At 56.2% G+C, this 114,129-nt stretch carries 108 protein-coding genes and 1 pseudogene (1 of these 109 only partly in view); 68 read left to right on the plus strand and 41 right to left on the minus strand.

Features of this window, described 5'->3' with window-relative positions; genetic code table 11:
• Positions 1 to 326: 326 nt before the first annotated feature.
• Positions 327 to 1,466: a tRNA epoxyqueuosine(34) reductase QueG gene (gene queG / locus SIK69_RS00005; protein ID WP_319785104.1), complete on the minus strand. Its 1,140-nt coding sequence runs from the start codon at positions 1,464 to 1,466 to the stop codon at positions 327 to 329.
• Between queG and nnr the strand changes: the two genes are divergently transcribed.
• From nnr to rlmB, 14 genes are all read left to right on the plus strand, one after another.
• A complete protein-coding gene (gene nnr / locus SIK69_RS00010; protein ID WP_319785105.1) occupies positions 1,465 to 3,015 on the plus strand; it encodes a bifunctional ADP-dependent NAD(P)H-hydrate dehydratase/NAD(P)H-hydrate epimerase in 1,551 nt (516 codons plus the stop codon). The genes queG and nnr overlap by 2 nt on opposite strands.
• Positions 2,984 to 3,445, plus strand: a complete 462-nt coding sequence (tsaE, locus tag SIK69_RS00015) for a tRNA (adenosine(37)-N6)-threonylcarbamoyltransferase complex ATPase subunit type 1 TsaE (RefSeq protein ID WP_319628448.1) — start codon at positions 2,984 to 2,986, stop codon at positions 3,443 to 3,445. The genes nnr and tsaE overlap by 32 nt, the downstream gene beginning before the upstream one ends.
• Before the next feature lie 16 nt (positions 3,446 to 3,461).
• Entirely contained in the window at positions 3,462 to 4,799 is a 1,338-nt protein-coding gene (gene amiB, locus SIK69_RS00020; RefSeq protein ID WP_319628447.1) for an N-acetylmuramoyl-L-alanine amidase AmiB, read from the plus strand.
• A 10-nt stretch (positions 4,800 to 4,809) separates the two neighbouring features.
• Positions 4,810 to 6,663 (plus strand): DNA mismatch repair endonuclease MutL, encoded by a 1,854-nt coding sequence (gene mutL, locus SIK69_RS00025; protein WP_319785106.1) that lies wholly within the window; start codon positions 4,810 to 4,812, stop codon positions 6,661 to 6,663.
• A complete protein-coding gene (gene miaA / locus SIK69_RS00030; RefSeq protein ID WP_319785107.1) occupies positions 6,656 to 7,606 on the plus strand; it encodes a tRNA (adenosine(37)-N6)-dimethylallyltransferase MiaA in 951 nt (316 codons plus the stop codon). Before mutL ends, miaA begins: the two co-directional genes overlap by 8 nt.
• A gap of 122 nt (positions 7,607 to 7,728) precedes the next feature.
• A complete protein-coding gene (hfq, locus tag SIK69_RS00035) occupies positions 7,729 to 8,037 on the plus strand; it encodes an RNA chaperone Hfq (protein WP_097162736.1) in 309 nt (102 codons plus the stop codon).
• 74 nt (positions 8,038 to 8,111) lie between these two features.
• On the plus strand, positions 8,112 to 9,392 hold the full coding sequence (hflX, locus tag SIK69_RS00040; protein WP_319628444.1) for a ribosome rescue GTPase HflX: 1,281 nt from the start codon (positions 8,112 to 8,114) through the stop codon (positions 9,390 to 9,392).
• Between the two features lie 204 nt (positions 9,393 to 9,596).
• The gene (gene hflK, locus SIK69_RS00045) at positions 9,597 to 10,874 is read left to right on the plus strand and encodes an FtsH protease activity modulator HflK (RefSeq protein WP_319628443.1); all 1,278 of its coding nucleotides are present in this window, start codon (positions 9,597 to 9,599) and stop codon (positions 10,872 to 10,874) included.
• A 2-nt stretch (positions 10,875 to 10,876) separates the two neighbouring features.
• Positions 10,877 to 11,881, plus strand: coding sequence for a protease modulator HflC (gene hflC, locus SIK69_RS00050; RefSeq protein WP_319628442.1), 1,005 nt, complete (start codon positions 10,877 to 10,879; stop codon positions 11,879 to 11,881).
• Between the two features lie 69 nt (positions 11,882 to 11,950).
• Positions 11,951 to 12,148: a DUF2065 domain-containing protein gene (locus SIK69_RS00055; RefSeq protein WP_319785108.1), complete on the plus strand. Its 198-nt coding sequence runs from the start codon at positions 11,951 to 11,953 to the stop codon at positions 12,146 to 12,148.
• A gap of 102 nt (positions 12,149 to 12,250) precedes the next feature.
• On the plus strand, positions 12,251 to 13,549 hold the full coding sequence (locus tag SIK69_RS00060) for an adenylosuccinate synthase (protein WP_319628440.1): 1,299 nt from the start codon (positions 12,251 to 12,253) through the stop codon (positions 13,547 to 13,549).
• 257 nt (positions 13,550 to 13,806) lie between these two features.
• Positions 13,807 to 14,232, plus strand: coding sequence for a nitric oxide-sensing transcriptional repressor NsrR (nsrR, locus tag SIK69_RS00065; protein ID WP_319785109.1), 426 nt, complete (start codon positions 13,807 to 13,809; stop codon positions 14,230 to 14,232).
• Between the two features lie 162 nt (positions 14,233 to 14,394).
• Complete coding sequence (gene rnr, locus SIK69_RS00070; protein ID WP_319785110.1) at positions 14,395 to 16,833, plus strand: ribonuclease R; 2,439 nt, start codon at positions 14,395 to 14,397, stop codon at positions 16,831 to 16,833.
• Positions 16,834 to 16,924: 91 nt separating this feature from the next.
• Positions 16,925 to 17,656 carry a 23S rRNA (guanosine(2251)-2'-O)-methyltransferase RlmB gene (rlmB, locus tag SIK69_RS00075; protein WP_319628437.1) on the plus strand — a complete coding sequence of 244 codons (732 nt, stop codon included), beginning with the start codon at positions 16,925 to 16,927 and terminating at the stop codon, positions 17,654 to 17,656.
• Between the two features lie 81 nt (positions 17,657 to 17,737).
• Here rlmB and SIK69_RS00080 read toward each other — a convergent pair whose 3' ends face one another.
• A complete protein-coding gene (locus SIK69_RS00080; protein WP_319785111.1) occupies positions 17,738 to 19,027 on the minus strand; it encodes an MFS transporter in 1,290 nt (429 codons plus the stop codon).
• Positions 19,028 to 19,224: 197 nt separating this feature from the next.
• On the opposite strand from SIK69_RS00080, the gene SIK69_RS00085 reads away from it, so the two are divergent.
• Positions 19,225 to 20,847 (plus strand): isovaleryl-CoA dehydrogenase, encoded by a 1,623-nt coding sequence (locus SIK69_RS00085; RefSeq protein WP_319785112.1) that lies wholly within the window; start codon positions 19,225 to 19,227, stop codon positions 20,845 to 20,847.
• A gap of 34 nt (positions 20,848 to 20,881) precedes the next feature.
• Here SIK69_RS00085 and SIK69_RS00090 read toward each other — a convergent pair whose 3' ends face one another.
• Entirely contained in the window at positions 20,882 to 21,157 is a 276-nt protein-coding gene (locus SIK69_RS00090; protein ID WP_319628434.1) for a YdgH/BhsA/McbA family protein, read from the minus strand.
• A gap of 131 nt (positions 21,158 to 21,288) precedes the next feature.
• A complete protein-coding gene (bsmA, locus tag SIK69_RS00095; RefSeq protein WP_319628433.1) occupies positions 21,289 to 21,600 on the minus strand; it encodes a biofilm peroxide resistance protein BsmA in 312 nt (103 codons plus the stop codon).
• Between the two features lie 206 nt (positions 21,601 to 21,806).
• Here bsmA and yjfP point away from each other — a divergent pair, with 206 nt between their 5' ends.
• Positions 21,807 to 22,520: an esterase gene (gene yjfP / locus SIK69_RS00100; protein ID WP_319628432.1), complete on the plus strand. Its 714-nt coding sequence runs from the start codon at positions 21,807 to 21,809 to the stop codon at positions 22,518 to 22,520.
• Here yjfP and ulaR read toward each other — a convergent pair.
• Together ulaR and ulaG are read right to left on the minus strand one after the other, a co-directional pair.
• A complete protein-coding gene (ulaR, locus tag SIK69_RS00105) occupies positions 22,517 to 23,272 on the minus strand; it encodes an HTH-type transcriptional regulator UlaR (RefSeq protein WP_319628431.1) in 756 nt (251 codons plus the stop codon). The two genes, yjfP and ulaR, sit on opposite strands and share 4 nt — an antisense overlap.
• Before the next feature lie 125 nt (positions 23,273 to 23,397).
• On the minus strand, positions 23,398 to 24,462 hold the full coding sequence (gene ulaG / locus SIK69_RS00110) for an L-ascorbate 6-phosphate lactonase (protein WP_319785113.1): 1,065 nt from the start codon (positions 24,460 to 24,462) through the stop codon (positions 23,398 to 23,400).
• 376 nt (positions 24,463 to 24,838) lie between these two features.
• Between ulaG and ulaA the strand changes: the two genes are divergently transcribed.
• From ulaA to SIK69_RS00140, 6 genes are read left to right on the plus strand one after another with little or no spacing between them, the layout of a single operon-like run.
• Complete coding sequence (gene ulaA / locus SIK69_RS00115) at positions 24,839 to 26,239, plus strand: PTS ascorbate transporter subunit IIC (protein ID WP_319785114.1); 1,401 nt, start codon at positions 24,839 to 24,841, stop codon at positions 26,237 to 26,239.
• Positions 26,240 to 26,252: 13 nt separating this feature from the next.
• Positions 26,253 to 26,558, plus strand: coding sequence for a PTS ascorbate transporter subunit IIB (gene ulaB / locus SIK69_RS00120; RefSeq protein ID WP_319785115.1), 306 nt, complete (start codon positions 26,253 to 26,255; stop codon positions 26,556 to 26,558).
• Between the two features lie 9 nt (positions 26,559 to 26,567).
• Entirely contained in the window at positions 26,568 to 27,035 is a 468-nt protein-coding gene (gene ulaC / locus SIK69_RS00125) for a PTS ascorbate transporter subunit IIA (RefSeq protein ID WP_319785116.1), read from the plus strand.
• Between the two features lie 12 nt (positions 27,036 to 27,047).
• Positions 27,048 to 27,704 (plus strand): 3-keto-L-gulonate-6-phosphate decarboxylase UlaD, encoded by a 657-nt coding sequence (locus SIK69_RS00130; protein WP_319628426.1) that lies wholly within the window; start codon positions 27,048 to 27,050, stop codon positions 27,702 to 27,704.
• Positions 27,705 to 27,713: 9 nt separating this feature from the next.
• The gene (locus SIK69_RS00135) at positions 27,714 to 28,568 is read left to right on the plus strand and encodes an L-ribulose-5-phosphate 3-epimerase (protein WP_319785117.1); all 855 of its coding nucleotides are present in this window, start codon (positions 27,714 to 27,716) and stop codon (positions 28,566 to 28,568) included.
• Complete coding sequence (locus tag SIK69_RS00140; RefSeq protein WP_319785118.1) at positions 28,568 to 29,260, plus strand: L-ribulose-5-phosphate 4-epimerase; 693 nt, start codon at positions 28,568 to 28,570, stop codon at positions 29,258 to 29,260. The genes SIK69_RS00135 and SIK69_RS00140 overlap by 1 nt, the downstream gene beginning before the upstream one ends.
• An 81-nt stretch (positions 29,261 to 29,341) precedes the next feature.
• Here SIK69_RS00140 and yjfY read toward each other — a convergent pair whose 3' ends face one another.
• Positions 29,342 to 29,617 carry a DUF1471 family protein YjfY gene (gene yjfY, locus SIK69_RS00145; RefSeq protein ID WP_319785119.1) on the minus strand — a complete coding sequence of 92 codons (276 nt, stop codon included), beginning with the start codon at positions 29,615 to 29,617 and terminating at the stop codon, positions 29,342 to 29,344.
• A 339-nt stretch (positions 29,618 to 29,956) separates the two neighbouring features.
• Here yjfY and rpsF point away from each other — a divergent pair, with 339 nt between their 5' ends.
• The 5 genes from rpsF (at position 29,957) to SIK69_RS00170 (ending at position 32,484) form a co-directional block, all read left to right on the plus strand.
• Positions 29,957 to 30,352 (plus strand): 30S ribosomal protein S6, encoded by a 396-nt coding sequence (gene rpsF, locus SIK69_RS00150; RefSeq protein ID WP_096758559.1) that lies wholly within the window; start codon positions 29,957 to 29,959, stop codon positions 30,350 to 30,352.
• Between the two features lie 6 nt (positions 30,353 to 30,358).
• Positions 30,359 to 30,673: a primosomal replication protein N gene (priB, locus tag SIK69_RS00155; RefSeq protein ID WP_319628422.1), complete on the plus strand. Its 315-nt coding sequence runs from the start codon at positions 30,359 to 30,361 to the stop codon at positions 30,671 to 30,673.
• A 4-nt stretch (positions 30,674 to 30,677) separates the two neighbouring features.
• Positions 30,678 to 30,905 (plus strand): 30S ribosomal protein S18, encoded by a 228-nt coding sequence (gene rpsR / locus SIK69_RS00160; protein ID WP_002210155.1) that lies wholly within the window; start codon positions 30,678 to 30,680, stop codon positions 30,903 to 30,905.
• Between the two features lie 41 nt (positions 30,906 to 30,946).
• Positions 30,947 to 31,396, plus strand: coding sequence for a 50S ribosomal protein L9 (rplI, locus tag SIK69_RS00165; RefSeq protein WP_319628421.1), 450 nt, complete (start codon positions 30,947 to 30,949; stop codon positions 31,394 to 31,396).
• A gap of 158 nt (positions 31,397 to 31,554) precedes the next feature.
• Complete coding sequence (locus SIK69_RS00170; protein ID WP_319785120.1) at positions 31,555 to 32,484, plus strand: DMT family transporter; 930 nt, start codon at positions 31,555 to 31,557, stop codon at positions 32,482 to 32,484.
• 38 nt (positions 32,485 to 32,522) lie between these two features.
• Here the strand turns inward: SIK69_RS00170 and SIK69_RS00175 are convergent, their stop codons facing one another.
• Positions 32,523 to 33,209: a LysM-like peptidoglycan-binding domain-containing protein gene (locus SIK69_RS00175; RefSeq protein ID WP_319628419.1), complete on the minus strand. Its 687-nt coding sequence runs from the start codon at positions 33,207 to 33,209 to the stop codon at positions 32,523 to 32,525.
• Between the two features lie 132 nt (positions 33,210 to 33,341).
• On the opposite strand from SIK69_RS00175, the gene bamJ reads away from it, so the two are divergent.
• The 3 genes from bamJ (at position 33,342) to SIK69_RS00190 (ending at position 36,158) form a co-directional block, all read left to right on the plus strand.
• Complete coding sequence (bamJ, locus tag SIK69_RS00180) at positions 33,342 to 33,962, plus strand: BamJ family beta-barrel-assembly machinery protein (protein WP_319628418.1); 621 nt, start codon at positions 33,342 to 33,344, stop codon at positions 33,960 to 33,962.
• A gap of 307 nt (positions 33,963 to 34,269) precedes the next feature.
• A complete protein-coding gene (gene cycA / locus SIK69_RS00185) occupies positions 34,270 to 35,670 on the plus strand; it encodes a D-serine/D-alanine/glycine transporter (protein WP_319628417.1) in 1,401 nt (466 codons plus the stop codon).
• 194 nt (positions 35,671 to 35,864) lie between these two features.
• Positions 35,865 to 36,158: a hypothetical protein gene (locus tag SIK69_RS00190; RefSeq protein WP_319628416.1), complete on the plus strand. Its 294-nt coding sequence runs from the start codon at positions 35,865 to 35,867 to the stop codon at positions 36,156 to 36,158.
• Positions 36,159 to 36,174: 16 nt separating this feature from the next.
• On the opposite strand, the gene SIK69_RS00195 is transcribed toward SIK69_RS00190, so the two are convergent.
• The 3 genes from SIK69_RS00195 to SIK69_RS00205 all read right to left on the minus strand — a co-directional run bounded on the left by SIK69_RS00195 (position 36,175) and on the right by SIK69_RS00205 (position 38,959).
• Positions 36,175 to 37,134, minus strand: a complete 960-nt coding sequence (locus SIK69_RS00195) for a DMT family transporter (protein ID WP_319628415.1) — start codon at positions 37,132 to 37,134, stop codon at positions 36,175 to 36,177.
• A 72-nt stretch (positions 37,135 to 37,206) separates the two neighbouring features.
• The gene (locus tag SIK69_RS00200) at positions 37,207 to 38,031 is read right to left on the minus strand and encodes an AraC family transcriptional regulator (RefSeq protein WP_319785279.1); all 825 of its coding nucleotides are present in this window, start codon (positions 38,029 to 38,031) and stop codon (positions 37,207 to 37,209) included.
• Positions 38,032 to 38,110: 79 nt separating this feature from the next.
• A complete protein-coding gene (locus tag SIK69_RS00205) occupies positions 38,111 to 38,959 on the minus strand; it encodes an SDR family oxidoreductase (RefSeq protein WP_319785121.1) in 849 nt (282 codons plus the stop codon).
• A gap of 90 nt (positions 38,960 to 39,049) precedes the next feature.
• Between SIK69_RS00205 and SIK69_RS00210 the strand changes: the two genes are divergently transcribed.
• Entirely contained in the window at positions 39,050 to 39,430 is a 381-nt protein-coding gene (locus SIK69_RS00210; protein ID WP_319628413.1) for a winged helix-turn-helix transcriptional regulator, read from the plus strand.
• Between the two features lie 51 nt (positions 39,431 to 39,481).
• Here SIK69_RS00210 and SIK69_RS00215 read toward each other — a convergent pair whose 3' ends face one another.
• Entirely contained in the window at positions 39,482 to 41,425 is a 1,944-nt protein-coding gene (locus SIK69_RS00215; RefSeq protein ID WP_319785122.1) for a bifunctional 2',3'-cyclic-nucleotide 2'-phosphodiesterase/3'-nucleotidase, read from the minus strand.
• Between the two features lie 191 nt (positions 41,426 to 41,616).
• Here SIK69_RS00215 and cysQ point away from each other — a divergent pair, with 191 nt between their 5' ends.
• Positions 41,617 to 42,357 carry a 3'(2'),5'-bisphosphate nucleotidase CysQ gene (cysQ, locus tag SIK69_RS00220; RefSeq protein WP_319628411.1) on the plus strand — a complete coding sequence of 247 codons (741 nt, stop codon included), beginning with the start codon at positions 41,617 to 41,619 and terminating at the stop codon, positions 42,355 to 42,357.
• Here cysQ and SIK69_RS00225 read toward each other — a convergent pair.
• A complete protein-coding gene (locus SIK69_RS00225) occupies positions 42,351 to 42,908 on the minus strand; it encodes a YtfJ family protein (protein ID WP_319628410.1) in 558 nt (185 codons plus the stop codon). The genes cysQ and SIK69_RS00225 overlap by 7 nt on opposite strands.
• A gap of 322 nt (positions 42,909 to 43,230) precedes the next feature.
• Here SIK69_RS00225 and SIK69_RS00230 point away from each other — a divergent pair, with 322 nt between their 5' ends.
• Positions 43,231 to 43,437, plus strand: coding sequence for a stringent response modulator YtfK (locus SIK69_RS00230; protein WP_110510900.1), 207 nt, complete (start codon positions 43,231 to 43,233; stop codon positions 43,435 to 43,437).
• A gap of 78 nt (positions 43,438 to 43,515) precedes the next feature.
• Here the strand turns inward: SIK69_RS00230 and paeA are convergent, their stop codons facing one another.
• From paeA to SIK69_RS00260, 6 genes are all read right to left on the minus strand, one after another.
• A complete protein-coding gene (paeA, locus tag SIK69_RS00235; protein ID WP_319785123.1) occupies positions 43,516 to 44,853 on the minus strand; it encodes a polyamine export protein PaeA in 1,338 nt (445 codons plus the stop codon).
• Positions 44,854 to 45,002: 149 nt separating this feature from the next.
• Positions 45,003 to 46,547, minus strand: coding sequence for an MFS transporter (locus tag SIK69_RS00240; RefSeq protein WP_319785124.1), 1,545 nt, complete (start codon positions 46,545 to 46,547; stop codon positions 45,003 to 45,005).
• Positions 46,548 to 46,629: 82 nt separating this feature from the next.
• Complete coding sequence (locus tag SIK69_RS00245) at positions 46,630 to 47,652, minus strand: Gfo/Idh/MocA family protein (protein ID WP_319628407.1); 1,023 nt, start codon at positions 47,650 to 47,652, stop codon at positions 46,630 to 46,632.
• A 10-nt stretch (positions 47,653 to 47,662) separates the two neighbouring features.
• Positions 47,663 to 48,730 (minus strand): Gfo/Idh/MocA family protein, encoded by a 1,068-nt coding sequence (locus SIK69_RS00250; RefSeq protein WP_319785125.1) that lies wholly within the window; start codon positions 48,728 to 48,730, stop codon positions 47,663 to 47,665.
• A complete protein-coding gene (locus SIK69_RS00255) occupies positions 48,727 to 49,911 on the minus strand; it encodes a Gfo/Idh/MocA family protein (RefSeq protein WP_319785126.1) in 1,185 nt (394 codons plus the stop codon). The genes SIK69_RS00250 and SIK69_RS00255 overlap by 4 nt, the downstream gene beginning before the upstream one ends.
• Positions 49,912 to 49,923: 12 nt before the next feature.
• Positions 49,924 to 51,078 carry a Gfo/Idh/MocA family protein gene (locus SIK69_RS00260; RefSeq protein WP_319785127.1) on the minus strand — a complete coding sequence of 385 codons (1,155 nt, stop codon included), beginning with the start codon at positions 51,076 to 51,078 and terminating at the stop codon, positions 49,924 to 49,926.
• Between the two features lie 190 nt (positions 51,079 to 51,268).
• Here SIK69_RS00260 and SIK69_RS00265 point away from each other — a divergent pair, with 190 nt between their 5' ends.
• Positions 51,269 to 52,327, plus strand: coding sequence for a LacI family DNA-binding transcriptional regulator (locus SIK69_RS00265; RefSeq protein WP_319785128.1), 1,059 nt, complete (start codon positions 51,269 to 51,271; stop codon positions 52,325 to 52,327).
• A 3-nt stretch (positions 52,328 to 52,330) separates the two neighbouring features.
• Here SIK69_RS00265 and msrA read toward each other — a convergent pair whose 3' ends face one another.
• Entirely contained in the window at positions 52,331 to 52,972 is a 642-nt protein-coding gene (msrA, locus tag SIK69_RS00270) for a peptide-methionine (S)-S-oxide reductase MsrA (RefSeq protein ID WP_319785129.1), read from the minus strand.
• A gap of 212 nt (positions 52,973 to 53,184) precedes the next feature.
• Here msrA and tamA point away from each other — a divergent pair, with 212 nt between their 5' ends.
• The 4 genes from tamA (at position 53,185) to SIK69_RS00290 (ending at position 59,630) form a co-directional block, all read left to right on the plus strand.
• The gene (tamA, locus tag SIK69_RS00275; protein ID WP_319628401.1) at positions 53,185 to 54,918 is read left to right on the plus strand and encodes an autotransporter assembly complex protein TamA; all 1,734 of its coding nucleotides are present in this window, start codon (positions 53,185 to 53,187) and stop codon (positions 54,916 to 54,918) included.
• Positions 54,915 to 58,694 (plus strand): autotransporter assembly complex protein TamB, encoded by a 3,780-nt coding sequence (tamB, locus tag SIK69_RS00280; RefSeq protein ID WP_319785130.1) that lies wholly within the window; start codon positions 54,915 to 54,917, stop codon positions 58,692 to 58,694. The genes tamA and tamB overlap by 4 nt, the downstream gene beginning before the upstream one ends.
• 2 nt (positions 58,695 to 58,696) lie before the next feature.
• Positions 58,697 to 59,041, plus strand: coding sequence for a gamma-glutamylcyclotransferase family protein (locus SIK69_RS00285; RefSeq protein WP_319628399.1), 345 nt, complete (start codon positions 58,697 to 58,699; stop codon positions 59,039 to 59,041).
• Between the two features lie 238 nt (positions 59,042 to 59,279).
• A complete protein-coding gene (locus tag SIK69_RS00290; RefSeq protein WP_319785131.1) occupies positions 59,280 to 59,630 on the plus strand; it encodes a type II toxin-antitoxin system ChpB family toxin in 351 nt (116 codons plus the stop codon).
• Between the two features lie 40 nt (positions 59,631 to 59,670).
• On the opposite strand, the gene ppa is transcribed toward SIK69_RS00290, so the two are convergent.
• Positions 59,671 to 60,198, minus strand: coding sequence for an inorganic diphosphatase (gene ppa, locus SIK69_RS00295; protein WP_319628396.1), 528 nt, complete (start codon positions 60,196 to 60,198; stop codon positions 59,671 to 59,673).
• 309 nt (positions 60,199 to 60,507) lie between these two features.
• On the opposite strand from ppa, the gene ytfQ reads away from it, so the two are divergent.
• The 5 genes from ytfQ to SIK69_RS00320 all read left to right on the plus strand — a co-directional run bounded on the left by ytfQ (position 60,508) and on the right by SIK69_RS00320 (position 66,748).
• Complete coding sequence (gene ytfQ, locus SIK69_RS00300; RefSeq protein WP_319785132.1) at positions 60,508 to 61,464, plus strand: galactofuranose ABC transporter substrate-binding protein YtfQ; 957 nt, start codon at positions 60,508 to 60,510, stop codon at positions 61,462 to 61,464.
• A gap of 101 nt (positions 61,465 to 61,565) precedes the next feature.
• A complete protein-coding gene (ytfR, locus tag SIK69_RS00305) occupies positions 61,566 to 63,071 on the plus strand; it encodes a galactofuranose ABC transporter, ATP-binding protein YtfR (RefSeq protein ID WP_319785280.1) in 1,506 nt (501 codons plus the stop codon).
• Between the two features lie 10 nt (positions 63,072 to 63,081).
• Positions 63,082 to 64,107, plus strand: coding sequence for a galactofuranose ABC transporter, ATP-binding protein YtfT (gene ytfT, locus SIK69_RS00310; RefSeq protein ID WP_319785133.1), 1,026 nt, complete (start codon positions 63,082 to 63,084; stop codon positions 64,105 to 64,107).
• On the plus strand, positions 64,094 to 65,095 hold the full coding sequence (gene yjfF / locus SIK69_RS00315; RefSeq protein WP_319785135.1) for a galactofuranose ABC transporter, permease protein YjfF: 1,002 nt from the start codon (positions 64,094 to 64,096) through the stop codon (positions 65,093 to 65,095). The genes ytfT and yjfF overlap by 14 nt, the downstream gene beginning before the upstream one ends.
• 84 nt (positions 65,096 to 65,179) lie before the next feature.
• A complete protein-coding gene (locus SIK69_RS00320; RefSeq protein ID WP_319628392.1) occupies positions 65,180 to 66,748 on the plus strand; it encodes a methyl-accepting chemotaxis protein in 1,569 nt (522 codons plus the stop codon).
• A gap of 171 nt (positions 66,749 to 66,919) precedes the next feature.
• Here SIK69_RS00320 and fbp read toward each other — a convergent pair whose 3' ends face one another.
• Positions 66,920 to 67,918, minus strand: coding sequence for a class 1 fructose-bisphosphatase (gene fbp / locus SIK69_RS00325; protein WP_319785136.1), 999 nt, complete (start codon positions 67,916 to 67,918; stop codon positions 66,920 to 66,922).
• Between the two features lie 180 nt (positions 67,919 to 68,098).
• Here fbp and mpl point away from each other — a divergent pair, with 180 nt between their 5' ends.
• A complete protein-coding gene (gene mpl, locus SIK69_RS00330) occupies positions 68,099 to 69,472 on the plus strand; it encodes a UDP-N-acetylmuramate:L-alanyl-gamma-D-glutamyl-meso-diaminopimelate ligase (RefSeq protein WP_319628390.1) in 1,374 nt (457 codons plus the stop codon).
• A 79-nt stretch (positions 69,473 to 69,551) separates the two neighbouring features.
• Here the strand turns inward: mpl and yjgA are convergent, their stop codons facing one another.
• Positions 69,552 to 70,106, minus strand: coding sequence for a ribosome biogenesis factor YjgA (gene yjgA / locus SIK69_RS00335; protein ID WP_319628389.1), 555 nt, complete (start codon positions 70,104 to 70,106; stop codon positions 69,552 to 69,554).
• A gap of 94 nt (positions 70,107 to 70,200) precedes the next feature.
• Here yjgA and pmbA point away from each other — a divergent pair, with 94 nt between their 5' ends.
• The 12 genes from pmbA to SIK69_RS00395 all read left to right on the plus strand — a co-directional run bounded on the left by pmbA (position 70,201) and on the right by SIK69_RS00395 (position 81,090).
• Complete coding sequence (gene pmbA / locus SIK69_RS00340) at positions 70,201 to 71,553, plus strand: metalloprotease PmbA (RefSeq protein WP_319785138.1); 1,353 nt, start codon at positions 70,201 to 70,203, stop codon at positions 71,551 to 71,553.
• A 192-nt stretch (positions 71,554 to 71,745) separates the two neighbouring features.
• Entirely contained in the window at positions 71,746 to 72,132 is a 387-nt protein-coding gene (gene cybC, locus SIK69_RS00345; RefSeq protein WP_319628387.1) for a cytochrome b562, read from the plus strand.
• Positions 72,133 to 72,467: 335 nt separating this feature from the next.
• A complete protein-coding gene (locus SIK69_RS00350; protein WP_319628386.1) occupies positions 72,468 to 72,797 on the plus strand; it encodes a glycine dehydrogenase in 330 nt (109 codons plus the stop codon).
• A 10-nt stretch (positions 72,798 to 72,807) separates the two neighbouring features.
• The gene (locus SIK69_RS00355) at positions 72,808 to 73,170 is read left to right on the plus strand and encodes an SFCGS family glycine-rich protein (RefSeq protein WP_110512153.1); all 363 of its coding nucleotides are present in this window, start codon (positions 72,808 to 72,810) and stop codon (positions 73,168 to 73,170) included.
• Between the two features lies 1 nt (position 73,171).
• Complete coding sequence (locus tag SIK69_RS00360; RefSeq protein WP_319628385.1) at positions 73,172 to 73,471, plus strand: DUF4312 family protein; 300 nt, start codon at positions 73,172 to 73,174, stop codon at positions 73,469 to 73,471.
• Between the two features lie 21 nt (positions 73,472 to 73,492).
• Positions 73,493 to 74,269 (plus strand): DUF4311 domain-containing protein, encoded by a 777-nt coding sequence (locus tag SIK69_RS00365; RefSeq protein WP_319628384.1) that lies wholly within the window; start codon positions 73,493 to 73,495, stop codon positions 74,267 to 74,269.
• Between the two features lie 11 nt (positions 74,270 to 74,280).
• Positions 74,281 to 74,925, plus strand: a complete 645-nt coding sequence (locus tag SIK69_RS00370) for a DUF4310 family protein (RefSeq protein ID WP_319628383.1) — start codon at positions 74,281 to 74,283, stop codon at positions 74,923 to 74,925.
• An 18-nt stretch (positions 74,926 to 74,943) separates the two neighbouring features.
• The gene (locus SIK69_RS00375) at positions 74,944 to 76,077 is read left to right on the plus strand and encodes an amidohydrolase/deacetylase family metallohydrolase (protein ID WP_319785139.1); all 1,134 of its coding nucleotides are present in this window, start codon (positions 74,944 to 74,946) and stop codon (positions 76,075 to 76,077) included.
• Positions 76,061 to 77,179, plus strand: a complete 1,119-nt coding sequence (locus tag SIK69_RS00380) for a DgaE family pyridoxal phosphate-dependent ammonia lyase (protein ID WP_319628381.1) — start codon at positions 76,061 to 76,063, stop codon at positions 77,177 to 77,179. The genes SIK69_RS00375 and SIK69_RS00380 overlap by 17 nt, the downstream gene beginning before the upstream one ends.
• A complete protein-coding gene (gene dagF, locus SIK69_RS00385) occupies positions 77,176 to 77,916 on the plus strand; it encodes a 2-dehydro-3-deoxy-phosphogluconate aldolase (protein ID WP_319785140.1) in 741 nt (246 codons plus the stop codon). The genes SIK69_RS00380 and dagF overlap by 4 nt, the downstream gene beginning before the upstream one ends.
• 63 nt (positions 77,917 to 77,979) lie before the next feature.
• Positions 77,980 to 79,131, plus strand: a complete 1,152-nt coding sequence (locus SIK69_RS00390; RefSeq protein WP_319785141.1) for a lactonase family protein — start codon at positions 77,980 to 77,982, stop codon at positions 79,129 to 79,131.
• A 48-nt stretch (positions 79,132 to 79,179) separates the two neighbouring features.
• A complete protein-coding gene (locus SIK69_RS00395; RefSeq protein ID WP_319785142.1) occupies positions 79,180 to 81,090 on the plus strand; it encodes a BglG family transcription antiterminator in 1,911 nt (636 codons plus the stop codon).
• Between the two features lie 4 nt (positions 81,091 to 81,094).
• Here SIK69_RS00395 and nrdG read toward each other — a convergent pair whose 3' ends face one another.
• From nrdG to SIK69_RS00410, 3 genes are all read right to left on the minus strand, one after another.
• Entirely contained in the window at positions 81,095 to 81,559 is a 465-nt protein-coding gene (nrdG, locus tag SIK69_RS00400; protein WP_319628377.1) for an anaerobic ribonucleoside-triphosphate reductase-activating protein, read from the minus strand.
• Positions 81,559 to 83,697 (minus strand): anaerobic ribonucleoside-triphosphate reductase, encoded by a 2,139-nt coding sequence (gene nrdD, locus SIK69_RS00405; protein ID WP_319785143.1) that lies wholly within the window; start codon positions 83,695 to 83,697, stop codon positions 81,559 to 81,561. The genes nrdG and nrdD overlap by 1 nt, the downstream gene beginning before the upstream one ends.
• 228 nt (positions 83,698 to 83,925) lie before the next feature.
• Positions 83,926 to 84,669: a MurR/RpiR family transcriptional regulator gene (locus tag SIK69_RS00410; RefSeq protein ID WP_319628375.1), complete on the minus strand. Its 744-nt coding sequence runs from the start codon at positions 84,667 to 84,669 to the stop codon at positions 83,926 to 83,928.
• A gap of 257 nt (positions 84,670 to 84,926) precedes the next feature.
• Between SIK69_RS00410 and SIK69_RS00415 the strand changes: the two genes are divergently transcribed.
• From SIK69_RS00415 to celB, 3 genes are all read left to right on the plus strand, one after another.
• On the plus strand, positions 84,927 to 85,235 hold the full coding sequence (locus tag SIK69_RS00415; RefSeq protein ID WP_319628374.1) for a PTS sugar transporter subunit IIB: 309 nt from the start codon (positions 84,927 to 84,929) through the stop codon (positions 85,233 to 85,235).
• 81 nt (positions 85,236 to 85,316) lie between these two features.
• Entirely contained in the window at positions 85,317 to 86,624 is a 1,308-nt protein-coding gene (locus SIK69_RS00420; RefSeq protein WP_319785144.1) for a 6-phospho-beta-glucosidase, read from the plus strand.
• Positions 86,625 to 86,660: 36 nt separating this feature from the next.
• The gene (gene celB / locus SIK69_RS00425) at positions 86,661 to 88,013 is read left to right on the plus strand and encodes a PTS cellobiose transporter subunit IIC (protein ID WP_319628372.1); all 1,353 of its coding nucleotides are present in this window, start codon (positions 86,661 to 86,663) and stop codon (positions 88,011 to 88,013) included.
• Positions 88,014 to 88,075: 62 nt separating this feature from the next.
• Here celB and treC read toward each other — a convergent pair whose 3' ends face one another.
• From treC to treR, 3 genes are all read right to left on the minus strand, one after another.
• Positions 88,076 to 89,731 carry an alpha,alpha-phosphotrehalase gene (gene treC / locus SIK69_RS00430; RefSeq protein WP_319628371.1) on the minus strand — a complete coding sequence of 552 codons (1,656 nt, stop codon included), beginning with the start codon at positions 89,729 to 89,731 and terminating at the stop codon, positions 88,076 to 88,078.
• A 51-nt stretch (positions 89,732 to 89,782) separates the two neighbouring features.
• Positions 89,783 to 91,201 carry a PTS trehalose transporter subunit IIBC gene (gene treB / locus SIK69_RS00435; protein WP_319628370.1) on the minus strand — a complete coding sequence of 473 codons (1,419 nt, stop codon included), beginning with the start codon at positions 91,199 to 91,201 and terminating at the stop codon, positions 89,783 to 89,785.
• A gap of 128 nt (positions 91,202 to 91,329) precedes the next feature.
• On the minus strand, positions 91,330 to 92,277 hold the full coding sequence (gene treR, locus SIK69_RS00440) for a trehalose operon repressor TreR (RefSeq protein WP_319785146.1): 948 nt from the start codon (positions 92,275 to 92,277) through the stop codon (positions 91,330 to 91,332).
• Between the two features lie 186 nt (positions 92,278 to 92,463).
• On the opposite strand from treR, the gene mgtL reads away from it, so the two are divergent.
• From mgtL to SIK69_RS00450, 3 genes are all read left to right on the plus strand, one after another.
• Positions 92,464 to 92,517, plus strand: a complete 54-nt coding sequence (gene mgtL / locus SIK69_RS22885) for a mgtA regulatory leader peptide MgtL (RefSeq protein ID WP_374941337.1) — start codon at positions 92,464 to 92,466, stop codon at positions 92,515 to 92,517.
• 153 nt (positions 92,518 to 92,670) lie between these two features.
• Complete coding sequence (mgtA, locus tag SIK69_RS00445; RefSeq protein ID WP_319785147.1) at positions 92,671 to 95,379, plus strand: magnesium-translocating P-type ATPase; 2,709 nt, start codon at positions 92,671 to 92,673, stop codon at positions 95,377 to 95,379.
• A gap of 128 nt (positions 95,380 to 95,507) precedes the next feature.
• Positions 95,508 to 97,901: a beta-N-acetylhexosaminidase gene (locus SIK69_RS00450; protein WP_319785148.1), complete on the plus strand. Its 2,394-nt coding sequence runs from the start codon at positions 95,508 to 95,510 to the stop codon at positions 97,899 to 97,901.
• Between the two features lie 48 nt (positions 97,902 to 97,949).
• Here SIK69_RS00450 and SIK69_RS00455 read toward each other — a convergent pair whose 3' ends face one another.
• From SIK69_RS00455 to SIK69_RS00475, 5 genes and pseudogenes are all read right to left on the minus strand, one after another.
• Positions 97,950 to 98,336: an enamine/imine deaminase gene (locus SIK69_RS00455; RefSeq protein ID WP_319628366.1), complete on the minus strand. Its 387-nt coding sequence runs from the start codon at positions 98,334 to 98,336 to the stop codon at positions 97,950 to 97,952.
• 209 nt (positions 98,337 to 98,545) lie between these two features.
• Entirely contained in the window at positions 98,546 to 99,007 is a 462-nt protein-coding gene (pyrI, locus tag SIK69_RS00460; protein WP_319628365.1) for an aspartate carbamoyltransferase regulatory subunit, read from the minus strand.
• A gap of 11 nt (positions 99,008 to 99,018) precedes the next feature.
• Positions 99,019 to 99,954, minus strand: a complete 936-nt coding sequence (pyrB, locus tag SIK69_RS00465; RefSeq protein ID WP_319628364.1) for an aspartate carbamoyltransferase — start codon at positions 99,952 to 99,954, stop codon at positions 99,019 to 99,021.
• Between the two features lie 2 nt (positions 99,955 to 99,956).
• Positions 99,957 to 100,022, minus strand: coding sequence for a pyrBI operon leader peptide (locus tag SIK69_RS00470; RefSeq protein ID WP_319785281.1), 66 nt, complete (start codon positions 100,020 to 100,022; stop codon positions 99,957 to 99,959).
• 5 nt (positions 100,023 to 100,027) lie between these two features.
• Positions 100,028 to 100,120, minus strand: a pseudogene (locus SIK69_RS00475) (pyrBI operon leader peptide); the annotation flags it as partial.
• 168 nt (positions 100,121 to 100,288) lie between these two features.
• On the opposite strand from SIK69_RS00475, the gene SIK69_RS00480 reads away from it, so the two are divergent.
• Positions 100,289 to 100,741 (plus strand): YhcH/YjgK/YiaL family protein, encoded by a 453-nt coding sequence (locus tag SIK69_RS00480; protein ID WP_319785149.1) that lies wholly within the window; start codon positions 100,289 to 100,291, stop codon positions 100,739 to 100,741.
• Positions 100,742 to 100,828: 87 nt separating this feature from the next.
• Here the strand turns inward: SIK69_RS00480 and argF are convergent, their stop codons facing one another.
• Positions 100,829 to 101,836 carry an ornithine carbamoyltransferase gene (gene argF, locus SIK69_RS00485; RefSeq protein WP_319785150.1) on the minus strand — a complete coding sequence of 336 codons (1,008 nt, stop codon included), beginning with the start codon at positions 101,834 to 101,836 and terminating at the stop codon, positions 100,829 to 100,831.
• Complete coding sequence (gene argL, locus SIK69_RS22890; RefSeq protein ID WP_374941335.1) at positions 101,806 to 101,901, minus strand: putative translational regulatory protein ArgL; 96 nt, start codon at positions 101,899 to 101,901, stop codon at positions 101,806 to 101,808. The genes argF and argL overlap by 31 nt, the downstream gene beginning before the upstream one ends.
• A 99-nt stretch (positions 101,902 to 102,000) precedes the next feature.
• On the opposite strand from argL, the gene rraB reads away from it, so the two are divergent.
• Positions 102,001 to 102,426, plus strand: a complete 426-nt coding sequence (gene rraB, locus SIK69_RS00490) for a ribonuclease E inhibitor RraB (RefSeq protein WP_319785152.1) — start codon at positions 102,001 to 102,003, stop codon at positions 102,424 to 102,426.
• A 71-nt stretch (positions 102,427 to 102,497) separates the two neighbouring features.
• Entirely contained in the window at positions 102,498 to 103,259 is a 762-nt protein-coding gene (gene miaE / locus SIK69_RS00495) for a tRNA isopentenyl-2-thiomethyl-A-37 hydroxylase MiaE (RefSeq protein WP_374941351.1), read from the plus strand.
• Positions 103,260 to 103,272: 13 nt separating this feature from the next.
• On the opposite strand, the gene SIK69_RS00500 is transcribed toward miaE, so the two are convergent.
• The 4 genes from SIK69_RS00500 to pepA all read right to left on the minus strand — a co-directional run bounded on the left by SIK69_RS00500 (position 103,273) and on the right by pepA (position 108,786).
• Positions 103,273 to 103,776, minus strand: a complete 504-nt coding sequence (locus SIK69_RS00500) for a GNAT family N-acetyltransferase (protein ID WP_319785153.1) — start codon at positions 103,774 to 103,776, stop codon at positions 103,273 to 103,275.
• Between the two features lie 123 nt (positions 103,777 to 103,899).
• Positions 103,900 to 106,755, minus strand: coding sequence for a valine--tRNA ligase (locus SIK69_RS00505; protein WP_319785154.1), 2,856 nt, complete (start codon positions 106,753 to 106,755; stop codon positions 103,900 to 103,902).
• Positions 106,755 to 107,198: a DNA polymerase III subunit chi gene (holC, locus tag SIK69_RS00510; RefSeq protein ID WP_319628357.1), complete on the minus strand. Its 444-nt coding sequence runs from the start codon at positions 107,196 to 107,198 to the stop codon at positions 106,755 to 106,757. Before holC ends, SIK69_RS00505 begins: the two co-directional genes overlap by 1 nt.
• A gap of 76 nt (positions 107,199 to 107,274) precedes the next feature.
• Positions 107,275 to 108,786, minus strand: a complete 1,512-nt coding sequence (pepA, locus tag SIK69_RS00515; RefSeq protein ID WP_319785155.1) for a leucyl aminopeptidase — start codon at positions 108,784 to 108,786, stop codon at positions 107,275 to 107,277.
• Positions 108,787 to 109,053: 267 nt separating this feature from the next.
• Here pepA and lptF point away from each other — a divergent pair, with 267 nt between their 5' ends.
• A complete protein-coding gene (gene lptF, locus SIK69_RS00520; protein WP_319628355.1) occupies positions 109,054 to 110,154 on the plus strand; it encodes an LPS export ABC transporter permease LptF in 1,101 nt (366 codons plus the stop codon).
• Positions 110,154 to 111,236, plus strand: coding sequence for an LPS export ABC transporter permease LptG (gene lptG / locus SIK69_RS00525; RefSeq protein ID WP_319628354.1), 1,083 nt, complete (start codon positions 110,154 to 110,156; stop codon positions 111,234 to 111,236). The genes lptF and lptG overlap by 1 nt, the downstream gene beginning before the upstream one ends.
• Positions 111,237 to 111,285: 49 nt before the next feature.
• On the opposite strand, the gene SIK69_RS00530 is transcribed toward lptG, so the two are convergent.
• Positions 111,286 to 112,788, minus strand: a complete 1,503-nt coding sequence (locus SIK69_RS00530) for a helicase HerA-like C-terminal domain-containing protein (protein ID WP_319785156.1) — start codon at positions 112,786 to 112,788, stop codon at positions 111,286 to 111,288.
• A 148-nt stretch (positions 112,789 to 112,936) separates the two neighbouring features.
• Between SIK69_RS00530 and SIK69_RS00535 the strand changes: the two genes are divergently transcribed.
• Positions 112,937 to 114,129, plus strand: the 5' portion of a protein-coding gene (locus SIK69_RS00535) for a dihydroxyacetone kinase subunit DhaK (protein WP_319628352.1). 448 nt of this gene lie beyond the right edge of the window; 1,193 of the gene's 1,641 nt are visible here — the first part of the coding sequence; it begins with the start codon at positions 112,937 to 112,939; its stop codon lies beyond the right edge, outside the window.

Genomic DNA, 114,129 nt, shown 5'->3' on the forward strand with positions numbered 1-114,129 from the left:
AGCACGACCTTGCCAAGGTCGGGGTCGCGAGTTCGAGTCTCGTTTCCCGCTCCAAATTTTCTTCTCTCCTCATATCTTATCCACAGCGTTAAAAGACGTTGGGGACGATTCTTGTTTTCTCTGACACACTCTTGTAAACAGACTTATCCACAGCCCTGAGACTTTCTCTGGAAATTCAAACTGATTCAGAATGTGAATAGTCACTTTTCAATGCATTGATATTCAAAGAAAAAAATAGATTTCAAATTGTTATCGCGATCACTTGACGAATTTGTCGCCCTTGAATTTCAATGTATTTTTATTTTTATTCACACCCTGTGAATGAATCAGGCATCTCTCGGTAAACCTTTTTCGATAACCCGGACCAGCCGTTGTTTCTGCGGTAACTGCACCTCAACGACGCAGGCATTTCGCTTCTCAATTTGCTGCGCAATCGCCCAATCTATGTGTTCGTCGAGAAGTGGGTGCTCACCTTTTCGACTTTCCAGCGCCTGTAAATTGCGTTCGCTCCACGGCGCATTTCCCAGGGCGACGGCGATATTCCGCAGCCAGCGAACATGCCCAATCCGCCGAATCGGCGATCCTTCGGTGACTTTCAGGAAGTGGGCTTCGTTCCAGGCAAACAGCTCGACAAGCTCCGGGGCGTGCAGCGCTTTGCGCGGGCTGAAATCCTCTTCGCCCGTGAGCTGTGAGTAACGATTCCACGGGCAAATTAGCTGGCAGTCATCGCAACCGTAGATACGGTTGCCCATCAACGGGCGAAACTCTTCCGGAATTACGCCTTCCAGCTCGATAGTCAGATAGGAAATACAGCGACGGGCGTCGACGGTATAAGGCTCTACTATTGCGCCGGTAGGACAAATCGTCATACAGGCCACACAGCGACCACAGTTTTCTTCTACCGGTTTATCAATCGGTAACGCCAGATCGATAAGCAATTCGCCGAGGAAAAAGAATGAGCCTGCATCACGACTGAGGATAAGTGAGTGCTTACCTGTCCAACCGAGCCCGGCTTTTTCGGCAATCGGGCGCTCCAGAATAGGCGCGGAATCGACAAAAGGTCTAAAATTCAGCGAGGCACACTGCTCCTGAATCTTTTCGCCGAGCTTTTTAAGGCGGTTACGTAACAGCTTATGATAATCACGCCCAAGGGCATAACGGCTGACGTAACCCAGTGAGGGGTTTTTCAGGGTGCTGGCAAACGCCGCGTTCGCGGGCAGATAGTTCATCCGCGCGCTGATCACACGCAGCGTACCGGGCAGGAGTTCATGAGGACGAGCACGCATCATGCCGTGACGCGCCATCCACTCCATCTCGCCGTGGTACTGTTTGTCCAGCCATGCCTGCAGTTGGGGTTCGCTGGCGCTGAGATCGGTATCGGTAATACCGACGTGCTGAAAGCCCAGCTCGGTGCCCCACTGTTTGATGTCTTGCGCTAATTGATTGAGATCGAGGGGCTGTGACATGACGGACCATAGAATGACGAGAAACCCCGCAAGTATACCACACACCATCTGGTCTGCGGATGGCCTGCGTCGCGCCGAAAAAGAAGCCGCTGATGCGCTTGGGCTGACGCTCTACGAATTAATGCAGCGCGCGGGCGCTGCCACGTTTGACGTTGCGTGCGACAACTTTCCTTCAGCAACCCACTGGTTGATTCTCTGCGGTCATGGCAATAACGGCGGCGATGGCTACGTGGTCGCGCGTCTGGCCCAGGCGGCAGGCATAACCGTCACGCTGCTGGCGCTAGAGAGCGATAAACCCTTGCCGGAAGAAGCGGCGCAAGCTCGTGATGCCTGGCTGAATGCCGGGGGGATTATTCACGCGCCAGATATCCCCTGGCCGGAAGAGGTTGATCTGATCCTCGACGCGCTGCTTGGCACGGGGCTGACGAATGCGCCCCGCGAGCCTGTCGCCAGCCTGATTGACCGCGCCAATGCCCATTCGGCCCCAGTGATTGCGCTCGATATTCCATCCGGGCTGCTGGCCCAAACCGGTGCTACGCCGGGGGCCGTTATCCATGCCGCGCGCACCATCACCTTTATCGCCCTGAAACCGGGTTTGTTAACCGGTAAGGCACGCGACGTGACCGGCGTGCTGCATCATCATGCGCTGGGCCTTGAGAGCTGGCTGAGTGCGCAAACCACATCGCTTCAACGGGTAGACGCCAGCCAACTTGAGCACTGGCTGCCGCCGCGTCGACCTACGTCGCACAAAGGCGACCATGGCAAGGTGGTGATTATCGGGGGCGACCACGGCACCGCCGGGGCGATTCGCATGACCGGTGAGGCTGCGCTGCGAGCCGGGGCCGGATTAGTGCGAGTACTCACTCGCAGTGAAAATGTCGGGCCCATTATTACCGCGCGCCCTGAATTAATGGTGCATGAACTGACCGCGCAAAGCATCGATGAGGGTCTGGCGTGGGCGGACGTTATTGTGATCGGCCCAGGTCTTGGGCAGCAGGCCTGGGGCAAGCAGGCGCTGCGTAAAGTGGAGAGCGTTCGCAAGCCGATGCTCTGGGACGCCGATGCGCTGAACCTTCTGGCAATCAATCCGGATAAACGTCACAATCGCGTACTGACGCCGCATCCCGGCGAAGCCGCCCGATTGTTGAACTGCAACGTGACAGAAATTGAAAGCGATCGCTTACTTTCTGCACAGCGTCTGGTAAAACGTTACGGGGGCGTGGTGGTGCTGAAAGGGGCCGGGACGGTTATCGCCGATGAGGCGCACGGTATCGCCATTGTTGATGCCGGCAATGCCGGTATGGCTAGCGGCGGGATGGGGGACGTGCTGTCAGGTATTATTGGCGCGTTGCTAGGCCAGCGGCTCTCACCGTATGATGCTGCCTGCGCCGGTTGTGTGGCGCATGGCGCGGCTGCCGATGCACTGGCCGCGCGCAATGGAACACGTGGCATGTTAGCCACCGATCTTTTTCTCACGCTAAAGCGTGTTGTTAACCCGGACGTGATTGACGTAAACCATGATAAATCGAGTGATTCCCTTACCCAATGAGCAGGCGACATTAGACCTTGGCAACCGAATTGCCGGGGCCTGCACAGGCGCAACCGTCATTTATCTCTACGGCGATTTGGGCGCCGGGAAAACCACTTTCAGCCGCGGATTTTTGCAGGCGCTGGGACACAAAGGTAACGTCAAAAGCCCGACTTACACCCTGGTAGAGCCGTACACCCTTGAGAATCTGATGGTGTACCACTTCGATTTATACCGCCTTGCGGATCCTGAGGAGCTTGAATTCATGGGGATCCGCGATTACTTCGCTGACAATGCCATTTGCCTGGTGGAATGGCCGCAACAGGGCGCGGGTGTGCTGCCTGAACCGGATATCGAAATACACCTGGAGTACCAGGCACAAGGGCGAGAGGCGCGCGTGACGGCAGTCTCCTCACTGGGTGAGTCTTTACTGGCACAGTTAGCCAGTTAACCTGAGGGATGGCGGGATGATGTATCGCGTTAAAAGTGTGTGGTTGGTCGGCATGATGCTGTTTTGTCTGCAGGCGACGGCGGCAAGCTTATCCGATATTCAGGTGTCCAATGGCGATAAGCAGGCCCGCATCACGTTCAGTTTTATGGGCGATCCTGATTATTCCTTCTCGCAAGAAGGCAAGCGCAGCGTGGCGCTGGATATCCAACAAACAGGCGTTATCCAGGGGCTACCGCTGAATTTCAGCGGCAATAATCTGGTCAAAAGTATTCGTTCCGGCACACCGAAGGACGCGCAATCGTTGCGTCTGGTGGTGGATTTAACCGCCGATGGCAAAACCCGCGCGGTGAAACAGCAAAACGGTGGAACCTATACCGTGGTGTTCACTATTAACGCCGATGCGCCGCCACCGCCTCCGCCAGTGGTAGCGAAACGTGTGGAAGCCCCGGTGATGGTGACACCACCACGGCCTGTTGACCCGCCCCGCAATCCGTTTAAATCACAAAACGATAGAATGACCAGCGTCACCAGCAGCAACACCCAAACACGACCCGCCGCGCGGACGCGAACCGCCAGTGCCAGCGGTGATAAAGTCATTATTGCCATTGATGCCGGTCACGGCGGCCAGGATCCGGGGGCCATCGGTCCGGGCGGGACCCGAGAGAAAAACGTCACTATTTCCATCGCCCGCAAATTACGGGCGCTGCTGAACGACGACCCAATGTTTAAAGGCGTGCTGACCCGCGACGGCGATTACTTCATTTCAGTGATGGGCCGTTCCGACGTAGCGCGTAAGCAAAATGCCAACTTCCTGGTGTCGATCCATGCCGATGCGGCACCCAACCGCGATGCCACCGGCGCGTCGGTGTGGGTACTGTCAAACCGTCGTGCCAACAGTGAAATGGCAGGCTGGCTGGAGCAACATGAGAAACAGTCTGAACTGCTCGGCGGAGCGGGGGATGTGCTGGCCAACAGCCAGTCTGACCCGTACCTGAGCCAGGCGGTGCTGGATTTACAATTCGGCCATTCCCAGCGCGTCGGGTATGATGTGGCGGTGGATGTGCTGAGCCAACTGCAGCGCGTCGGTAATATTCACAAACGCCGTCCGGAACATGCGAGCCTTGGCGTACTGCGCTCGCCGGACATCCCGTCGATCCTTGTCGAGACGGGTTTTATCAGCAACAGCAGTGAAGAACGCCTGCTCGGTAGCGACAACTATCAGCAGCAGATTGCTGAGGCGATTTACAACGGGCTGCGCAACTATTTTAACGCGCATCCGCTGCAAAGCGGGCCACGCGGGGAAGCCTCGCAGACGGCCAGCGCCTCAGGCCCTGGCGGGACGTTAATCAATTAAGGAGCGCGTCATGCCGATTCAGATTCTGCCGCCACAGCTTGCGAACCAGATTGCCGCCGGCGAAGTGGTGGAACGTCCTGCGTCGGTAGTGAAAGAGCTGGTCGAAAACAGTCTCGATGCGGGCGCGACCCGCATCGATATTGATATTGAACGCGGCGGCGCGAAGCTTATCCGCATTCGTGATAACGGCTGCGGCATCAAAAAGGACGAGCTGGCGCTAGCGTTGGCCCGTCATGCCACCAGTAAAATCGCAACGCTTGACGATCTGGAGGCGATTATTAGCCTCGGTTTTCGCGGTGAAGCGTTGGCCAGTATCAGCTCCGTTTCACGCCTGACGCTCACCTCCCGAATAGCCGAACAGCCGGAAGCCTGGCAGGCCTACGCCGAAGGGCGCGACATGGACGTGACCGTGAAACCCGCGGCACATCCTGTCGGCACCACGCTGGAAGTGCTGGATTTGTTCTACAACACTCCGGCGCGTCGCAAATTCATGCGCACCGAGAAAACCGAATTCAGCCATATCGACGAAGTTATTCGCCGTATCGCGCTGGCGCGTTTTGACGTCACGATCAACCTGAATCATAACGGCAAAGCGGTGCGACAATACCGGGCCGTGGCGCAGGACGGGCAGAAAGAGCGTCGTCTGGCGGCTATCTGTGGTACCCCGTTTGTCGATCAGGCGCTGGCCATCGAGTGGCAGCATGGCGATTTAGCGTTACACGGTTGGGTTGCCGATCCGCAGCAAAGCCATGCTCAGTTCGCTGAAATCCAGTACTGCTACGTCAATGGTCGCATGATGCGCGACCGACTGATTAACCACGCCATTCGTCAGGCCTGCGAAGATAAGCTGGGTGCCGGGGAACAGCCGGCATTTGTACTTTATTTGACTATCGATCCGCATCAGGTCGATGTGAACGTGCATCCGGCCAAGCATGAGGTGCGATTCCACCAGTCGCGGCTGGTGCATGATTTTATCTATCAGGGCGTGGTGAGCGTGCTGCAACAGCAGCTCGATGTGCCGCTGGCCCTGGCAGGGGAAGAGGAACAACCTGCGCCACGCACGCTGCCGGAAAACCGGGTGGCGGCCGGACGCAACCACTTTGCCGAGCCAGCCGTTGCGCGGGAGCCCGCTGTCGCACGGGAGCCTACCGCCCCGCGCTATGCTTCACCGTCTTCGGGCGCAAGCTGGCCTAACGCCCAGCCGGGTTATCAAAAACAGCAGGGGGCGCTGTACAAGCAACTGCTGGAAACCCCGGTCGCTGAGCGCAAAACGGCACCCACTCCCGCGGCGGAAACCCTGGCCGGACATAGTCACAGTTTTGGCCGGGTGCTGACAATTGTGGCGGGTGACTGTGCGCTGCTGGAGCGTGACGGACAACTCAGCCTGCTGGCGTTGCCGGTGGCCGAGCGCTGGCTGCGTCAGGCGCAGCTGTCGTCGGAACATTCACCGGTCTGTGCGCAGCCGCTGCTGATCCCGCTGCGCTTAAAAGTCACCGCCGACGAGCAGTCGGCGCTGAAAAAGTCCCTGCCGGTCTTAGGGCAATTAGGCATTGAAATTCAATCAGAAGCGCAGCATGTGACGGTGCGAGCGGTGCCTTTACCCTTAAGACAACAAAATTTACAAATCTTGATTCCTGAACTGATAGGCTACCTCGCGCAGCAATCAACATTCGAGGCGAGCAACGTAGCGCACTGGTTGGCGCGCAACCTCGTCAGCGATCATGCGCAGTGGAATATGGCGCAGGCGATTGCCATGCTGACAGACGTCGAACGTCTGTGCCCGCAGTTGGTGAAAGCCCCGCCGGGTGGCCTGTTACAACCCGTCTTACTGAATACGGCGATGAATGCCCTTAAAAATGAGTGATGTAACAGAGGCAAGCCTGCCAAAGGCCATATTTTTGATGGGGCCGACGGCCTCCGGTAAAACCGCGTTGGCAATTGAGCTGCGTAAAGTTTTGCCTGTAGAGTTGATTAGCGTAGATTCCGCCCTCATCTATCGAGGGATGGATATCGGAACCGCGAAACCGGATGCGACGGAGCTTGCCGCTGCACCGCACCGGTTGTTAGATATTCTCGATCCGGCACAGACGTATTCTGCCGCGGATTTCCGCCGCGATGCGCTTGCCGAGATGGCAGAGATTACCGCAGCAGGGCGAATCCCGCTGTTGGTAGGCGGCACCATGTTGTATTTTAAGGCGTTGTTGGAGGGGCTGTCGCCATTACCGTCGGCAGACCCGGACGTCAGAGCCAAAATTGAGCAACAGGCAGCAGAGCAGGGATGGAACGCATTGCATCAGCAACTCCAGGACATCGATCCGGTAGCGGCTGCGCGTATTCATCCAAATGATCCGCAAAGACTTTCCCGGGCACTGGAAGTTTTTTTCATTTCGGGTAAAACTTTAACGGAACTGACGCAAACGTCAGGAGACGCTCTGCCGTACCAGGTGCATCAGTTCGCCATCGCCCCGGCGAGCCGTGAACTGCTCCATCATCGCATCGAGCAGCGCTTTCATCAGATGTTGGCTTCGGGTTTTGAAGCAGAAGTGCGGGCGCTTTTTGCCCGAGGAGATTTGCATACGGATATGCCTTCCGTTCGTTGTGTGGGATACCGCCAGATGTGGTCATACCTTGAAGGCGAAATCTCATATGATGAAATGGTTTATAGAGGTATTTGCGCCACGAGACAGTTGGCCAAGCGTCAGGTTACCTGGTTGCGCGGTTGGGATGGCGTTCACTGGTTAGACAGTGAGCAACCTGAACAGGCGTTCAACGATGTGTTACAGGTAGTTGGTGCGGGTCTGGGCTGAACGTGTAAAATTAAGACGTATCGTGCGCAATTTTCAGAATCGCAAGGTTCTAAGTACAAGCCCGAAGTTTGTGGGTAACACCCTGAAAACCGTGGGTAAAACAAGCATATAAGGAAAAGAGAATGGCTAAGGGGCAATCTTTACAAGATCCGTTTCTGAACGCACTGCGTCGGGAACGTGTTCCAGTTTCTATTTATTTGGTGAATGGTATTAAGCTGCAAGGTCAGATTGAGTCTTTTGATCAGTTCGTGATCCTGTTGAAAAACACGGTCAGCCAGATGGTCTATAAGCACGCAATTTCTACAGTGGTTCCGTCTCGTCCGGTCTCTCATCATAGCAACAATGCTGGCGGCGGTACTGGTAGTAACTACCATCACGGTAGCAACGCGCAGTCTTCTTCTGCGCCGCAAGACAGCGAAGAAACCGAATAAGGTTGATGGCTGTTTTTCCATGTCGGGGAGCCTGGTTTTTCGGTTCCCCGCTGGTCTTTTAGGAGATATAACGCTTGTTTGACCGTTATGACGCCGGTGAGCAGGCGGTGCTGGTACACATCTATTTTTCGCAAGACAAAGATATGGAAGACCTTCAGGAGTTCGAATCCCTGGTCTCTTCCGCCGGTGTCGAAGCAATGCAGGTGATTACCGGTAGCCGTAAAGCGCCGCACCCAAAGTATTTTGTTGGTGAAGGTAAGGCTGTCGAAATTGCGGAAGCCGTTAAAGCAACGGGCGCATCCGTTGTCTTATTCGACCATGCACTAAGTCCGGCCCAGGAACGAAACCTGGAGCGTTTGTGCGAATGCAGGGTTATCGATCGTACCGGTCTTATTCTCGATATTTTTGCTCAACGTGCCCGTACCCATGAAGGGAAACTGCAGGTTGAGCTGGCGCAGTTGCGCCATCTGGCGACGCGCCTGGTGCGTGGCTGGACCCACCTTGAAAGACAGAAAGGCGGGATTGGTTTGCGTGGCCCGGGTGAAACCCAGCTCGAAACTGACCGTCGTTTACTGCGCAATCGTATTATGCAAATTCTCTCCCGACTGGAGAGAGTTGAGAAGCAGCGCGAACAAGGACGCCGTTCGCGAGCCAAAGCCGATATTCCGACCGTGTCACTGGTGGGCTATACCAACGCCGGGAAGTCGACGCTGTTTAATCAGATTACGCAAGCGCAGGTGTATGCCGCGGATCAGCTTTTCGCGACGCTCGACCCGACTTTGCGCCGGATTACCGTCGACGATGTCGGTGATACGGTGCTGGCGGATACCGTAGGGTTTATCCGCCATCTGCCGCATGATTTAGTGGCTGCGTTTAAAGCTACTTTGCAGGAGACACGTCAGGCGACATTGCTGTTGCATGTGATCGACGCTGCCGACGTGCGCTTGCAGGAAAATATTGATGCAGTGAATGTGGTTCTCGATGAAATCGAAGCCGATGACATTCCGATGCTGTTGGTCATGAACAAGGTCGATATGCTGGAAGATTTTGAGCCGCGTATTGACCGTGATGAAGAAAATAAACCGATTCGGGTCTGGTTATCTGCGCAGACCGGGGTCGGTGTTCCACTGCTTTTCCAGGCATTAACGGAACGACTTTCCGGTGAGGTAGCCCAGCACACGCTGCGCTTACCGCCGCAGGAAGGGCGTTTACGAAGCCGGTTTTATCAGCTTCAGGCGATAGAAAAAGAGTGGATGGAGGAGGACGGTAGCGTCGGTCTGGAAGTTCGACTGCCGATCGTGGACTGGCGTCGCCTCTGCAAGCAAGAACCTGCGCTGGCAGACTATATCGTCTGATAGCCAGTTAGCCTGAAGATTATTCGCCTTTATACCCGGCAATATGGGTATATACACACAATAATTCGAGTTGCATCGAGGCGGTAAGTGAATGAATCCCGGTGAGCTTAGTAAACTAAGCGATTCAGGTAAGTGAACACAGCCAACAAAGATGCAGCTAGAAGTATGACGGGTATCACCGCATAACAAATATGGAGCATATACATGGCGTGGAATCAGCCCGGTAATAACGGACAAGACCGCGACCCGTGGGGAAGCAGCAATAATCAAGGCGGCAACTCTGGGGGAAATGGAAACAAAGGTGGTCGCGAGCAGGGACCTCCCGATCTGGATGATATCTTCCGCAAGCTGAGCAAAAAGCTCGGTAGCCTGGGAGGCGGAAAAGGTGGCTCAGGCAACGGTGGCAGCAGTTCGACTCAGGGGCCACGTGCGCCAATGAGCGGACGCATTGTCGGCATTGCTGCGGCAGCGGTGGTCATCATTTGGGCGGCCAGCGGGTTCTATACCATTAAAGAAGCAGAACGCGGCGTTGTGACGCGCTTCGGTAAATTTAGTCATCTGGTTGAGCCTGGTCTTAACTGGAAGCCGACGTTTGTCGATGAAGTTACACCGGTGAACGTGGAAGCGGTTCGCGAACTTGCGGCTTCCGGCGTGATGCTGACCTCCGATGAGAACGTGGTGCGCGTTGAGATGAACGTGCAGTACCGCATCACCGATCCACAAAAATACCTGTTCAGCGTCACCAGCCCGGATGACAGTCTGCGTCAGGCAACCGACAGCGCCCTGCGTGGGGTTATCGGTAAATACACCATGGACCGTATTCTGACCGAAGGTCGTACCGTTATTCGTAGCGATACCCAGCGTGAGCTGGAAGAGACCATTCGTCCTTACAACATGGGTATTACCCTGCTGGACGTCAACTTCCAGGCCGCTCGCCCACCGGAAGAGGTGAAGGCGGCGTTTGACGATGCGATTGCTGCCCGTGAGAACGAACAGCAGTACATCCGTGAAGCTGAAGCGTACACCAACGAAGTGCAGCCACGTGCAAACGGTCAGGCGCAGCGTATCCTCGAAGAAGCGCGTGCCTACAAAACTCAGACTGTGCTTGAAGCGCAGGGTGAAGTGGCTCGCTTCGCGAAGCTGCTGCCTGAGTATAAAGCTGCACCGGAAATTACCCGTGAACGTCTGTATATCGAGACCATGGAGAAAGTGCTGAGCCATACCCGTAAAGTACTGGTCAACGATAAAGGGGGCAACCTGATGGTTCTTCCTCTCGATCAGATGCTGAAAGGTGGCAGTGCCGCCCCTGCAAAAAAGAGTAACGGCAGTGGTGCCGATAGCCTGTTACGTCTGCCACCTGCGTCAAGCTCGAGCAGTAGTGCCAGCGGGAACAGCAGCGCACCGGCCACAAGCGATGGCGATATCATGGACCAACGCCGTGCTAACGCGCAGCGTAACGACTACCAGCGTCAGGGGGAATAACGATGCGTAAGTCAGTAATTGCGTTAATCATCATCGTGCTGGTAGGTCTCTACGCCTCAGTATTTGTGGTGAAAGAGGGTGAGCGCGGTATTACGCTGCGATTTGGTAAAGTCGTTCGTGACGACGAAAACAAACCGCTGGTGTATGCCCCGGGTCTGCACTTTAAAGTGCCGTTCCTTGAGTCAGTAAAAACGCTGGATGCGCGCATTCAGACCATGGACAACCAGGCCGACCGCTTCGTCACCAAAGAGAAGAAAGACCTGATCGTTGACTCCTACATCAAATGGCGTATCAGCGATTTCAGCCGTTACTATCTGGCAACCGGCGGCGGTGACGTCTCCCAGGCCGAAGTGCTGCTGAAACGTAAGTTCTCTGACCGTCTGCGTTCCGAAATTGGTCGTCTGGATGTGAAAGACATCGTGACTGATTCTCGTGGTCGTCTGACTATCGAAGTACGTGATGCGCTGAACACCGGTACGTCCGGTGGTGATGATGAAGTGGCAACCCCAGCAGCCGACAGCGCTATCGCTGAAGCCGCTGAGCGCGTGGTGGCGGAAACCAACGGCAAAGTGCCAGTGGTCAATCCGAACAGTATGGCGGCGTTAGGGATTGAAGTGGTTGATGTGCGCATCAAACAAATCAACCTGCCTGCTGAAGTGTCTGATGCGATTTACAACCGTATGCGCGCTGAGCGTGAAGCGGTTGCCCGTCGCCACCGTTCACAGGGTCAGGAAGAGGCAGAAAAACTGCGTGCTGCTGCGGATTACGAAGTGACCAAAACGCTGGCCGAGTCCGAGCGTCAGGGTCGCATCATGCGCGGTGAAGGGGATGCCGAAGCGGCGAAACTGTTTGCCGACGCATTCAGCCAGGATCCGGATTTCTACGCCTTTATCCGTAGCCTGCGTGCATATGAGGCCAGCTTCCAGAGTAATCAGGATGTGATGGTGCTCAGCCCGGACAGCGATTTCTTCCGCTACATGAAGACACCGTCCAGCGCAACGCGTTAAACTCTGAGGCAGTCTCTTTAGTGAAAAAACCACCGCACTGGCGGTGGTTTTCTTTTATCAGGATGAATCATGAACTCAACAATTTGGTTGGCGCTTGCGCTGGTGTTGGTCCTTGAAGGGCTCGGGCCGATGCTCTATCCGCAGGCCTGGCGCAAAATGGTTGCCGCACTTTCACAGTTGCCGGATCATATTTTGCGTCGTTTTGGCGGTGGACTTGTGGTTGCGGGCATCGTTATCTACTACATGTTGAGTAAAACGATTGCCTGACGGTGACTTAGCCCATTTCGCCGGAATTTGCCTGGAAAAAGTGCTGTATCTCTGAAAAAGCGGTGGTAGAATCCTTTTTTAAGCAAACGGTGATTTTGAAAAATGGGTAACAACGTCGTCGTACTGGGCACCCAATGGGGTGACGAAGGTAAAGGGAAGATTGTCGATCTTCTGACTGAACGGGCTAAATATGTTGTACGCTACCAGGGCGGTCACAACGCAGGCCATACTCTCGTAATCAACGGTGAAAAAACCGTCCTCCATCTTATTCCATCAGGTATTCTTCGTGACAATGTGACCAGCATCATCGGTAACGGTGTTGTGCTGTCTCCTGCTGCGCTGATGAAAGAGATGAAAGAACTGGAAGACCGTGGTATCCCGGTTCGCGAACGTCTGCTGCTCTCTGAAGCATGCCCGTTGATCCTCGATTATCATGTCGCGCTGGACGTTGCTCGTGAAAAAGCGCGCGGTGCGAAAGCTATCGGGACCACCGGTCGTGGTATCGGTCCTGCGTATGAAGATAAAGTGGCCCGTCGTGGCCTGCGCGTTGGCGACCTGTTCGACAAAGCGACCTTCGCCGAAAAACTGAAAGAAGTGATGGAATATCACAACTTCCAGCTGGTGAACTTCTACAAAGCTGAAGCCGTTGATTTCCAGAAAGTGCTGGATGATGTCATGGCGGTTGCCGACATCCTGACCGCAATGGTTGTTGACGTTTCTGACCTGCTGGATCAGGCACGCAAGCGTGGTGATTTCGTGATGTTCGAAGGTGCCCAGGGCACCCTGCTGGACATCGACCACGGTACTTATCCGTACGTGACCTCTTCCAACACCACCGCAGGTGGCGTGGCGACCGGTTCCGGTCTCGGTCCGCGTTACGTCGATTACGTCCTGGGTATTATCAAAGCTTACTCTACCCGTGTTGGCGCAGGTCCATTCCCAACCGAACTGTTCGACGAAACCGGCGAGTTTCTCTGCAAGCAGGGTAACGAGTTTGGCGCGACCACCGGTCGTCGTCGTCGTACCGGCTGGCTGGACATCGTCGCGGTACGCCGTGCGGTGCAGATCAACTCCCTGTCTGGTTTCTGTCTGACCAAACTGGACGTGCTGGATGGCCTGAAAGAGGTCAAACTCTGCATCGGTTACCGTATGCCGGATGGCCGCGAAGTGACGACCACGCCGCTGGCAGCCGACGACTGGGAAGGTATCGAGCCGATTTATGAGTCCATGCCGGGCTGGTCTGAGACCACCTTTGGTGTGAAAGAAAGAAGTGGCTTGCCGCAGGCGGCGCTGGACTACATCAAACGTATCGAAGAACTGACCGAAGTGCCTGTTGATATCATTTCAACCGGACCTGACCGTACTGAAACCATGATCCTGCGCGACCCGTTCGACGCATAATCATGTCAGGGGCGCTTTCATAGCGCCCCTTGTCCTTGCTTTCCGCCTTTCCGCTTAAATTAATTAACCGCTAGATGGCTGGCTGGTTTATCATCAATATAAATATGCGTCATCATTCAAGCTGCCTCTTTGTTGGCTGCCTTCGTTCACCCAGGCCACTTACTTGTGTAAGCTCCCAGGGGTCACTCAGTTGCCGCCGCGATGCAACCTGAATGATTTAGCGTATTTCTGTATTTATTCCCTGCGTTGAGGTTGATGTGCAGTTAACGAGTTTCACCGATTACGGATTGCGTGCGCTAATCTATATGGCATCGCTGCCGGACGGTCGAATGACCAGTATCTCTGAGGTAACAGCGGTCTATGGCGTGTCGCGTAATCATATGGTTAAAATTATCAACCAGCTAAGCCGTGCAGGCTTTGTAGACGCTGTACGCGGAAAAAACGGTGGCATTCGTCTGGGCAAACCTGCCAACACTATTATCATCGGTGATGTGGTTCGCGAACTTGAACCGTTATCGCTGGTGAACTGCAGCAGCGATTTTTGCCACATTACGCCCGCCTGTCGTTTAAAACAGGCGCTTGCTAAGGCCGTAAACAGTTTTCTCAAGGAACTGGATAACTACACCCTGGCCGATTTGGTTGAAGAGAATCAACCGCTTTATAAATTATTGCTGGTGGAGTGACCTATACACTCAATAATTCGAGTCGCAGGAAGGCGGCAAGCCCGAGAATCCCAAGCGCTTACTCAGGTAAGTGACTGGGGTGAGCGGACGTAGCCAACGCACATGCCACGAGAAGTATGACGGGTATATTACTTTACCGGAGCTGACAACGGAGGAACCGCTATGTCACACGATCCTTTCCAGGAACGCGAAGCTGAAAAATACGCGAACCCTATCCCGAGCCGGGAATTCATCCTCGATTTTATTGCCAAACGCGAAAAACCGGTCAGCCGAGACGAGCTGGCGACTGAGCTGAAAATCGAAGGAGAAGAGCAGCAGGAAGCCCTGCGTCGCCGTCTGCGTGCCATGGAGCGCGACGGGCAACTGGTCTTCACTCGCCGTCAGTGCTATGCGCTGCCGGAACGCCTCGATTTGCTGAAAGGCAAAGTCATTGGCCACCGCGACGGTTTTGGTTTCCTGCGCGTCGAAGGGCGCAAAGACGATCTCTATCTCTCATCTGAACAGATGAAAATGTGTATGCACGGCGATTTGGTGCTGGCGCAGCCGCTGGGGGCCGATCGTAAAGGCCGTCGCGAAGCGCGAATTGTCCGCGTGCTCGAAGCCAGAACGGGACAAATCGTCGGGCGTTACTTTACCGATGCAGGCATCGGTTTCGTGGTGCCAGACGACAGCCGTCTGAGCTTTGATATCCTCATCCCGCCAGAAGAAGTGATGGGCGCGCGGATGGGCTTTGTAGTGGTGGTTGAGCTGACTCAGCGTCCAACACGCCGTACAAAAGCTATCGGTAAAATTGTTGAAGTGCTGGGTGATAACATGGGCACCAGCATGGCCGTAGACATGGCGCTGCGTACCCATGAAATCCCGTACGTCTGGCCGCCAGAAGTGGAAAAACAGATTGCTGGTCTGAAAGAGCAGGTGCCTGAAGAAGCGAAAATTGGCCGCGTAGATTTGCGTGACCTGCCGCTGATGACAATTGATGGCGAAGATGCCCGTGACTTCGATGACGCCGTGTTCTGCGAGAAGAAACGCGGCGGAGGCTGGCGTCTGTGGGTAGCCATCGCTGACGTTAGCTACTACGTCCGTCCACCAACGGCCCTGGATGCCGAAGCCCGCAATCGCGGCACGTCGGTCTACTTCCCGTCGCAGGTTGTACCGATGCTGCCGGAAGTGCTCTCAAACGGCCTGTGTTCTCTGAACCCGCAGGTTGACCGCTTGTGTATGGTCTGTGAAATGACCATTTCGGCAAAAGGACGCCTGACAAGTTATACATTCTACGAAGCGGTAATGAGTTCTCATGCGCGTCTGACCTACAACAAGGTCTGGCATATCCTGCAAGGCGATCAGGAGCTGCGTGAGCAGTACGCCCCGCTGGTGAAGCATATCGAAGAATTGCACAATCTCTACAAAGTGCTGGATACATCCCGTGCTGAACGTGGCGGGATCTCGTTTGAAAGCGAAGAAGCGAAGTTTATCTTCAATGCCGAGCGCCGCATTGAGCGCATTGAGCAAACGCAGCGTAACGATGCGCATAAACTGATTGAAGAGTGCATGATCCTCGCGAATATTTCGGCGGCGCGCTTCGTTGAGAAAGAGTCAGAGCCTGCGCTGTTCCGTATTCACGACAAGCCTACCGAAGAGGCCATCACGTCCTTCCGTACCGTGCTGGCGGAGCTGGGTCTTGAGCTACCGGGCGGGAATAAGCCTGAGCCGCGCGATTACGCAGAATTGCTGACGTCGATCGCCGATCGCCCCGATCATGAAATGCTGCAAACCATGCTGCTGCGCTCGATGAAACAGGCGGTATATGACCCGGAAAACCGCGGTCACTTCGGGCTGGCGTTGCAGTCTTACGCGCACTTTACCTCACCGATTCGTCGTTACCCGGATTTGTCGCTACACCGCGCCATTAAATATCTGTTGGCGAAAGATGAGGGGCACACTGGCAACTCCACCGATACCGGTGGCTGGCACTACAGCATGGAAGAGATGCTCCAGTTGGGCCAGCACTGTTCGATGACCGAACGCCGCGCCGATGAAGCGACGCGTGAAGTCTCTGACTGGCTGAAGTGTGACTTCATGCAGGATCAGGTCGGTAACGTCTTCCCGGGCGTTATCGCCAGCGTCACTGGCTTCGGCTTCTTCGTGCGCCTCAACGATCTGTTTATCGACGGTCTGGTTCACGTTTCTTCTCTCGATAACGACTACTACCGTTTCGACCAGGTCGGGCAGCGCCTGATTGGTGAATCGGGCGGCCAAACCTACCGTCTGGGCGATCGCGTGGAAGTGAAAGTTGAAGCCGTCAACATGGATGAGCGTAAGATCGACTTCTCACTGATTTCCAGCGAACGCGGTCCGCGCAACGTGGGTAAAACCGCGCGCGAAAAAGCGAAGAAACCGGGTAATGGCAACCGACGTCGTCAGGCGGGCAAAAAGGTGAACTTCGAGCCGGACAGCGCCTTCCGGGGTGACAAAGGCCAGGCAAAGCCGAAAGCGAGTAAAGACGCCGCCGGTAAGAAAGCGAAAAAACCGTCGGACAAAACGCTTAAAATCGCCACCGCGACCAAAGCCAAACGCGCTTCGAAAAAGAAAGTAGCCGAGTAATTTTTACCCTCACTCTTGACCTCTCCTTCGCCGCTTTGCGGGGAGGGTTGAGGTGAGGGGAATAGCAATTAACCCTTTACGAGTACCATTCATGAGTGAAATGATTTACGGCATCCATGCGGTGCAGGCCCTGCTGGAGCGCGCTCCAGAGCGTTTTCAGGAAGTATTTATTCTGAAAGGCCGTGAAGACAAACGTCTTCTGCCGCTGATCCATGCCCTGGAAGCCCAGGGTGTGGTGATCCAGGTGGCTAACCGCCAGTACCTGGATGAGAAAAGCGAAGGTGCTGTGCATCAAGGGATCATCGCCCGTGTGAAAGAGGGCCGACAGTATCAGGAAAACGATCTGCCTGACCTGCTGGCGCAGTTCGATAATCCGTTCCTGCTGATCCTCGACGGCGTGACCGATCCCCATAATCTTGGCGCGTGTCTGCGTAGTGCCGATGCTGCGGGTGTTCATGCGGTGATTGTCCCACGCGATCGGTCTGCCCAGCTCAATGCGACGGCGAAGAAAGTCGCCTGTGGCGCGGCTGAAAACGTGCCGTTGATCCGGGTGACTAACCTGGCGCGCACCATGCGACTGTTGCAGGAAGAGAACGTCTGGATCGTGGGCACGGCAGGTGAAGCCGACCATACGCTGTATCAGAGCAAAATGACCGGTAGCATGGCGCTGGTGATGGGGGCCGAAGGGGAAGGGATGCGTCGTCTGACCCGTGAGCACTGCGATGAACTGATCAGCATTCCGATGGCAGGCAGCGTGTCGTCACTGAACGTGTCTGTCGCCACCGGTATTTGCCTGTTCGAGGCCGTGCGTCAGAGAAGTTAATCGTTAATACCTGATGGCGTTACGTTTACCTGACTTCCATCTCAGTAGGTCAGGCAAACGTAGCGCCGCCGGGCAATTGGTTTACTCATCCAGTGACCGCAAATGGTCGTCCTTTCTCAGCGTCATCAGTGCGACAATACTCACCACCGCCGTGGCCATCACGTAATAAGCCGGAATATCGAGATTACCCGTCTGCTTAATCAGCCCGGTGATGATCAACCCCGCACAGCCTGAGAAAAACGCGTTGGACAACGAATACGCCAACCCCAGCCCGGTATAGCGCACTTTGGTCGGGAACATCTCAGCCAGCATCGCTGGGCCTGGCCCTGCCAGCATTCCGACCAGACCCCCCGCAATCAGAACTACTCCCGCTTTTACCCACAGCGTGCTCGACTCTGCCTGCAAAATATTAAGCAATGGCTGCGCCAGGACCAGCAGCAGTACAGCCGCACTCACCATCACCGTGCGACGGCCTATTTTATCGCTCAGGATGCCTGCCGGAATAATGGTCGCGGCGAAGCCAATATTTGAAATCACCGCAATCAGCAGTGCCTGGTTAAATCCGGTATGTAGCGCAGACTGCAGATAGGAAGGCATGATCACCAGATAGGTATATCCCGCCGCCGACCACACCATCAGACGACCGATGCCGGTCATAATGGCGTTAAAGGTGGAGCGGGTGCTGGCTTTAATCGCCGGGGTAGCAGTTGCTTGCTGACGGACAAAGCTCGGAGTCTCTTCCATATTGACCCGTAGCCAAAGCGCAACGCCACCCATAGGTAACGCCAGGAAGAACGGTACGCGCCAGCCCCAGTCGAGCATGGCTTCCGGGCTTAACAGGGCAGACAGCAGCGCGACGATACCCGCCCCCGCCAGCAGGCCCAGTGCCACGGTGAAGGATTGCCAGGCACCGTACAGGCCACGTTTGCCACGCGGGGCAAACTCGGTCATCAACGACACGGCCCCGCCGTACTCGCCTCCGGCAAACAGGCCCTGCAATATACGCAGTGCGGTTAATACTAGCGGGGCGGCGACGCCAATGCTCGCGTATACCGGCACCAGGCCAATGGCGGTGGTCGCGAGCGTCATCATTACCAGCACCAGAATCAGCGTCGGTTTACGTCCGATTCTGTCTCCCATCCGGCCAAAAACCACCGCGCCCAACGGGCGGAAGAAAAATGCCACTGCAAACGCCGCGTAGGTAAGAATCAACCCGGTGAGCGGCGCTTCGCCCTCCAGTTGGAAGAAGTTTTTGGCAATCACCGTAGCCAGGAAACCGTAGACGGCAAATTCGTACCACTCGATGAAATTGCCGATTGAACCGGCGATAAGCGCCCGCTTGTGCGCCGCTGCTGCTGACCCTGTTTGCATAAACCGTCCCGGGGTGACCATCGTATTAACATGTGAATAAATTATTCCATACAAAAACGATAACAAGATTTAAAATTCTTACGCCTGTGATGTGCTTCACGAAGCAAGAGATGATTCTTTTTTGTCCGGAGTTTCACAGGCAGAAAGGCAGAGGGCAACCATACTTACGGCTGATGCCAATGAAGGAGGGAGACACGATGCACTGGCAAACCCATACGGTGTTTAATCAGCCGACTCCGCTCAGTAACAGTAATCTTTTTCTCTCAGACAGCGCCCTGCGCGAGGCGGTGATGCGCGAAGGTGCGGCCTGGGACGTGGATTTACTGGCTAGCATCGGGCAGCAGCTCGGCGCTGCGGAGTCGCTGGAGCTCGGGCGGTTGGCGAACGTGAACCCACCGGAGTTACTGCGTTATGACGCGACGGGTGAGCGGCTCGACGATGTACGTTTTCACCCTGCATGGCACCTTCTAATGCAGGGGCTGTGCGCCAACCGGGTACATAATCTGGCCTGGGAAGATGAGGCGCGAGCGGGAGCATTTGTGGCCCGCGCCGCCCGCTTTATCCTTCATGCTCAGGTCGAGGCCGGGACGCTCTGCCCAATAACCATGACCTTCGCCGCCACGCCATTGTTACAGCAATTGCTGCCCAAAGCCTTTGCCGACTGGCTCTCGCCGCTGATGAGCGATCGTTACGACTCCCATTTTCTGCCGGGCAGTCAGAAGCGCGGGCTGTTAATTGGTATGGGTATGACCGAAAAGCAGGGTGGTTCGGACGTGCTGAGCAATACCACGCGGGCGGAAAAAATCGACGGCGAGAGGTACCGGCTGGTGGGGCATAAGTGGTTTTTCTCGGTGCCACAAAGCGACGCGCATTTAGTGCTGGCGCAGGCGACAGGTGGCTTGTCATGCTTCTTTGTTCCCCGCTTTTTGCCGGACGGACAGCGCAACGCCATCCGGATCGAACGTCTGAAAGACAAGCTCGGCAACCGCTCGAACGCCAGCAGTGAAGTCGAGTTTACCGACGCCACCGGCTGGCTGTTAGGTGAAGAAGGGGAAGGTATCAGGCTCATTCTCAGGATGGGCGGCCTGACCCGGTTTGACTGTGCGCTGGGTAGCCACGGACTGATGCGCCGCGCGCTGTCGGTGGCGCTGTATCACGCCCATCAACGACAGGCGTTTGGTAAGACGCTGATTACTCAGCCGCTGATGCGCCAGGTGCTCAGCCGAATGGCATTACAGCTCGAAGGCCAGACCGCCTTTCTGTTCCGCCTCGCCAGGGCGTGGGATAATCGACGTTCGCCGGAGGAAACCCTCTGGGCGCGGCTGTTTACCCCCGCGGCAAAATTTGCGGTATGCAAAGCGGGTATCCCGTTCGTGGCCGAGGCGATGGAAGTGCTGGGCGGCATCGGCTATTGCGAAGATAACGAACTTCCGCGTCTGTATCGGGAAATGCCGGTGAACAGCATCTGGGAAGGTTCTGGCAATATTATGTGCCTCGATGTGCTGCGTGTGCTGACAAAACAGTTTGGCGTTCTGGATTTGCTCAGTGCGGAATGCAATGAGGTGAAAGGACAAGACCGGCATTTCGACAGGGCCTGGCGACAGTTCCAGCAGCGTCTGCGTAAGCCGTCGGAAGCGCAAGGACGGGAGATAACGCAGCAGCTGTATCTGCTAGGCTGTGGGGCGCAAATGTTGAAAACCGCGACGCCGCCGGTGGCGCAGGCATGGTGTCGAATGATGCTCGACGTGCGCGGAGGTGTGATGCTGGATGAACGGGTTCAGGATGATTTGTTGCGGCGTGCCACGGGGGGCGCGGGATAAATCATCAGGGCAGGCGTTCCGTCTGCCCCTCTTATCAGGCGTAGAGAATCGCCTGCACGCGCCAGTTATCGGCATGCTGCTCTTCATACATCTGGATAATGCGATACCAGCTCGCCCCTTGCTCGTCGGCTTTAAGGGCAATCACGTGTTCGACATCCTGAAGGCTGCCTGAAATATTATTGACGGAAATCAGACCAATTTCATTCAGTCCGGTCACGCAATCGGCGCTGGCAAATTCCGCAGACTGCGCCGTGGTGTTAGAAAATCCTAATGTGTAGGCAAAGGCGTGTTTCATCGTCGTCAGCTCCATTTCACGTAACCCGAGGTTAGCCCTGGGCAATCCATTGCAGACGTGCATCCTGAAAAGCGGCATGACGTCATTGTGCATCGGGAAACGTGAACGGCTGAAAAGCAATGTAAATCTGGCTAAATGATGCTCGCTTATTGTTTGCGATACATAATTGCCTGTGAATACCATTGCCCCGGCACTACGGTGTCATCGATCATGACAATCACGTAGTAATCGGCTTTGGCGGCGGTGACCTTAGCCTTGATCTCTGCTTCAACGTCCATTGGTGAACCGTACACCATGGCGCTAACCGTTCCTATTTTCTGCAGGCCTTCCGTTTGATTTCGTTGGATTTCCTGCGGATGACTGGTCAGCGGTGGCGGCGCTTCAGGTGTTCCCTGAAGTACGCTACATCCACACAGTAAAAGCGCCAGCAGCATTGGCGTAACACGTCGCATAGCCATATCCCGTTTCCTGATAATCATTAGTGTAGTGATTAATAATTTGCGTTTAGGGGGAATGTTCCCGAACTGTTATCTCTGGCGCGATTTTCGAATGAAATAATCGTAAAAGCGTAATCCAGCTCTCAACATTAACAGCAACTCAAAAAGGATAAACTTGCGTGTGAGAATGCTGCGTGTCATACCAGCATAAAAGAAGGAGAAAATAAATGATTGAACTTGAAATGCGCAATCTGGCGGGCGGCGAGATTTTGCATGCTTATCCGCAGGGCAAATCCGGGAGCGCGCTGCCCTGTATCATTTTTTATCATGGATTCACCTCTTCCCGGGTGGTCTACAGCTATTTTGCTGTTGCACTGGCCGAGGCTGGATTTCGGGTGATTATGCCTGATGCCCCTGAGCACGGGGCACGATTTAACGGCGATGCTGCCGGGCGGCTCCAGCGTTTTTGGCCCATTTTGCTGAACAGCTGTCAGGGGTTTTCCGCGCTGCGTGACGCGATTGTGCAACAGGGCTGGCTGGAAGAGGGGCGGCTGGCGGTTGCCGGTGCATCAATGGGCGGAATGACCGCGCTGGGGATCATGACGCATCACCCGGAGCTGACATGCGGGGCGAGCCTGATGGGCTCCGGCTATTTTACCTCGCTTTCCCGGACGCTTTTTCCGTCACCCACTTTTCCACCCGAACTCGCCGAGTGGGACGTCGGACATCAGCTGGACAAGCTGGCCGCTAAGCCGCTGATGCTGTGGCACGGGGAAGACGACGATGTGGTTCCCGCCGCCGAATCTTTCCGTTTACAGCAGGCGTTAAAGCAACACGGGCTTGATGGGCAGCTCACCTTCCAGTGGCAGGCAGGCGTTCGCCACCGCATCACGCCGGAAGCGCTGGACGCGACGGTGGCGTTCTTTCGCCAAACGCTTTAAACCCGTACAACCTTTACGCCCTGCGCCTCGAGCTGTTGAAGGATCTCAGGGCTGGCATCTTTGCCAGTGATGACCACGTCGATTTCATCGGCGCGGCTGAACAGCATCCCCGCGCGCTCGCCCACTTTGGTGCTGTCGACCAGCACCACCAGTTTCCCCACACCGTTGAGCATTTTTTGTTCGGCCATCGCAGTCAGCATATCGGTTTTATACAGCCCGTCGGCGGTCAGTCCTTTACCGCTGGTGAACATCCAGTGTCCGGCATACAGCGAATTTTCGCTGCTCTGCGGGCTCAGGGTGATGGCCTGACTTTTATTGTACTGGCCGCCCATAATGATCACACTCTCGTGTTCCTGGTCTATCAGAAAATTAGCCAGCGGCAGGTAGTTAGTGATTATCTGCACCGGCTTGCCACACATTTCCCGGCCCAGCAGGAAGGCGGTCGAACCACAGTTGATCACCACACTTTCGCCCGGATTAACCAGCTGCGAAGCCGCGCGCGCAATACGCACCTTTTCGTCGTGATTCAGCGCTTCGTGGATGTTCATCGGCGTCCAGCGCGGGCGCTGCTGGCTGATGGCCTCCGCGCCGTTACGCACCTTTTTTAGCCTGCCACTTTCATCCAGTTTATTGATATCCCGACGCGCGGTGGCAGGGGAAATACCCAGTTTTTCAATCACCTGTTCAACGGTGACAAAACCGGACTGCGCCAGCAGTTCGAGTAAAATTTGATGCCGTTGTGCTTCCGTCATGCGCTATTCCGAAGATCCGTGATTTTTACTGATGATATTTGAAATAGCCTGAAATTACTAAATCAATGTCGTCTTAACGCGGGCGCGACCTCATCCCCCCGGATCGGTGCCGCGCCTGCTCAGACTTAAAGGAAGGATTTAAACGGCAGATCCGGTTCGGTGGTGAAGCAATCGTCGAAGCCGCGCGGGTAGTGGTACTCAAAATTGTCTTTATCCAGCGGCCAGGTAAATTTGCCGCCAACCTGCCAGATAAACGGCTTAAAGCCATACTTCAGGCGATCTTTTTTCATCTCCCACAGCACGCGGATTTCCTGCGGATCCGCCTGGAAGTTCGACCAGATATCGTGATGGAACGGGATGACCACTTTAGTATTCAGCGCTTCCGCCATTCGCAGCATATCGGCGCTGGTCATTTTGTCGGTGATACCTCGTGGGTTTTCACCGTACGAGCCCAATGCCACGTCAATCTGGTGCTCGTTGCCGTGTTTCGCGTAGTAGTTGGAGTAGTGGGAGTCGCCGCTGTGATACAGATTGCCGCCCGGTGTTTTGAACAGATAGTTGACCGCGCGCTGGTCCATGCCGTCTGGCAACACGCCAGCCGCTTTTTGAGAGGCAGGTAGGGTGATCAACGCCGTGCGGTCAAAGGCATCTAACGCATGGATTTCAATGTCTTTGACGTTAACCACGTCACCCGGCTTGACGACGATGCAGCGTTCACGCGGCACGCCCCAGCCGATCCACAGATCGACGCAGGTTTGCGGGCCGATAAACGGCACATCTGCCGCGCAGTTTTGCATCACCGCGGCAGCTACGTTCACATCAATATGATCGTTGTGATCGTGCGTAGAAAGTACGGCATCAATCTGGCGAATAGCAAAAGGATCCAGTACGAACGGAGTTGTGCGCAGGTTTGGCTGGAGCTTCTTCACCCCGGCCATGCGCTGCATCTGGTGGCCCTGCTTCATCAGCGGGTTACCGTGGCTTTGCTTGCCGGTTCCGCACCAGAAGTCGACACACAGATTCGCGCCGCCCTGGGACTTTAACCAGATACCGGTGCAGCCCAGCCACCACATGGAGAAGGTTCCTGCCGCGACTTTTTCCTGCTCGATCTCTTCATTGAGCCAACTGCCCCATTCCGGAAACGTATTCAGGATCCAGGATTCGCGGGTAATGGTGTCCACTTTACTCATCGTGACTTTCCTTCTTGGTTGTCAAATGGGTTGTCAAAATAAATCACTAAATGATTGTTGTTGATTAATCCTGACATCAATCTTCAACCAGCGCAACTGTCAGTTGTGCATTTTTAGAGCGTTGCGAGAGTGGGGATCATGCCGTTTATCGGCGTGAAAGGCAGTGCAGAAGTGTTTTCGATGAGCGCTTTTGACTGTATTTATTGACGTAAACAGCGGAAAGATGAAAGCCATGAAATCTCTGTGGAGATAATTTGAGAGCTGACTCGCATTTAATCAAATTCAATCTTGTGGTGATTATTTATGATTATTAGAGTGAGCACCACAAACCCGGGCGCTGCCAACTCGCCCGATGATTCCACCCACGGAGATCATTATGGCGTTCCTCTACACCGTTTTTAGCGTGTTCTTTAACCAGGTCATGACCAACGCCCCGCTGCTATTAGGTATCGTGACGTGCCTGGGTTACGTCCTGTTGCGTAAAAGCATCAGCGTGGTAATCAAAGGCACCATCAAAACCATTATCGGTTTTATGTTGCTGCAGGCGGGGTCGGGCATTTTGACCGGAACCTTCAAACCTGTCGTCGCGAAAATGTCGGAAGTGTATGGCATTAACGGCGCAATATCAGATACCTACGCGTCGATGATGGCGACCATTGAGCGGATGGGCGATGCCTACAGCTGGGTTGGATATGCCGTGCTGTTGGCGCTGGCGCTGAACATTCTGTACGTGCTGCTGCGGCGTATCACCGGGATCCGCACCATCATGCTCACCGGGCACATCATGTTCCAGCAGGCCGGGCTGATTGCGGTGTTCTTCTATATTCTCGGCTACCCGATGTGGACCACCATTATCTGCACCGCGGTGCTGGTGTCGCTCTACTGGGGGATCACCTCCAACATGATGTACAAGCCGACGCAGATGGTGACTGACAACTGTGGCTTCTCGATTGGCCATCAACAGCAGTTTGCCTCCTGGATTGCCTACAAAATCGCGCCGTACCTTGGCAAGAAAGAGGAGAGCGTCGAAGATCTCAACCTGCCCGGCTGGCTGAATATTTTCCATGACAACATTGTCTCCACCGCGATTGTTATGACTCTGTTCTTTGGCGTCATTCTCCTCTCGTTCGGTATTGATGTGGTTCAGGCGATGGCCGGGAAAGTGCACTGGACTATCTACATTCTGCAAACCGGCTTCCAGTTCGCAGTGGCGATTTTCATCATCGTGCAGGGCGTGCGCATGTTTGTCGCGGAGTTGTCCGAGGCCTTTAACGGCATTTCGCAGCGCCTGATCCCCGGCGCGGTGCTGGCTATCGACTGCGCCGCTATCTACAGCTTTGCTCCAAACGCCGTGGTCTGGGGATTCATCTGGGGCACGGTCGGGCAACTGATTGCTGTCGGGATCCTGATCGGCTTCGGTTCCTCCATCATGATTATCCCTGGCTTCATTCCGATGTTCTTCTCAAACGCCACCATTGGTGTCTTCGCGAACCACTTTGGCGGTTGGCGCGCGGCGCTCAAGATTTGTCTGGTCATGGGGATGATTGAGATTTTTGGCTGCGTCTGGGCGGTAAAACTGACCGGCATGAGCGCATGGATGGGCATGGCGGACTGGTCAATTCTCGCTCCACCAATGATGCAGGGCTTCGCGTCCATCGGCATTGTCTTTATGGCACTCATTATCGTGATTGCCCTGGCTTATATGGTCTTCGCTGGGCGTACGTTGCGCGCGGAAGAAGATGCAGAAAAACACCTGGCAGAATCTTCTGCCCACTAAAAGGATCGACATTATGACGGTACGAATTCTGGCGGTATGCGGTAACGGGCAGGGCAGTTCCATGATCATGAAAATGAAGGTGGATCAGTTCCTGACCGAGCAGGGCGTCGAGCACTCGGTGAACAGCTGTGCGGTGGGCGAATATAAAAGTGAACTGAGCGGGGCCGACATCATTATCGCCTCGACGCACATCGCCGGGGAAATCACGGTGACGGGCAACAAACATGTCGTGGGCGTGCGCAATATGCTGTCGGCGGCGGATTTTGGCCCGAAGCTTATTGAAGTGATTACCGCGCATTTTCCTCAGGACCTGAAATAAGGACGCGCCATGAAACTTCGTGACTCGCTGGCTGACAACCATTCGATTCTGCTTCAGGCGCAGGCCAATACCTGGCAGGAGGCGGTCAAGCTGGGCGTCGATCTGCTGGTTAAAGCCGACGTCGTGGAGCCGCGCTATTACCAGGCCATTCTGGATGGCGTGGAACAGCACGGCCCCTATTTCGTGATTGCGCCAGGCCTGGCGATGCCGCATGGCCGTCCGGAAGAAGGCGTGAAGAAAACCGGTTTCGCGCTGGTGACGCTCGAGAAGCCGCTGGTGTTTAACCATGAAGACAACGATCCGGTCGATATCCTCATCACCCTTGCGGCGGTCGATGCCAACACCCATCAGGAAGTGGGCATCATGCAAATCGTCAATCTGTTTGAGGACGAAGACAATTTTGACCGCCTGCGTGCCTGCCGCACCGAACAGGACGTACTGACTCTTATTGATAGCGCCACTGCGGCGACTGCTTAACAAGGAAATGCTATGACCCCTTCATTACCTATGCTCCAGGTTGCGCTCGATAACCAGACCATGGCCGACGCTTACGCCACTACGCGATTGATCGCCGAAGAAGTGGATATCATTGAAGTCGGCACCATTCTTTGCGTTGCCGAGGGTGTTCGCGCCGTGCGTGACCTCAAAGCGCTGTATCCACACAAGATTGTGCTGGCGGACGCCAAAATTGCCGATGCCGGAAAAATCCTCTCGCGGATGTGTTTTGAGGCCAATGCCGACTGGGTCACCGTGATTTGCTGCGCGGATATCAACACCACTAAAGGTGCGCTCGCGGTCGCCAAAGAATTTAACGGCGACGTACAGATTGAACTGACCGGATTCTGGACCTGGGAACAGGCCGAGGAGTGGCATCAGGCGGGTATTGGGCAGGTGGTGTATCACCGTAGTCGGGATGCGCAGGCGGCAGGCGTGGCGTGGAGCGAGGCGGACATCACCGCCATCAAACGCCTCGCGCAGATGGGCTTTAAGGTCACAGTGACCGGTGGCCTGGCGCTGGAGGATTTGCCGCTGTTTAAAGGGATTCCCATTCACGTGTTTATCGCCGGGCGCAGCATCCGGGATGCAAAAGATCCGATCGAGGCCGCGCGCCAGTTCAAGCGGTCTATCGCTCAACTGTGGGGTTAAGGAGCGGCTATGCTGTCAAAACAGGTTCCGCTGGGTATTTATGAAAAAGCGCTTCCCGCCGGGGAGTGCTGGCTGGAACGCCTGAGTCTCGCCAAAACCCTGGGCTTTGATTTCGTTGAAATGTCAGTGGATGAAACCGATGCCCGACTTTCCCGACTGGAGTGGAGCCGGGAGCAGAAGCTGGCGTTGATCAATGCGGTGGCGGAAACCGGGGTGAAAGTGCCGTCGATGTGCCTGAGTGCCCATCGTCGATTCCCGCTCGGCAGCGAAGATGATGCGGTGCGCCAGCAGGGGCTCGATATCATGCGCCGCGCCATTCAGTTTGCGCAGGACGTCGGCATTCGTGTCATCCAGCTGGCGGGTTACGACGTCTATTACCAGCAGGCGAACAACGAAACGCGCCGTCGCTTTCGCGAAGGGCTGAAAGAGAGCGTCGAGATGGCGAGTCGCGCGCAGGTCACGCTGGCGATGGAAATCATGGATTACCCGCTGATGAATTCCATCAGCAAGGCGCTCGGCTACGCTCACTTTCTTAATAATCCGTGGTTCCAGATTTACCCAGATATCGGCAATTTGTCGGCCTGGGATAACGACGTGCAAATGGAGTTGCAGGCGGGCGTGGGGCATATCGTGGCAGTGCATGTGAAAGATACCCGTCCTGGTGAGTTTAAGAACGTGCCGTTCGGGTCAGGCGTGGTGGATTTCGAACAGTGTTTCAGCACGCTGAAGCAAAGCGGCTATCGCGGCCCTTACCTGATTGAAATGTGGAGCGAAACGGCGGAAGACCCGCTGGCAGAAGTGGTGAAAGCCCGCGACTGGGTACTCACCCGGATGGCAAATGCTGGTCTGATGGAGGTCGCGTAATGGAGCAGCTTAAGCAGCAGGTTTTTGCCGCTAATATGGATTTACCCCGCTATGGGTTGGTGACATTTACCTGGGGAAACGTCAGCGCTATTGACCGCGCGCGTGGGCGGGTGGCGATTAAACCCAGCGGAGTAGCGTATGAAACGCTGACTGCCGACGACATTGTGGTGGTCGATCTTGACGGCAACGTGCTGGAAGGGCGCTATCGCCCATCCTCCGATACCGCGACCCATCTGGCGTTGTACCGCCAGTATCCCGACATCGGCGGCGTGGTGCATACCCATTCGACCCATGCCACCGCCTGGGCACAGGCGGGGTTGGCTATTCCGGCACTTGGCACCACCCATGCGGATTATTTTCTCGGGGATATTCCCTGTACCCGCCCGCTGAGCGAAGGGGAAGTGCAGGGGGACTACGAGCACAACACCGGGAAGGTGATCATCGAAACGCTCGGCGATGCGCAACCGCTGCACACGCCCGGGGCGGTGGTCTGGCAGCATGGGCCTTTTGCGTGGGGGAAAGATGCGCATGAGGCCGTTCACAACGCGGTGGTCATGGAAGAAGTAGCGCGAATGGCGTGGCTGGCGCGAGGGATAAATCCACAGCTCAAGCCTATCGACAGCTGGCTGATGGAGAAGCACTTCAGCCGCAAACATGGCCCCAATGCCTACTACGGACAACGAGAAAAGTAATTGCCGACCACAAAAAAAAGCCCCCGCAGTGCGGGGGCAGGGTTCAGTCAGGGCAAATACGTTCTGTTGTTTTTCCTGGTGCTAGCGGTAAACGTCAGCACTGGCGTGAATTAAGCCATTGCTGCCGGGTTCATGGATAAGGATTGGGTGAAAGTATTTGGCACCACGGGCGTCACTCTCTTCACTCAAGGCTTGATCTGCTTCGCTTTCAGTGGCGATGTTATGATTGATGTAAATAACGCCTAAGCTCTGCACATCGTCCATATTTCTGGCCTGTCGGCCGTCGATCTTGATGGCTGCGGTCACGTTTGCACTGAGCAAAAGCGCAGCCAGTACGGCGATTGCGATGTTTTTCATGATAGTGACTCCTTAAACCTGCTGCGTTACGGCGAAGTCTCCTTTTGCGTACTGATAACTTATGATTTAAGTGTAATCGCTCCTTATCGATTCATTAGCGACCATTTCTGATGCAGTTGTTCAAAAAATTGGCGCATTCTGGGTTGTTTAATTTTAAGCCACTGACTTCCTTCCGCTTTGCCCTTCGTGCGAATTAATTGCGCAATCACCTTGAGTTTCCCATGCCCTGCAAGTATGATTACGCGTCAATTTTTCAGCCGCCCTTTAACCACGTTCCTTGCCTCCATGGGCCGCGGCTGACCCAGACAGGAGGCTGAATAATCCGTAAGGAGCAATTCGATGCGTCATTACGAAATCGTTTTTATGGTCCATCCTGACCAGAGCGAACAGGTTCCGGGTATGATCGAGCGTTACACTGGTGCAATCACTGCAGCAGAAGGTACGATCCACCGTCTGGAAGACTGGGGCCGCCGTCAGCTGGCTTACCCGATCAACAAACTGCACAAAGCTCACTACGTTCTGCTGAACGTTGAAGCCCCGCAGGAAGTTATCGATGAGCTGGAAACAAACTTCCGCTTCAACGATGCCGTTATCCGCAGCATGGTTATGCGTACTAAACACGCTGTGACTGAAGCATCTCCGATGGTTAAAGCGAAAGACGAGCGTCGTGAACGTCGCGATGATTTCGCTAACGAAACCGCAGATGATGCTGAAGCTGGGGATTCTGAAGAGTAATCGCTGATGGCCAACCGTCTGGTGTTGTCCGGCACAGTGTGCAGGGCACCCCTTCGAAAGGTCAGCCCATCAGGAATTCCTCACTGCCAGTTCGTGCTTGAGCACCGATCGATGCAGGAGGAAGCCGGTTTTCACCGGCAGGCATGGTGTCAAATGCCCGTTATTATTAGCGGACACGAGAACCAGGCCATTACTCACAGTATAACGGTCGGCACGCAAATCACCGTTCAGGGCTTTATCAGTTGCCACAAGGCACGTAATGGTCTGAGCAAAATGGTGTTGCATGTCGAGCAGATTGAATTGATAGATTCTGGAGACTAGCCAAATGGCACGTTATTTCCGTCGTCGCAAGTTCTGCCGTTTCACCGCGGAAGGCGTTGTAGAGATTGATTACAAAGACATCGCTACGCTGAAAAACTACATTACCGAAAGCGGTAAAATTGTCCCGAGCCGTATCACCGGTACTCGTGCAAAATACCAGCGTCAGCTCGCTCGTTGCATCAAGCGCGCTCGCTACCTGTCCCTGCTGCCGTACACTGATCGTCATCAGTAATCGGCCACAGTCCATTAACACGACTTTGAGAGGATAAGGTAATGCAAGTTATTCTGCTTGATAAAGTAGCAAACCTGGGCAGCCTGGGTGATCAGGTAAACGTTAAAGCGGGCTACGCTCGTAACTTCCTGGTTCCACAGGGTAAAGCTGTTCCAGCTACCAAGAAAAACGTTGAATTCTTCGAAGCACGCCGTGCAGAACTGGAAGCCAAACTGGCTGACGTTCTGACTGCTGCTGAAGCTCGCGCTGAGAAAATCAACGCACTGGGCACCGTTACCATCGCGTCTAAAGCAGGCGACGAAGGTAAACTGTTCGGTTCTATCGGTACCCGTGACATCGCTGACGCAGTATCTGCTGCTGGCGTGACTGTTGCTAAGAGCGAAGTTCGCATGCCGAACGGCGTTCTGCGTACCACTGGTGAGCACGAAGTGGACTTCCAGGTTCACAGCGAAGTGTTCGCTAAACTGGTAGTAAACGTTGTTGCTGAGTAATTAATTACTCTGTAATCACGACAAAACGCCGGCCATGTGCCGGCGTTTTGCTTTTTAGCCCCGCTTTTTTGTACCGACCTTTCAGGTTGCCCGACTGGCTATTGGCCACACATTTCCGGATAATGAATTAAAACGCTATTTTAATTCAGGGCTCATATATGGAAATGGTTCCTCCCGCTCCGCTCTTTATCCGCAAAAATGTGGTCTATGCAGGCGCAACCCTGTGCTGTTTGCTGTGGGGGAGTTCCTATCCCGCCATCAAAAATGGCTATGAGATTTTCCAGATTGCCACCGACGATATTCCGTCGAAAATCATTTTTGCCGGATACCGCTTCCTGTTCGCAGGGCTCCTGCTGCTATTGTTCGCCATGGCGCAGCGTAAGCCGATTGCACGCCTCAGCGGCAGGCAGTTTGGTCAGTTGACGCTGCTGGGCTTGACCCAAACCTCGCTCCAGTATGCCATTTTCTATATCGGACTCTCTTTCACCACCGGGGTGAAAGGCTCGATCATGAATGCCACCGGCACCTTCTTTAGCGTCCTGCTGGCGCACTTTATCTATCAGAACGACAAACTCAGCTATAACAAAAGCCTGGGCTGTATTCTCGGCTTTGCGGGGGTGATGCTGGTGAACTTCAGCCATTCATTGGTGGATTTCAGCTTCGTTTGGCGCGGGGATGGATTTGTGGTGCTGGCGGCCTTTATTCTCTCGGCGGCGACGTTGTACGGGAAACGCATCTCGCAAACGGTCGATCCGACGGTGATGACCGGCTGGCAGTTAGGTATCGGCGGCCTGGCGCTGGTGGTCGGGGGCTACCTTGGCGGCGGCACGCTGGCGTTTCATGGCATTGAGTCCATGGCGGTGCTTGGCTATCTGACTCTGCTCTCGTCGGTGGCCTTTGCGCTCTGGAGCACGCTGCTGAAACACAACCGCGTGAGCATGATTGCCCCATTCAATTTTGTTATCCCGGTGGCGGGCACCGTGCTGTCAGGCATTTTCCTCGGCGAGACTATCCTGGAATGGAAATACGCGGTGGCGCTGGTGCTGGTGTGCTCAGGGATTTGGTGGGTCAATAAGCGTAGTACGTGAAGCGTGCCCGGCAGGCGCAGTACCGCCGGGCGAAAAGGTTAACGAACGCGAATATAGCTGCCGTCACCCTGGCGGGTAAATAGCACCTGCTGTCCGTTTCCACTGTCAATCGTCAGCCCGGTCACCACGCCGTTCGCATTCTGGCGCACCTGCACGATTTGCCCGGCCTGTAAGGAACTCAGCGGCTTTCCGGCACCTTCCACTTTTGACATCGCGTAGACATCCGTTGGCGGCAGGTTGTGGTCGCGGAACAGCTGCGCCAGGGTTTTACCCGGCTCTACGCGATAGCTGCGCCATTGCTGTTCAATGCCCGGCACAGATTGCTGCTGAGTCTCAGCGGGCGCGGGTTGAACCTGTGTCTGTGACTGAGATTGTACCTGCTGCGGCTCATCGTCAGGTTGGTCTTCCTGTACAACTTCAGGCATTACCGGCGCAGCCTGGCCCGGATCGTTCACCGGCGGCGTAGACGCCAGCGGGGGCAACGGCTGCTGTAGATTCCCCTGTTGGGTCTGTGTTTGTGACTGGATATCGAGCTGCGCGTTGCGGCTTACCGGCTGGGCTGGTACATCGTCGCCAGAGGGAAGCAGAAAGCCGATGATGACCAGCAGAAAACCCGCGATAATACCGCGACGATGCAGTGGCGGCAGCGGATCCATCAGTCTGAAATTATCCGGTGCATGCCAGATTTTTAACAACGTAGGTTGTAGTGCGAATCGCCCGGGCATGGGTCACCTCCTGCTCCGCGTTTCCCTGTTTTGTCCCTCAGTATATACATAATTCTGCCGAGACAAAGTTTTACCCGATGCGGTCTGGCTGTTATGCTGCCCGCTGATTTTCATCCGATTAAAGGAAAGACCATGGCAACCCCGACTTTTGACACCATTGAAGCCCAGGCCAGTTACGGAATCGGCCTCCAGGTAGGACAACAGCTTAGCGAATCCGGCCTGCAGGGCCTGCTGCCAGAAGCACTGGTCGCTGGTATTGCTGATGCACTGGAAGGCAAACAGCCGCAGGTTCCGGTGGATGTCGTGCACCGTGCGCTGCGTGAAATTCACGAGCGTGCAGACGCCGTTCGTCGTGAGCGCTTCGAAGAGATGGCGGCGGAAGGCGTGAAATATCTGGAAGAAAACCGTGAGAAAGACGGCGTAAGCAGCACCGAATCCGGTCTGCAATTCCGCGTTATCACTCAGGGCGAAGGCGCAATTCCAGCGCGTACCGACCGTGTTCGCGTTCACTACACCGGCAAACTGATTGACGGTTCTGTGTTCGACAGCTCCGTCGCGCGCGGCGAACCAGCTGAATTCCCGGTAAACGGCGTCATTCCAGGCTGGATTGAAGCTCTGACCCTGATGCCGGTTGGCTCTAAATGGGAACTGACTATTCCGCACAACCTCGCTTACGGAGAGCGTGGTGCAGGCGCATCAATCCCACCATTCAGCACCCTGGTTTTCGAAGTCGAACTGCTCGAAATCCTGTAAGGCCGCTGGATCCTCTCCCGGAGACGGGAGAGGACGTCAACACGCAGTGCAATATCCCTAAGTTATCGCTTTGTTAGCATTTAATCTTGCATTGTGGTGCAGGCAGTGTATTTTTGTGAACTGTTTCGCGTTAGTAGAGTGATATAACACTCACTTCCAACATGTTATTAACATTATCGTCATTTCACAGTATTCAACCCGCCGATTCTTTCCTACTATCGATACGACTCAAAAATGAAACATCGACAGATGTATTCAATGGCCGCAGAGCCAGCACAACACAACAGGAACAACAGGAATAAATCACATGGTAGACCAAATAAAAGTCGCTGCACAAGAAGACGCATCGACTGAACAGTCGCTGCGGCGCAATCTCACTAACCGGCATATTCAGCTGATTGCTATCGGCGGCGCGATAGGCACCGGCTTGTTTATGGGCTCGGGCAAAACCATCAGCCTGGCCGGGCCGTCGATCATCTTCGTCTATATGATCATCGGCTTCATGCTGTTTTTCGTCATGCGTGCAATGGGTGAATTGCTGCTGTCGAACCTCGAATACAAATCCTTCAGCGACTTCGCCGCCGACCTGCTCGGTCCGTGGGCAGGCTACTTTACCGGCTGGACCTACTGGTTCTGTTGGGTAGTGACCGGGATGGCAGACGTGGTGGCGATTACCTCCTATGCACAGTTCTGGTTCCCTGGATTATCCGACTGGGTGGCATCGATCGCGGTCATCCTGCTGTTGCTGGGCCTGAACCTGGCGACCGTGAAGATGTTTGGCGAGATGGAGTTCTGGTTTGCGATGATCAAAATCGTCGCCATCGTTGGCCTGGTAATTGTCGGCCTGGTGATGATTATGACGCACTTCACTTCGCCAAGCGGCGTGCAGGCCTCGTTCGACCATCTGTGGAATGACGGTGGCTGGTTCCCGAAAGGCCTGAGCGGCTTCTTTGCCGGATTCCAGATAGCGGTGTTTGCCTTCGTCGGGATTGAATTGGTGGGCACTACGGCGGCCGAAACCAAAGACCCGGAAAAATCCCTGCCGCGCGCGATTAACTCCATTCCTATCCGCATCATCATGTTCTACGTGTTTGCGCTGGTGGTTATCATGTCGGTCACGCCGTGGGGTTCTGTGGTGCCGGACAAGAGTCCGTTCGTTGAACTGTTCGTGCTGGTGGGCCTGCCTGCGGCGGCGAGCATCATTAACTTCGTGGTGCTGACCTCGGCGGCGTCATCCGCTAACAGCGGTGTGTTCTCAACCAGCCGTATGTTGTTCGGTCTGGCGCAGGACGGCGTTGCGCCGAAAGCGTTCGCTAAACTCTCTAAGCGTGCGGTCCCGGCGAAAGGGCTGACCTTCTCCTGTATCTGTCTGCTGGGCGGGGTGGTGATGCTGTATGTGAACCCAAGCGCCATTGCCGCGTTCACGATGATCACCACCGTATCGGCGATCCTGTTCATGTTCGTGTGGACCATCATTCTGTGTTCGTATCTGGTCTACCGCAAACAGCGTCCGCAGCTGCATGAAGCATCGAAATACAAAATGCCGCTCGGCAAATTGATGTGCTGGGTGTGTATGGCGTTCTTTGTGTTTGTGCTGGTGCTGCTCACCTTGCAGGACGATACCCGTCAGGCGCTGATCGTCACCCCACTGTGGTTTGTGGTGCTGGGCCTGGGCTGGTGGATGCTCGGCAAGAAACGTACTGCGTAGTTCGATCCCCAGTAATAGGGTCAGTCAGCGCTGGCTCTATTACTGCTTCCCTCTCCCCTTCATGTCTAAAATTCAATTTTAAATCGATTACACTTTGCACAGTCATCACGAAGGTTAGACACTAGTAAATGAATTTCGATGAAATCTCTATCTGATATTTTGTCGTTATAAATGAGTTTATTAGAGGTAATATTATGAAAAAAACTATTCTGGCATTAACCTTCGCCGTCGTGAGTCTCCCTGCTTTCGCTAATCATCCGATTGCCCGAACAACCGTTGTGGCGACAGCCGACCACCCTGTGGCAATGGCCGCGGCGACCAGTGGTAATGGCGCACACCCAGTTGAACGTGGCGCGGTCATCGCATCATCCGATCACCCTGCTGAAATGGCTGTCGCCACGGGCGGCGGTGCGCATCCTGTGGCACGTACCGCCGTGGTTGCACAGTCTGACAACCCTGTTGCTGCGGCTGTGGTAACCGGACACTAATGATCCTCTCAGGTCCTTATTCAAGGGCCTGAATTTGCGGCTTTTGCAGTTTGGCCCGCACAGCGATAACCACCCCTACGACCAACAGCACAATGCCCGTGAACGTCAGCAACGGCGGCAGGCTCTGGCGCAGCATAAACGTATACAGCAGCCCGGCTAACGTCTCGAAGACGATCAACGGCCCGAGGATCACCGTCGGCAGTCGCTGACTGGCAATGTTCCAGCACAGTGTCCCGACCCAAGAGCAGAACACCGCGATGGCAATCATCAGGGTGATAAAGACGACAGGACGCGGGCCGAACGGCAAGGGGAACGATTGTCCCTGACCGCTTAGCCACGCACAGGCCAGTACATACCCCAGCAATGACATCGGCAGCGTGACCAGCGCCTGGGCGGTGGCCCACATCATCGGATGTTTATCCGGGTTCTCCCGCAGCCAGCGGGCGTTACGCAGCGCATACCACGCCCAACACACCACCGAAATGAATGCCAGCCCGATACCGCTGCCATAGCGCCACCAGCTGAAATGGCTTATACCGTGGCGAAGCTCGGCGATATTCACACACGCTAAGCCCAATGCGATGCAGGCCAGAGCGGGTGCCATACTGAGCCACGAGAGTTTGCCGTCGCGCTGACTGTAGAGCAGATTGGCGAACACCGGGATAACCACTGGCAGGGTGCCGATTATCATGGTGGAAACAGGCGCGCCAGCCCGCTGAATGGCGCTGGCAAGACACACGTAATAAATGAGGTTGCCCATCATGGTCAGGGACAGCGCCGTCAGCCAGTCGCGTGTGCTGAGCTGTTTTAACCGCGCTCTGCCAAGCCACGCCAACGGGAGCGCAATCAGACCAAGCGCCAGATACCGGCCCATCGACTGCAACACCGCCGGGTATTCAGGTACCAACAGCGGCCCCACGAAAATCAGTCCCCACATCAATCCCGCCAGCAAGGCGTACAGCACACCACTCAGCATTTGTTGCCCCTTTTAATCAGCAGGTGCAGTGTAGGCCCGGCGGCGGCGGGGCGTATTGTATGAGGTTGCGCATTAGCGCATAAAAACCTGTTTTTGATAGCGAACGGGCGTGATGCCGTAGCGACGGGTAAAGGCCCGGGTGAGATGAGACTGATCGGTCAGGCCCGTGGCGGCGGCAACTTCTGCGGCAGGCATTCCGCGGGTTAGAAAATCTTTGGCACGCCACAGCCGAATCGCCATCAGCATCTGGTGCGGCGTAACGTAATAGCGGGCTTTGAACTGGCGTTGAAAATGGTACGGACTGAGCGACACCACGGCGGCCAGCTCGTCGAGGGTCAGGGCGTGCATATAGTTATCATGCAGGTAATCACGAACGCGTTCGAAGCGATGCGCCGCTTCCTGAACATTCGGCGCATGATGGGCAAATGGGCGGAAGGTCTCTATCAGGTCGAGCAATAGCCCCTTCTGTGCCAGCGGATCGTCGGTATTCCACAGCCCATAAATCTGTTGGCAAAGCTGGGCGGAACGTTGGGCATCGTGGCGCACCACATCACTGAACCACCAGTGACGAATACCCGTCACCTCTTCCAGCAAGTCAGGCTCAAGGTACACCATCCGGTAGCGCCATCCGTCGGCGGTTGCTGCCTCCCCGGTATGAAGCTCATCCGGGTTCATGGTGACGACGGAATTGATCGGGGCGACATACTGTGTGCCGCGATAGCGAAAGCGTTCGGCCCCGAGTTCAATCGCGCCGATGCCGAAGGCTTCGTGGGTATGGGGTTCAAAGGCGTAGCGCGAGATGTGGGCGTGATAAAGCTCCACCCCTGGCAACTGGGCCAAATGGCGGAAGCTGGCACTATCTCTCTCATCTGTGAACAGTTCTGGAACACCCTGCACGCTAACCTCCCGCGGAATATCCCCGTCATTATCGAAGATACCCCGCGAAGGTGCCACAAATTTAACCGTTCGTTAACGTTTACAGGATGCTTTTGACGCTTTCAGACAGCGGCGTCGTCGGGCGCTGGATAAGTGTGCTCAGGGTCCGGCTGTCATCGAACAAACCGCCTTTTGAGGCCCCGACGTCTGAATCCGCGAGCATATCGGCCAGACCTGCAGGCAGGCCAACTCCTTTCAGTGCCGCCGCGAAATCAGCTTCGCTCAGGTTCTGATAGCGCACGTTTTTGCCGCTCTGCTTGCTCAGTTCGGCCGCCAGTTCGCTGAGCGTCCAGGCGTTATCGCCCGCCAGTTCATACACTTTGCCCGCATGACCCTCTTCGCTGATGACCCGTGCTGCCGCTGCGGCGTAATCTGCCCGCGTTGCGGACGCAATTTTACCGTCACCTGCCGCGCCAATGAAAACACCATGCTCAATCGCCGGTGGGGCGCTGGCGAGATAGTTTTCGGTGTACCAGCCGTTACGCAGCAGGGTAAACGGGATCCCGGATGCCGCCAGCATATTCTCCGTGTCGACGTGCTCAAGGTGCAGGCCGAGCGGGGATTTATCGGCATGCAGCAGGCTGGTGTAGGCGATAAATTTCACCCCTGCGGCCTTCGCGGCATTGATCACGTTCCGGTGCTGGGTAGCGCGCTGGCCGACTTCGCTCCCGGAGATCAGCAGCAGTTTATCCACGCCTTGCAGGGCGGATTTCAGGCTGGCTTCATCGCTGTAGTCGCCCTGACGAACCACAATGCCCTGGCTGGACAGCGCCTGGGCTTTCGCCGGGTTGCGCACAATGGCGACCAGTTGGTTGGCGGGTACGGTTTTCAGCAGGTTGTCGATAACAAGGTGGCCCAGTTGGCCGGTTGCGCCGGTAATTGCGATCATGAGGTCACTCCTTCGGGTTTGTCTTCAGTTGTGATACGCTAACACCATAGCTAACTTTTAGTAAGTACGTACAAAAAGGTAAGTATCAAAATGACGAGTTCCCCTCTCAGCCAGCAACTGCGCGACGGCAATCTGTTTGCCGAACAATGTCCGTCCCGGGATGTGCTCAAGCATGTAACCAGCCGCTGGGGCGTGCTAATCCTTGTGGCGTTGCGCGATGGCACTCATCGTTTCAGCGATTTGCGCCGTAAAATGGGCGGCGTGAGTGAGAAGATGCTGGCTCAGTCGCTGCAGGCGCTGGAGATGGACGGCTTTATCAACCGGGTGTCATATCCGGTGGTGCCGCCACACGTGGAATACAGCCTGACCCCGCTCGGGGAGCAGGTGAGTGAAAAGGTAGAAGCGTTGGCCGACTGGATTGAACTGAATCTGCCGCAGGTGATGGCGAACTGGGATGAGAAAGTGGCTTAAATGCCCGGCGGCGCAGTGGACTGACACGTGCCGGGCCTACAACATCTGCTGTTACTTACTCAAATCAAGCTGATAGACGGCAAAGCCGATGTTATCGGTGCCAACTTTCTTCATCGAATACTGCGCTTTGTCTTTGATAAACGCCGCGGCTTTGTCCGTCGGGGCCGTTTCAAAGCGAATATCCAACGGAGTGGCCGAATGAATCGGCGCTAAGCGCCAGTTGTTATCCGCTGCCGGATGGATCTCTCCGTTTTGCTTCGACTCCGCGCTTATCCATGCCGCCAGCACCGAACGGTTTTCATCCGGTGAGGCAAACGCAATATGGTTCTCGCCGGTGCCCGCAAACTTGCCGCCATAGGCGCGATAGTTATTGGTGGCGACCAGGAATATCGCATTCGGGTCAATTGGCTTGCCGTCGAAGGTCAGATTTCTAATGCGTTCCGCTTTCGGGTTCACGCTCTGGCATTCCCCGTCGTAGCGTGCCGGTTGGCTGACGTCGATTTGATAATTGACCCCGTCGATAACGTCGAAGTTATAGGTGCGGAAGCCGTCCCAGTTGATCAGCGACTGCGGTTTGCTGCTGTTGACGTCAATCTGATTGAACTGCCCGGCGGAACACTCCAGCCACTCTTTCACCTCTTTACCGCTGACTTTCATCACCACTAGGGTATTTGGGTACAGATATAAATCGGCGGCGTTACGGAAGGTCAACTGGCCTTTTTCCACTTCGACAAAGCTCGCCGGATCGTTTTTACGTCCACCGGCTTTGAAAGGCGCTGCGGCGGAAAGCACAGGCAGTTTCGCCAGATCCGGATCACCCTGAATATAGTGCTCGACGTAGGCTTTCTGCGCCATATTCACCACCTGAACAGTCGGATCATCCTGCACCAGTGACAAATAGCTGTACATATTATCGGAGGATTTGCCGATAGGTTTGCTGACAAACGCCCGGGTGGCATCGTGATCGGCTTTCAGCACTTTCACCAGATTAGGGTCTTCGGCGGCAAGGGATTTTTTGGCCGCGGTGTCATAAATTGGCCGCGCTTCCGCTTTGGCCTGCGCAACCGCCCATTTTCCGCTGTCGTTATTCAGTACCAGATCCACTACCCCGAGATGGTCGCCCCACATGCCGGGCATCACCGCCGGTACGCCGTTGAGCAGGCCTTTATCGATATCCGCCCCCTTGATGCTGGCAAAATCTTTCGACGGGAACACCGCATGGGCGTGACCGAACATGATCGCATCCACGCCTGGAACCTGACTGAGATAATAAACGGAGTTTTCCGCCATCGCCTGATACGGGTCTGCGGACAGGCCTGAGTGGGCGATAACCACCACCACATCGGCCCCTTTCTTACGCATTTCGGGCACATATTGACGTGCGGTTTCGGTAATGTCGTTTACCGTGACTTTACCGCTGAGGTTGGCTTTATCCCAGGTCATGATTTGTGGCGGCACAAAACCGATATAACCAATCTTCAGGGTGTGCTTTTTGCCGTCAGTATCGACGACCTGGGTTTCTTTAATCAGGTAGGGCGTAAACAGCGGCTTTTTGGTCTTAACGTCGATGATATTGGCGTTAACGTACGGGAATTTCGCGCCATTAATGGCCTTGTGCAAAAAATCCAGTCCGTAGTTGAATTCGTGATTTCCAAGGTTGCCCACCGCGTAATCGAGGGTGTTCATCGCCTTGTAAACCGGGTGTACATCCCCGGCTTTCAGGCCTTTCGCCGCCATATAATCGCCAAGCGGGCTCCCCTGAATCACATCGCCGTTATCCACCAGCACGCTGTTTTTGACTTCACCGCGAGCGGCGTTAATCAGGCTGGCGGTTCGCACCAGGCCAAATTTTTCCGTAGCGGTATCTTTGTAGTAATCAAAATCCATCATGTTGCTATGCAGGTCGGTGGTTTCCATGACTCGCAAATCCACCGTCGCGGCCTGCACGCTGGCAGCAATCAGCGTAGCAAGGAGCGTTGCGCTAAACTTAATCATCAGAGGGGTCCTTTCATTGATCGAGGGCACAAAAGATAAAAGTGTATACATCCTGTTGCTTACAGAAGTGTGAAGCTTGCCAGAAAAAAGCGCGAGGAAACGGGTATCGCTTCACAGATAGCGCAACTGGTCGCGATGGGATATAAATAAAACAACGAGTTAACACCACTCTACTCAACACGAGGTGGAATATGTTGGAACAGGTATGTCAGCTTGCACGGAAAGCGGGTGAGGCCATTATGCAGGTCTATGATGGAACGCAGCCGATGGATGTGGTCAGCAAAGCAGACGATTCTCCGGTGACGGCGGCGGACATTGCCGCCCACAAAGTGATTATCAGCGGCCTGAATGCCCTGACCCCGGATATCCCCGTTTTATCGGAAGAAGATCCGCAGAGTTGGGCTGTCCGCCAGCACTGGCAGCGCTACTGGCTGGTTGATCCGCTGGATGGCACCAAAGAGTTTATCAAGCGCAACGGTGAATTTACCGTCAATATCGCCCTGATTGAAAACGGCAAACCGGTTCTCGGCGTGGTGTACGCCCCGGTGATGAAGGTGATGTATAGCGCCCACGAAGGCAAAGCCTGGAAAGAAGAGTGCGACATTCGCAAGCAGATTCAGGTGCGTGACGCCCGTCCACCGCTGGTGGTGATCAGCCGTTCGCATACTGATACTGAATTGCAGGAGTATCTCCAGCAGCTCGGCGAACACCAGACCACCTCGATTGGCTCATCACTGAAGTTCTGCCTGGTGGCCGAAGGGCAGGCGCAGTTGTATCCGCGTTTCGGGCCGACCAACGTCTGGGACACTGCGGCGGGTCACGCGGTGGCGGTTGCCGCCGGAGCGCACGTTCACGACTGGCAAGGGAAAACCCTCGACTACACGCCGCGTGAGTCGTTCCTCAACCCCGGCTTCCGGGTGGCTATCTACTGACCGAGCAGCTTATGCAGCAGGGCGATGACCTGCTGCACGTCTTCTTGCGTCAACGCCCCGTCTTTGGCCCACTCCACGCGCCCGTCTTTGTTGAGCACCACAATCGCTGAGCTGCCTTCCTCAAGCTGCCAGGCGTTACGCGCCACGCCGTTGCTGTCAACGATAAACTGCGACCATGGGTAGAGCTTCTTATTACTTTCGATGCTGCTGCGCACGAACATGCCCGAGCCGGGGATCGCATCGTCAGTGTTAACAAGGGTGGTGGTCTGGTATTTATCGTGTGGGAATTTGGCGGCTTTGATAGCCTCAACCAGCGTGGCGTTTTTCTCTTTGGCAGATGTACGACCAGCAATATGTTGTACAACTCTCACTTTGCCAGGCAGCTGCGCGCTATTCCAGTTTTTATAGCTAAACTCATCTTTATCAAGCATCAGTTCGCCACGATCGGTGATGCCGACAGCGGGCAGGCGTTGACCTTTTTCAACGTTGTGTGCAGAGGCCATCAGCGGCATGAGCAGGCATGAGATCGCCATCAGCTTACGTAGGGTCATGGTTTTTTCCTTATTTTATGCAGGTGATCCGACCACTTAGTTCTGAACATTAATCATAAGTGTGAATGATTAGGTTTTCCCGCAAGCATGATGCCAGTTTGCGGGCGACCGCACATAACCGCTAAAAAATGAAGACTTATACTGCGTAATGCGACTATGTGAAAAGAATATTCTTAATTAGTGTCATCAAACGGTAAATAAACTTCTACAGACTGGGTGTCCCGGTCGATATGGACTATAGTTTCAGAGCATTAATTTTGCGCCCCGGAACGCGGACCCGATGATGGAGTCGCAAGGGCGTAATCCTCAGCAGGAGATAACAATGAAAATTTTCCAACGGTACAACCCGCTTCAGGTGGCGAAGTACGTGAAGATCCTGTTTCGTGGACGGTTGTACATCAAGGACGTGGGCGCTTTCGAGTTTGATAAGGGTAAAATCCTGATCCCGAAAGTGAAGGACAAGCAGCACCTCTCCGTGATGTCCGAAATCAACCGTCAGGTTACGCGTCTGCAAACTGAGATGGCGTAATCAACAACGTGCTATGCAGTAATCAGTAAAAAAAACGGCTCCCATTGGGAGCCGTTAGTGTTTCTGCACTCGACTGACTTACGCCGCGCCTTTCTCTTGCGCGTCAGGCAGTTTTGGCGTCAGCACCGTCGGTTTGCTGTCGACGCGGGTGACCAGCAGCTGATCGATACGGTAGTTATCGATATCCACCACTTCAAACTTATAGCCAGAGAACTTCACGAAGTCGGTGCGTTTCGGGATTTTACGCAGCATAAACATCATGAAGCCGCCGATGGTCTCGTAGTTGCCCGACTGCGGGAACTCATCGATATCCAGCACGCGCATCACGTCATCAATCGGCGTACCGCCGTCGACCAGCCATGAGTTCTCATCACGCGCGACAATCTGCTCTTCCTGACCCTGGCCGACGAGGTCACCCATCAGCGTGGTCATCACGTCGTTGAGGGTGATAATGCCCACCACCAGCGCGTATTCGTTCATGATTACCGCGAAATCTTCACCTGCGGCTTTGAAGCTTTCGAGCGCTTCGGAGAGCGTCAGGGTGTCCGGCACAATCAGCGTATTGCGCAGCTGCACGCCACCGGCCAGCGCCAGGCTCTGATTAGCCAGCACGCGGTTCAGCAGGTCTTTTGAGTCAACGTAGCCGATGATGTGGTCGATGTCCTCTTTACATACCAGGAACTTGGAATGCGGATGCTCGGCGACTTTGTTTTTCAGACTCTGTTCATCTTCATTCAAATCGAACCAAATGATGTTTTCGCGCGAGGTCATGGAAGACGGAACGGTACGGGATTCGAGTTCAAATACGTTCTCGATCAGCTCATGCTCTTGCTTACGCAGTACGCCTGCCAGCGCACCGGCTTCCACCACCGCATAAATGTCGTCGGAGGTAATATCGTCTTTACGCACCATCGGCAGCTTGAACAGGCGGAAAATCATGTTGGCCATGCCGTTGAAGAACCATACCAGCGGGCGAAACACCGACAGGCAGAAGCGCATCGGGTTGATGATGCGCAAAGCCACAACTTCAGGCGCAATCATACCGATGCGTTTCGGGGTCAGGTCAGCAATCAGAATGAACATACTGGTGACCAGCACGAACGACAGAATGAAGCTAATCTGCTCGGCAAGCTCAGCGGACATGTAGTTAATCAGGACGGTGTGGAAGGCCGGGGAGAAGGCTGCATCGCCGACGATACCACCCAGAATGGCGACGGCGTTAAGGCCGATTTGCACCACGGTAAAGAACATACCGGGGTTTTCCTGCATTTTCAGAACACGTTGTGCATTAATGTTGCCCTCATCGGCGAGTAGCTTCAGTTTTATCTTGCGGGAAGCTGCAAGCGAAATCTCGGAAATCGAGAAAAACGCACTGACGCCGATGAGGCAGAGTATGATTAATATACTGTTTAGCATAGTTTTTCTAACCGTTCAGGTCAGAACCTCGGAAGGGTGGTTGAGTCGTTGGTTTAACTGGAATGTTACTTAAAAAAACCGGTCCGAAGGCGCTGGACCGGTTATATCGAGGGATAGTATAGCGTAAGGGACTGTAAATTCGCCAGAGGTTAACTTCCAGGCACTAAAGCGGCCCCGTTTTTGCTTTTATCCGGCGTGGCATCCCATACTTCGTTATAGGCCCGGCCAGTCAGCTCTTTAATCACCACCCGGGTCTCTTCATCACAATCCTCCGCCGCACCGCCCAGTTTGCGGCGGGCAATTTCTTTAATCAGCGTCTTATGGCTCTGCTGAGTCAGCTTGAACTTATAGGTCATCCAGAAGCTGATGGCCAGCAGGGCGGCAGTAGCGAAGATCATCAGGCCGATAATCGCGTGCAGGGCGCTGATTGGCTGCGCACCACCGCCTTTCACGAAGCCGCTTTCCTGTAACACAATACCGATCAGCATCACCGCCAGTGCGACGGTGCTTTTGCGGGTCAGCACCATCACGCCAGCGAAAATGCCTTCCCGGCGTTGGCGGGTCACCATCTCATCCACGTCCGGAATGAAGCTGTAAATGTTCCACGGAATGTAATACAGCCCGGCTCGGGCGAGACCCAGCAGTATAAACACGCCAGAGAACACGAAGGTGTTCACCGCAATATCGTTGAGATAGACCACGAACAAAAACGCCAACACCGCAAAGATGCAGCTGTAGGCCAGACGTAGCGCGCTGGACGGGGTCAGATTCAATTTATTCATCAGCATCATAAAGCCGAACGTGCCAGGAATAGACACAAACGCAGCGATACTCAGCAAGCCCGACACGGCACCCGCATCGCGATGCAGACCGTAAATGACGAAATAGGTGAAGACCGAGCCGAACACGTCCATCGCGGTAAACGAGCAGATGTAAATGATGATGTGCTGGCGAAATGCCCTGATTTTGAACGATGAAAACAGGTCCAGTATCAGATATTTCAGGTGGTTAAGCAGCCCGGGCTTTCTGTCGTTGACCGGGGCAAATTCGTATTCCTCGCGCACATCTTTTGCCTCCCAGGTACAGGCCCAGGTGGTAAAGACGGCGATACAGAAAATCAGCGCGAAGATGCTACCGGTCAGGGTGTAGGTGAACGAGTTGTCTTTCCCGGTGAACTGCATAATCACGCCCGGCACCGACACCGCCAAAAATCCACCAAGGGAGGAGCACATCATACGCACGCCGGACAGGCGCGTGCGCTCGCTAAAGCGGTTGGTCATTTCCGCCGCCAGCGTTTCCCACGGCACCAGCACCATCGCGGAAAGCAGTTCGATCGAAAGATAAGTCCCGAGATAGTACCAGTAGCTCATGTCGGTGACCCAAACCAGCGCATACAGGAACATCAGCGGCGCGCTCAGCAGTAGGAAGAACCGACGGCGACCAAAGCGCCTGCCAAGCCAGGTATCGGCGAAGTTGTCCGTCACGTAGCCCATAATCGGGCTCAGGATGGCATCAATCACCCTGGCGATGGCGAAAATCGATCCCGCTTCGAGTACCGACAGGCCACAGTAGGTGGTGTAGAAAAAGAGTAACCAGGTGCCGATAACGGCAAAAGCACCTCCGCCAAAAAGGTCGGTTACGCCGTAGCCAATCGCCACGCCGTAACCCACTTTGCGTTCAGTAGGTTTAACCATATTTATTATTCTCTGTTCGATGTTTAGTTATATGGCACACGCTCACTGTGTGCCGCATCTTAATCCAGCCGGAACCGCGGTGTTATTCGGGTAATGTGATCCAGCGTCGACACTGTGACGAACGGTAAATCGCTTCTACGAGCTGCAGGGATTTAGCCGCCTCGTGAAGATCGGTCACGCCCTCAGATCTGCCGCTGCGCACGGCGTCGTAAAACTGGCGAATGGCCTGAAGATGGCCTGCCCCCCAATAGCTTTTGCTGTGGCTGTAAGGTGTTTCGTCGCTAGCGATGATCACCCGCTTGCCTTCGGTCACGCGCCAGAGGGTGTTATCTCGCAGCTGTAGCTCGCCCTGTTCGCAATGGATTTCCAGCTGTAAAGGCGCGTCGCGGGTGTGACTGTTGCTGGCAAAAAACAGGCCGCGCGCGCCGCCGGAAAATTCCAGCGTGGCCATAGCGGTGTCTTCGGTATCGATGATGTCCGTAAGTCTTGTGCAGTCGACCACGCCTTTCAGGCGGGTGACGCCGCCGCCAAACCACTGCACGAGATCGAGGGTGTGAATGGCCTGATTGATAAGCAGGCTGCCGCCCTCGGTGGCGTAACACCCACGCCACGGGTTCTCGGTGTAATAAGGTGGCGTGCGCGACCAGGTGAGGAACGCATTAATGCTCAGCAGTCGCCCTAAGGCGTTTTCTTCCAGCAGTTGATGCAGGGCCAGGCTGGTAGGGTTCAGGCGATTTTGATAACACACGCCCAAACGTCCGTCGGCCCGCTTTTCTGCTTCCTGAATGTCAGCCACGTCCGCCATGTTCATGCCGACCGGCTTTTCACAGAACACCTGTTTGCCTGCCGCCAGCGCGGCAAGGATCATCGGTTTATGCAGGAAGTGCGGGGTGCAGATGTGTACCACGTCGATGGACACATCGCTGAGCATCTCCTGGTAGTCCTGATAAAAATGACAGTGGTACTCCGCAGACAGCGCCAGCCCTTTATTTTGCTCTGTGTCGACTACCGCTCGCAGGGCGACACCAGGGAGCTGGCGCAGCGCCTCGACGTGACACTGGTGGATGGCTCCGCAGCCGATAATGGCAGCATTCAGCGTTCTCATCCCGGTCTCCTTATCGGCTCGCGTTGGCCAGCATTTGGGCTTTAACGCACAGTTCGGCGGCCTTAAAGGCGTGCGCCTGGGTCATGGCGTTTTCGGTGCGATTCAGGCAGTCCTTAATCAGCTCGCCGAAATACGGGAAGCCGACCTGGCCCGCCACCGGGTAGCGGTGCTCACCCTCTTTATTCACCAGATACACCACGTCCTGTTCGCCGCGCGTCAGGTCGATGTACTTGCGGATTTCGATATAGCCTTCGGTGCCGAGCAGGGTCAGACGTCCATCACCCCAGGTTGGCAGCCCTGCTGGCGTAAACCAGTCGCAGCGGAAATAACCGGTCGCGCCGTTATCTCCAGTCAGCATTGCGTCGCCGAAATCTTCAAACTGGGGATACTGCGGATGGTTAACGTTACGCACCTGACTGGCGACGATGTGAGCCTCTTCGTTGCCGGTGTAAAACAGGAACTGTTCAATCTGATGGCTACCGATGTCGCACAAAATGCCGCCGAAGTAGCGTTTGTCATAGAACCAGTCCGGACGGCCTTCGCCTTCGCGGTGCGGCCCGGTGCCGAGGGTCTGCATCACGGTGCCAATCGCGCCCTGTTTCACCAACTGCCCGGCGAAGACGGCGCTTTCTACGTGCAGGCGTTCGCTGTAGTAGACCGCGTATTTGCGCCCGGTTTTGGCCACCATCGCTTTGGCATCTTCGAGCTGCTCAAGGGTGGTCAACGGGGCTTTATCGACGAAGTAATCTTTTCCCGCCGCCATTACTTTCAGCCCCAGCGGGCAGCGTTCGGACGGCACACCTGCGCCAGCAATAAGCTGCACCTGCGGATCGTTGAGTAAGGTCTCCAGCGACGGGGCAATCTGGACCTGCGGATACTGCTGCACGAACTTATCAACCTTCGCCGGGTCCGGATCCCACACCCATTTCAGCTGGGCTCCGGCTTCAACCAATCCGTTGCACATGCCGTAGATATGCCCGTGATCGAGCGCGGCGGCGGCAAAGACAAACTCACCTGGCTTCACTACCGGCTGCGGTTTGCCAGTTGGGGCGTAATTCATACCGTCGTTCTTGTTCATTGTGCTGCTCCTGTATCGAAATTCTTGCCAAGCGGGATGGCACCGACTTCACTGAAGTTGGCCACCGAGGCGGATTTTTCATAAAAATGCGGGGCCTGGGCGGTCAGGCCACCGGTCCGGTAAAAGTCGTCATCAGGGGAAATTGGCAGCGGCACCGCCGTGCGGGTGATGGCTGATTTATAGATGGCGGTGATGATTTCCAGCGAACGTTTGCCCTGCACGCCATCGACCAACGGCGGCGTGTGCTGTTCCAGGGCGGTGAGGAGGTTATCGATTTGCCCGGTATGCAGCGTCCAGCGCAGGCGGGGCGTTTCGGCAAACAGGGTTTGCAGCTGGTCTTCCAGTGCGACGTTGCGGGTGTCCTGCGGAAAACCGTTGTCGGCTGACTGGCTGGCGAACACGTTCCAGGGCGCAGAAATACGGGCTTTCTCACCCTGAATCACCATCTTCTGGTCTTCGCCGTGATGCACCACCGAGGCCGTGAGTTGGGTCAGCGCGCCGGAAGGGTATTTAAAGATGGCGGCGCTAATGTCCTCCACTTCGGCATTGTCGTGGGCGACGTTGCTCATCATCGACACGACTTCGGACGGGAAGCCCAGCATCCACTGAATGGCGTCGATGTGATGCACCGCGTGATTCAGCGTGCAGCCGCCGCCCTCTTTTTCCCAGGTGCCGCGCCACCACAGGTCGTAATAGCAATGCCCGCGCCACCAGAAGGAATCGACCTGCGCGTGGCAGATTTTCCCCGCCAGCCCTGAATCGACCGCCGCTTTAAGACGCCAGAAGGCGTCAGTGAAACGGTTCTGGGCAATAACGGACAGCGTTTTGCCGCTGGCCTGAGCGGCGGCGATCATCGCATCGCACTCTTCCAGCGAGGCCGCCATCGGCTTCTCGCACAGTACGTTTTTACCTGCATGCAGGGCGTCGATGCTGATGTCTGCGTGAACGTAGGGCGGGGTGCAGACATCAACGATATCGAGGTCCGGCTCGTTGTCGAGCATCTGCCGATGGCTGCTGTAAACCCGGGCATCATGCAGCGCGTAACGTTCTTTTTTCTCCTGCGCTTTTTCCGGGTAGATATCAACCAGGGCGACAATCTGGCAGCGGTCGCCCATCGCCAGATAGCCCTGAATGTGGTTGTGCGAAATGTTGCCTGTTCCGACGATAGCGACTCGTAACATGATCTCTCCTGCTTACCAGGTGCCGGATGCGTCGAGGGTGCGGCTCTCGACCTGTTTATCCACCGAGGCGGTGATGCGCTCGTCGAGCAGCTGCTTGAAGCGCTGTTCATCGAAGGGCAGGTCGACCCAGCCGTCGGTCCAGGTGGAAAGATGCATCGCGTTGGAAAGGGTCAGGCCGCGAATGCCCTCCAGACCGGGGGCGATCAGCGGTTCGCCGCGCATTATGGCGGCACAAAAATTGGTGGTGATCACATGATGTTCGCTGCATTCAGCGGCAACGGGAATGGTGACTTCCCAGCACTCCGGTTCACCGAAGCCGTTCTGCCAGCGGGCATTAAATGCGTCTTCAGACTCCCGCAGCCGCCAGAAGCGCAGGCGGCCTTCTTCCACCACCACTTTTCCACGCGTACCGGCGATTTCCAGGCGGTTGGTACCGGGCGTTTCGGCCACGGTGGTGATGAATACCCCGGTTGCGCCGTTGGCGTACTCGGCATAGGCGGTGACTTCGTCTTCAACTTCTATCTGGCGGTGTTTACCGAACTGGCAGAAGGCGCGCACGCGCACCGGCATTCCGACCAGCCATTGCCAGAGATCGAGCTGATGCGGGTCCTGATTGAGCAGTACGCCGCCGCCTTCCCCTTTCCAGGTGGCGCGCCAGCCGCCGGAGTTGTAATAGCTTTGTGAACGATACCAGTTGGTGATTATCCAGTTGGATCGACGGATTTCTCCGAGTTCACCGCTGTCGATCAGGTCTTTTACTTTCTGATACAGCGGGTTCGGGCGTTGGTTGTACATGATGCCAAACACCACATCACACTCGCGTGCGCAGGCGTTCATCTCCTGCACCTGCGCGGTGTACACGCCCGCCGGTTTTTCGCACAGGGTATGGATCCCGTGGCGCATCGCCAGCATCGACAGTTCAGGATGGGCGTAATGCGGGGTGGCGACGATCACCGCATCGATCAGCCCACTTTGCAGCAGGTCCTGGGCATGGCTGAAGATTTCCACTTTTTCGCCGACAATGTGCCGAATGGCGTCGTGCTTTTTCTCGTCACTGTCGCAAACGGCCGTCAGCTGCGCTTCTTTTACCGTGCCTGCCAGTAAATAACGCGCATGAACGGTACCGATATTACCCACACCAATAATGCCAAAACGTATCTTGTCCATCTCACACCTTATTCAACGTTCGTCAGGAATAGGGCGAAAATAGGAACAACGGCGCACCCAGACAAAAGGAATTTGTGAGAATGCTCGCAGGCTAATTATCAAATTTCAGTGCGTTGGATAAATCTGTTTTAAAATCATCCTATTGTGTCTGCAAAAATTTGCAGATATTGATTGTGAGAGAGGTCACACATTGTCCGGCAAGCTTAAAATGGACCAAATTGCGACGCAAACGGGCTACTCTGTCAGCACCGTTTCCCGGGTATTAAGCGGCAAGTCGTATACCAGTGAAAAGGCGCGGGAGTCGATTGTTCGCTGCGCCAGAAAGCTCGGAGTGCTCGACGAAATGGCTACTGGACGGCTGCTAATTAATGGGATTGCGGTATTTGCCCCGTCGAGAACCTTTACGGCACGTGGCGATATTTTTTACCAGGAAGTCACCCGTGGAATTGCCGATGCGATAGAGCCGCATGACGTTTATCTCACATTTTGCGGACTGGAAGAGCAGGATGCTGATATTAAGGTATTTCTCGAAAAGGCTAATAATAAGAATATAAACGCGATAATTATCATTGGAACTGATGATTCAACCGTGTTTAAACTGGCGACGACCCTGAATAAACCCTGCGTATTAATTAATACCAATGATAAAGAGCGATTACTGGATGCGGTATCGCCCGATCACCGGGCCATCGGCTTCAACGCCATGCGGTATCTCTTTGAGCAGGGCCACCGGCGTGTCCTGTGTCTGACCACCCTACGTCGTGAAACGTTGTATGCCCGTCTGGATGGCATCAAGGAAGCCTATCGCCGCTACCACGTGCCGTTCAACGCCCAGCGGGACGTGATTGTCACTGAGGGCTTTAGCGCGGAAGAATCCGAACTGGCGTTAGCGAAATGGCTGGCGGAAACGCCGCCTGACCAGTGGCCGCAGGTGATTTTCCCGGGTAGCACCAATATGACCCTTGGCGTGCAGAAGGTGCTGGAACGTTATGGGCTACGCGTCCCGGAAGACATCTCGCTTATCACCACGGATTTTCACTGGCGGCTGGAAAATGAGCTGGCAAAACCGGTCACCAGCGTGACGGTGCCGTGTCGGGAACTGGGAGTAGAAGCAGTGCATTTGCTGCAAAACCGGCTTAACCGGCAAGGCACCTCGGTGCTGAACGTGTTGCTACAGGGGAAATTGCAGGAGGGCGGAACGGTGAGTAATGCCACGCGACACACCGGCCGCGTGGCGATAGAGAGCTAAGGGTCAGGCGAGTTGCGGCGGTAAACACACGCCAATCCCGCCGATACCGCAATAGCCGTACGGGTTTTTGTGCAGATACTGCTGGTGGTCGTCTTCCGCGTAGTAGAACGGTTTTGCGGTGGCGATTTCCGTGGTGATGGTACGATCGTCGTTGGCTTCACGCATTGCGGACTGGAAACGTTCAGCGCTGGCGTGGGCCGCCTGATCCTGCTCCGGTGTTAACGGATAAATAGCTGAGCGATACTGCGTGCCCTGATCGTTGCCCTGGCGCATACCCTGAGCCGGGTCGTGATTTTCCCAGAATACCTGTAACAACTGGTCATAGCTGATAACCGACGGATCATAAACCACGCGCACCGCTTCGGCATGGCCGGTCTGGCCGGAACACACTTCGCGATAGGTTGGATTCGGCGTGTAGCCGCCGGTGTAGCCCGCCGCGGTGCTGTACACGCCCGGCAGTTGCCAGAACAGACGTTCGACGCCCCAGAAGCAGCCCATCGCGAATAGCGCCACTTCCATGCCTTCGGGAACGTTGGTCAGCGAATGGTCATTAACGGCGTGCAGGGTGGCGACAGGCATCGGTGTATTACGACCGGGCAGCGCATCCGCTTGAGCAACTACGTGTTTTTTATCGAATAAACTCACGGTTTGGCCTCCGGATAAATGAAATTGGGGTTAAGGTTGTCACAGCGCCTGTCTTTGAAGACAATAAAGGCGGTGAATAGGTCTAGATTTAAACATAAGAAATATTGAGGTGAATGTCTTTTTTTCAACCGGTAGTGTTGAAATTTTGTTAAGCCGTGGATTGGCCATTGCGTTTCCTGACGGGGTGGAAACAAGGATATTTGGGAGAAAACGTGCCACAGATTCGCCAGTTATATTGGGCCAGCCTGTTGTTGGTCAGCGGTGTTGCCGGAGCGGCAAACATCCGCTTGCAGGTCGATGGACTCTCGGGTGAGCTACAGAAAAACGTCCGGGCGCAGCTGTCGACCATTCAGGGCGATGAGGTGACGCCGGATCGTCGCTTCCGTGCGCGCGTAGATGATGCTATCCGGGAAGGGCTTAAAGCGCTGGGCTACTACGAGCCAACGATTGAATTCGAACTGAAACCACCGCCAGCCAAAGGCCGTCAGGTGCTGTTGGCACATGTCACGCCGGGTGTCCCGGTGAAGATTGGCGGAACGGATGTGATTTTACGCGGCGGAGCCCGTACCGACCGCGACTATCTGGATTTACTGAAAACGCGTCCGGCGATTGGAACCATTCTCAACCACGCGGATTACGACGGCTTCAAAAAAGATCTGACCGGCGTGTCGCTGCGCAAAGGCTACTTCGACAGCGAATTTAAAAAGAGCCAGCTCGGCATCTCACTGGAGCGCCATCAGGCGTTCTGGGATATCGACTACGACAGCGGCGAGCGCTATCGCTTCGGTCCGGTAACCTTCCAGGGTTCGCAGATCCAGGATCGTTACCTGCAAAACCTGATCCCGTTCAAAGAGGGGGATTACTACACCTCCGACGATTTGGCGGAACTAAACCGCCGCCTCTCGGCAACGGGCTGGTTTAACTCAGTGGTAGTGGCCCCCGAGTTTGATAAAGCGCGAAAAACCAAGGTATTGCCGCTGGAAGGCGTGGTGTCTCCGCGCACCCAAAATACGGTCGAAACCGGGGTTGGCTATTCAACCGACGTGGGCCCACGGGTAAAAGCCTCATGGAACAAGCCGTGGATCAACTCCTACGGTCACAGCCTGACCTCCGATCTGAGCCTTTCCGCACCGGAGCAGCAGCTTGATTTCAGCTACAAAGTGCCGCTGCTCAAGAACCCGCTGGAGCAATATTATCTGTTGCAGGGCGGCTTTAAACGTACCGACCTGAACGATACCGAATCGGATTCCACCACCCTCGGCGTGTCGCGCTATTGGGATCTGTCCAGCGGCTGGCAGCGCGCCATTAACATGCGCTGGAGTCTGTCTCACTTTACCCAGGCCGATGTGACCAACACCACCATGCTGCTCTATCCGGGAGTGATGATCAGCCGGACCCGTTCACGCGGCGGGCTGATGCCCACCTGGGGCGATTCACAGCGTTACTCGGTGGATGTGTCGAATACCACCTGGGGCTCGGACGTGGACTTCGTCGTCGCGCAGGCGCAGAACACCTGGATTCGCACCCTCTACGACCGCCATCGCTTTGTGGCGCGTGGCAACATCGGCTGGATTGAAACCGGCGACTTCGACAAAGTGCCGCCGGACCTGCGTTTCTTTGCCGGGGGCGATCGCAGCATTCGCGGTTATAAATACCAGTCTATCTCGCCGAAAGATGATAAAGGCAAGCTGACCGGGGCATCGCGCCTGCTGACCGGCTCGCTCGAGTATCAATACAACGTGACCGGCAAATGGTGGGGCGCAGTGTTCGTCGACAGCGGCGAGGCGGTGAATGATTTCAGCCAGAGTAATTTCAAAACCGGGACCGGGGTCGGCGTGCGCTGGCAATCCCCGGTCGGGCCAATCAAACTTGATTTAGCCGTTCCGGTTGGCGACAAAGATGAGCACGGGGTGCAGTTCTATATCGGTCTGGGGCCAGAATTATGAGTTTATGGAAGAAGATTAGCCTCGGCGTGCTGGCGTTTATCATCCTGCTGTTGGGCACCGTGGCATTCCTGGTGGGCACCACCAGCGGCCTGCATCTGCTGTTTAAGGCTGCCGACCGCTGGGTGCCTGGTCTGTCTATCGGCCAGGTGGTCGGGGGCTGGAAAGATTTAACGCTCAAAAACGTGCGCTACGAACAGCCCGGTGTGGCGGTTGATGCCGGGCAATTCCATCTGGCGGTGAAAACAGCCTGTCTGTGGGATAGCAGCCTGTGCGTGAATGATTTGTCGCTGAGTAACATCAACGTGGCGATCGACAGTAAGAAAATGCCGCCGTCAGCGCCTGCACCTGAAGAGGAAGACAGCGGCCCGCTGAACCTCTCAATGCCGTATCCGATTACCCTGAGCCGGGTGGCGCTCAACAACGTCAATATCAAAATTGACGACACCACGGTCTCGGTGATGGATTTCACGTCCGGCCTGCACTGGCAGGAAAAAAACCTGACCCTCAGGCCAACCTCGCTGCAAGGGCTGCTGATTGCACTGCCAAAAGTAGCGAAAGTGGCGCAGGAACAGGTGGTTGAGCCGAAAATCGACAACCCGAAGCCGGATGAAAAACCGCTGGGCGAGACGATGAAAGATCTCTTCTCCCAACCGATCCTGCCCGCTATGACCGATGTGCATCTGCCGCTGAACCTCAACATAGAGGAATTTAGCGGGGAGCAACTGCGTCTGACCGGTGACACCGACCTGACCGTTTATAAGCTGCTGCTCAAAGTCAGCAGCATCGACGGCAACATGAAGCTCGACGCGCTGGACGTGGATTCGAGCCAGGGCACGGTCAATGCCACCGGCACCGCGAAATTACAGGATAACTGGCCGGTCGATCTGACCCTTAACAGCACTCTGAATATCGACCCGGTGAAGGGCGAGAAGATCAAAATGAAGATTGGCGGCGAAGTGCGTAAGCAGCTCGACGTCGGGATCAATCTTTCCGGCCCGGTGGATGTGGGGATTCGCGCCCAGGCGCAACTGGCGGAGGCCGGGCTGCCGCTTAATCTCGAAGTGCTCAGCAAACAGCTTTATTGGCCGTTCACTGGCGAAAAACAGTATCAGGCGGATGACCTGAAGCTGAAACTCAGCGGCAAAATGACCGACTACACGCTGTCATTCCGCACCGCGGTGAAAGGGCAGGGTGTGCCGCCTGCCACCATTACCCTGGATGCGAAAGGCAACGAGCAGCAGGTGAACCTCGACAAGCTCACCATCGCGGCGCTGGAAGGGAAAACCGAACTGAAAGCGCTGCTCGATTGGCAGAAGGCGATCAGCTGGCGCGGCGAATTAACCCTGAAAGATATCAACACCGCCAAAGAAGTGCCGGACTGGCCAGCGAAACTCAACGGTATTATCAAAACCAGCGGCAGCTTGTACGGCGGCAGCTGGCAGATGGATGTGCCGGAGCTGAAACTCAGCGGGAACGTGAAGCAGAATAAGGTTAACGTCGAGGGTAAACTCTCCGGCAACAGCTATCTGCAATGGAAGATCCCGGGCCTGCATCTGGAGCTGGGACGCAACAGTGCGGAAGTGAAGGGCGAGCTTGGGGTAAAAGATTTGAATCTCGATGCCACCATCGACGCGCCGGGCCTGGATAACGCCCTGCCGGGACTCGGTGGCACGGCGAAAGGGCTGCTGAAAGTGCGCGGCACCATCGATGCGCCGCAGCTGCTGGCCGACATCACCGCGCGTAATCTGCGCTGGCAGGAGCTTTCTGTCGCGCAGGCCAGCATTAAAGGCGACGTCAAATCGACCGATCAGATTGGCGGTAACCTCGATGTGCGCGTCAACGGTATTGCGCAGCCAGGGGTCAATATCAGTCAGGTGCTGCTTTCCGCCAAAGGCAATGAGAAACAGCACAAGTTGGAGCTGCGTATTCAGGGCGAGCCGGTGTCCGGTCAGCTCGATTTAGCAGGCAGCTTCGATCGCAAAGAAGAGCGCTGGAAAGGCTCCTTGAGCAACACCCGTTTCCAGACGCCGGTCGGACCGTGGTCGCTCTCCCGGGCGATCGCTCTCGATTTCCGCAGCAAAGAGCAGAAAATCAGCATCGGGCCACACTGCTGGACCAACCCGAACGCTGAACTCTGCGTGCCGCAAACCGTTGATGCCGGGGCCGCTGGCCGGGCGGTGGTGAACCTCAATCGCTTTGATTTGGCGATGCTCAAACCGTTCATGCCTGAAGCCACGCAGGCCAGCGGTGTGTTCAGCGGCAACGCCGACGTGAGCTGGGATACCACCAAAGAAGGCCTGCCGCAGGGTAAAGTCACGCTTTCCGGGCGCAATGTGAAAGTGATGCAAACGGTTAACGACGGCGTGCTGCCGGTCGCGTTCGACACGCTCAATGTGAACGCCGATTTGCATAACAACCGCGCGCAGCTGGGCTGGCTTATCCGCCTGACCAACAACGGCCAGATGGATGGACAGATTGAAGTCACCGACCCGCAGGGACGGCGTAATCTTGGCGGCAACGTTAATATCCGCAACTTCTCGCTGGCGATGATCAACCCTATCTTTGCCCGGGGTGAAAAAGCGGCGGGCAGCCTGAACGCTAACCTGCGCCTCGGCGGCAACGTCCAGAGTCCGCAGCTGTTCGGGCAATTGCAGCTCACCGGACTGGATATCGACGGCAACTTTATGCCGTTTGATATGCAACCGAGTCGGGTGGCGATGAACTTCAACGGCACGCGCTCCACCCTGGACGGGGCGATCGCGACGAAACAGGGGCAGATTAGCCTCAGCGGCAACGCCGACTGGACGCAAATCGACAACTGGCGGGCGCAGGTGGCGGCGAAGGGCAGTCGCGTGCGCATAACCGTGCCGCCGATGGTGCGTCTGGACGTGTCGCCGGACGTGGTGTTTACTGCCACGCCGAGCCTGTTCACGCTGGATGGCAACGTCGATGTGCCGTGGGCGCGGATCGTGGTCCATGACGTGCCGGAAAGCGCGGTAGGGGTGTCGAGCGATGAAGTGATGTTGGATAAAGATCTCAAGCCCGTGGATCCCCAGACCGCGGGCATTCCTATCAACAGTAACCTGACTATCCACGTCGGCAACAACGTGCGTCTGGATGCGTTTGGTCTGAAAGCGCGTCTGACCGGTGACCTGAAAGTGGCCCAGGATAAGCATGGCCTTGGCCTCAACGGGCAGATCAACATTCCGGAAGGTCGCTTCCACGCCTACGGTCAGGATCTGATCGTGCGTAAAGGCATCCTGCTGTTCTCCGGTCCGCCGGACCAGCCGATGCTGAATATCGAAGCGATCCGTAACCCGGACGCCACCGAGGATAACGTCATCGCCGGGGTGCGCGTGACCGGCATGGCCGACCAGCCGAAAGCCGAAATCTTCTCGGATCCGGCGATGTCGCAACAGGCTGCTCTGTCTTATCTGCTGCGCGGTCAGGGGCTTAACAGCGAGCAGGGCGACGGCGCGGCGATGACCTCCGCATTAGTCGGCCTGGGGGTTGCACAAAGTGGGCAGATTGTGGGTAAAATCGGCGAGACGTTTGGCGTAAGCAATCTGGCCCTGGATACCGCAGGGGTGGGCGATTCCTCGCAGGTGGTAGTCAGTGGCTATATCGCGCCAGGCCTGCAGGTAAAATACGGTGTGGGAATTTTTGACTCGCTGGCAACTCTCACGTTACGCTACCGCCTGATGCCCAAGCTATATCTGGAAGCGGTGTCTGGTATCGACCAGGCACTAGATCTGCTCTATCAGTTTGAGTTCTAGCAATGCGAATATTTGTATATGGCAGTTTGCGGCGCAAACAAGGCAACAGTCACTGGATGACCAACGCCCAGTGGCTGGGCGATCACAGCGTCGATAACTATCAACTCTACAGCCTGGGCCACTATCCAGGCGCCGTGCCAGGGGATGGTACTGTAGTTGGTGAAGTGTATCGTATCGATGCCTCGACGCTGGCCGAACTTGACGCGCTGCGTACCAAAGGCGGCGAGTACGCGCGCCGTTTAATCCAGACACCGTACGGTAGTGCGTGGATGTACGTCTACCAGCGTCCGGTGGACGGATTTACGCGGATCCCGACCGGCAACTGGCTGGATAAAGAGTCGTACTGAAAGGCTAAATGAATCACGCCACCTTCGGGTGGCGTGATTTTTTTTGCGCATTATGCCGAAGAAATTCCTGCAACACCTTCTGCTTTTTCCTTTCCGCCCGTAGCCGTGCGCATTTCTTGTTAAATTCCGAAAATCACGCTGGCTGTCACCCGGTTTAACACGTAGAACATGACATTACGCTCTCCAGGGTTATTCTTTGTCTAACTGAGGGGGGAGCGATGCGCATCGTTATTAAAAAATGGTGAAACGACCCAGTTTTGAACGTGGAGATATCGTTCTGGTAAGTTTCTCTCCCGCGTGTGGACGCGAACAGCAAGGGGTAAGTCGACCCGCAATTATCCTCTCTACCGCGGCCTTTAACCGAACAGGTACTGCGCTGCTGGCACCGGTCACGCAGGGCGGAAATTTTGCGCGTGAGGCGGGGTTTAGCGTGTCATTAAGTGGCTCGGGGACGAAAACCAACGGCGTGGTGCTGATTAATCAGGTCCGGATGGTCGATTTGGGGGCTTGTGGTGCAAGCAAAATTGAAACTGCGCCAGCTGAAATCGTCGAGGAAGCATTGGCCAGACTGATGGCTATCGTTGAATGAAAAACACCGCCCGTAGGCGGTGTCTTCACGACGGCAAGAATTACTTCTTAGCGCGTTCGAAGGAGGCGATGATTTCTGCTTTCGCAGCTTCAGCGTTATCCCAGCCTTCAACTTTAACCCATTTGCCTTTCTCAAGCGCTTTGTACTGCTCGAAGAAGTGGGAGATCTGCGCTTTCAGCAGCTCTGGCAGGTCGTTCACATCTTTGATGTGATCGTACTCTTTGCTCAGTTTGGTGTGCGGCACGGCAACCAGTTTCGCATCTTCACCGGCTTCGTCGGTCATTTTCAGCACGCCAACTGGACGGCAACGGATCACAGAACCCGGCTGCAGCGGATATGGCGTTGGGACCAGAACGTCAACCGGGTCACCGTCCAGGGACAGGGTGTGGTTGATGTAACCGTAGTTGCACGGATAGAACATCGCGGTAGACATGAAACGGTCTACAAACAGAGCACCGGTGTCTTTGTCGATTTCGTATTTGATTGGATCTGCGTTAGCAGGAATTTCGATAACAACGTAGATGTCTTCAGGCAGCTCTTTGCCCGCCGGGACGTTGAGTAAGCTCATGTCTGATTCCTTTAAAATGTGTGGCAACAAAGTGCCCGGTATTATAGCCAACTCACGTTAAATGTCTTCGCTTCTTTTAGGCCGTAGAGGGCTGACGCACCGTTTTTCAGAGCCTTTACCCAACTGAAAAATCCATAAACATAGCCGCTTCCTGAATAAGGTTATGGAAGCGCTTACAAATCCCTATTTCTCTTTTTGGAAGTGTGATGTAACGCATCACGTTACCTTTCCCATTGTCTATAGTTTTTCGGCACATGCAGCTCGAAATATGACGGGCAAACCACCAAATAAATCGAAGAGGGTACCTTTATGTGGAAGCGCTTACTTCTTGTCTCCGCTGTTTCAGCAGCCATGTCGTCTATGGCAATGGCTGCCCCATTAACCGTAGGATTTTCACAGGTCGGTTCGGAATCCGGCTGGCGTGCTGCTGAAACCAGCGTGGCGAAAAGTGAGGCTCAAAAGCGCGGTATCACGCTGAAGATAGCCGATGGCCAGCAGAAACAGGAAAACCAAATCAAAGCCGTACGTTCGTTTATCGCCCAGGGCGTCGACGCGATCTTCATTGCTCCGGTGGTCGCCACCGGCTGGGAGCCGGTGTTGAAAGAGGCCAAACAGGCCAACATTCCGGTGTTCCTGCTTGACCGCTCAATTGATGTGAAAGACAAATCGCTCTACATGACCACCGTTACCGCCGACAACATCCTCGAAGGCAAGCTGATCGGCGACTGGCTGGTGAAAACCGAAGCGGGCAAACCCTGTAACGTGGTTGAGTTGCAGGGCACCGTCGGCGCAAGCGTAGCGATTGATCGTAAGAAAGGCTTCGCAGAGGCCATTGCCAAAGCGCCAAATATCAAAATTATTCGCTCTCAGTCCGGGGACTTCACCCGCAGTAAAGGCAAAGAAGTCATGGAGAGCTTCATCAAGGCTGAGAACAACGGCAAAAACATCTGCATGGTTTATGCCCATAACGATGACATGGTGATTGGGGCCATTCAGGCCATCAAAGAAGCCGGTCTCAAGCCGGGCAAAGATATCCTGACCGGGTCTATCGACGGCGTGCCGGATATCTATAAAGCGATGATGAACGGTGAAGCCAACGCCAGCGTAGAGCTGACACCGAATATGGCGGGACCGGCGTTTGATGCGCTCGAGAAATTCAAGAAAGACGGCACTATGCCGCCGAAGCTGACCCTGACGAAATCGACACTCTATCTGCCTGACACGGCCAAAGAAGAGTTAGAGAAGAAGAAAAACATGGGGTACTGAGTGAGTCGTGTGGCCCCTCACCGTAACCCTTTCTCCGGAAGGGAGCGTTTTCTCCCTTGTTGGGAACGGGTTGGGTGAGGGTTATTTTCAGGGGGGGAATGATGACTGACGTAAACCACAATCAGGACATTTTGCGCACGGAAGGCCTGAGCAAATTTTTCCCCGGCGTTAAAGCGCTGGATAACGTAGATTTCAGCCTGCGACGCGGCGAAATTATGGCCCTGCTCGGTGAAAACGGTGCCGGGAAATCGACCCTCATAAAAGCCCTGACCGGGGTATATCACGCCGATCGCGGCACTATTTGGCTGGAAGGCGCAGCCATTTCGCCCAAAAACACCGCCCACGCCCAGCAGTTGGGCATCGGCACGGTGTATCAGGAAGTGAATTTGCTGCCGAATATGTCGGTGGCAGACAACCTGTTTATTGGCCGCGAACCGCGCCGTTTCGGCCTGATTCAACGTAAAGAGATGGAAAAACGCGCCACCGCGCTGATGGCCTCATACGGTTTTTCGCTCGACGTGCGCGAGCCGCTGAACCGCTTTTCCGTGGCGATGCAGCAGATAGTGGCTATTTGTCGCGCCATCGACCTCTCTGCCAAAGTGCTTATTCTCGACGAACCCACCGCCAGCCTCGATACCCAGGAAGTCGAGATGCTGTTTACCCTGATGCGCCAGCTGCGCGACCAGGGCGTCAGCCTGATTTTCGTCACCCACTTTCTGGATCAGGTTTACCAGGTCAGCGACCGCATCACGGTGCTGCGTAACGGCAGTTTTGTCGGCTGCAAAGAAACCAACGCGCTACCGCAAATCGAGCTGGTCAAAATGATGCTGGGCCGCGAGCTGGATAACAATGCCCTGCAACGCGCAGGCCGTACGCTATTGAGCGACAGGCCGGTGGCGGCGTTTAAAGGCTACGGCAAGAAAGGGGTCATCGAACCGTTCGATTTACAGGTGCGGCCAGGCGAAATTGTCGGGCTGGCGGGGCTGCTCGGCTCCGGGCGAACCGAAACGGCGGAAGTGATTTTCGGCATCAAGCCTGCCGACAGCGGTAGTGCCGAAATCAAAGGCAAACCGCAAACGCTGCGTTCCCCGCATCGGGCCTCCTGTCTGGGCATCGGTTTTTGCCCGGAAGATCGTAAAACCGACGGCATCATCGCTGCGGCGACGGTGCGCGAAAACATCATTCTGGCGCTACAGGCGCAGCGTGGCTGGCTGCGGCCAATCCCGCGGCGGGAGCAAAACGAAATTGCCGAGCGCTTTATTCGCCAGTTAGGCATTCGCACCCCAAGTGCGGAACAGCCGATCGAATTTCTCTCCGGCGGCAATCAGCAAAAAGTGTTGTTGTCCCGCTGGCTGCTGACCCGCCCGCAGTTCTTGATCCTCGACGAGCCGACCCGAGGGATCGACGTCGGGGCGCACGCGGAGATCATCCGCCTGATCGAAACGCTGTGCGCCGATGGCCTCGCGCTGCTGGTCATTTCCTCAGAGCTGGAAGAACTGGTGGGCTATGCGGATCGGGTGATTATTTTGCGCGATCGTAAACAGGTAGCCGAGATCCCGCTGGATGCCTTGTCGGTTCCCGCGATCATGAATGCTATTGCGGCATAAGGGGTACGACGTGATGCCACAATCTCTCCCACAAACCGAGCGGCCTAAGCGCCGCTTCCGTTGGCCGACGGGGATGCCGCAAATCGCGGCGTTGATCCTTGTTCTGCTGGTCGACAGTATCGTGTCTCCGCATTTTTTCCAGGTGGTATTACAGGACGGACGGCTGTTTGGCAGCCCGATAGATATCCTTAACCGTGCGGCACCGGTCGCGCTGCTGGCTATCGGCATGACGCTGGTTATCGCCACCGGCGGGATCGACCTCTCGGTCGGCGCGGTAATGGCGATTGCCGGAGCGACGGCGGCGTCGATGGAAGTCGCCGGACACAGCTTGCCGATGGTGATTCTGGCGGCACTGGCGACCGGGGTGCTGGCCGGGTTGTGGAACGGCATTCTGGTGGCAATCCTCAAGATCCAGCCGTTCGTGGCGACCTTGATTTTGATGGTCGCCGGGCGCGGCGTGGCGCAGTTGATCACCGCCGGGCAAATCGTCACCTTCGATTCGGATGCTCTGGCCTGGTTTGGTAGCGGCAAGCTGTTACTGCTGCCGACGCCGATCATTATCGCCGTGGTCACGCTACTGGTGTTCTGGCTGTTCACCCGCAAAACGGCGCTGGGGATGTTCATCGAAGCGGTGGGGATTAACATCCGTGCCGCAAAAAACGCCGGGGTGAATACCCGTACCGTGGTGATGCTGACCTACGTGCTCAGCGGGGTGTGTGCCGCCATTGCGGGCATCATCGTGGCGGCGGATATTCGCGGGGCCGATGCCAACAACGCCGGACTGTGGCTGGAACTGGACGCCATTCTGGCGGTGGTGATCGGCGGCGGCTCGCTGATGGGCGGGCGCTTTAACTTGCTGCTGTCGGTGATTGGCGCGCTGATAATCCAGGGGATGAACACCGGCATTCTGCTGTCGGGCTTCCAGCCGGAGCTGAATCAGGTGGTGAAAGCGGTGGTGGTGCTGTGCGTGCTGGTGGTCCAGTCGCCGCGCTTTATCGGTCTACTGAAAGGAGTGCGCGGCCATGATAAAACGTAATTTACCGCTGATGATCACCCTCGGGGTGTTTATCCTCGGCTATCTCTATTGCCTCACGCAGTTCCCCGGCTTCGCCTCGACCCGCGTGATTTGCAACATCCTGACCGATAACGCATTTCTCGGCATCATCGCCGTCGGCATGACCTTTGTGATCCTCTCGGGCGGTATTGATTTGTCGGTCGGGTCGGTGATCGCCTTTACCGGCGTCTTTCTCGCCAAAGCGATCGGCTTCTGGGGGCTGTCGCCGCTGGTGGCATTCCCGTTGGTGCTGCTGATGGGCTGCGCCTTCGGCGCGTTTATGGGCTTGCTTATCGACGCGCTGAAAATCCCGGCGTTCATCATCACCCTGGCCGGGATGTTTTTCCTGCGCGGCGTCAGCTACCTGGTGTCCGAAGAGTCGATTCCGATTAACCACCCCATTTACGACTCGCTGTCCGATATGGCGTGGATGATCCCCGGCGGCGGACGGCTTAGCGCCATGGGCCTGCTGATGCTGCTGGTGGTGGTCGCCGGGATGTTTGTCGCGCATCGCACGCGGTTCGGCAATCAGGTGTATGCCATCGGCGGCAGCGCGGTGTCGGCCAACCTGATGGGGATTTCTACCCGCAGCACCACCATTCGGATTTATATGCTGTCGACGGGCCTGGCGACCCTCGCCGGAATTGTCTTCTCAGTCTATACCCAGGCGGGTTACGCGCTGGCTGGAATGGGCGTGGAACTGGACGCGATTGCCTCGGTGGTGATTGGCGGCACGCTGCTGAGCGGTGGGGTGGGTACGGTACTGGGCACGCTGTTCGGGGTCGGTATTCAGGGGCTGATTCAGACCTACATCAACTTCGACGGGACGCTCAGTTCATGGTGGACCAAAATCGCTATCGGCATTTTGTTGTTCATCTTTATCGCCCTGCAACGCGGCCTGATTGTGCTGTGGGAGAACCGTCAGAGCTCGCCGGTCACCCGTATCGCCCCAGCCATCACAAAGCAATAACACCCTGAACCCTAATGTTTTTCCGGTAGCAGCCGATACTTTTTGTTTACGCCCAAACGTCGCTTTGCTACCGGGAATGACATCATGCTTAAACAGCTTTCAATCCGTACCGGCCTGCTTTCTTTACTGGCCGTGATGACCCTCCTTCTGCTGCTGGTCAGCGGGATTGGTATTTACGCTCTCAACCAAAGTTCGACCTCTCTCACGCGCATCAATCATCTTCAGGGTCAGCAGTTAGTGCAGCTCAACAAGGGCTACACCCTGATCCTGCGGGCGCGCAATGAAGCGGGGCAGGCTGTGCGACTGATGGAAATCGGTATGCTCGACGACGCGGCGAAATCAGTGCAGAACATCAATCGTGAAGCGGCGACGGCACAGAAAACGCTGTCGAACGTCATTGCCTCGAAAATCGATGACAAGCAGGGTTCGCAGCTGCTGGCGCAGGTGGCAAAAAGCTATGCTGCCTATAATAAACAGGGCATCACCCCGATGCTGACGGCGTTGAATCAGCAGAGCGCAGACAGCTATTACGACCTGCTGGAAAACCATTTGATCCCGGTTTCTCGTCAGTTTGATAACGACATGCAGGCCTTCCAGGCGTGGGTGGACACCCGTGGCCAGGCGGAAGTGCAGGTGGTCCACAGCAGTAAAAACCGGGTGATGACGCTGATGGTTATCGCCATTCTGCTGACCGCTGGCGTGATTGTGCTGGCCTGGCTGGCGCTGCGTCATATGCTGCTCAAGCCGCTGAATACGGCGATTGTACAGCTTGAACAGGTGGCGGCAGGCAATCTGACGCACAGCGTGAATGCGCCGGTGAGTCAGGAAATCAATCGGCTGAACGCGGCGATAAGCGAAATGCGGCAGTCGCTGATGGATTCGGTATTGCGGGTGCGCGATGCCAGCTCGCAGATTGATATTGGCAGCCGCGAGCTGACCGCAGGTAACAACAATCTGGCGCAGCGCACTGAATCGACGGCCACCTCGCTGGAGCAGACCGCAGCCAGCATGGAACAAATAACCGCCACGGTGAAACAGAACGCCGACAATGCGGAACAGGCGCACCAGCTGGCGAAAACGGTGTCTGACACCGCCGATCGCGGCAGCGAAATGGTGTGCTATGTGATTGAGAAGATGCGCGATATTTCCGGCAGTTCGAGCCGGATCGGCGATATCCTTAGCGTTATCGACGGGATTGCTTTCCAGACCAATATTCTGGCCCTCAACGCCTCGGTAGAAGCGGCGCGTGCCGGTGAACAAGGCCGTGGATTCGCGGTGGTAGCAGGTGAAGTGCGTAATCTGGCCAGCCGCAGTGCCGATGCCGCGAAAGAGATTCGCCAGTTGATCAGTGCCTCACAAACGCACGTCAGCGAAGGCAGCGACCTGGCGCAGCAGGCCGGGGAAACGATGGATGAAATCGCCTCCGAAGTGATGCGCATGACCAGGCTGATGCGTGAGATTGCCAGCGCATCGCAGGAACAAAGTCGCGGTATCGAGCAGGTCAATATTGCGGTGATTCAAATGGATGAAACCGCGCAGCAGAACGCGGCGCTGGTACAGCAATCTTCCGCCGCAACCCGTTCGCTGGAAGCGCAGTCCCGCGAGCTGATGGAAGCGATGGCGTCGTTCAGATTGCAGCGTCAGGCGGCGTAGGCGGGATCCGCTGGTCTGGGTGGAATGGTTCCGTTCACAAATGTTTAGCCGGTTTCGCAACCCGTGCGGAACGTGAACCGGGTAAGGGGAGCATCACGTTCCCCTTACTCCGTGGGAGAGGGCATCCGGCAATACGACTCTCAAATAATTGCTGTCGGCAATGCGTTTACATTACGCCTCAGGGAACTCGCGAATTAAACGTTCCACATCGTCAACCATATGCTCGTTGCCGACGAAGAACGGACGGCGCTGGTGCAGCGTCTCCGGCATAATATCCAGAATGCGCTCTTTACCGTCGCTGGCTTTGCCGCCTGCCTGTTCGGCGAGGAACGCCATCGGGTTGCACTCGTACAGTAAACGCAGCTTACCTTGCGGGTGGCTGGCGGTGCTTGGGTAGAGATAAATCCCGCCTTTCAACAGGTTGCGGTGGAAATCCGCCACCAGAGAACCGATATAGCGCGAGGTGTATGGGCGTTGGGTGTTCTTATCTTCTTCCTGACAAAACTTGAGATACTTCTTCACGCCCATCGGGAATTTGATGTAGTTACCTTCGTTGATCGAATAAGTATTGCCCTTGGCCGGGAAACGCATACGTTCCTGACTCAGGCAGAACACGCCGAGCGACGGGTCGTAGGTGAAGGCATGCACGCCGCATCCGGTGGTGTACACCAGCATGGTTGATGAGCCGTATACCACATATCCGGCTGCAACCTGTTTGTTGCCCGGCTGCAGGAAATCTTCTTCGGTGACCGGCGTGCCAACGGGCGTGACGCGACGGTAGATAGAGAAGATCGTGCCGACGGAGACGTTCACGTCAATGTTGGACGAGCCGTCGAGTGGGTCCATCAACACCACGTATTTGGCGTGCTCACAGCCGTCGAAGACCACAATTTCATCTTCTTCTTCGGAGGCAATCCCCGCCACGATGTCACGGGCTTTCAGGGCGGCTTTCAGCTTTTCATTGGCGAACAGGTCCAGCTTCTGCTGCGTTTCGCCCTGAATGTTTTCAGCCCCGCTGGCACCCAGGATATCGACCAGACCGGCCTTATTGATATCGCGGTGGATGATCTTCGCGCCGAGCTTTATTGCCGACAGCAAAGCAGTGAGCTCCCCGGTCGCATGAGAAAACTCGTGCTGCTTTTCGACAATAAATTCACCTAACGTTTTCATAACACTTTCCCTGCATTTGATGTTGAGTAAAGCGGTTAATGTCCAACAATCTTAACAAACATTCAAAATGCAGCGTAATGGTGAATCGCGCCAGCTAAATACGGAATTAACCGAAATGCGTTTCTCTGCTCGCTCACAAGAGGGTAAAATGCGCGGCTGATGAGAGAGGAACAGTGACGTATGCGCATTCATATTTTGGGGATTTGTGGCACTTTTATGGGCGGTCTGGCGATGCTGGCGCGTTCTCTTGGCCATGAAGTGACCGGTTCGGACGCCAATGTGTATCCGCCGATGAGCACCCTGCTGGAAGAGCAGGGCATTGACCTGATTCAAGGTTATGACGCGAGTCAGCTCGAGCCGCAGCCGGATTTAGTGATCATCGGCAACGCCATGACCCGCGGCAATCCGTGTGTCGAAGCGGTGCTTGAGAAAAACATTCCATACCTGTCTGGCCCACAGTGGCTGCACGATTTCGTGCTGCGCGACCGCTGGGTCGTCGCCGTGGCAGGCACGCACGGTAAAACCACTACCGCAGGCATGGCGACGTGGATCCTCGAAGCCTGTGGCTATAAGCCTGGCTTTGTGATCGGCGGCGTGCCGGGTAACTTCGAGGTCTCAGCGCGTCTGGGTGACAGCCCGTTCTTCGTCATTGAAGCCGACGAATATGATTGCGCCTTCTTCGACAAGCGCTCTAAATTCGTTCACTACTGCCCGCGCACGCTGATCCTCAACAACCTTGAGTTCGATCACGCTGATATCTTTGACGATCTGAAAGCGATTCAAAAACAGTTCCATCACCTGGTGCGTATCGTGCCGGGCCAGGGGCGGATCATCTCGCCGGAAAACGACGTCAATCTGAAGCAAACCCTGGCGATGGGCTGCTGGAGCGAACAAGAGCTGGTGGGCGAGCAGGGCCACTGGCAGGCGAAGAAAATCACCCCTGATGCCGCAGAGTGGGAAGTGTGGCTCGACGGTGAAAAAGTCGGTCAGGTGAAATGGGGCCTGGTGGGCGAACACAACATGCATAACGGGCTGATGGCGATTGCCGCCGCGCGTCATGTGGGGGTGAAACCGGCCGATGCCGCCGACGCGCTGGGTTCGTTCGTCAACGCCCGTCGCCGTCTGGAACTGCGCGGTGAAGCGCATGGCGTTACGGTGTATGACGATTTCGCGCATCACCCGACCGCCATCCTTGCCACGTTACAGGCGCTGCGGGGCAAAGTGGGTGGAACGGCGCGCATTCTGGCCGTGCTGGAACCGCGCTCGAACACCATGAAAATGGGCATCTGCAAGGACGACTTAGCGCCGTCGCTGGGACGTGCGGATGAAGTGTTCTTGTTACAGCCGCAGCATATTCCGTGGCAGGTTGCCGAAGTCGCAGAAGCCTGTATTCAGCCTGCGCACTGGAGCGCTGACGTGGATACGCTGGTGGATATGATTGTTAAAGCAGCACACCCGGGCGATCACATTCTGGTGATGAGCAACGGTGGCTTTGGCGGGATTCATCAGAAACTGCTGGATAAGCTGGCGAAAAAAGCGGAAGCGGTAGAGTAACCCACGCGCCCGGTGGCGCTTTGCCTACCGGGCCTACAGCATCGTAGGCCGGATAAGCGCAGCGCCATCCGGCAATGACTTAGTCGGCGTTTTCTGCCAGTTCACGCAGATACTGGAAGATCAGACGAGAGGATTTCGGCGGCTTATTGCCTTCTTTCTCTTTCTTCGCATTACGAATAAGCGAACGCAGCTGCTGACGGTCAGCATCCGGCCACAGATTCAGTACTTCCGCGACCACATCATCCCCTTCATCGACCAGACGATCGCGCAGTTGTTCCAGTTTATGGAACAGCGCAACCTGCTGGTTATGACGGTTCTTCAGCTTATCGAGCGCCTGACGAATCGGCTCCACGTCACGCTGACGCAGCATTTTACCGATCAGCTGCATCTGGCGACGGCGGCCTTCTTTCTTGATTTTCTGCGCCAGTTCAACGGCGGCACGCAGGTCTTCATCCAGCGGGATTTTGTCGAGCGCGTTTTTACCCAGCTCAACGATTTCGGCCCCGAGGTCTTTTAACTCCTCGGCATCGCGTTTAATTTCACTTTTGCTGACCCAGATGATTTCATCATCTTCATCGTCGATCTCGTCATCACCGGGCACGTCGTCGAGCCAGTCTTCGGGCTGCTTTGTCATCTCAGGCTCCTAAAAAAAGAGATCCATATTAACAGTTTCGGTACGCACTGAAAAACGGTTCTCTGTTAGACTTCAATAAACTCCTTTCTACATTATGGCATTAGCGATGAAAGTAATCACACAGGTTGCAGAGCAGCGTAAAGCACTGGAAAAAGCCGTCTCCACCGCGCTGGAGCTGGCGGCAGGCAAGTCTGATGCCGCAGAGGTCGGGGTCAGCAAATCGACCGGAATTAGCGTCAGCACCCGCTATGGCGAAGTGGAAAACGTTGAATTTAATAGCGATGGTGCCCTGGGGATTACGGTTTATCACCAGAACCGCAAGGGCAGCGCATCAACCACCGATTTAAGCCCGGACGCCGTGGCGCGTACCGTGCAGGCGGCGCTGGATATCGCCCGCTACACCTCGCCGGACCCTTACGCGGGCGTGGCGGATAAAGAATTACTGGCCTTTGATGCGCCGGATCTCGATTTATTCCACCCGGCGGAAGTCTCCCCGGACGAAGCGATCGAGCTGGCTGCCCGCGCCGAACAGGCCGCGCTCAAAGCCGACAAACGCATTACCAATACCGAAGGCGGCAGCTTCAACAGCCACTACGGGATCAAAGTCTTCGGCAACAGCCACGGCATGTTGCAGAGCTACTGTTCCACTCGTCACTCACTGTCGAGCTGTGTTATCGCAGAAGAAAACGGTGACATGGAGCGCGACTATGCCTACACCATTGGCCGCGCGATGGGTGATTTGCTCGACCCGGAATCCGTTGGGGCCGACTGTGCGCAGCGCACGCTGTCGCGTCTTTCCCCGCGTAAACTCTCAACCATGAAAGCGCCGGTCATTTTCGCTAACGAAGTGGCGACCGGGCTGTTTGGGCATCTGGTTGGCGCGATTGCAGGCGGGTCGGTGTACCGTAAATCGACGTTCCTGCTCGACTCGCTCGGGAAACAAATTCTGCCGGAATGGCTGACCATTGAAGAGCATCCGCACCTGCTGAAAGGCCTGGCCTCGACGCCGTTCGACAGCGAAGGCGTGCGCACAGAGCGTCGCGATATTATCAAAGACGGCATTTTGACCCAGTGGCTGCTGACCAACTATTCTGCCCGTAAACTGGGACTGAAAAGCACCGGTCACGCGGGGGGCATCCATAACTGGCGCATCCAGGGCCAGGGACTCAGTTTTGAAAAGTTGCTTAAAGAGATGGGCACCGGCCTTGTTGTCACCGAATTGATGGGGCAGGGTGTCAGTGGCGTCACGGGCGACTACTCACGCGGCGCATCAGGCTTCTGGGTTGAGAATGGCGAAATCCAGTATCCGGTGAGTGAAATCACCATCGCCGGAAACCTGAAAGAGATGTGGCGTAATATTGTGACCGTTGCCGATGACATCGAAACGCGCAGCAATATTCAGTGCGGTTCCGTGCTGCTGCCGGAAATGAAAATCGCCGGGCAATAATCCTGTTCTGATGGTGGCGCAACCTGCTGCGCCACATATTAAAATGCATACTCAAAATATTTTGAGTTGCAGGAAGGCGGCAAACCGGAGAATCCCCGGGAGCTTACTTAAGTAAGTGACTGGGGTGAACAGGTGCAGCCAACGCGCCTGCAGCTTGAAATATGACGAGTATAATAAAAAAGGAAGTGAGCAATGCGTAAACAACTCTTAGCAATGTTGGCTGTCTCCACTCTGATGATGGGCGTAGCACCGGCATTTGCCGATCTTGGCGATGACATGGACACCCTGTCTGAAAACCTGAAAGTGGTGCAAAAGAGCAACGATGCGGCTGAAATGAAAGCTGCACTCGGCAAAATGCGCATCGCAGCACAGGATGCCCAAAAGCAGACGCCACCGAAGCTGGAAAATAAGGCAGCGGACAGCGCTGAAATGAAAGACTATCGTCACGGGTTTGATGTTCTGATTAGCCAGATTGATAACGCCACTAAACTGGCGAACGAAGGCAAAATCAAGGAAGCGCAGGGCGTGGCACTCGATCTGGCCGGAACCCGCAATACCTACCACCAGAAATACCGTTAATATCGCCTGCCAATAATCTTCCCCTGCCGGGGAAATTCCCCTTTTCCCGGCAGTCTTCCGCGTAATCTTCCCGCATCGTCATCACAAAAGCTTATCGCCGTCACAGTTTTGCCCGAAGCCTCCCCCTGCTTTTACGCTCTTTCCTCGGCTATTTTTAGCGTTTTCCCGTGACATTCATCACGCTAATCCAGCATTTGATCTCTATTCAGCAAAATTATGTGGAACAGATCACTCCCGCCTGTCGCCTTTCCACTTTGAAGTGGAAAACAACTCGCTACAAACCCGACACCGCCCACGTTAGTTTTAACTCAGACGCAATAAACGGGGTCAGAAGAGTGAACAACGGAGCAGTCATTACCGACGTCGGGAGTCAGACCGAAGAGCTTGCAACTCGCATGCTGGGCCAGGTGTACAGCCTGCTAAAAGGTCACGGCATCATCCCGAACGCCGTCCAGGAGCAAATGCTGACATCCCATGTCCGTGCGATGGCTCATCGGTCGATAACCGGAGAGCCGCTGCCAGAAGTGGAAGCCAGCCTGTTTGAAGAAATTTCACAAGATTCAATGACGCTCGCCCGCGAAGTGGTCGCGCAGTTCGGCAACCTTCCGGATGAAGAAGCCTGGCTGCTGTCAGTGCACTTCGAAGTGGCGAAAGAAAACCTGTAAGGAGCAAAACATGACACAAATTACCGTAGTGATTGGCGATCGTCTGGGCAAAGGCCAAAAAGTGGCCGCTGGTGTGGAAAAGGCCGGTGGCCGCGCGGTAGTGGTGCCTGGTGTCGCCGCAGATATGAAGCTCGGCGATGTGATGAAAGCAGAAAACGCCACCTTCGGCATCTCCTTCTGTGGAAGCGGCGGCGCGGGGGCCATCACCGCCCAGACCAAGCACGGCTACAAAGCGAAATACGGTATGCGCTCAGTGGATGAAGGCGTGACGGCGATCAACGAAGGCGCGAACGTGCTGGGCTTCGGCTTTATGGATAAAGAAGAGTTGGGCGAGCGTTTGGTGCTGGCCTGGCAGAAGAAATACGGCGCATAAGATGAAAGAACAATTCACCACCACGGTGAGGGTCAAGGGCAAAGGTGAGGCCAAAGCACGCGCCTTCGCCGATGCGCTCAACCAGGTACAGGGTGCGGTGATGAAATCATCGCCGCATATTCTACTGCGCATCGAACCACAGGACGTGGCGGTTGTTCATGCGCAGGAAGCGGTCCGGAAAGAAGCGTTTCTGTTTATCTTTCTGCGCCGGGAACGACGCACGTTCAGCGTGGAGCTGGACGTTACCGTCAACGTGACCGCCTTAAATCTCGACAAAGTGGATTTCGTCACGACAACATAAACCGTATAAAAGGACAGACACATGTTCCTGATTATTCTCTTTAAATCACTCATCATTGGCGGCCTGGTTGGCGTCGGGGTGGGTGCCGGAGCTGCACGCATGTTTCATGCGCCCACCACACAGGGGATGGGTGCTTTTCGTACATTGGGCGAGCTGAATTCCTGCGAAGGTGACCCGGCTTCCCACTTCTCTTTTGGTCTGGGCTTCTTCTTTAACGCCTGGGCATCCTCAGTGGCGGCGGGGGCCTTCACTCAGGACGTTGACCACCGCATCATCCCGAACTGGGGTGCCGCGGCACTGATGATTAAAAACCGCAACGTTGCCGAAACTCTGCATGACCCGAGAAAAATGGCGATTGCCTGCGGTCTGATTGGCATGGTGGTGGTCGCGTTCCTCAACTCGACGGCTTCTGCGGTTCCGGAAGCGTTACAGGTCACGGCGGTTAAAGTGCTGGTTCCGGCGGCCAACCTGCTGGTGAACATCATCATGCCGGTTATCTTCTGGCTGGCCGCGATTGATGCCGGTAAAAAATCGGGCTTCTGGGCGACCATCTTCGGCGGCGCAGCGCAGCTGATTATGGGTAACGCCGTCCCGGGTCTGGTGCTGGGTATCCTTATCGGCAAAGGCGTTGAGGAGAGCGGCTGGCATCGCGTCACCAAAGTGATGATGGGGGCGATTGTGACCCTGTTCGTGCTGAGTGCCTTCTTCCGTGGTTTCGACATGAAGATGATTGAGTCCTTCCACATGACGGTGCCGAACTGGCTGGATCTGCTGCACAACGCCATGAGCGGGAAATAAGGGGATAACGCATGGAACAGAATAAAGGTTTTTGGTACGCGGACTGGTCATTCCCGATCTTTGTCGGCCTGCTTTCCTCCGGCGTGTTCGCCGGGACACACATGTACTACCTGTACGGTATCGGCGCGTTTAACGAGGTCGCTTTCGTGGCGATGCTGAAATCCGGGATCGACACGGGTGTATACGGTGCGGTCGCGGCGTTCGGGGCCAGCTTCCTGTTCGCCCGCATCATTGAAGGCTCGTTGGTGGGCATCCTCGATATCGGCGGCGCTATCCAGACCGGTGTCGGTCTTGGCGTTCCGGCGCTGCTGCTCGGCGCGGGCATTGTGTTCCCGGTGGCGAATTTCGGGGCCTCTCTGCTGACCGGCCTGGTGATTGGCGTGGCGATTGGCTACATCATCATCCTCGCGCGTAAATTCACCATCAATCAGAGCGACTCCACCTACGGGGCTGACGTGATGATGGGGGCGGGTAACGCATCAGGCCGTTTCCTTGGGCCGTTGATTATCCTCAGCGCGATGACCGCCTCGATTCCAATCGGCATTGGTTCCCTGGTGGGCGCGTTACTTTTCTACATCTGGCAGAAGCCGATTACCGGCGGGGCTATCCTCGGTGCGATGATCCTCGGGTCTATTTTCCCGGTAGCAATCGGTTAAGTCCGCAAGGAGAAAACGATGTTTGATTTACTGCTTAAGCGTGCGCGACTGGTTGACGATACCGTCACCGATATCGCCATTCAGGACGGTAAAATTGCCGCGCTGGGCGACATTGACGCAGAGGCGACGAAAGTCGTCTCGCTCAACAGCGAGTGCTACGTCAGCGCAGGCTGGATTGATTTACACGTTCACTGCTACCCGAAATCGCCGATTTACCACGACCAGCCGGACAGCGTCGGCGTGTCGACGGGCGTCACCACCGTTATCGACGCAGGGAGCACCGGGGCGGACGATGTGGATACCTTCCACGAACTGACCCGCGCCTGTGCTACCGACGTGTATGCGCTGCTGAACATCTCTCGCGTGGGGTTAATCGCGCAGAACGAACTGGCGAATATGGCCAACATCGACGCGGACGCGGCGGCGGCGGCTATCCAGCGCCACCCGGATTTCATCGTCGGCCTGAAGGCGCGCATGAGCAGCAGCGTGGTCGGTGAAAACGGCATCACCCCGCTGGAAAAAGCCAAACAGATCCAGACCGCCAACGGCGACCTGCCGCTGATGGTCCACATCGGCAATAACCCGCCGAACCTCGATGAAATCACCGAGCTGTTGACCTCCGGCGACATCATTACCCACTGCTATAACGGCAAACCGAATCGCATCCTGACGCCTGCGGGCGAGCTGCGGGCCTCGGTGTCCGGTGCCCTGAAGCGCGGAATCAAGCTTGATGTCGGCCACGGCACCGCCAGCTTTAGCTTTGAGGTGGCGAAACAGGCGATTGCGATGGGCATTCTGCCGCACACCATCAGCTCTGATATTTACTGCCGCAACCGCATCGACGGGCCTGTACATTCCCTGGCGCGGGTGATGGCGAAATTCCTCGCTATCGGCATGACGCTGGCACAGGTTATCGACTGCGTAACCGCCAACGCTGCAGAGGCGATGCGCCTCAAGCACAAAGGCCAACTGGCGGTGGGCTTCGACGCCGACCTGACCGTATTTACCCTGAAACACCAGCCAGTGACGCTGGTGGATGCTGAAAACAACGCTCTGCAGGCGGACCTGGATCTGGTGCCGCTGGCCGCGATCCGCGCGGGCAAGGGCTATATGACCGAACAAGGGAGTGCAGAACATGTCTTCGATTTATGAGAAATACCAGCTTAAACAAGTGATTAACGCTTCTGGCCGCATGACGGCGCTTGGCGTGTCGACTCCACGCCCGGAAGTGGTTGACGCAGTGCTGACCGGCATGAATCACTACTTCGAAATGAAAGACCTGGTCAACAAGACCGGGGAATACATTGCCAGACTGCTCGAAGTCGAAGGCGCAACGGTGGTGTCCTGTGCCTCTGCCGGGATCGCGCAGTCCGTTGCCGCAGTGTTGGTGAAAGACAGCGACTGGCTGCTGGAAAACCTGCACAGCACCGCGATTGAGAACAACGAAATCGTGCTGCCGCGCGGACACAACGTCAACTTTGGCGCTCCGGTTAGCACCATGATCGCCCTCGGCGGCGGCAAAATGGTCGAAGCTGGCTACGCCAACGAATGTTCAGCCGATCAGCTGGCGGCGGCGATTTCCCCGCGTACGGCGGCGATTATGTACATCAAATCCCATCACTGCGTGCAGAAGAGCATGCTCAGCGTCGAGCAGGCGGTGGTGGTGGCGCGTAAGCACAACCTGCCACTGATCGTCGATGCGGCTGCCGAAGAAGATTTGCAGTGCTACTACCGGGCGGGGGCAGACCTCGTCATCTACAGCGGGGCGAAGGCCATCGAAGGGCCGACCAGCGGCCTGGTTATCGGTAAAACCCAGTACGTTGAATGGGTGAAACGCCAGACGGCGGGCATTGGCCGGGCGATGAAAGTCGGCAAAGAAGGCATTCTCGGCCTGACCTGTGCCATCGAACATTACCTGACGGCACAGAAAGAGAGCGGGGCGCAGATGGTCGAAAAAATGACGCCGTTTATCGCCGCCCTGAACGCCCTCAACGGGGTGACCTCCCGCGTGGTATGGGATGCCGCCGGACGCGACATCGCCCGTACCGAAATCAAATTTGATGAGGCCGTAACCGGTATCGCCACTGGCGAACTGGTTGCCGAGCTGAAAAAAGGCGAATACGCCATCTACTTCCGGGGCTACAAAGCCAACGAAGGCATTATCGAAGCCGATGTGCGCAGCGTGAACGCGGCGCAGCTGGAGATCGTCGCCAGCCGTATCGCAGAAGTGCTGACCAAGGAGAAAAACGCATGAAACTGAGCCCGAATTTTTACCGGGACCGTGTCTGTCTGAATGTTCTGGCCGGATCGAAAGCTAACGCCAGCGAGGTTTACGAGGCCGCTGAAGGTCATGTGCTGGTGGGCGTGCTCTCCAAAAATTATCCTGATGTGGCAAGCGCGGTGGCCGATATGCGCGAATACGCGGCGCTGATTGATAACGCGCTGTCAGTCGGCTTGGGCGCGGGTGATCCGAACCAGTCCGAAATGGTGAGCCTGATTTCCCGTGAGGTGCAGCCGCAGCACGTGAACCAGGTCTTCACCGGGGTGGCCAGCAGCCGCGCGTTGCTCGGACAGAACGAGACGGTCGTTAACGGTCTGGTATCGCCCACCGGTACGCCGGGGAGGGTCAAAATCTCCACCGGCCCGCTGAGTAGCAAAGCGCCGGACGGCATTGTGCCAGTAGAGACCGCGATTGCCCTGCTGAAAGATATGGGTTGTAGCTCAATCAAATACTTCCCGATGGGCGGCCTGAAGAGTCGCGATGAATATCAGGTGGTCGCCGAAGCCTGCGCCCGGCACGATTTCTGGCTGGAGCCCACCGGCGGGATCGATCTGGAGAACTACAGCGAAATCCTGAAGATCGCCCTTGATGCGGGGGTGAAGAAAGTGATCCCGCATATCTACAGCTCGATTATCGACAAGGAAAGTGGCAATACGCGTCCTGACGATATTCGCACCTTGCTGGAGATGACCAAAAGGCTGGTAGGGTAATGCCCCCCGCCCCTCTCCCAGGCGAGAGGGGCAAATTCATATACTGACCGTCAAGGAGTTCCCATGCTGTCCGCACGCCATCTGCTTGTCGCTTCACTCTCACTGCTCGCGACCGCCGCCCACGCTCAGGCGCAGTTTGCCTGGGTTGGCACCTACAATCCGAACGGCGAAGGTCTGTACCGTTTCACGGTGGATCCGACCACTGGCGACCTGCATGACAAAACGCTGGTCAGCTCGCTGCCCAACGCCGCGCAGTTGACCGTTTCCCGTGATGGCAAAACGCTGTATGCCGCCAGTGAAGCGGAGAAAGGCGTGGTGCAGGCGTGGAGGATTGCCGCCGACGGCAGCCTGACGGAACTGAATCAGGTTTCTTCTGGTGGGGCAGGGCCGGTGTATCTGTCGCTGACGCCGAACGGGCGACACCTGCTGGTGGCGAACTATATCAGCGGTACGATTGCGGTGCTGCCGGTGAAGGATGACGGCAGCCTGAGCGAAGCCTCGGATACCCATCAGGATCAGGGCCCGGCGGGAGCCGGGAAACCGGAAGCCGCGGCGAAAGGCAGTTTCGCCATCAGCGATCATAACGGCCCACATGCGCATATGATCGCCGCCGATCCAGAGGGGAAATACGTTTTCTCCACCGATCTGGGGCTGGATCGGATCTATCAATATCAGCTCGATGACGCCACCGGCAAGCTGACGCCAAACACCCCGCCGTTTATTGCTGCGTCGTCTAAAGGCGCGGGGCCGCGTCACTTCGTGTTCACCCCAAAAGGCGATGGGCTATGGTTAATCAACGAAGAAGCCTCGACGCTGACCCATTATTCGCTCGACAAGACCACGGGCACCCTGACCGAAGGGAAAACCGTGTCGTCGCTGCCGAAAGGGTATCAAGGCACCAATTTTGCCGCCGGACTGGTCCTCAGTCAGGATGGAAAACAGCTGTACGTTGCCAATCGTTTGCATAACAGCATCGCACACTTTACGGTATCCGCTGACGGGGAACTTATTCACCAGGATGATATCTGGACCCGTGGCGACTACCCGCGCACCCTGACTCTCGATAGCAAAGGGCAGTGGTTGTACGTGATGAATCAGCGCAGTGACAACATCACCCGCTTCAAGGTTGCGCCGCACAGCGGAAAACTGACCTTCGAGCCGGGCTATATCGCCATCGGCAGCCCATCGCAAATGGTGATATCACCGAAACAGTAAGCAGGACCACGGGCGCTTTGCGTCCGTTTTGAACAAGAGGGCACCCGAGTGCGATTCCCGAATCAACGCTTAGCGCAACTGTTTGAAATGTTGCAAAACGAAACGCTGCCGCAGGATGAACTCGCCCAGCGGTTGTCCGTTTCCACGCGTACCGTTCGGGCCGATATCACCGCACTCAATGCGCTGCTGGCCCAGCACGGGGCGCAGTTTATTCTCAGCCGTGGCTACGGGTATCAGCTGCGGGTGGACGATCCAACGCTGTTTCAGTCGGTGCAGGATACCCGGCCGCGCACGCTCCGTATTCCGCGCACCGGCAGCGAGCGGGTGCATTATTTGATGGTTCGCTTCCTGACCTCGGCGTTCTCGCTGAAGCTGGAAGATTTAGCCGATGAATGGTTCATCAGCCGGGCGACGTTGCAGGGTGATATGGCCGAAGTTCGCGAAGGACTGGCGCGTTATCAGCTGACCCTGGAAACCCGACCGCGACACGGGGTGAAGCTGTTCGGCAGCGAAATGTCGATCCGCGCCTGTCTGACGGACCTGCTCTGGCAGCTGGCCCAGCAGGACAGCGCCAATCCGCTGCTCAGCCAGGAAGCCCTGAATGCGGGCGTGCCGGAACAGCTGGCTGGCGTATTGCAGGACGTCTTTAACCGCTGGCACATTCGCCTGACCGATGAAGGCGAACTGTTTGTGCGCCTGTACTGCGCGGTGGCGGTCCGTCGCGTGAGCGAAGGTTACCCGCTGCCGGAATTTAGCGCCGAAGACGTAACCGACGACGTGCGTCATGCCGCGCGCGACATCGCGGCGGCGATTCAACAGCTGGCGGGCAAAACGCTGGCGGCATCGGAAGAAAACTGGTTGCGGGTGCATATCGCCGCCCGTCAGGTGCAGGACATTGCCCCCAGCCAGATTAACGCCGACGATGACGAAGCGCTGGTGAACTACATCCTCCAGTACATTAATAATCACTATAACTACAACCTGCTCAGCGACGCGCAGCTACACGCCGACCTGCTGACCCACATCAAAACGATGATCACCCGGGTGCGCTACCAGATTATGATCCCCAATCCGCTGCTGGATAACATCAAGCAGCACTATCCGATGGCGTGGGATATGACCCTGGCGGCGGTCTCCGGCTGGAGCAAATACACCCCGTGGACCATCAGCGAAAACGAAATGGGTTTCCTGGTGCTGCACATCGGCGTCGGGCTGGAGCGTCACTACAACATTGGCTATCAGCGCCAGCCGCGCGTGCTGCTGGTGTGCGACGCCGGGAATGCGATGGTGCGTATGATTGAAGCGGTGCTGCAACGTAAGTATGCGCAGCTCGAAATGACCGAAACCATCACCCTGCGCGAGTACGAACAGCGGGACAGCATCAGCGAAGATTTTGTGGTGTCGACGGTGCGTATCGCCGAAAAAGATAAGCCGGTGGTGGTAATGTCGCCGTTCCCGACGGACTACCAGTTAGAGCAAATTGGCAAGCTGGTGCTGGTGGATCGAACCCGGCCCTGGATGCTGGAGAAGTTCTTCGATGCCCGCCACTTCCGCATTATCAACGCGCCGGTTGACCGTCAGACGCTGTTTGCCGAGCTGTGCGAGCAGCTGCGTGAGGAAGGGTTTGTCGATAGTGAGTTTGTCGATTCGGTGGTTGAGCGTGAAGCCATTGTCAGCACCATGCTCGGTGACGGCATCGCGCTCCCGCACGCCTTAGGCCTGATGGCCAAGAAAACCGTGGTGTACACCGTTCTGGCCCCCCAGGGCATTGCCTGGGGAGACGAAACCGCGCATGTGATTTTCCTGCTGGCGATCAGCAAAAGCGAATACGAAGAAGCGATGGCGATTTACGATATTTTCGTCACCTTCCTGCGTGAACGGGCGATGACCCGGCTGTGTACCTGTCAGAACTTCAGCGAATTCAAAAGCGTGGCGATGGAGTGCGTCAGCCGCTTCTGACCGGCTAGCGCAGGTGATGGACCACCTGATTGCTGCTGCCGCGCCAGATAAGCGCCGGATCTTTCAGGTCCTGCACAAACTTGCCATCGACCAGGACGTTGATCCGATCAACCACTTCCCGCTGTTCCGCGCTTAGCTCTTCCAGTTTATAGCCGGTCCAGACCCAGATATCTTTCCCCGGGCATTCGGCCCGAATACGTTTCACCAGCCGCAGGATCTCCGGCACGTTTTGCGGATGCAGCGGATCGCCACCTGACAACGAAATTCCCTGCCGTTTGACCCGGGTGTCGTTCAGATCGGCGATGATCCTGTCGGCCATTGCATCGGTAAACGGCAGCCCGGAATTTAGCCGCCAGGTGCTTTTGTTATAGCACCCGGGGCATTCATGCACGCAGCCGGAGACGAACAAGGTGCAGCGGGTGCCAGGCCCGTTGACGATGTCGACCGGATAATACTGGTGATAACGCATTAGCCTAACTGTCCGTTCCCGAGGTGTTTCACGCGGCGTTTCACTTCTTCCTGCTTACCGGCGTTAAACGGACGGGCATCCGGGCTGCCTAAATAGCCGCACACGCGGCGGGTCACCGAGACGCGAGCCGCGTCGTGGTTGCCGCATTTCGGGCAGGTGAAGCCTTTGCTGGTGCATTCAAACTCACCGGTGAAGCCGCACTCGTAGCACTCGTCGATCGGGGTGTTGGTGCCGTAATACGGCACGTGCTGATAGCTGTAATCCCACACGTCTTCCAGCGCCTTGAGGTTGTGCTGGATGTTCGGGTATTCACCGTAGCAAATGAAGCCGCCGTTAGCGATCGGCGGGTATGCCGCTTCGAAATCAATCTTATCGTACGGGTTAACTTTCTTCTCGACGTCGAGGTGGAAGCTGTTGGTGTAATAGCCTTTGTCGGTCACGCCTTCCACCAGACCGAATTCGGCGGTATCGAGGCGGCAGAAGCGGTCGCACAGGTTTTCACTCGGGGTGCTGTACAGGCTGAAGCCGTAGCCGGTTTCGTCTTTCCACCGATCGACCGCATCACGCAGACGCTGCACGATGGCAACGCCTTTGGCACGCAGGGCCTCGCTGTCGTACATGTGCGCATCGCCAAACAGCGCATTGATGGTTTCGTGAATGCCGATGTAACCCAGTGAAATCGACGCGCGACCGTCTTTGAAAATTTCAGACACGTCGTCGTCCGCTTTGAGACGCACGCCGCAGGCACCTTCCATATACAGGATAGGGGCCACCCGCGCTTTGACGCCTTCGAGACGGGCGATGCGAGTCATCAGCGCTTTCCGCGCGAGCTGCAAACGCTCATCCAGCAGGGTCCAGAACGCGGCTTCGTCGCCTTTGGCTTCCAGCGCAATGCGCGGCAGGTTGAGGCTGATCACACCGATATTGTTGCGGCCTTCATGCACCTGCTCGCCGTTCTCGTTTTCCCACACGCCGAGGAAGCTGCGACATCCCATCGGGGTTTTGAACGAACCGGTGACGTTCACCACCTGATCGTAGTTGAGGATATCCGGGTACATGCGCTTGCTTGCACACTCCAGCGCCAGCTGTTTGATGTCGTAGTTCGCGTCGCCAGGTTTGTGGTTCAGGCCGTCGCGGATAGCAAATACCAGCTTCGGGAATACCGCGGTTTTACGGTTTTTACCCAGTCCGGCAATGCGGTTACGCAGAATCGACTGCTGGATCATCCGCGATTCCCAACTGGTGCCGAGACCAAAACCGAAGGTCACGAACGGGGTCTGGCCGTTAGCGGTGTGCAGCGTGTTCACTTCATATTCCAGCGACTGGAACGCGTCGTAGCACTCTTTTTCGGTGCGGGAGTGGGCGTAACCGTCGGCATCCGGGATCTGCCACTCTTGCGCCGTCCGACGGTGTTTCTCAAAGCTGGCGGTGACGAACGGGGCCAGCACTTCATCGATACGGTTGATGGTGGTGCCGCCATAGATATGGCTTGCCACCTGGGCGATGATCTGCGCGGTCACGGCAGTGGCGGTGGAGATGGATTTTGGCGGCTCGATTTCCGCGTTCCCCATCTTGAAGCCCTGGGTCAACATGCCTTTCAGGTCGATAAGCATGCAGTTGAACATCGGGAAGAACGGCGAATAGTCGAGGTCGTGGTAATGGATTTCACCGCGCTCGTGCGCCTGCACCACGTCGTACGGCAGCAAATGCTGACGGGCATAGTGCTTGGCGACGATGCCCGCCAGCAGGTCGCGCTGGGTCGGGATCACTTTACTGTCTTTGTTGGCATTCTCGTTGAGCAGCGCCGAGTTGGTCTGCTCCACCAGGCCACGAATTTCCTGATTCAGGCGGCCACGCTTTTCACGCTGGACGTCCCGGTCGTGGCGGTACTCGATATAGGCGCGCGCCAACTGTTTGTAGGGACCGGACATCAGCTGGTTTTCGACCGCGGTCTGGATTTCGTTGATATCCACGCGCTCGCGGCCCTGCATCTGGGCGCTGACGATATCTGCGACGGTGGCGCAATAATCTGCGTCATCGACTCCCGCTGCGTTAGCCGCACGCAGGATAGCTTCCTGGATGCGTGCTGAGTTGAAAGGCGCTTTACAGCCGTCTCTTTTCATCACATGCGGTGTCATGATCACTCCATCGTTTAATACAATATATAGGGTCAGCATGCATTTTAGGTTCTATATGTAGTGCTATGCATTAAACATGTTTGCAATTTTTTTGATTCAGAACAAAGTAAAAATGGGACAGCGCAGCAGATGGGCAGTTCTGCTTAATTAGAAATTTCTGAGAGTTTGAGGTGGGTAAAAAAGCAGCGAAATCAGATGTTCACAGCGCCCTCTGCGCTGTGATGTCGATCACGCGATGAGGGTGTCGTTGAGCAAATCGACCAGCATCAGCAGCGCGTAACGTGCGGCCTGGGGCGAGGGGGCGATGGGCAATACCTCGGCGGCCATATTGCTCAGGGCATGATCGCGCGGCGTGAGGGCGAAAATCGCCGCGCCCTGCATTCGGGCCTGCAAGGTGGCGCTTTGCAGCAGGTTGTCAGCCGGACCGGTGGCGAGGACCAACAGGAGGTGATCGTCGCTGAGCGTGCTGGCAATCATTCGCATCAGGTTGCCATCCTGGCAAAGATTGAGGGCGATCCCGAGCGGCAGGAGCTGATGCTGTAACAGTGTCGCAAGCGGCACATCCTGCTCGCCGAGGGCAAAACAGTGTACCGCGCGGGCGGTTTGCAGCCGGGCTTTCAGCTTCTCGACCGCCCCTTCGCTGGTGTGCTGTAGCTGATGGGTCAGCGTCAGATTAATTACGTCGAAACGGTCTCGCCAGGTGGACGGCAGAGCCGGGCTATTGCCCGATACCCAGGTGGAACGCCGTTCGCTGGCCTGCGCCAGCTGTTTACGCAGGTCGCGAATATCATCGCAGCCCACCGAACGGGCAAAGCGGGTGATGGTCGCCGGGCTGACGCCTGCTTTCGCCGCCAGTTCATCAATCGACGCGCTGGCGGTAAAGCTCATGTTTTCCAGAATAAACGTCGCGACGCGAGATTCCTGAGTGCTAAAACGACTCATCCCATTCTGTAGTTGACCCACGATATCCATCGGCTTTTGTCCTTTGCGCGCTGTCACGGTTTGAAAATATTTTTCACTTATGGATAGGTCTTTTTATACCACCAATTTGCGATGGTGCCTACGTTTTGGCAGGTTATCTCGTCAACACTCGCGTAAGTTATGATGAAAAATTGAGCCTTGATCACATCCATGAAAATAAATTTCATATAGCCTGCTTCATTACATAATCTTAACAATATAGACATGCGTGTCGTTATTGGCCGTATGAATGACTGAAGGGGAATCTCATGCAACGAATCGTTTTATGCTGTGCCGCCGGAATGTCGACCAGCATGCTGGTCAACAAAATGAAAGCCGAAGCCCAGCTGCGCGCGCTGGATTTGGATATCTACGCCGTCCCCGTCGCTGAGTTTGAACGTGAACTGCCGGGAGCCGACGTGGTGCTGCTTGGCCCGCAGGTCAAATATGAAATTACCCGTCTCGCCGCCATCGCTGAGCCGCAGGGCAAGGCCGTGGCGGTGATCGACATGGCCGACTATGGCCTGATGCGCGGTGCGGCGGTGCTCGACAAAGCCCTGGCCCTGATCGCTTCCTGATTTTCCTTTTACGCTGACCGGCACATCCGCGTGGCGTTCGCGTTCACGCGTGGGCTTCCCTGTGCCGAAAACGAGGTCATCATGACATCCTTAAAAATCGCCGTCATCGGCGGCGGCAGTAGCTACACCCCGGAACTGATTGAAGGGATTATTCTGCGCTACGAGCAGCTTCCGGTCACCGAGCTGGCGCTGGTGGACGTCGAGTCGGGCCGCGAAAAGGTCGAGATCATTGCCGGGCTGACCCGGCGAATGCTGAAACATAAAGGGCTTGAACACGTCCAGGTGAGCGTGCACTTCACGCTGGATGCTGCCATTCGCGGGGCTAACTTTGTGCTGACCCAGCTGCGCGTCGGCCAACTGGCGGCGCGGGCGCAGGACGAGCGCTTAGGGCTGAAATACCATTTGCTCGGTCAGGAGACCACCGGCGTGGGCGGGTTCGCCAAAGCGCTGCGTACTATTCCGGTGATCCTCGAGGTGGCGCGCAAGGTCGAAGAACTGGCCCCGGATGCCTTTATCCTCAACTTCACCAACCCGGCGGGGATCGTGACCGAAGCGGTGAGCCGTTACAGCAAGGCGAAAATCATCGGCCTGTGCAATGTGCCGATCAATATGCAGCACATGATTGGCAAAATGCTCAACGCCGACGAAGCCACGCTCAATCTGCGCTTTGCCGGGCTGAACCACATGGTATGGATCCACAAAGTGATGCAGGACCGGAAAGACGTCACCGCCGAGGTGATTGAGATGCTGTGCGACGGCAACGCGCTGTCGATGAATAACATCAAAGAGCTGCCGTGGCCTGCGGATTTCCTGCGGGCGTTGAAGGCGATCCCTTGCCCGTATCACCGCTATTTCTGGCTGACGCCCGCGATGCTGGCCGATGAGATTGAGGCGGCGACAAGCAAAGGCACCCGCGCGGAGCAGGTGATGCAGGTTGAGCAGGAGCTGTTCGCGCTGTACGCCGACCCGAATCTGGACCAGAAGCCGGAACAGTTGAGCTTCCGTGGCGGGGCGTACTATTCCGAAGTGGCGGTGGAGTTGATCAACGCCATTCATAACAATCTCGGCAAAGAGATGGTGGTCAACACCCGCAACAACGGCGCTATTCACGGGCTGGATGACGATGCGGTGGTGGAAACCAACAGCATTATCGACGCGCAGGGCGCACGTCCGCTTACGTTTGGCCCGTTGCCTCCGGCGATGAATGGCCTGACCCAGCAGGTGAAAGCCTTCGAGCGCCTGACCATTGAGGCGGCGGTGCATGGCTGCCGGGACAGCGCGCTGCTGGCGTTGGTGACCAATCCGCTGGTGGGCAATGTCACCGACGCCCAGGCGTTACTGGCAGAAGTTTTAACCCTGAATCGTCAGTGGTTACCGCAATTTAACTGAGCTCGGCTCTCTTACGCATAAAGACGGGGTTTCACCATGTCAAAAACTACGCTCATTGAACGCTATGTCATGCCCGTCGCGCTGAAAATCGCCGGGCAAAAGCACGTGCTCTCGGTTCGGGACGGCATCATATTAAATATGCCGTTTATGCTAATTGGCTCATTTTTCCTGATTTTTGCCTACCTGCCGGTGCCGGGTTATGCCGACATGATGAGCCATCTGTTCGGCGACGTCTGGCGCGATAAGATGCTCTATCCGGTGAAGGCGACCTACGACATCATGGCGCTGATTTCGAGCTTCGGCATTGCTTACCGTCTGGCGGAAAAGTATCGCACGCTGGACCCGCTCACCGCCGGGGCGATGTCGCTGGTGGCGTTCGTGATGACCATCCCGCAGAATACGCTGTTCACCCCGGTACACGGGGCGGCAGAAGTGGTCAAAGGGGTATTACCCATCAGTATGGTGGGCAGCCAGGGGCTGTTCGTGGCGATTGTGATTTCGCTGCTTTCCACTGAAATTTACCGCTTTGTCGCCAGCCGTAATCTGGTTATCCGCATGCCGGACGGCGTGCCGCCAGCGGTGGCGAAATCGTTCCTCGCGCTGGTGCCGGGGTTCTGCGTGCTGGCGGTAGTGCTGGCCCTGCGCCTGGTGGTGGAAGCCTCGCCGTTCGGTGACATTAACAGCATGATTGCGACTATTATCGGTATTCCGATGCATCATGTCGGCGGCACGCTGCCGGGGATGATTGTGTCGGTGATTTTGATAGGCATTCTGTGGACGCTCGGTCTGCATGGCGACGCCATTGTACTGGTGTTCATTCAGCCGGTGTGGCTGTCGAACATGGCGGAAAACCTGACCGCCTTCCAGAACGGGCAGCCGATTCCGCACATCATCACCCAACAATTCTATGACCTGTGGATTGCCCCGGGCGGGACGGGGGCGCTGTTAGGGCTGGTGATTTTCATGGTGCTGCGCAGCCGCAGTGCGCAGATGAAACAGCTGGGTAAAATCGCCGCCCCGGCCGCGCTGTTTAATATCAGCGAGCCGATGGTGTTTGGCATTCCGCTGGTGATGAACCCGTACTTCTTCCTGCCGTTTATTCTGACCCCGGTACTGCTGGTGATTGTCAGCTACACCGCGATGGCGACCGGGCTGGTGGCACCGCCTGCGGGGATCGCGCTGCCGTTCACCACCCCGATTTTCATCAGTGGCTATCTGGCCACCGGGGGGCATATTTCCGGCACGGTGTTGCAGGCGGTGAACCTCGGGATTTCGCTGGTGATTTACTATCCGTTCTTCCGCGCCTGGGACAAACTTAAAGCCAAAGAGGAACACGCGTCGCAACAGAAAGAAACGGCGGTCACCGCAGAAGCGCCCGGCGGCGCGTAGCTTGCCTGGCCCACAGGTTCGGTAGGCCCGGTAAGCGCAGCGCCACCGGGCGATTTACCGGCTTACTTCTGGATCCACCACACCGCTTCAAACGGGCGCAGGGTCATCGCGCCCGGTTGAGCACCGACGTTCGGGTAGTTGCCGATCGCCACCTCCCACTCGCCGTCGACGGCTTCCGGTTGCCACGGCTGGCTGTCCCGGCTCAGGTTCGCCACCACCAACAGCGTCTGCCCCTGCCATTCACGGCGATAGCACCACAGGAACGGATGCTCCGGCTGTAAATCCTGATAGCTGCCCCAGGTCAGCAGCGGTTCGTTTTTACGCAGGGCGATCAGCCGCTGATAGGTGTAGAACACCGAATCCGCATCTTTCAGCGCCGCCTGGACGTTAACCTCCTGCACATTATCGGCGAGGCTTATCCAGGGTTCTCCGGTGGTAAACCCGGCGTGAGTATCGCGGCTCCACTGCATTGGGGTCCGGCTGTTGTCGCGCGATTTACTGGCCAGGATCGCCAGCAGCTCGTCGGCATCAAAGCCCTGAGCACGCAGTTCGGCGAACATGTTATGGCTTTCGACATCGCGATAATCGGTGATGCGCGAAAAGTGCGGATTGGTCATGCCAATCTCTTCGCCCTGATAGATGTACGGCGTGCCCTGCATCCCATGCAGCACCATTGCCAGCATTTTTGCCGCCGGAACGCGGTATTCACCTTCATCGCCAAAGCGCGACACGATGCGCGGCTGGTCGTGGTTACACCAGAACAGCGCGTTCCACGCCACGTTGTGCATTCCCTGCTGCCAATGGCTGAACAGGGCTTTCAGCGCCACGTAATCCGGTTTGGCGAGGGTCCACTTTTCCCCGCCCGGATAGTCGACCTTGAGATGATGGAAGTTAAAGGTCATCGACAGCTCGCTGCCATCGAGGGAGGCGTACTGCTGGCAGTTATCGAGGGTGGTAGAGGACATTTCGCCCACCGTCATCAGGTCGCGCGGGGTGAACACATCCCGGCTCATCTCTTGCAGAAATTCGTGCACGCGCGGGCCGTCGGTGTAGAAACAGCGCCCGTCGCCGACCGGATCGCTCGGGAAATCCTGGTCTTTAGAAATCAGGTTCACCACGTCGAGGCGCAGGCCATCTACCCCGCGATCGGCCCAGAATTCGCAGACCTTTTTCAATTCGGCGCGAACTTGCGGGTTTTCCCAGTTGAGGTCCGCCTGTTCAGGCGCGAACAGGTGCAGAAAATACTGTTCGCTTTCGGCGTGCCACTGCCAGGCGTTGCCGCCAAACTTGGAGCGCCAGTTATTCGGCAACTCGCCCGATTTCCCGTCGCGCCAGATATAGAACTGACGATACGGGCTGTCCGGGTTGAGCGAGGCCTGGAACCACGGATGCTGCGTCGAGGAGTGGTTCAGCACCATGTCCAGCACGATCCGAATTCCGCGCGACCTGGCTTCTGCCACCAGTTCATCGAAGTCTTCCAGCGTGCCGTAGGCCGGGTCGATGGCGGTGTAATTCGCCACGTCATAGCCGTTATCCACCTGCGGAGAGACATAAAACGGTGTCAGCCAGATTGCATCAATCCCAAGCGTTTTCAGGTAATCCAGACGCAGGGTGACGCCGCGTAAATCGCCGGTGCCGCTGCCGGTGGTGTCCTGGAAACTTTTTGGATAGATCTGGTAGATGACGCCGTTTTGCCACCACTGAGGAAGGTTGTTCATAAGGCTTTCCTGGTCAAAAACAGAAGGGGCGCAAGCGCGCCCCAAAAGAAGTTAAACGATTTGCAGCGTGCCCTGACGGAACTTACGCTGGTACACCACCGTGGTGAGGACAATCGGGATAATCACCGCAATTGCCATCGCCAGGGCATAAACCTGCCAGTAGGTTGGCTGAATGGAGAGGATGCCCGGCAGGCCACCGACGCCGATGCCATTGGCCATCACGCCGCTCAGGCCGCAGAGTAAACCCGCCAGGCCGGAGCCGACCATTGCGCACAGCATTGGGAAACGGTATTTGAGGTTGATGCCGTACATCGCCGGTTCGGTCACGCCGAGGAAGGCGGAAATCGCGGCTGGAACCGAAATCTCACGCTCGTTGTGTTTCTTGCTACAGATAATGATCCCGACCACCGCAGAAGCCTGGGCAATGTTAGACAGCGCAATCAGCGGCCACACCGGCGTCCCGCCCATGCTCTGAATCATCTGCATGTCGATGGCGAGGGTGGTCTGATGCACGCCGGTGATCACCAATGGCGCATACAGGAAGCCGAACAAAGCGGCACCAATCGGCGCGAAGCTGCCGGTCATCAGGTGACGTACCGCATAGGCCACGCCGTCGCCAACCCAGCGGCCAAACGGACCGATAAAGGCATGGGCCAGGAATACTGCGAGGATCAGCGAACACACCGGGACCACCACCAGGTACAGATAATCAGGCACGATCCGCTTCAGGCGCGTTTCAATCATGCCGAGCGCCAGGCCCGCCAGCAGCGCCGGGATCACCTGCGCCTGATAGCCGACTTTCTCAATCGCAAACAGGCCGAAGTTCCAGACCTCCGGGATTTTGCTCCCGAGTTCGTAGGCGTTCATCAGCTGCGGGGAAACCAGCGTCACGCCAAGCACGATGCCGAGGATCGGCGTCCCGCCCATTTTCTTGACCGCAGACCAGCAGATGCCGACCGGCAGATAGAAGAAGATAGCCTCGCCAATCAGCCACAGGAAGTCATACAGGGTTTTCAGGCCGGGATAGATCTGCGCCAGGGTCTGGCCGTTACTCATCGGCACATCGCCGATCACGTTACGGAATCCAAGGATCAGACCGCCACTGATCAGCGCTGGCAGCAGTGGGAAGAAGATTTCCGCGAAGTGCGAGATCATCCGCTCATGCCATTTCATGTTCTGGCGCGCCGCGAGTTTGGCCTGCTCTTTATCTGCCGATGCCTGACCAGTGCTGGCGATCAGCACCTTGTAGTAATCACCGACTTCGGTGCCGATCACCACCTGGAACTGCCCGGCGTTGGTGAAACAGCCTTTGACCATCGGCAATGCTTCGATGGCTTTCGGGTTGGCTTTGGCCGGATCGTTGAGTACAAAACGCAGGCGCGTAATGCAGTGGCTGACGGTGGCGATATTGTCGCGACCGCCGACCAGCTCGATCAGGCTGTCGATATCCTGTTGTTTGACCTTGCTCATCGTGAAGCCTCAAGAAGAGAGTAATGACCTGGACGCAAGCCTATCCGTTTCGCTTATTTTGGAAAATGGGAACGTTCCCGAAATCAGGCGAGGATCACAATAATTCGTTATGAACAGGCAGGAAGGGATCAGGCCAGGGCGGCCGGGATAACCAGCTGCTGCGGCGCGGCGCGACCGTTGATCTGCTCGATCAGCTGGTGCGCAGCCTGACGTCCGGCCTCGCCGTAGCCGGGATCGACGGTGACGATTTCCGGGTGCAGGAACTTCATCAGCGGGGTGTTGCCGACGCTTGCCAGTTGCAGGGTGTCGTTACGCTGTTCCTGAAGATATTTGCTGGCCCCGAGCGCCAGGGTGTCGGTGGCGCACACCAGGGCGGTGGTCTCGGCATGGGTGACGCTGGCCACCGCGTCATAGCCCTGTTTCATCGCCAGGCCGGGGAGGGCGGCAACCGGGTGCAGCTTGTGTTTTTTGCAGAAGGCGAGATATGCATCGTGACGGCGTTTGCCGGTGGTGACATCGCTGTGCGGCACACCGAGATAGCTGATATGGCGGTGGCCTTTATCGTACAGGCGCTGCATCAGCAGGGTGATCGCCCCTTCGTCGTCGTAGCACACCGAGGCAATGCCTTTGGCATCGCGCGCTAGCATCACCAGGGTGTCGCGCCACGGGGTTAACATCGCGTCGGTGATGCCGGTAAAGCCAAACAGCACCACGCCGTCGATATTGCGGCGCTGCAACATCCCGAGGTGCTCGGCGACTTTCTCCGCCGAGAACTGGCTCTCCATCATGATAGGGTCGTAACCCTGTTCATAAAACGCCGGGAGCATGGTCTGCACCGCGAGGTTTTCCGACAGCGAATCCAGACGGCTCATGATAATCGCCACCACTTTATCGCTCTGACCGCGCATCGCGCGCGCCGAACGGGATGGGGAAAAGTCGTGCTGATTCATCACCGCTTCCACCCGTTCACGGGTGCGCTGGCTGACGCCACTTTCGTTATTCAGAACACGAGAGACGGTCGATTTTCCGACGCCGCTTAAGCGTGCAATGTCTTTGATGGTCAGCCGGTTTTGCATCCTTTTTTCCCGTGTCAGCGATGGCGGTGTGATTATAAGCGTAAACGCGCCGAGAAACAGTTCAATGGGTAAAGTCTGGTATACGTTCCGTTTAGGAAACGGGGTCTATGATACTGGCATTGTCGCTACGCAGTGTCATTTTATGCACCGAAAGCGCGTGGCGTTTCTTCACTTACCGGAGGCTGTATGGATCCTGATCCCACTTCCCATCATCGATGGAGCAACATTTTCGTCCGGTAAGCCTGTCTTTGCACTGCCTTGTCGGACGACGCGTGAGGCAGTGACGTCAATTCGTTGAAGTCCCTGTTTAAAAGTTAAGTGCCCTTCAGGCACGCCTTGCTGTGCCTGAAAAAGACTCGCGATCGCCGAACGGTGAGCGCTGAGGGACTTATTATGCTGAAAAACATCACCCGGCAGCTGCTCGACACGCTTAGCCGCCACCTGCCACACCGTCTGGTCAGCCGCGATCCGCTCCCGGACGGCAAAACCCTGGCCGCCACCCCGATCCCGGATTCGTTGAGCACGCAGTGCCTGAACGTTGCGGCGATGGATGAAAACGAAATCTGGCGCGCGTTCAACAGTCACCCGGAAGGGCTGAATGCATCTGAAGTAGAAGACGCCCGCGAACAGCACGGCAGCAACATCATTCCGGCGCAAAAACCGTCGCCGTGGTGGGTGCATTTGTGGCTGTGCTATCGCAATCCGTTCAACCTGCTGCTGACCCTTCTCGGCATCATTTCCTATGCCACGGAAGACCTGTTTGCCGCTGGGGTGATCGCCCTGATGGTTGGGATCTCGACCCTGCTGAACTTCGTGCAGGAAGCGCGATCCACCAAAGCGGCGGATGCGCTGAAGGCGATGGTGAGCAACACCGCCACGGTACTGCGCGTGGTGAACGAGCAGGGGGAAAGCCGTTGGCTGGAGATCCCTATCGATCAGCTGGTGCAGGGCGACATCATTAAACTGTCGGCAGGCGATATGATCCCGGCGGATCTGCGGGTGTTCCAGGCGCGCGATCTGTTCGTGGCGCAGGCGTCGTTGACCGGGGAATCGCTGCCGGTAGAAAAAGTGGCGCGTAGCCGCCATCCGCAGCAAAACAACCCGCTGGAAAGCGATACCCTGTGCTTTATGGGCACCAACGTGGTCAGCGGCTCGGCGCAGGCGATTGTCTTCGCCACCGGCGGCAATACCTGGTTTGGTCAGTTGGCCGGGCGCGTGAGCGAACAGCCAAACGAACAGAATGCGTTCCAGAAAGGCATCAGTCGCGTCAGCATGTTGCTGATCCGTTTTATGCTGGTGATGGCTCCGGTGGTGCTGTTAATTAACGGCTACACCAAAGGCGACTGGTGGGAGGCGGCGCTGTTCGCGCTGTCGGTAGCCGTCGGCCTGACCCCGGAAATGCTGCCGATGATCGTCACCTCGACCCTGGCGCGCGGGGCGGTGAAGCTGTCGAAGCAGAAAGTTATCGTCAAACACCTCGATGCCATTCAGAACTTTGGCGCGATGGATATCCTCTGCACCGACAAAACCGGCACCCTGACGCAGGACAAAATCGTGCTGGAAAACCACACCGATGTGTCCGGAAAAACCAGCGAACGCGTGCTGCACAGCGCCTGGCTCAACAGCCATTATCAAACCGGGCTGAAAAACCTGCTGGATGTCGCGGTGCTGGAAGGCGTGGACCAGGAGTCGGCGCGTAGCCTGTCCAAACGCTGGCAGAAAATCGACGAGATCCCGTTTGATTTCGAACGCCGCCGGATGTCGGTGGTGGTGGCCGAGCACAGCGATGTCTACCTGCTGGTTTGCAAAGGCGCGTTGCAGGAAATTCTCAATGTTTCGACCCAGGTGCGTTACAACGGCGAAATCGTGCCGCTGGATGACACCATGCTGCGTCGTATCAAACGCGTGACCGATACCCTGAACCGTCAGGGCCTGCGGGTGGTGGCGGTGGCGACCAAATACCTGCCTGCCCAGGAAGAGGATTATCAGCGCACAGATGAGTCGGACCTGATCCTCGAAGGCTATATTGCGTTCCTCGATCCGCCGAAAGAAACCACCGCTCCGGCGCTGAAAGCGCTGAAGGCCAGCGGCATCACCGTGAAAATTCTCACCGGGGACAGCGAGCTGGTGGCAGCGAAAGTGTGCTACGAAGTCGGGCTGGATGCGGGGGAGGTGGTGGTCGGCAGCAGCCTTGATGCGATGAGCGACGATGCGCTGGCGGAGCTGGCCAAACGCACCACCTTGTTTGCTCGCCTGACGCCGATGCATAAAGAGCGCATCGTGACCCTGCTGAAACGCGAAGGTCACGTGGTCGGCTTTATGGGCGACGGCATCAACGATGCCCCGGCGTTGCGCGCGGCGGATATCGGGATTTCCGTCGACGGTGCGGTGGATATCGCCCGTGAAGCGGCGGATATTATCCTGCTGGAAAAAAGCCTGATGGTGCTGGAAGAAGGGGTCATTGAAGGCCGCCGTACCTTCGCCAACATGCTGAAATACATCAAAATGACCGCCAGTTCTAACTTCGGTAACGTCTTCAGCGTGTTGGTGGCGAGCGCCTTCCTGCCGTTCCTGCCAATGCTGCCGTTGCACTTACTGATTCAGAACCTGCTGTACGATGTATCCCAGGTGGCGATCCCGTTTGATAACGTCGATGATGAGCAAATCCAGAAACCGCAGCGCTGGAATCCGGCGGATTTGGGACGCTTTATGATTTTCTTCGGCCCTATCAGCTCCATTTTCGACATTCTGACGTTTTGCCTGATGTGGTTTGTGTTCCACGCCAACACCCCTGAGCACCAGACGCTGTTCCAGTCTGGCTGGTTCGTGGTCGGGCTGCTGTCGCAGACGCTGATTGTGCATATGATCCGTACCCGGCGCATTCCGTTCATCCAGAGCCGCGCTGCGTGGCCGCTGATGGTGATGACCCTGGTGGTGATGGCGGTTGGTATCGCGCTGCCGTTCTCGCCGTTGGCGTCGTATCTGTCGTTACAGGCGCTGCCGCTGGCCTACTTCCCGTGGCTGGTGGCCATCCTGGTGGGTTACATGACGTTGACCCAACTGGTGAAAGGCTTCTACGCCCGTCGGTATGGCTGGCAGTAATTTTCCCCTCACTCGACCCTCTCCCCTATAGGGAGAGGGTCGCAGACCGCACTTCACTCTTGACCCTCAAATCGGCGCATGTTACCTCATTGGATTGCCTTTTTTTGGCCCGTCATAAAGGAATCCCCATGTTTAAAACTGTGCGCTACAGCGTGTTGACGACTGGACTGTTATTGAGCGGCTTTGCGCTGGCAACGCCTGCCGGAGATTTACCCCTGATGCCCTGGCCAGCGCAGCTTGAACGCCCGGCCACCCAGGGGGCGCTGGTGCTGAATAATCAGCTGACCATCAATTTACGCGGTGACGATTTGGGCGAGGCGGTGACCCGTCTGCGTGAGCGAATTTCCCGCCAGACCGGCTGGGAAATGATGCCGCAAAACGGCCCCGCGAAAACCCCGACCATTGATATCATTATCGCCCGCAAAGTGCCCGCCGTTCCCCGACCGGACAGCGATGAAAGTTATAAGCTGGTGGTGAATGAAAGTGGGGTGAAGCTCACCGCCAACACCCGCTTTGGCGCGCTACATGGGATGGAAACCCTGCTGCAACTGATTCAGAACGGGCCGGATAACACCGCCATTCCGTATGTCACCATCGATGATGCCCCACGCTTCCCGTGGCGTGGCGTGCTGCTGGATTCTGCGCGTCACTTCCTGCCCATCGAAGATATTAAACGTCAGCTCGACGGCATGGCGGCGGCAAAACTGAACGTCTTCCACTGGCACCTGAGCGACGATCAGGGCTGGCGTTTTGCCTCGACCCGCTACCCGAAATTGCAGCAGCTGGCCAGCGACGGCAAGTTCTACACCCCGGCGCAGATGAAGGACATCGTGCGCTACGCGGCGGACCGCGGCATTCGCGTGGTGCCGGAAATCGATATGCCGGGCCATGCCTCGGCGATTGCGGTGGCCTATCCGGAACTGATGAGTGCGCCGGGCCCGTATGAAATGGAGCGCCACTGGGGGGTGCTGAAACCGGTACTCGATCCGACCAAAGACGCCACTTATAGCTTTGCCGATGCGATCATCGGCGAACTGACGGCCATCTTCCCCGATCCGTATCTGCACATCGGCGGCGATGAGGTGGATGACACCCAGTGGAAGACCAATCCGGCGATTCAAAAATTTATGCAGGACAACAAGCTGGCCGATAGTCATGCGTTGCAGGCATATTTCAACCGCAAACTGGAAACGATCCTTGAAAAACACCATCGCCAGATGGTTGGCTGGGACGAGATTTACCACCCAGATCTGCCGAAAAGTATTCTGATCCAGTCCTGGCAAGGGCAGGATGCGCTCGGCGAGGCGGCGAAAAATGGCTACAAAGGCATTCTTTCCACCGGGTTCTACCTCGATCAGCCGCAAAGTGCGGCCTATCATTATCGCAATGAAATTGTGCCGCAGGGCCTGAACGGCGTGGATAACATCAGCGATGCCGACAGCGCCCAGAGCTGGACGTTCAGCATGCCGCGCCTGAAAGGCAGCCCGGTGGAAGGCAGCTTTACCCTGGTGAAAGGCTCCCAGGAGTGGCGTGGATTTATTGATTTTAAAGGCAAATCCCGCCGTGCGGTGGGCGATATCGAATGGCTCAGCCCGGACCAGGTCACCTTCACGGTCGATACGTGGATGGGCGAAACGCGCCCGGTGCTCAGCATTCACGACGATCGGCTGAAAGGCTATTTCCTGGTGGGTAACGTCCGTTATCCGATCACCGGCGAGCGGCTGGACGACGTTCCTCCAGGCATTCAGCCGGTCGTGCCAGACGAGGCGCAACAGAAAAATCTGCTCGGGGGGGAAGCCGCGCTGTGGGCAGAAAATATCGTCGCGCCGGTGCTGGATATCCGCCTGTGGCCGCGTGGATTTGTGGTGGCGGAACGGCTGTGGTCGGCGAAGGACGTGAATGACACTGACAACATGTATCAGCGTTTACAGGCCATCGACGGCTGGTCGACGGTATCGGTTGGGCTGCAACAGCATACCCAACAGCGGGTGCAGTTTACCCGTCTGGCGAACGGCGGCAACACGTTGCCGTTGCAGATTTTAGCCCAGGCGATTGAACCGGCGCAGTACTACACCCGTCAGCATCTGAAATTCCAGGCCGGAAATTATCACCAGTTTGAGCCGCTGAACCGCTTTGCCGACGCCTTACCGGCTGAGAGCAACACCGTGCGCCATCTCAACGAGTGGGCAGATAATCTGGTCAGCGATGCGGAAGATAATGAGAGCGCCGATGCGCTGCGTCACGTCTTTACCCGCTGGCAGAACAATACCGCAGACGTGCTACTGCTGACTGACGGTAATTATCAGTTGTCGGCCATCAAACCGGTAGCGTTACAGGTGGATAAACTGGCGGCGTTGGGGCTACGGTTAACCGATCTGGTGGCGCGGCAGGGCACGCTGGATGACAAGGAATATGCGTCGATTCAGACGCAGCTTGATGAAGCGGCGAAAACCCAGGATGAAGTGGTGATTGCGGCGGTGACTCCACTGGAGACGCTGCTGCGGGCGACGCGGATCGAGTAATTTTGTTGCCATTGCCCGGTGGCTTACGCCGCCGGGCATACGTGGCGATTAACGACGAACGGCAATCGCTTCGATTTCAATCTTCACATCTTTCGGCAGACGCGCGACTTCCACACAGGAACGTGCCGGGAAGGTGGCGTTGTGCTCGGTGAAGAAAGCTTCGTAGGTGGCGTTAACGGTCGCGAAATCGTTGAGGTCTTTCACGAAAACGGTGGTTTTGACGATATCGCCTACTTTCAGGCCGGCGGCTTCAACGATAGCCTGCACGTTTTCCAGCGACTGACGCGCCTGTGCGGCAACATCTTCTGCTACGGTGCCGGTTTTCGGGCATACCGGGATCTGACCAGAAGTGATAATCATACTGCCTAAATCAACGCCCTGAACGTATGGGCCAATGGCTGCTGGTGCATTTTCCGTCGCGATTACTTTGCTCATGATGTCTCCATTTGTGACAGCGGGTTTAGGTTTCAAAATAACCGGGCCATTATATACCCTTCATACTTCAAGCTGCATCTTTGTTGGCTGCGTCCACGCACCCGAATCACTTACTCATGTAAGCTCATCGGGATACGCTACCTTGCCGCCTCGATGCAACTCGAATTATTTTGGGTCTACGGCAGCCCGGCACCTGATACCAACCTCAATTAGTTGGCCAACACCACAGTATGAGAGAACTCTTTTTCGCAGTATTTGCATTTCAGCGCGATATCATCGGCGCGTTTTTTGACGCTAAAGCTGGATGAGACCGGCTCCGCGTGGCTGATACAGTTGCTGTTCGGGCACACCAGCACGCTTTCAAAACGCGCCGGCAGGCTCGGACGGGATTTGCCCACCACTTCATACTCGTCGATGCGGTTCACCGTGGCCTCAGGCGCATACAGCGACAGCTGGTTGACCTGCTCGTCGGTCAGGAACGTATTCTCGATTTTGATCAAATCCTTACGGCCCATTTCGCCCGACGGCAGATTCAGACCGATGGTGATGCGTTGATCGGTTTCGGTCAGTTTGAACAGCGTCAGCAGTTTAAAGCCGATTTGCGCCGGAATATGGTCAATTACCGTGCCGCGTTTGATGGCTTCTACCTGAAGTTTATTATCGTGTGTCATCGTCATTCCCCTTACAGTGCCAGGTCGCTGTTCAGAACCAGCGCCAGTAACGCCTGGCGCGCGAAGATGCCGTTCCCGGCCTGCTGGAAGTACCAGGCGTGCGGGGTTTTATCGACATCGGTGGTGATTTCATCAATGCGCGGCAGCGGGTGCAGCACCTTCATGTTGCTGCGAGCGCCTTCGAGGTCCGCCGCACGCAGGACAAATTGCGCTTTCACGTTGGCGTATTCGGACGGGTCCAGGCGCTCTTTCTGCACCCGGGTCATGTACAGAATATCCACTTCTGCCATCACTTCCTCAATGGTGCCGTGCAGGCTCCAGGCAATGCCTTTCTCATCAAGCATATCGAGAATGTACTGCGGCATCGCCAGCGCGTCCGGGGCAATAAAGTAGAAGCGGTTACCGTTAAATTTGGCCAGCGCCTGGGTCAGCGAGTGTACGGTGCGACCGTATTTCAGGTCACCCACCATCGCGATGCTGAGGTTTTCCAGTCGGCCCTGGGTTTCCTGAATGGTGAACAGGTCGAGCAGGGTTTGCGTCGGATGCTGGTTCGCGCCATCCCCGGCGTTAAGCACCGGCACGTTACCGGAAAATTCGGTCGCCAGACGCGCCGCGCCTTCCTGCGGGTGACGCATCACAATCGCATCCACATAGGTGCTGATCACCGAAATAGTATCGGCCAGGGTTTCGCCTTTTTTGCCCAGCGAGGTGTTGGCGCTGTCCGAGAAGCCAACCACGCTAGCGCCTAGGCGATGCATCGAGGTTTCAAACGACAGACGGGTACGGGTGGAGGCTTCAAAGAAGCAGCTGGCGATGACCTTATGCTTCAGCAGTTCGGGCTGCGGGTGCGCTTTCAGTTTGGCGGCAGTCGCCAGCACCAGTTCAAGGTCTTCGCGGCTGAGATCGTTTATGGAAATGATATGTTTTTGATATAGCGGGTTAGCCATTGTTATCTCCTGACGCCTGGGCAAAAAAAAAGCCCCTTAAAAAGGGGCTCTTGAATTTGGTGATGCAACGGAAGAAAAACGGCAGGCCAGCGTCTGTTTTCAGACGCGGTAAGACAGAATGTCGAACGCAGTTGACCATGCTTCCTCCCGGCAAATCGGCTGGCATTATACGCAGCTGTGCGTGCGGATCAAGCGATTCGTTCACAGACAGGGAAACGTTTGCCTGGGAATAATTTGCGTCACTCCAAATATCCCTAAAAAAGAAGTGGTATGGCGCACCGATTGCGGGTATAAAAATTCAAAATGAAACATTGTTTTATATTTGGAGGTTTTTATGATCGCCGGAAATATTCACCATCTGCATAGCTGGCTGCCGCAGGAACTGCGTGAGGCCATTGAACACGTTAAAGCTCATGTCACCGATGCCACGCCGCTGGGTAAGCATGACATCGACGGTGACCGTCTGTTTTATCTGATTTCAGAAGACACTACCGAGCCGCTTGCCGCGCGCCGCGCCGAGTATCACGCGCGCTATCTGGATATTCAAATTATCCTCAAAGGCCAGGAAGGAATGACTTTCAGCACCCAACCGGCGGGCACCCCGGACACCGACTGGCTGGCGGATAAAGACATCGCGTTTCTGCCGGAAGGGGTGCAGGAAAAAACCGTGGTGCTAAGCGAAGGGGATTTCGTGGTGTTTTACCCAGGCGAAGTGCATAAGCCGCTGTGCGCCGTGGGCACGCCTGCGAAAGTGCGCAAGGCGGTGGTGAAGATGTTGGTCGACTAATCGTTGGTTAATGCCCGGTGGCGCTGCGCTGACCTACGTACGTTTTGTAGGCCTGGCAAGCAACGCGCCGCCGGGCATATCCAGGGATTACCCCTGACTCAGCGTCGCCACCATTACGGCTTTAATGGTGTGCATCCGGTTTTCCGCCTGATCAAAAACGATGCTGGCTTTTGACTCAAACACCTCGTCTGTGACTTCCATTCCACCGTGTAAACCGTACTCCTCGGCCATCTGTTTACCCAGCGTGGTCTGGTCGTCATGGAAGGCGGGCAGGCAGTGCAGGAACTTCACCTGAGGGTTGCCGGTGAGGTTCAGCATCTGTTTATTCACCTGGTAGTCACGTAGCAGCCCGATACGCTCGGCCCATTTTGACTTCGCTTCCCCCATCGACACCCACACATCGGTGTAGATGAAATCGGCATTTTTGACCCCGGCGGCAACGTCTTCTGTCAGGGTAATATCGCCGCCGTTTTTCTGCGCCAGCGCTTTGCATTCGGCGACCAGACTGGCGTCAGGCCAGCAGCTTTTTGGCGCGACCAGACGCAAATCCAGCCCCGTTAGCGCAGCCGCTTCCAGCATCGAATTACCCATGTTGTTACGCGCATCCCCGGCATACACCAGCGTCATCTCATTGAACGCTTTGCCGGGCAGGTGCTCCTGCATGGTCAGCAAATCGGCCAGCAGCTGCGTCGGGTGGAACGCGTTGGTCAGGCCGTTCCACACCGGAACGCCCGCGTACTGCGCCAGCGTCTCCACCACTTCCTGGCCGTGGCCGCGATACTGAATACCGTCATACATCCGGCCCAGTACCCGAGCGGTGTCTTTAATCGACTCTTTGTGGCCAATCTGGCTGCCGCTTGAGCCGAGGTAGGTGACGCGTGCGCCCTGATCGTATGCGGCAACTTCGAAAGAGCATCGGGTGCGGGTCGAGTCTTTTTCGAAGATGAGCGCGATGTTTTTGCCGGTCAGTTTGGGCACTTCATTGCCGTTCTTTTTATCGGCTTTAAGCTGTGCGGCCAGCGTCAGCAGGTGAGTGAGTTGAGCAGGTGTAAAATCGAGTAATTTCAAAAAGTGATTCTGGTATAACGCAGACATTTTTCCCTCTCATGGCATAGGCCACTTATTGAATTAAAATTCAATTTATATGTATGAATATTCATTTGCAACCCCGTTTCACAATTCTTTCGCGGAAAGGTGGAGGCATTGACTGCGGTATGTGAAAATAGAAGTATCTGCCGAACATCATTGAGGAACGAGCTATGGCAAACCCGGAGCACCTGGAAGAGCAGCGCGAAGAAACGCGTCTGATTATTGAAGAGTTACTGGAAGATGGCAGCGATCCGGACGCGCTGTACACCATCGAGCACCACTTCTCGGCGGACGATTTCGAAACGCTGGAAAAAGTAGCGGTAGAAGTCTTCAAACTGGGTTACGAAGTGACCGAGCCGGAAGAGCTGGAAGTGGAAGAGGGCGGCGAAGTGGTTATCTGCTGCGACGCACTCAGCGAATGTGCGCTCAACCCGGAGCTTATCGACTCGCAGGTAGAACAGCTGATGAACGTGGCTGAGAAGTTCGGCGTGGAATATGACGGCTGGGGCACCTACTTCGAAGATCCTAACGGGGAAGGCGAAGAAGGCGATGACGAAGACTACATCGATGAAGATGACGACGGCGTTCGCCACTAAGTTTTGACTGATGTAATGACCGATGCGGCAGAGCCTTCTGCCGCATCCTTTTATGAGACCGCGCAGCACACATGAATTACCCGCAGATACTCGCTCCCGTTTTAACCTTTCTTCAGTGCCCAACTCCGCAGGCGTGGATAGACCAGGCCCGTTCCCCTGAACATCTTCCCCTGTTGCTGACCGACCATCTGGTGTGCGAGCTGAAAGCCGCGCAGACCGCGATGCTGCTGGTGCGTAAATACGTCGCCGACAAAGAGGGGGCCGAGTCGCTGCTGGCAGGGTTGCAGCCCTATGAAGCCTTCGCTTTTCGCGGCGGCCCGGAGCCCGATTTTGTTGCGCTGCAAAAGCAGATTAGCAAAAGCGTGATGCCCCAAACCGACGACCCGTGGGGCCGACAGCTTATCGACCGCATGGTGCTGCTCATCAAAGAGGAACTGCACCACTTCTGCCAGGTGCGGGAGATCATGCAGGCCCGCGACATTCCGTACGTGAAAATCACCGCCAGCCGCTATGCCAAAGGGATGCTGAAAGAGGTGCGCACCCACGAACCGTTAACGCTTATCGATAAGCTGATTTGTGGGGCATACATCGAAGCGCGTTCCTGCGAGCGATTTGCCGCCCTTGCACCGTATCTGGATGAAGACTTGCAGACGTTTTATCTGTCGCTGTTGCGCTCCGAGGCACGCCATTATCAGGATTACCTGACGCTGGCGCAGCAGGTGTCTGACGAAGACATCACCCCGCGGGTGCGTTTATTTGGCGAGGTCGAAGCGGGGCTGATTTCAACCCCGGATGCAGAGTTTCGTTTTCATAGCGGGATCCCCTCTGCGTAAAGAGAGGGAATGATTACAGCACCTTCAGCATCCGGACTTCGCAATCGACGTGGCCGGTACAGCCCAACGGGCCGTCGATATGCTCAAAGCCGAGGTGCTCATACAGCGCAATGGCTTCTTTCAGAAACGCGGTGGTTTCCAGATAGCAGCGGGTAAAACCGTGCTTCCGGGCGTGATCAATCGCCATCAGCGCCAATTTTTTAGCCATGCCTTTTCCGCGAGCCTCAGGCAGAAAATACATTTTTTGCAGTTCGCAAATATCCGGCTCGCTACAGGTTAACGGTGCCACGCCGCCGCCGCCCACCACGTTCCCGTCCAGTTCAATCACCCAATAAGCGTGCCCCGGCTGGCTATAGAGTTGATACAGCTCATCCAGATTCGGGTCAGCCACGGTATAGCCTTTATCGGCGGTCAGGCCATATTCGGCAGAGACCTGACGAATGACGCGGGCAATCGCCGGGTTGTCCTCGGCAGTCAGTCGACGCAGTGTCGTTGCGGCTTCGGTCATCACGTTCATAGCTTTACTCAAGAAAAAAAATGACAGTTAACGCTGTTAATAACATTGCAGAAAAAGCAGTGCAAGCGAGGATATTTCAGGAAGGAGACCCCTTACGCGCTGCCGCGTAAGGGGGAGGAGGGATTACAGCGCAGCAATCACCGCTTGTTGCTCGATGATCTTGGCTTTCGCTTCTGCGTAGCCGTCCAGTTTCTCACGTTCTTTAGCGATAACCGCTTCCGGGGCACGCGCCACGAAACCTTCGTTGGAGAGCTTGCTTTCGATGCGGCTAATTTCACCTTCGATTTTCGCCACTTCTTTCGCCAGACGCGCCAGCTCATCTTCTTTGTTGATGAGGCCAGCCATCGGGATCAGCAGCTCTGCGCCGTCGATGATTTTGGTCACGGAGACGGGACCTTTCTCCTCGGCTGCCAGCACGATGATGCTGTCCAGACGCGCCAGCGTTTGCAGGAAGCCACGATTGTCGTTCACACGACGCTCCGCGTCTTTGCTGCAACCACGCAGCAGCAGTTCCAGCGGTTTGCCTGGAGAGATGTTCATCTCCGCGCGAATGTTACGCACCGCGATGATCGCCTGCTTCAGCCATTCGGTATCGGCCAGCGCGGCTTCATCCACCTGAGCGGCATCGAATGCCGGGAACGGTTGAAGCATGATGGTGTCGGCAGAAATACCGGCGATAACCTTCACTCGCTGCCAGATGGTTTCAGTGATGAATGGAATGATCGGATGCGCAATACGCAGCAGACCTTCCAGCACCGTCACCAGCGTATGGCGAGTGCCACGCAGTTCCGCTTCTGTTCCACCGGTCATGACAGGCTTGGTCAGCTCAAGATACCAGTCACAGAACTGGTTCCAGGTGAACTCATACAGGATGCCTGCCGCGATATCGAAGCGGAAGTTATCCAGCGCGTCACGGTACGCTTTAATGGTCTGGTTGAACTCGGCGAGGATCCAGCGATCGGCCAGCGACAGCGTCATTTCGCCACCGTTGAAGCCGCAATCCTGGTCTTCAGTGTTCATCAGCACAAAGCGGCTGGCGTTCCACAGCTTATTACAGAAGTTACGGTAACCTTCCAGACGCTTCATATCCCAGTTGATGTCGCGACCGGTCGAAGCCAGTGCCGCCAGGGTGAAGCGCAGGGCGTCGGTGCCGTGCGGCTCGATGCCGTCCGGGAATTGCTTCTCGGTGCGCTTGGCGATTTTCTCGGCCAGCTGCGGCTGCATCATGTTGCCGGTACGTTTCTCCAACAGGTCTGCCAACGAAATCCCGTCGACCATATCCAGTGGGTCAATGACGTTGCCCTTGGATTTGGACATCTTCTGGCCTTCGTCATCACGAATCAGACCGGTCATGTAGATGGTCTTGAACGGGATCTGCGGCTTGCCGTCTTCATCTTTGATGAAGTGCATGGTCATCATGATCATGCGGGCAATCCAGAAGAAGATGATGTCGAAGCCGGAGACCATCACGCTGGTCGGGTGGAACTGACGCAGTGCGTCGGTATTTTCCGGCCAGCCCAGCGTTGAGAAGGTCCACAGCGCGGAGGAGAACCAGGTGTCGAGCACGTCTTCGTCCTGGCGCAGCGCCACGTCAGCGCCGAGGTTATTTTCCTGACGCACTTCGTCTTCGGTGCGGCCAACGAACACATTGCCTTCGTTGTCGTACCACGCCGGGATGCGGTGACCCCACCACAGCTGACGGGAAATACACCAGTCCTGAATATCACGCATCCAGGAGAAATACATGTTTTCGTACTGCTTCGGCACGAACTGGATGTCGCCGTTCTCAACCGCTTCAACCGCCGGTTTCGCCAGCACGTCGGCACGCACGTACCACTGGTCGGTCAGCATCGGTTCGATAACCACGCCGCCACGATCGCCGTACGGCACGGTCAGGTCGTGAGGTTTGATTTCTTCGAGCAGGCCGAGGGCATCAATGGCAGCTACCACCGCTTTACGCGCGGCGAAACGCTCCAGATTCTGGAATTCAGCCGGGATGTCAGCGGAGTAAACGTCAGACTCTTCACCTTTGGTGTCGAACACCTGCGCGCTTTCGCGGATATCGCCGTCGAAGGTCAGGATGTTGATCATCGGCAGGGCGTGACGTTTCCCGACTTCGTAGTCGTTAAAGTCATGCGCCGGGGTGATTTTCACGCAGCCGGTGCCTTTTTCCATGTCGGCGTGTTCGTCGCCCACGACAGGAATACGGCGGTTCACCAGCGGCAGCAGCACGAATTTGCCGATCAGATCTTTATAACGCGGATCTTCCGGGTTGACGGCCACGCCGGTATCACCCAGCAGGGTTTCCGGACGGGTGGTCGCTACCACTAAGTAATCTTTGCCATCGGCGGTTTTCGCGCCGTCAGCCAGCGGATAGCGGATGTGCCACATCGAGCCTTTAGACTCGCGGTTTTCCACTTCCAGGTCAGAAATCGCGGTACGCAGTTTCGGGTCCCAGTTGACCAGACGCTTACCACGATAGATCAAATCTTCCTGATACAGGCGGACGAAGACTTCTTTCACGGCATTGGAAAGACCTTCATCCATAGTGAAACGCTCGCGCTCCCAGTCTACGGAGTTACCGAGACGGCGCATCTGGCGGGTAATGGTGCCGCCGGATTCGGCTTTCCACTGCCAGATTTTATCGATAAAGGCTTCGCGACCGTAGTCGTGACGGGTTTTACCTTCTTCAGCGGCAATTTTACGTTCAACCACCATCTGGGTAGCGATACCCGCGTGGTCCGTCCCGGCCTGCCACAGGGTATTTTTACCCTGCATACGCTGGTAGCGGATCATCGTATCCATGATGGTTTGCTGGAAGGCATGACCCATATGCAAACTGCCGGTGACGTTCGGCGGCGGGATCATGATGCAGAAGCTTTCCTGGCTTTCATCACCATTCGGTTTGAAATAGCCCTGCTTTTCCCAGTGCTCGTAAAGCGGCTGTTCGATATCTTGTGGGTTATATGTCTTTTCCATTATTTCCAGGTTGCCGTATTCAGGTTAAAACCAGCCATGCGGTACGCTTTATAGCGATCGCGCGCCAGTTGTTTCAAAGAGTCTTCGTGAGGAACGAAGTCTATCACTTCTGTGAAAGCGGTGGCAAAATCTGCAAAGCCGACGCGCAGGCTTATCAGGATATCCCGCGGGCTGCTGTTACGCTTTTGCGGCCAGGCAATTTCCACCGGCGCACCGCCGCGTGGGCCTTCACCCGACAGATTATGCGGCACGAAGCTTTCCGGTGGCCGCGACCATAGCGCCTCATCGAGGCGAATGGCCTGCTTCTCATCTTCACAGGCAATCAGAATGCGCTTGCCCGCCCGCCACCTGTCCGCCGCCAGTTCACACACCAGCTGCTCCACGGCGCTTAAGCCGTCGGCGGTGTTGTCGTTGTCGAGCAGGTAGAACGTCGCATTCTTCATAATATGGGGCTTCTTATCGTGGATTTAAACCAATCCGGTAGGCCCGGCAGCAACGTACTGCCGGGCAACAACTTTCTTACTCTTCGCCGCTAAAACCGGCGCGATTCAGCAGGAACTGAGACAGCAGGGCGACCGGACGACCGGTTGCGCCTTTGGCTTTACCAGAACGCCATGCGGTCCCGGCGATGTCGAGGTGTGCCCAGTTGTACTTGCGGGCAAAGCGCGACAGGAAGCAGCCCGCGGTAATGGCCCCGCCAGGACGGCCTCCGATGTTCGCCATATCCGCAAAGTTGGTTTCCAGCTGTTCCTGATACTCGTCGCCGAGCGGCAGACGCCACGCGCGGTCACCGGCCTGTTCGGACGCGCCGATCAGCTCATGCGCCAGCGGGTTGTGGTTCGACATCAGGCCGGTAATGTGATGGCCGAGGGCAATCACACAGGCCCCGGTCAGGGTCGCCACGTCGATAACCGCTTCCGGCTCGAAGCGTTCCACGTAGGTCAGCACGTCACACAGCACCAGACGCCCTTCGGCATCGGTGTTCAGCACTTCCACGGTCTGGCCAGACATGGTGGTCAGTACGTCGCCCGGACGATAGGCGCGTCCGCCAGGCATGTTTTCACAGCCCGCCAGAATGCCGACCACGTTCAGCGGCAGCTGAAGTTCAGCCACCATGCGCATCACGCCGTACACCGCGGCTGCCCCGCACATGTCGTACTTCATCTCGTCCATGCCTTCGGCAGGCTTGATGGAGATCCCGCCGGAGTCGAAGGTCAGGCCTTTCCCGACCAGCACAATCGGACGGGCATCTTCGGACGGATTACCTTTGTACTCAATGACCGACATCAGGGATTCGTTCTGCGAGCCGTTGCCGACCGCCAGATAGGAATGCATCCCCAGCTCGCGCATCTGCTGTTCACCGATCACGCGGGTAACGACGTTCTTGCTGTAGGAATCCGCCAGCTGGCGTGCCTGCGAGGCGAGATAGCCTGCGTTACAGATGTTCGGCGGCATATTGCCGAGATCTTTCGCGGCTTTAATGCCCGCGGCAATCGCCAGACCGTGCTGGATAGCGCGCTCGCCGCTGGTCAGTTCACGACGCGTTGGCACGTTGAACACCATTTTACGCAGCGGGCGGCGCGGCTCGCTTTTGTTGGTTTTCAACTGGTCGAAGCTGTACAGCGTCTCTTTGGCGGTCTCAACCGCCTGGCGTACTTTCCAGTAATTGTTGCGGCCTTTGACGTGCAGCTCTGTCAGGAAGCAAACCGCTTCCATTGAGCCGGTGTCATTCAGCGTATTAATCGTTTTCTGGATAACTTGCTTATACTGACGCTCATCAAGCTCGCGTTCTTTACCGCAGCCAATCAGCAGAATGCGCTCGGAGAGCACGTTCGGCACGTGGTGCAGCAGCAGAGTTTGGCCAGGTTTGCCTTCCAGCTCGCCACGGCGCAGCAGGGCGCTGATATAGCCGTCGCTTATCTTATCGAGTTGTTCTGCGATCGGGGACAGACGGCGTGGTTCAAAGACGCCAACAACGATACAGGCACTCCGTTGTTTCTCCGGGCTACCGCTTTTTACACTGAACTCCATGCACTACGCTCCTGAATCTTAAAGACAACGGCGGTGGCTACGGATAGAATTGCAAGCTTTCGTAACTCATGTCCGCTGTTGCGGTGACTTCGTGTTAATCTTAACGATATCGCGATGTTGGCTCGTCAGAACCGGGTCTGAAACGTAAAGCCGCTGAGTCTTCTAATCTTAGCGATGTTTTCGACGACTCAAGAGAATAAATGACGTTTAAGCCATGAAACAAGCAATTTTCCTGCAATAAGACAGGTTTTAACGGGCGTATTTATAGTGATAATCATAAGATATCTGGTGCGGGAGACGCTGAAAAGCCAGCTGGCGATCCTCTTCATCCTGCTTCTGATTTTTTTCTGTCAGAAACTGGTCAGGATCCTCGGCGCTGCGGTGGACGGTGAAATCCCCACGAACCTCGTGCTGTCCCTGCTGGGACTCGGGGTGCCAGAAATGGCGCAACTTATTCTGCCCCTCAGTCTGTTCCTCGGCCTGTTGATGACGTTGGGCAAACTCTACACCGAAAGTGAAATTACGGTGATGCACGCGTGCGGCCTGAGTAAAGCCGTGCTGGTGAAAGCCGCGATGATCCTCGCGCTGTTCACCGCCATTGTGGCTGCGGTCAACGTGATGTGGGCCGGGCCGTGGTCCTCACGCCATCAGGACGAAGTCTTAGCCGAAGCCAAAGCCAACCCGGGCATGGCGGCGCTGGCCCAGGGCCAGTTCCAGCAGGCCAGCGATGGCAGCTCGGTGCTGTTTATCGAAGGGGTGAGCGGCAGCGAATTCCATGATGTGTTCATGGCGCAAATCCGCCCTAACGGCAACGCGCGTCCGTCCGTGGTCGTCGCCGACTCCGGGCATCTCTCCCAGCGTAAAGATGGCGCTCAGGTAGTGAACCTCAATCAGGGCACCCGCTTTGAGGGCACCGCAATGCTGCGTGATTTCCGCATCACCGATTTTAAAGATTACCAGGCGATTATCGGTCATCAGACCGTGGCCCTCGATCCGAACGATACCGAACAGATGAGCATGACCGCGCTGTGGAATGCCGACACGTCGAAGGCCCGCGCCGAACTGCACTGGCGTCTGACGCTGGTCGCGACGGTGTTTATCATGGCGCTGATGGTGGTTCCGTTGAGCGTGGTCAATCCGCGTCAGGGGCGCGTGCTGTCGATGCTGCCTGCAATGCTGCTGTATCTGGTGTTCTTCCTGGTGCAGACCTCGCTCAAATCCAACGGCGGCAAAGGCAAAATTGACCCGACGATGTGGATGTGGGCGATCAACCTGCTCTACTTTGCGTTGGCGGTGGGGCTGAACCTTTGGGATACGATACCGATGCGCCGCCTTCGGGAACGGATTAGCGGGAAAGGAGCGGTATAATGCAGCTATTTGGCGTACTCGACCGCTATATCGGTAAAACCATTTTCACCACCATCATGATGACCCTGTTCATGCTGGTGTCGCTCTCGGGCATCATCAAGTTTGTCGACCAGCTGAAAAAAGCCGGGCAGGGCAGCTATGACGCGCTGGGCGCAGGCATGTATACCCTGCTCAGCATTCCAAAAGACGTGCAAATTTTCTTCCCGATGGCAGCGCTGCTTGGCGCGCTGTTGGGCTTAGGGATGCTGGCGCAGCGTAGCGAACTGGTGGTCATGCAGGCGTCCGGTTTCACCCGTATGCAGGTGGCGATGGCGGTGATGAAAACCGCGATTCCGCTGGTGCTGCTGACGATGGCTATCGGCGAATGGGTTGCCCCGCAGGGCGAACAGATGGCACGTAACCTGCGTGCGCAGGCGATGTACGGCGGTTCGCTGCTGTCTACCCAGCAAGGCATGTGGGCGAAAGACGGCAATAATTACATCTACATCGAACGCATCAAAGGCGACGATGAACTCGGTGGCATCAGCATCTACAGCTTCAACGACAAGCGTCGTTTGCAGTCGGTGCGCTACGCCGCCTCGGCGAAATTTGATAAAGACGCCAAAACCTGGCGGCTGTCGCAGGTGGATGAATCTAACCTGACCGATCCGAAGCAGGTCACTGGTTCACAGACTGTCAGCGGCACCTGGAAAACCAACCTCACCCCGGACAAACTGGGCGTGGTGGCACTGGACCCGGATGCGCTGTCGATTAGCGGCCTGCACAACTACGTGAAGTATCTCAAGTCCAGCGGCCAGGACGCCGGGCGCTACCAGCTGAACATGTGGAGTAAAATCTTCCAGCCGATGTCGGTAGCGGTGATGATGCTGATGGCGCTGTCGTTCATCTTCGGCCCGCTGCGGAGCGTGGCGATGGGTGTGCGGGTGGTAACGGGGATAAGTTTCGGCTTCGTGTTCTACGTCCTCGACCAGATCTTCGGCCCGCTGACCCTGGTGTACGGCATTCCGCCGATTGTCGGGGCGCTGCTGCCAAGTGCCAGCTTCTTCCTGATTAGCCTGTGGCTGATGACGCGTAAAGCGTAATCCACTCGAGCGCCCGGCGGCGCAAGCGTAGCGCCGCCGGGCAAACAAATCACCGCTTTCTGCCTCCCAGCAAACTCCCCAGCATCCCGCGTACTATCTGATTGGTAATCTGCCGAATGGCGCTCTTCGCCATCGTCTGCACCACGCCATCGCGCTTGCCGCCGCGTGGCCCGGTGGTGCCAAACAGAATATCCTTCAACCCGCCGAGAATACCGTCGTCGACATTCACCGCCGTCCCTTTCGCCGGAGGCGCGTTCTGTTCTTCCGCCGTGGCCTGCACACCCTGTTGCAGCTTCTCGAACGCTGATTCGCGGTCGACCTCATCTTCATACTTGCCGTACAGCGGCGAGTTATTGATAAGCCCATTGCGCTCATCGTCGGTCACTGGCCCCATGCGCGAACTCGGGGCAATCACCATCGCACGCTGCACCACCGACGGGCTGCCTTTTTCATCGAGGAACGACACCAGCGCCTCGCCGGTGCCCAGTTCCTGAATTGCCTTTTCGGTATCGAACGCCGGATTGGCACGCATGGTCTGTGCCGCGGTTTTCACCGCTTTCTGATCCTTCGGCGTAAAGGCGCGCAGGGCGTGCTGCACGCGGTTGCCAAGCTGGCCGAGCACGTTATCGGGAATATCAGACGGGTTCTGCGAGACAAAATAAACGCCCACCGCTTTGGAGCGGATCAGGCGGATAACCTGCTCGATTTTATCCAGCAGCACCTGCGGCGCATCGCTGAACAGCAGGTGCGCTTCATCAAAGAAGAACACCAGTTTGGGTTTCTCGAGGTCGCCCGCTTCCGGCAGTTGTTCGTACAGCTCGGAGAGCATCCACAGCAGGCTGGCAGCGTACAGTTTCGGCATCTGATAGAGCTTTTCGGCGCTCAGGATGTTGATAATCCCTTTGCCGTTGCTGTCGGTGCGCATCCAGTCTTTGATGTCGAGCATCGGCTCGCCGAAGAAGTGCTCCGCGCCCTGTTGTTCGAGCGTCAGCAGCCCGCGCTGGATAGCACCCACCGATGCCCCGCTGATATTACCGTACTGATTCTGGAACGATTTGGCGTTATCGCCGATGTACTGGGTAATGGCACGCAGATCTTTAAAGTCGAGCAGGAGCAGACCCTGATCGTCAGCAATGCGAAAGATAATGTTCAGCACGCCGGTCTGGATTTCATTTAGATTGAGCAGGCGCGCCAGCAGCAGCGGCCCGAGGTCAGAGACCGTGGCGCGAACCGGATGCCCCTTCTCGCCGAAAATATCCCACACCACCACCGGATTACCGTGCGGCTGCCAGTCGGTCACGCCGATTTTTTTCAGCCGCTCGAGCAGTTTCTCCGAGGCTTGCCCCTCCTTCGCCACGCCGGTTAAATCGCCTTTCACATCGGCCATAAACACCGGCACGCCGATCGCGGAAAATGACTCGGCCATTTTTTGCAGGGTGACGGTTTTCCCGGTCCCCGTCGCGCCGGTGATCAGCCCGTGGCGGTTGGCCATGCCGGGCAGTAAATAGAGCTGTTGTTCCGTGGTCTGGGCTATCAGCAAGGGTGAGCTCATGGTGTTTCCTCCGTAGATTCAAGGCAGAGTATAGGTTAAAGCCGGTGAAAATATGATGAGGGAATTCCGCTCTTTGCGGCGTAAACCGCAGCGCCGACTATGCTTTTGCTATCCGTTTGCAATGAACGTTTCAAAAGAGTGAAAGGTAATGTCCAGATTTTTCTTTAATGACCGCAAACAGCTGGTCAATGATGCCATCGAAGGCATCGTCTTATCGGCCCCGCACGGCAACCTGGTGCGGTTAGACATCGACCCGGCTATCCGCATTATTGCCCGTGGCGACTGGGATAAAAGCCGCGTGGCGGTGATTTCCGGCGGTGGCTCCGGCCACGAACCGGCGCATGCCGGATTTGTCGGCAAAGGGATGCTCACCGCGGCGGTATGCGGCGACCTGTTCGCCTCGCCGAGCGTGGATGCGGTGCTCAACGCCATCGTGGCGGTGACCGGCGATCGCGGCTGCCTGCTGATTGTGAAAAACTACACCGGCGACCGTCTGAACTTCGGCCTGGCGGCGGAGAAAGCCAAACGTCACGGCCTGAAAGTCGAGATGGTGATTGTCGCCGACGACATCGCCCTGCCGGACAACAAACAGCCGCGCGGCATCGCGGGCACCGCGCTGGTGCATAAAATCGCAGGCCACGCCGCCGAACAGGGGAAATCTCTCAGCGAAGTGCGGCACATCGCCCAACAGGCGTGCGATAACGTGTACAGCCTCGGCGTGGCGATGGAGAGCTGTAACCTGCCGGGCAGCGATGACGCAGAAGGGCGCATCAAACCCGGGCACGTCGAGCTGGGCCTGGGGATCCACGGCGAACCGGGTGCCTCGGTGGTCGACAGCCATAACAGCAAAACCATCATCGACACCCTGGTTAAACCGTTGCTGAAGCACATCGGCGACGCGAAGGTAGCGGTGCTGATCAACAACCTCGGCGGCGTCTCGGCGCTGGAGATGGCGCTGCTGACCAAAGAGCTGGCGCACTCGGCATTACAAGGGCAGATTAGCTGGCTGATTGGCCCGGCGGCGCTGGTCAGCTCGCTGGACATGAAAGGTTTCTCGCTCTCGGTCCTGAAGCTCACTCCGGCGTTTGAGGAGGCACTCCAGGCCGAAGTCGAGACCATCGGTTGGCAAAAACCGGTGGCGTTCGCCCCGTTGAAAACCGTGGCTTACAGCAAAATTCACGACAGCGTGGAAGCCACGCCGTCTGACAACCCGCAGGTGAAAGCGGGGCTCACAGCCGCCACCCGGACGCTTATCGACCTGGAAAACCGCCTCAACGCGCTGGATGCTAAAGTGGGCGATGGCGATACCGGCTCAACCTTTGCCGAAGGTGCGCGGGATAT

The organism is Scandinavium lactucae (assembly GCF_033843265.1).
Taxonomy (GTDB): domain Bacteria; phylum Pseudomonadota; class Gammaproteobacteria; order Enterobacterales; family Enterobacteriaceae; genus Scandinavium; species Scandinavium lactucae.

What these genes read in the sequence shown, in the direction of transcription:
- nnr (WP_319785105.1), top strand. Translation starts at nt 1,465, where the DNA reads ATGACGGACCATAGAATGACGAGAAACCCCGCAAGTATACCACACACC.
- queG (WP_319785104.1), bottom strand. Translation starts at nt 1,466, where the DNA reads ATGTCACAGCCCCTCGATCTCAATCAATTAGCGCAAGACATCAAACAG.
- tsaE (WP_319628448.1), top strand. Translation starts at nt 2,984, where the DNA reads ATGATAAATCGAGTGATTCCCTTACCCAATGAGCAGGCGACATTAGAC.
- amiB (WP_319628447.1), top strand. Translation starts at nt 3,462, where the DNA reads ATGATGTATCGCGTTAAAAGTGTGTGGTTGGTCGGCATGATGCTGTTT.
- mutL (WP_319785106.1), top strand. Translation starts at nt 4,810, where the DNA reads ATGCCGATTCAGATTCTGCCGCCACAGCTTGCGAACCAGATTGCCGCC.
- miaA (WP_319785107.1), top strand. Translation starts at nt 6,656, where the DNA reads ATGAGTGATGTAACAGAGGCAAGCCTGCCAAAGGCCATATTTTTGATG.
- hfq (WP_097162736.1), top strand. Translation starts at nt 7,729, where the DNA reads ATGGCTAAGGGGCAATCTTTACAAGATCCGTTTCTGAACGCACTGCGT.
- hflK (WP_319628443.1), top strand. Translation starts at nt 9,597, where the DNA reads ATGGCGTGGAATCAGCCCGGTAATAACGGACAAGACCGCGACCCGTGG.
- hflC (WP_319628442.1), top strand. Translation starts at nt 10,877, where the DNA reads ATGCGTAAGTCAGTAATTGCGTTAATCATCATCGTGCTGGTAGGTCTC.
- SIK69_RS00055 (WP_319785108.1), top strand. Translation starts at nt 11,951, where the DNA reads ATGAACTCAACAATTTGGTTGGCGCTTGCGCTGGTGTTGGTCCTTGAA.
- SIK69_RS00060 (WP_319628440.1), top strand. Translation starts at nt 12,251, where the DNA reads ATGGGTAACAACGTCGTCGTACTGGGCACCCAATGGGGTGACGAAGGT.
- rnr (WP_319785110.1), top strand. Translation starts at nt 14,395, where the DNA reads ATGTCACACGATCCTTTCCAGGAACGCGAAGCTGAAAAATACGCGAAC.
- rlmB (WP_319628437.1), top strand. Translation starts at nt 16,925, where the DNA reads ATGAGTGAAATGATTTACGGCATCCATGCGGTGCAGGCCCTGCTGGAG.
- SIK69_RS00080 (WP_319785111.1), bottom strand. Translation starts at nt 19,027, where the DNA reads ATGCAAACAGGGTCAGCAGCAGCGGCGCACAAGCGGGCGCTTATCGCC.
- SIK69_RS00085 (WP_319785112.1), top strand. Translation starts at nt 19,225, where the DNA reads ATGCACTGGCAAACCCATACGGTGTTTAATCAGCCGACTCCGCTCAGT.
- SIK69_RS00090 (WP_319628434.1), bottom strand. Translation starts at nt 21,157, where the DNA reads ATGGAGCTGACGACGATGAAACACGCCTTTGCCTACACATTAGGATTT.
- bsmA (WP_319628433.1), bottom strand. Translation starts at nt 21,600, where the DNA reads ATGGCTATGCGACGTGTTACGCCAATGCTGCTGGCGCTTTTACTGTGT.
- yjfP (WP_319628432.1), top strand. Translation starts at nt 21,807, where the DNA reads ATGATTGAACTTGAAATGCGCAATCTGGCGGGCGGCGAGATTTTGCAT.
- ulaR (WP_319628431.1), bottom strand. Translation starts at nt 23,272, where the DNA reads ATGACGGAAGCACAACGGCATCAAATTTTACTCGAACTGCTGGCGCAG.
- ulaG (WP_319785113.1), bottom strand. Translation starts at nt 24,462, where the DNA reads ATGAGTAAAGTGGACACCATTACCCGCGAATCCTGGATCCTGAATACG.
- ulaA (WP_319785114.1), top strand. Translation starts at nt 24,839, where the DNA reads ATGGCGTTCCTCTACACCGTTTTTAGCGTGTTCTTTAACCAGGTCATG.
- ulaB (WP_319785115.1), top strand. Translation starts at nt 26,253, where the DNA reads ATGACGGTACGAATTCTGGCGGTATGCGGTAACGGGCAGGGCAGTTCC.
- ulaC (WP_319785116.1), top strand. Translation starts at nt 26,568, where the DNA reads ATGAAACTTCGTGACTCGCTGGCTGACAACCATTCGATTCTGCTTCAG.
- SIK69_RS00130 (WP_319628426.1), top strand. Translation starts at nt 27,048, where the DNA reads ATGACCCCTTCATTACCTATGCTCCAGGTTGCGCTCGATAACCAGACC.
- SIK69_RS00135 (WP_319785117.1), top strand. Translation starts at nt 27,714, where the DNA reads ATGCTGTCAAAACAGGTTCCGCTGGGTATTTATGAAAAAGCGCTTCCC.
- SIK69_RS00140 (WP_319785118.1), top strand. Translation starts at nt 28,568, where the DNA reads ATGGAGCAGCTTAAGCAGCAGGTTTTTGCCGCTAATATGGATTTACCC.
- yjfY (WP_319785119.1), bottom strand. Translation starts at nt 29,617, where the DNA reads ATGAAAAACATCGCAATCGCCGTACTGGCTGCGCTTTTGCTCAGTGCA.
- rpsF (WP_096758559.1), top strand. Translation starts at nt 29,957, where the DNA reads ATGCGTCATTACGAAATCGTTTTTATGGTCCATCCTGACCAGAGCGAA.
- priB (WP_319628422.1), top strand. Translation starts at nt 30,359, where the DNA reads ATGGCCAACCGTCTGGTGTTGTCCGGCACAGTGTGCAGGGCACCCCTT.
- rpsR (WP_002210155.1), top strand. Translation starts at nt 30,678, where the DNA reads ATGGCACGTTATTTCCGTCGTCGCAAGTTCTGCCGTTTCACCGCGGAA.
- rplI (WP_319628421.1), top strand. Translation starts at nt 30,947, where the DNA reads ATGCAAGTTATTCTGCTTGATAAAGTAGCAAACCTGGGCAGCCTGGGT.
- SIK69_RS00170 (WP_319785120.1), top strand. Translation starts at nt 31,555, where the DNA reads ATGGAAATGGTTCCTCCCGCTCCGCTCTTTATCCGCAAAAATGTGGTC.
- SIK69_RS00175 (WP_319628419.1), bottom strand. Translation starts at nt 33,209, where the DNA reads ATGCCCGGGCGATTCGCACTACAACCTACGTTGTTAAAAATCTGGCAT.
- bamJ (WP_319628418.1), top strand. Translation starts at nt 33,342, where the DNA reads ATGGCAACCCCGACTTTTGACACCATTGAAGCCCAGGCCAGTTACGGA.
- cycA (WP_319628417.1), top strand. Translation starts at nt 34,270, where the DNA reads ATGGTAGACCAAATAAAAGTCGCTGCACAAGAAGACGCATCGACTGAA.
- SIK69_RS00190 (WP_319628416.1), top strand. Translation starts at nt 35,865, where the DNA reads ATGAAAAAAACTATTCTGGCATTAACCTTCGCCGTCGTGAGTCTCCCT.
- SIK69_RS00195 (WP_319628415.1), bottom strand. Translation starts at nt 37,134, where the DNA reads ATGCTGAGTGGTGTGCTGTACGCCTTGCTGGCGGGATTGATGTGGGGA.
- SIK69_RS00205 (WP_319785121.1), bottom strand. Translation starts at nt 38,959, where the DNA reads ATGATCGCAATTACCGGCGCAACCGGCCAACTGGGCCACCTTGTTATC.
- SIK69_RS00210 (WP_319628413.1), top strand. Translation starts at nt 39,050, where the DNA reads ATGACGAGTTCCCCTCTCAGCCAGCAACTGCGCGACGGCAATCTGTTT.
- SIK69_RS00215 (WP_319785122.1), bottom strand. Translation starts at nt 41,425, where the DNA reads ATGATTAAGTTTAGCGCAACGCTCCTTGCTACGCTGATTGCTGCCAGC.
- cysQ (WP_319628411.1), top strand. Translation starts at nt 41,617, where the DNA reads ATGTTGGAACAGGTATGTCAGCTTGCACGGAAAGCGGGTGAGGCCATT.
- SIK69_RS00225 (WP_319628410.1), bottom strand. Translation starts at nt 42,908, where the DNA reads ATGACCCTACGTAAGCTGATGGCGATCTCATGCCTGCTCATGCCGCTG.
- SIK69_RS00230 (WP_110510900.1), top strand. Translation starts at nt 43,231, where the DNA reads ATGAAAATTTTCCAACGGTACAACCCGCTTCAGGTGGCGAAGTACGTG.
- paeA (WP_319785123.1), bottom strand. Translation starts at nt 44,853, where the DNA reads ATGCTAAACAGTATATTAATCATACTCTGCCTCATCGGCGTCAGTGCG.
- SIK69_RS00240 (WP_319785124.1), bottom strand. Translation starts at nt 46,547, where the DNA reads ATGGTTAAACCTACTGAACGCAAAGTGGGTTACGGCGTGGCGATTGGC.
- SIK69_RS00245 (WP_319628407.1), bottom strand. Translation starts at nt 47,652, where the DNA reads ATGAGAACGCTGAATGCTGCCATTATCGGCTGCGGAGCCATCCACCAG.
- SIK69_RS00250 (WP_319785125.1), bottom strand. Translation starts at nt 48,730, where the DNA reads ATGAACAAGAACGACGGTATGAATTACGCCCCAACTGGCAAACCGCAG.
- SIK69_RS00255 (WP_319785126.1), bottom strand. Translation starts at nt 49,911, where the DNA reads ATGTTACGAGTCGCTATCGTCGGAACAGGCAACATTTCGCACAACCAC.
- SIK69_RS00260 (WP_319785127.1), bottom strand. Translation starts at nt 51,078, where the DNA reads ATGGACAAGATACGTTTTGGCATTATTGGTGTGGGTAATATCGGTACC.
- tamB (WP_319785130.1), top strand. Translation starts at nt 54,915, where the DNA reads ATGAGTTTATGGAAGAAGATTAGCCTCGGCGTGCTGGCGTTTATCATC.
- SIK69_RS00285 (WP_319628399.1), top strand. Translation starts at nt 58,697, where the DNA reads ATGCGAATATTTGTATATGGCAGTTTGCGGCGCAAACAAGGCAACAGT.
- SIK69_RS00290 (WP_319785131.1), top strand. Translation starts at nt 59,280, where the DNA reads ATGGTGAAACGACCCAGTTTTGAACGTGGAGATATCGTTCTGGTAAGT.
- ppa (WP_319628396.1), bottom strand. Translation starts at nt 60,198, where the DNA reads ATGAGCTTACTCAACGTCCCGGCGGGCAAAGAGCTGCCTGAAGACATC.
- ytfQ (WP_319785132.1), top strand. Translation starts at nt 60,508, where the DNA reads ATGTGGAAGCGCTTACTTCTTGTCTCCGCTGTTTCAGCAGCCATGTCG.
- ytfR (WP_319785280.1), top strand. Translation starts at nt 61,566, where the DNA reads ATGACTGACGTAAACCACAATCAGGACATTTTGCGCACGGAAGGCCTG.
- yjfF (WP_319785135.1), top strand. Translation starts at nt 64,094, where the DNA reads ATGATAAAACGTAATTTACCGCTGATGATCACCCTCGGGGTGTTTATC.
- SIK69_RS00320 (WP_319628392.1), top strand. Translation starts at nt 65,180, where the DNA reads ATGCTTAAACAGCTTTCAATCCGTACCGGCCTGCTTTCTTTACTGGCC.
- fbp (WP_319785136.1), bottom strand. Translation starts at nt 67,918, where the DNA reads ATGAAAACGTTAGGTGAATTTATTGTCGAAAAGCAGCACGAGTTTTCT.
- mpl (WP_319628390.1), top strand. Translation starts at nt 68,099, where the DNA reads ATGCGCATTCATATTTTGGGGATTTGTGGCACTTTTATGGGCGGTCTG.
- yjgA (WP_319628389.1), bottom strand. Translation starts at nt 70,106, where the DNA reads ATGACAAAGCAGCCCGAAGACTGGCTCGACGACGTGCCCGGTGATGAC.
- pmbA (WP_319785138.1), top strand. Translation starts at nt 70,201, where the DNA reads ATGGCATTAGCGATGAAAGTAATCACACAGGTTGCAGAGCAGCGTAAA.
- cybC (WP_319628387.1), top strand. Translation starts at nt 71,746, where the DNA reads ATGCGTAAACAACTCTTAGCAATGTTGGCTGTCTCCACTCTGATGATG.
- SIK69_RS00355 (WP_110512153.1), top strand. Translation starts at nt 72,808, where the DNA reads ATGACACAAATTACCGTAGTGATTGGCGATCGTCTGGGCAAAGGCCAA.
- SIK69_RS00360 (WP_319628385.1), top strand. Translation starts at nt 73,172, where the DNA reads ATGAAAGAACAATTCACCACCACGGTGAGGGTCAAGGGCAAAGGTGAG.
- SIK69_RS00365 (WP_319628384.1), top strand. Translation starts at nt 73,493, where the DNA reads ATGTTCCTGATTATTCTCTTTAAATCACTCATCATTGGCGGCCTGGTT.
- SIK69_RS00370 (WP_319628383.1), top strand. Translation starts at nt 74,281, where the DNA reads ATGGAACAGAATAAAGGTTTTTGGTACGCGGACTGGTCATTCCCGATC.
- SIK69_RS00375 (WP_319785139.1), top strand. Translation starts at nt 74,944, where the DNA reads ATGTTTGATTTACTGCTTAAGCGTGCGCGACTGGTTGACGATACCGTC.
- SIK69_RS00380 (WP_319628381.1), top strand. Translation starts at nt 76,061, where the DNA reads ATGTCTTCGATTTATGAGAAATACCAGCTTAAACAAGTGATTAACGCT.
- dagF (WP_319785140.1), top strand. Translation starts at nt 77,176, where the DNA reads ATGAAACTGAGCCCGAATTTTTACCGGGACCGTGTCTGTCTGAATGTT.
- SIK69_RS00390 (WP_319785141.1), top strand. Translation starts at nt 77,980, where the DNA reads ATGCTGTCCGCACGCCATCTGCTTGTCGCTTCACTCTCACTGCTCGCG.
- nrdG (WP_319628377.1), bottom strand. Translation starts at nt 81,559, where the DNA reads ATGCGTTATCACCAGTATTATCCGGTCGACATCGTCAACGGGCCTGGC.
- nrdD (WP_319785143.1), bottom strand. Translation starts at nt 83,697, where the DNA reads ATGACACCGCATGTGATGAAAAGAGACGGCTGTAAAGCGCCTTTCAAC.
- SIK69_RS00410 (WP_319628375.1), bottom strand. Translation starts at nt 84,669, where the DNA reads ATGGATATCGTGGGTCAACTACAGAATGGGATGAGTCGTTTTAGCACT.
- SIK69_RS00415 (WP_319628374.1), top strand. Translation starts at nt 84,927, where the DNA reads ATGCAACGAATCGTTTTATGCTGTGCCGCCGGAATGTCGACCAGCATG.
- SIK69_RS00420 (WP_319785144.1), top strand. Translation starts at nt 85,317, where the DNA reads ATGACATCCTTAAAAATCGCCGTCATCGGCGGCGGCAGTAGCTACACC.
- celB (WP_319628372.1), top strand. Translation starts at nt 86,661, where the DNA reads ATGTCAAAAACTACGCTCATTGAACGCTATGTCATGCCCGTCGCGCTG.
- treC (WP_319628371.1), bottom strand. Translation starts at nt 89,731, where the DNA reads ATGAACAACCTTCCTCAGTGGTGGCAAAACGGCGTCATCTACCAGATC.
- treB (WP_319628370.1), bottom strand. Translation starts at nt 91,201, where the DNA reads ATGAGCAAGGTCAAACAACAGGATATCGACAGCCTGATCGAGCTGGTC.
- treR (WP_319785146.1), bottom strand. Translation starts at nt 92,277, where the DNA reads ATGCAAAACCGGCTGACCATCAAAGACATTGCACGCTTAAGCGGCGTC.
- mgtA (WP_319785147.1), top strand. Translation starts at nt 92,671, where the DNA reads ATGCTGAAAAACATCACCCGGCAGCTGCTCGACACGCTTAGCCGCCAC.
- SIK69_RS00450 (WP_319785148.1), top strand. Translation starts at nt 95,508, where the DNA reads ATGTTTAAAACTGTGCGCTACAGCGTGTTGACGACTGGACTGTTATTG.
- SIK69_RS00455 (WP_319628366.1), bottom strand. Translation starts at nt 98,336, where the DNA reads ATGAGCAAAGTAATCGCGACGGAAAATGCACCAGCAGCCATTGGCCCA.
- pyrI (WP_319628365.1), bottom strand. Translation starts at nt 99,007, where the DNA reads ATGACACACGATAATAAACTTCAGGTAGAAGCCATCAAACGCGGCACG.
- pyrB (WP_319628364.1), bottom strand. Translation starts at nt 99,954, where the DNA reads ATGGCTAACCCGCTATATCAAAAACATATCATTTCCATAAACGATCTC.
- SIK69_RS00480 (WP_319785149.1), top strand. Translation starts at nt 100,289, where the DNA reads ATGATCGCCGGAAATATTCACCATCTGCATAGCTGGCTGCCGCAGGAA.
- argF (WP_319785150.1), bottom strand. Translation starts at nt 101,836, where the DNA reads ATGTCTGCGTTATACCAGAATCACTTTTTGAAATTACTCGATTTTACA.
- argL (WP_374941335.1), bottom strand. Translation starts at nt 101,901, where the DNA reads ATGAATATTCATACATATAAATTGAATTTTAATTCAATAAGTGGCCTA.
- rraB (WP_319785152.1), top strand. Translation starts at nt 102,001, where the DNA reads ATGGCAAACCCGGAGCACCTGGAAGAGCAGCGCGAAGAAACGCGTCTG.
- miaE (WP_374941351.1), top strand. Translation starts at nt 102,498, where the DNA reads ATGAATTACCCGCAGATACTCGCTCCCGTTTTAACCTTTCTTCAGTGC.
- SIK69_RS00500 (WP_319785153.1), bottom strand. Translation starts at nt 103,776, where the DNA reads ATGAACGTGATGACCGAAGCCGCAACGACACTGCGTCGACTGACTGCC.
- SIK69_RS00505 (WP_319785154.1), bottom strand. Translation starts at nt 106,755, where the DNA reads ATGGAAAAGACATATAACCCACAAGATATCGAACAGCCGCTTTACGAG.
- holC (WP_319628357.1), bottom strand. Translation starts at nt 107,198, where the DNA reads ATGAAGAATGCGACGTTCTACCTGCTCGACAACGACAACACCGCCGAC.
- pepA (WP_319785155.1), bottom strand. Translation starts at nt 108,786, where the DNA reads ATGGAGTTCAGTGTAAAAAGCGGTAGCCCGGAGAAACAACGGAGTGCC.
- lptG (WP_319628354.1), top strand. Translation starts at nt 110,154, where the DNA reads ATGCAGCTATTTGGCGTACTCGACCGCTATATCGGTAAAACCATTTTC.
- SIK69_RS00530 (WP_319785156.1), bottom strand. Translation starts at nt 112,788, where the DNA reads ATGAGCTCACCCTTGCTGATAGCCCAGACCACGGAACAACAGCTCTAT.